At 59.1% G+C, this 115,343-nt stretch carries 98 protein-coding genes and 8 pseudogenes (2 of these 106 running past the window's edge); 51 read left to right on the plus strand and 55 right to left on the minus strand.

What is annotated here, in order from left to right:
* The 4 genes and pseudogenes from dctM to M2397_RS07160 all read right to left on the minus strand — a co-directional run.
* A protein-coding gene (gene dctM, locus M2397_RS07145; RefSeq protein WP_145338181.1) for a C4-dicarboxylate TRAP transporter large permease protein DctM crosses the window boundary here: on the minus strand, positions 1–332 show its beginning. 952 nt of this gene lie to the left of the window's left edge; the window shows 332 of its 1,284 coding nt (coding positions 1–332); the start codon lies at positions 330–332; the stop codon falls past the left edge of the window.
* Positions 329–961 carry a TRAP transporter small permease gene (locus tag M2397_RS07150; RefSeq protein WP_145338180.1) on the minus strand — a complete coding sequence of 211 codons (633 nt, stop codon included), beginning with the start codon at positions 959–961 and terminating at the stop codon, positions 329–331. Before M2397_RS07150 ends, dctM begins: the two co-directional genes overlap by 4 nt.
* Positions 962–1,028: 67 nt before the next feature.
* Positions 1,029–2,024 (minus strand): TRAP transporter substrate-binding protein, encoded by a 996-nt coding sequence (locus tag M2397_RS07155; protein WP_131696397.1) that lies wholly within the window; start codon positions 2,022–2,024, stop codon positions 1,029–1,031.
* A 434-nt stretch (positions 2,025–2,458) separates the two neighbouring features.
* Positions 2,459–3,318, minus strand: a pseudogene (locus M2397_RS07160) (universal stress protein).
* Between the two features lie 250 nt (positions 3,319–3,568).
* Here M2397_RS07160 and M2397_RS07165 point away from each other — a divergent pair.
* Positions 3,569–4,543, plus strand: a complete 975-nt coding sequence (locus tag M2397_RS07165; protein WP_131696396.1) for a TerC family protein — start codon at positions 3,569–3,571, stop codon at positions 4,541–4,543.
* A gap of 9 nt (positions 4,544–4,552) precedes the next feature.
* Here M2397_RS07165 and M2397_RS07170 read toward each other — a convergent pair.
* From M2397_RS07170 to M2397_RS07180, 3 genes and pseudogenes are all read right to left on the minus strand, one after another.
* Positions 4,553–5,118 (minus strand): annotated as a pseudogene (locus M2397_RS07170) (transposase); the annotation flags it as partial.
* A gap of 88 nt (positions 5,119–5,206) precedes the next feature.
* Positions 5,207–8,446, minus strand: coding sequence for an AAA domain-containing protein (locus M2397_RS07175; protein WP_259242528.1), 3,240 nt, complete (start codon positions 8,444–8,446; stop codon positions 5,207–5,209).
* 113 nt (positions 8,447–8,559) lie between these two features.
* A complete protein-coding gene (locus M2397_RS07180) occupies positions 8,560–8,712 on the minus strand; it encodes a hypothetical protein (protein ID WP_178116792.1) in 153 nt (50 codons plus the stop codon).
* 382 nt (positions 8,713–9,094) lie between these two features.
* Between M2397_RS07180 and M2397_RS07185 the strand changes: the two genes are divergently transcribed.
* Positions 9,095–10,090, plus strand: coding sequence for an NAD-dependent epimerase/dehydratase family protein (locus tag M2397_RS07185; RefSeq protein ID WP_145338178.1), 996 nt, complete (start codon positions 9,095–9,097; stop codon positions 10,088–10,090).
* Here the strand turns inward: M2397_RS07185 and M2397_RS07190 are convergent.
* The 5 genes and pseudogenes from M2397_RS07190 to M2397_RS07210 all read right to left on the minus strand — a co-directional run bounded on the left by M2397_RS07190 (position 10,014) and on the right by M2397_RS07210 (position 15,009).
* The gene (locus M2397_RS07190; protein ID WP_145338177.1) at positions 10,014–10,460 is read right to left on the minus strand and encodes a MerR family transcriptional regulator; all 447 of its coding nucleotides are present in this window, start codon (positions 10,458–10,460) and stop codon (positions 10,014–10,016) included. The genes M2397_RS07185 and M2397_RS07190 overlap by 77 nt on opposite strands.
* A gap of 100 nt (positions 10,461–10,560) precedes the next feature.
* Positions 10,561–11,237: pseudogene (locus tag M2397_RS07195) on the minus strand (aldehyde dehydrogenase family protein); the annotation flags it as partial.
* 685 nt (positions 11,238–11,922) lie between these two features.
* The gene (locus M2397_RS07200) at positions 11,923–12,576 is read right to left on the minus strand and encodes a hypothetical protein (protein WP_145338176.1); all 654 of its coding nucleotides are present in this window, start codon (positions 12,574–12,576) and stop codon (positions 11,923–11,925) included.
* 134 nt (positions 12,577–12,710) lie between these two features.
* Positions 12,711–13,058, minus strand: a complete 348-nt coding sequence (locus M2397_RS07205; protein WP_145338175.1) for a chorismate mutase — start codon at positions 13,056–13,058, stop codon at positions 12,711–12,713.
* Between the two features lie 88 nt (positions 13,059–13,146).
* Complete coding sequence (locus tag M2397_RS07210; RefSeq protein WP_259242529.1) at positions 13,147–15,009, minus strand: NAD(P)-binding domain-containing protein; 1,863 nt, start codon at positions 15,007–15,009, stop codon at positions 13,147–13,149.
* A 117-nt stretch (positions 15,010–15,126) separates the two neighbouring features.
* On the opposite strand from M2397_RS07210, the gene M2397_RS07215 reads away from it, so the two are divergent.
* Complete coding sequence (locus tag M2397_RS07215; RefSeq protein WP_184742147.1) at positions 15,127–15,987, plus strand: LysR family transcriptional regulator; 861 nt, start codon at positions 15,127–15,129, stop codon at positions 15,985–15,987.
* Position 15,988: 1 nt separating this feature from the next.
* Here the strand turns inward: M2397_RS07215 and M2397_RS07220 are convergent, their stop codons facing one another.
* A complete protein-coding gene (locus tag M2397_RS07220; protein ID WP_256663582.1) occupies positions 15,989–17,500 on the minus strand; it encodes an MFS transporter in 1,512 nt (503 codons plus the stop codon).
* Between the two features lie 69 nt (positions 17,501–17,569).
* On the opposite strand from M2397_RS07220, the gene M2397_RS07225 reads away from it, so the two are divergent.
* Both M2397_RS07225 and M2397_RS07230 read left to right on the plus strand, forming a co-directional pair.
* Positions 17,570–18,427, plus strand: a complete 858-nt coding sequence (locus M2397_RS07225; RefSeq protein WP_237683084.1) for an SDR family oxidoreductase — start codon at positions 17,570–17,572, stop codon at positions 18,425–18,427.
* A 78-nt stretch (positions 18,428–18,505) separates the two neighbouring features.
* Positions 18,506–19,012, plus strand: coding sequence for a nuclear transport factor 2 family protein (locus M2397_RS07230; RefSeq protein WP_145338173.1), 507 nt, complete (start codon positions 18,506–18,508; stop codon positions 19,010–19,012).
* Between the two features lie 59 nt (positions 19,013–19,071).
* On the opposite strand, the gene M2397_RS07235 is transcribed toward M2397_RS07230, so the two are convergent.
* Positions 19,072–20,466, minus strand: a complete 1,395-nt coding sequence (locus M2397_RS07235; RefSeq protein ID WP_145338172.1) for a heavy metal sensor histidine kinase — start codon at positions 20,464–20,466, stop codon at positions 19,072–19,074.
* Positions 20,439–21,134 carry a heavy metal response regulator transcription factor gene (locus M2397_RS07240; RefSeq protein WP_092398187.1) on the minus strand — a complete coding sequence of 232 codons (696 nt, stop codon included), beginning with the start codon at positions 21,132–21,134 and terminating at the stop codon, positions 20,439–20,441. Before M2397_RS07240 ends, M2397_RS07235 begins: the two co-directional genes overlap by 28 nt.
* A gap of 216 nt (positions 21,135–21,350) precedes the next feature.
* Between M2397_RS07240 and M2397_RS07245 the strand changes: the two genes are divergently transcribed.
* The 4 genes from M2397_RS07245 to M2397_RS07260 all read left to right on the plus strand — a co-directional run bounded on the left by M2397_RS07245 (position 21,351) and on the right by M2397_RS07260 (position 24,763).
* Positions 21,351–21,962, plus strand: coding sequence for a hypothetical protein (locus M2397_RS07245; RefSeq protein WP_184742150.1), 612 nt, complete (start codon positions 21,351–21,353; stop codon positions 21,960–21,962).
* A 71-nt stretch (positions 21,963–22,033) separates the two neighbouring features.
* Positions 22,034–22,657, plus strand: a complete 624-nt coding sequence (locus M2397_RS07250) for a cytochrome b/b6 domain-containing protein (protein WP_259242530.1) — start codon at positions 22,034–22,036, stop codon at positions 22,655–22,657.
* Positions 22,650–23,417 carry a molybdopterin-dependent oxidoreductase gene (locus tag M2397_RS07255; RefSeq protein ID WP_145338169.1) on the plus strand — a complete coding sequence of 256 codons (768 nt, stop codon included), beginning with the start codon at positions 22,650–22,652 and terminating at the stop codon, positions 23,415–23,417. The genes M2397_RS07250 and M2397_RS07255 overlap by 8 nt, the downstream gene beginning before the upstream one ends.
* Positions 23,418–24,370: 953 nt before the next feature.
* Positions 24,371–24,763, plus strand: a complete 393-nt coding sequence (locus M2397_RS07260) for a RidA family protein (protein ID WP_145338168.1) — start codon at positions 24,371–24,373, stop codon at positions 24,761–24,763.
* 154 nt (positions 24,764–24,917) lie between these two features.
* Here the strand turns inward: M2397_RS07260 and M2397_RS07265 are convergent.
* From M2397_RS07265 to M2397_RS07280, 4 genes and pseudogenes are all read right to left on the minus strand, one after another.
* Positions 24,918–25,861: pseudogene (locus M2397_RS07265) on the minus strand (AraC family transcriptional regulator N-terminal domain-containing protein).
* Between the two features lie 26 nt (positions 25,862–25,887).
* The gene (locus M2397_RS07270; protein WP_145338166.1) at positions 25,888–26,721 is read right to left on the minus strand and encodes an oxidoreductase; all 834 of its coding nucleotides are present in this window, start codon (positions 26,719–26,721) and stop codon (positions 25,888–25,890) included.
* Positions 26,722–27,674: 953 nt separating this feature from the next.
* Positions 27,675–28,775 carry an endonuclease gene (locus M2397_RS07275; RefSeq protein ID WP_259242531.1) on the minus strand — a complete coding sequence of 367 codons (1,101 nt, stop codon included), beginning with the start codon at positions 28,773–28,775 and terminating at the stop codon, positions 27,675–27,677.
* A 3-nt stretch (positions 28,776–28,778) separates the two neighbouring features.
* On the minus strand, positions 28,779–31,127 hold the full coding sequence (locus M2397_RS07280) for an AAA family ATPase (RefSeq protein WP_259242532.1): 2,349 nt from the start codon (positions 31,125–31,127) through the stop codon (positions 28,779–28,781).
* Positions 31,128–31,369: 242 nt separating this feature from the next.
* Here M2397_RS07280 and M2397_RS07285 point away from each other — a divergent pair, with 242 nt between their 5' ends.
* From M2397_RS07285 to M2397_RS07300, 4 genes are read left to right on the plus strand one after another with little or no spacing between them, the layout of a single operon-like run.
* Positions 31,370–32,470, plus strand: a complete 1,101-nt coding sequence (locus M2397_RS07285) for a hypothetical protein (protein ID WP_259242533.1) — start codon at positions 31,370–31,372, stop codon at positions 32,468–32,470.
* A complete protein-coding gene (locus M2397_RS07290) occupies positions 32,467–33,006 on the plus strand; it encodes a hypothetical protein (RefSeq protein ID WP_208666478.1) in 540 nt (179 codons plus the stop codon). The genes M2397_RS07285 and M2397_RS07290 overlap by 4 nt, the downstream gene beginning before the upstream one ends.
* A 9-nt stretch (positions 33,007–33,015) precedes the next feature.
* Positions 33,016–33,456 carry a hypothetical protein gene (locus M2397_RS07295; RefSeq protein ID WP_029612456.1) on the plus strand — a complete coding sequence of 147 codons (441 nt, stop codon included), beginning with the start codon at positions 33,016–33,018 and terminating at the stop codon, positions 33,454–33,456.
* A 12-nt stretch (positions 33,457–33,468) separates the two neighbouring features.
* Positions 33,469–36,900 carry an AAA domain-containing protein gene (locus M2397_RS07300; RefSeq protein ID WP_259242534.1) on the plus strand — a complete coding sequence of 1,144 codons (3,432 nt, stop codon included), beginning with the start codon at positions 33,469–33,471 and terminating at the stop codon, positions 36,898–36,900.
* Here M2397_RS07300 and M2397_RS30415 read toward each other — a convergent pair.
* Positions 36,897–37,058 carry a LysR family transcriptional regulator gene (locus M2397_RS30415; protein WP_371919204.1) on the minus strand — a complete coding sequence of 54 codons (162 nt, stop codon included), beginning with the start codon at positions 37,056–37,058 and terminating at the stop codon, positions 36,897–36,899. The genes M2397_RS07300 and M2397_RS30415 overlap by 4 nt on opposite strands.
* Before the next feature lie 198 nt (positions 37,059–37,256).
* Between M2397_RS30415 and M2397_RS07310 the strand changes: the two are divergent.
* Positions 37,257–37,346: pseudogene (locus M2397_RS07310) on the plus strand (hypothetical protein); the annotation flags it as partial.
* A 41-nt stretch (positions 37,347–37,387) separates the two neighbouring features.
* Here M2397_RS07310 and M2397_RS07315 read toward each other — a convergent pair.
* The 7 genes from M2397_RS07315 to M2397_RS07345 form a co-directional block, all read right to left on the minus strand.
* Positions 37,388–38,065, minus strand: coding sequence for a DUF5710 domain-containing protein (locus tag M2397_RS07315; RefSeq protein WP_259242535.1), 678 nt, complete (start codon positions 38,063–38,065; stop codon positions 37,388–37,390).
* Positions 38,066–38,346: 281 nt separating this feature from the next.
* Positions 38,347–38,760, minus strand: coding sequence for a hypothetical protein (locus M2397_RS07320; protein WP_259242536.1), 414 nt, complete (start codon positions 38,758–38,760; stop codon positions 38,347–38,349).
* A gap of 50 nt (positions 38,761–38,810) precedes the next feature.
* Entirely contained in the window at positions 38,811–39,419 is a 609-nt protein-coding gene (gene hxsA / locus M2397_RS07325) for a His-Xaa-Ser repeat protein HxsA (protein WP_259242537.1), read from the minus strand.
* A complete protein-coding gene (hxsC, locus tag M2397_RS07330) occupies positions 39,416–40,645 on the minus strand; it encodes a His-Xaa-Ser system radical SAM maturase HxsC (protein WP_259242538.1) in 1,230 nt (409 codons plus the stop codon). The genes hxsA and hxsC overlap by 4 nt, the downstream gene beginning before the upstream one ends.
* Positions 40,646–40,649: 4 nt before the next feature.
* On the minus strand, positions 40,650–42,137 hold the full coding sequence (hxsB, locus tag M2397_RS07335) for a His-Xaa-Ser system radical SAM maturase HxsB (protein ID WP_259242539.1): 1,488 nt from the start codon (positions 42,135–42,137) through the stop codon (positions 40,650–40,652).
* Entirely contained in the window at positions 42,134–42,433 is a 300-nt protein-coding gene (hxsD, locus tag M2397_RS07340) for a His-Xaa-Ser system protein HxsD (protein ID WP_259242540.1), read from the minus strand. The genes hxsB and hxsD overlap by 4 nt, the downstream gene beginning before the upstream one ends.
* 356 nt (positions 42,434–42,789) lie before the next feature.
* Entirely contained in the window at positions 42,790–43,704 is a 915-nt protein-coding gene (locus M2397_RS07345; RefSeq protein ID WP_120448544.1) for a LysR substrate-binding domain-containing protein, read from the minus strand.
* 268 nt (positions 43,705–43,972) lie between these two features.
* Between M2397_RS07345 and M2397_RS07350 the strand changes: the two genes are divergently transcribed.
* The 4 genes from M2397_RS07350 to pgm all read left to right on the plus strand — a co-directional run bounded on the left by M2397_RS07350 (position 43,973) and on the right by pgm (position 50,244).
* A complete protein-coding gene (locus M2397_RS07350; protein WP_131696393.1) occupies positions 43,973–44,995 on the plus strand; it encodes a zinc-dependent alcohol dehydrogenase family protein in 1,023 nt (340 codons plus the stop codon).
* 705 nt (positions 44,996–45,700) lie between these two features.
* The gene (locus tag M2397_RS07355; RefSeq protein ID WP_259242541.1) at positions 45,701–47,101 is read left to right on the plus strand and encodes a hypothetical protein; all 1,401 of its coding nucleotides are present in this window, start codon (positions 45,701–45,703) and stop codon (positions 47,099–47,101) included.
* On the plus strand, positions 47,098–48,504 hold the full coding sequence (locus tag M2397_RS07360; protein WP_259242542.1) for a PLP-dependent aminotransferase family protein: 1,407 nt from the start codon (positions 47,098–47,100) through the stop codon (positions 48,502–48,504). The genes M2397_RS07355 and M2397_RS07360 overlap by 4 nt, the downstream gene beginning before the upstream one ends.
* A 96-nt stretch (positions 48,505–48,600) precedes the next feature.
* Positions 48,601–50,244 carry a phosphoglucomutase (alpha-D-glucose-1,6-bisphosphate-dependent) gene (gene pgm / locus M2397_RS07365; RefSeq protein WP_145338131.1) on the plus strand — a complete coding sequence of 548 codons (1,644 nt, stop codon included), beginning with the start codon at positions 48,601–48,603 and terminating at the stop codon, positions 50,242–50,244.
* Between the two features lie 64 nt (positions 50,245–50,308).
* On the opposite strand, the gene M2397_RS07370 is transcribed toward pgm, so the two are convergent.
* Entirely contained in the window at positions 50,309–51,004 is a 696-nt protein-coding gene (locus M2397_RS07370; protein WP_259242543.1) for a pirin family protein, read from the minus strand.
* A 218-nt stretch (positions 51,005–51,222) separates the two neighbouring features.
* On the opposite strand from M2397_RS07370, the gene M2397_RS07375 reads away from it, so the two are divergent.
* Positions 51,223–53,670: a UvrD-helicase domain-containing protein gene (locus tag M2397_RS07375; RefSeq protein ID WP_259242544.1), complete on the plus strand. Its 2,448-nt coding sequence runs from the start codon at positions 51,223–51,225 to the stop codon at positions 53,668–53,670.
* Positions 53,671–53,814: 144 nt separating this feature from the next.
* Here M2397_RS07375 and M2397_RS07380 read toward each other — a convergent pair whose 3' ends face one another.
* The gene (locus tag M2397_RS07380; RefSeq protein ID WP_027605770.1) at positions 53,815–54,087 is read right to left on the minus strand and encodes a DUF1652 domain-containing protein; all 273 of its coding nucleotides are present in this window, start codon (positions 54,085–54,087) and stop codon (positions 53,815–53,817) included.
* A 257-nt stretch (positions 54,088–54,344) separates the two neighbouring features.
* Between M2397_RS07380 and M2397_RS07385 the strand changes: the two genes are divergently transcribed.
* From M2397_RS07385 to M2397_RS07400, 4 genes are read left to right on the plus strand one after another with little or no spacing between them, the layout of a single operon-like run.
* Entirely contained in the window at positions 54,345–55,154 is an 810-nt protein-coding gene (locus M2397_RS07385) for an AraC family transcriptional regulator (protein WP_131696387.1), read from the plus strand.
* Positions 55,155–55,203: 49 nt separating this feature from the next.
* Positions 55,204–56,610 carry an FAD-binding oxidoreductase gene (locus tag M2397_RS07390; RefSeq protein WP_145338128.1) on the plus strand — a complete coding sequence of 469 codons (1,407 nt, stop codon included), beginning with the start codon at positions 55,204–55,206 and terminating at the stop codon, positions 56,608–56,610.
* 27 nt (positions 56,611–56,637) lie between these two features.
* Positions 56,638–56,979, plus strand: a complete 342-nt coding sequence (locus tag M2397_RS07395; RefSeq protein ID WP_259242545.1) for a cupin domain-containing protein — start codon at positions 56,638–56,640, stop codon at positions 56,977–56,979.
* A gap of 60 nt (positions 56,980–57,039) precedes the next feature.
* Complete coding sequence (locus tag M2397_RS07400; protein ID WP_259242546.1) at positions 57,040–58,119, plus strand: polyamine ABC transporter substrate-binding protein; 1,080 nt, start codon at positions 57,040–57,042, stop codon at positions 58,117–58,119.
* Between the two features lie 347 nt (positions 58,120–58,466).
* Here the strand turns inward: M2397_RS07400 and M2397_RS07405 are convergent, their stop codons facing one another.
* The gene (locus M2397_RS07405; RefSeq protein WP_184742185.1) at positions 58,467–59,252 is read right to left on the minus strand and encodes a LuxR C-terminal-related transcriptional regulator; all 786 of its coding nucleotides are present in this window, start codon (positions 59,250–59,252) and stop codon (positions 58,467–58,469) included.
* A 200-nt stretch (positions 59,253–59,452) separates the two neighbouring features.
* Between M2397_RS07405 and M2397_RS07410 the strand changes: the two genes are divergently transcribed.
* From M2397_RS07410 to M2397_RS07445, 8 genes are all read left to right on the plus strand, one after another.
* Entirely contained in the window at positions 59,453–60,817 is a 1,365-nt protein-coding gene (locus M2397_RS07410) for an APC family permease (protein ID WP_259242547.1), read from the plus strand.
* 9 nt (positions 60,818–60,826) lie between these two features.
* Entirely contained in the window at positions 60,827–61,930 is a 1,104-nt protein-coding gene (locus M2397_RS07415) for a P1 family peptidase (RefSeq protein WP_259242548.1), read from the plus strand.
* Between the two features lie 366 nt (positions 61,931–62,296).
* A complete protein-coding gene (locus M2397_RS07420; RefSeq protein WP_167655343.1) occupies positions 62,297–63,730 on the plus strand; it encodes a serralysin family metalloprotease in 1,434 nt (477 codons plus the stop codon).
* 49 nt (positions 63,731–63,779) lie between these two features.
* On the plus strand, positions 63,780–64,148 hold the full coding sequence (locus tag M2397_RS07425) for an AprI/Inh family metalloprotease inhibitor (protein ID WP_145338122.1): 369 nt from the start codon (positions 63,780–63,782) through the stop codon (positions 64,146–64,148).
* A 102-nt stretch (positions 64,149–64,250) separates the two neighbouring features.
* On the plus strand, positions 64,251–66,002 hold the full coding sequence (locus M2397_RS07430) for a type I secretion system permease/ATPase (RefSeq protein WP_259242549.1): 1,752 nt from the start codon (positions 64,251–64,253) through the stop codon (positions 66,000–66,002).
* Positions 65,999–67,312 carry an HlyD family type I secretion periplasmic adaptor subunit gene (locus M2397_RS07435; RefSeq protein WP_131696377.1) on the plus strand — a complete coding sequence of 438 codons (1,314 nt, stop codon included), beginning with the start codon at positions 65,999–66,001 and terminating at the stop codon, positions 67,310–67,312. Before M2397_RS07430 ends, M2397_RS07435 begins: the two co-directional genes overlap by 4 nt.
* A 2-nt stretch (positions 67,313–67,314) precedes the next feature.
* Entirely contained in the window at positions 67,315–68,652 is a 1,338-nt protein-coding gene (locus tag M2397_RS07440) for a TolC family outer membrane protein (protein WP_259242550.1), read from the plus strand.
* A gap of 40 nt (positions 68,653–68,692) precedes the next feature.
* Complete coding sequence (locus tag M2397_RS07445; RefSeq protein WP_259242551.1) at positions 68,693–70,117, plus strand: lipase; 1,425 nt, start codon at positions 68,693–68,695, stop codon at positions 70,115–70,117.
* Between the two features lie 113 nt (positions 70,118–70,230).
* Here M2397_RS07445 and M2397_RS07450 read toward each other — a convergent pair whose 3' ends face one another.
* Entirely contained in the window at positions 70,231–70,455 is a 225-nt protein-coding gene (locus tag M2397_RS07450) for a YgdI/YgdR family lipoprotein (protein WP_131696374.1), read from the minus strand.
* Between the two features lie 184 nt (positions 70,456–70,639).
* On the opposite strand from M2397_RS07450, the gene M2397_RS07455 reads away from it, so the two are divergent.
* Positions 70,640–72,289, plus strand: coding sequence for a VRR-NUC domain-containing protein (locus M2397_RS07455; protein WP_259242552.1), 1,650 nt, complete (start codon positions 70,640–70,642; stop codon positions 72,287–72,289).
* Positions 72,286–74,547 carry an ATP-dependent DNA helicase gene (locus M2397_RS07460; protein ID WP_131696372.1) on the plus strand — a complete coding sequence of 754 codons (2,262 nt, stop codon included), beginning with the start codon at positions 72,286–72,288 and terminating at the stop codon, positions 74,545–74,547. The genes M2397_RS07455 and M2397_RS07460 overlap by 4 nt, the downstream gene beginning before the upstream one ends.
* Positions 74,548–74,678: 131 nt before the next feature.
* Here the strand turns inward: M2397_RS07460 and M2397_RS07465 are convergent, their stop codons facing one another.
* Complete coding sequence (locus M2397_RS07465) at positions 74,679–75,629, minus strand: alpha-E domain-containing protein (RefSeq protein ID WP_131696371.1); 951 nt, start codon at positions 75,627–75,629, stop codon at positions 74,679–74,681.
* A gap of 2 nt (positions 75,630–75,631) precedes the next feature.
* On the minus strand, positions 75,632–77,041 hold the full coding sequence (locus tag M2397_RS07470; RefSeq protein WP_131696370.1) for a circularly permuted type 2 ATP-grasp protein: 1,410 nt from the start codon (positions 77,039–77,041) through the stop codon (positions 75,632–75,634).
* A 452-nt stretch (positions 77,042–77,493) separates the two neighbouring features.
* Here M2397_RS07470 and M2397_RS07475 point away from each other — a divergent pair, with 452 nt between their 5' ends.
* The 3 genes from M2397_RS07475 (at position 77,494) to M2397_RS07485 (ending at position 78,470) form a co-directional block, all read left to right on the plus strand.
* On the plus strand, positions 77,494–78,039 hold the full coding sequence (locus tag M2397_RS07475; protein ID WP_145338119.1) for a hypothetical protein: 546 nt from the start codon (positions 77,494–77,496) through the stop codon (positions 78,037–78,039).
* Positions 78,040–78,111: 72 nt separating this feature from the next.
* Positions 78,112–78,324 (plus strand): hypothetical protein, encoded by a 213-nt coding sequence (locus M2397_RS07480; RefSeq protein WP_092358066.1) that lies wholly within the window; start codon positions 78,112–78,114, stop codon positions 78,322–78,324.
* Between the two features lie 11 nt (positions 78,325–78,335).
* On the plus strand, positions 78,336–78,470 hold the full coding sequence (locus tag M2397_RS07485) for a hypothetical protein (protein ID WP_256221203.1): 135 nt from the start codon (positions 78,336–78,338) through the stop codon (positions 78,468–78,470).
* A gap of 71 nt (positions 78,471–78,541) precedes the next feature.
* On the opposite strand, the gene M2397_RS07490 is transcribed toward M2397_RS07485, so the two are convergent.
* The 6 genes from M2397_RS07490 to M2397_RS07515 all read right to left on the minus strand — a co-directional run bounded on the left by M2397_RS07490 (position 78,542) and on the right by M2397_RS07515 (position 84,681).
* Positions 78,542–79,894 (minus strand): sodium:proton antiporter, encoded by a 1,353-nt coding sequence (locus M2397_RS07490; RefSeq protein ID WP_145338118.1) that lies wholly within the window; start codon positions 79,892–79,894, stop codon positions 78,542–78,544.
* Positions 79,895–79,987: 93 nt separating this feature from the next.
* Entirely contained in the window at positions 79,988–81,241 is a 1,254-nt protein-coding gene (locus M2397_RS07495) for an EAL domain-containing response regulator (protein ID WP_167655353.1), read from the minus strand.
* A 9-nt stretch (positions 81,242–81,250) separates the two neighbouring features.
* Positions 81,251–81,637, minus strand: a complete 387-nt coding sequence (locus M2397_RS07500; RefSeq protein WP_131696366.1) for a response regulator — start codon at positions 81,635–81,637, stop codon at positions 81,251–81,253.
* Complete coding sequence (locus M2397_RS07505) at positions 81,622–82,971, minus strand: HAMP domain-containing sensor histidine kinase (RefSeq protein WP_259242553.1); 1,350 nt, start codon at positions 82,969–82,971, stop codon at positions 81,622–81,624. Before M2397_RS07505 ends, M2397_RS07500 begins: the two co-directional genes overlap by 16 nt.
* A 204-nt stretch (positions 82,972–83,175) precedes the next feature.
* Complete coding sequence (locus M2397_RS07510; RefSeq protein ID WP_145338116.1) at positions 83,176–83,739, minus strand: GNAT family N-acetyltransferase; 564 nt, start codon at positions 83,737–83,739, stop codon at positions 83,176–83,178.
* An 18-nt stretch (positions 83,740–83,757) separates the two neighbouring features.
* Complete coding sequence (locus M2397_RS07515; RefSeq protein WP_131696363.1) at positions 83,758–84,681, minus strand: universal stress protein; 924 nt, start codon at positions 84,679–84,681, stop codon at positions 83,758–83,760.
* Between the two features lie 233 nt (positions 84,682–84,914).
* Here M2397_RS07515 and M2397_RS07520 point away from each other — a divergent pair, with 233 nt between their 5' ends.
* On the plus strand, positions 84,915–85,988 hold the full coding sequence (locus M2397_RS07520; RefSeq protein WP_145338115.1) for an NAD(P)-dependent alcohol dehydrogenase: 1,074 nt from the start codon (positions 84,915–84,917) through the stop codon (positions 85,986–85,988).
* Positions 85,989–86,025: 37 nt separating this feature from the next.
* Positions 86,026–87,258: a DUF4010 domain-containing protein gene (locus M2397_RS07525; RefSeq protein ID WP_131696361.1), complete on the plus strand. Its 1,233-nt coding sequence runs from the start codon at positions 86,026–86,028 to the stop codon at positions 87,256–87,258.
* Between the two features lie 16 nt (positions 87,259–87,274).
* On the opposite strand, the gene M2397_RS07530 is transcribed toward M2397_RS07525, so the two are convergent.
* The 7 genes from M2397_RS07530 to M2397_RS07560 are packed head-to-tail and all read right to left on the minus strand — an operon-like array spanning position 87,275 to position 93,578.
* Entirely contained in the window at positions 87,275–88,639 is a 1,365-nt protein-coding gene (locus tag M2397_RS07530; RefSeq protein ID WP_259242554.1) for an ATP-binding protein, read from the minus strand.
* Positions 88,636–89,298 (minus strand): response regulator, encoded by a 663-nt coding sequence (locus tag M2397_RS07535; RefSeq protein WP_131696359.1) that lies wholly within the window; start codon positions 89,296–89,298, stop codon positions 88,636–88,638. Before M2397_RS07535 ends, M2397_RS07530 begins: the two co-directional genes overlap by 4 nt.
* Before the next feature lie 26 nt (positions 89,299–89,324).
* Positions 89,325–89,969 carry a tetratricopeptide repeat protein gene (locus tag M2397_RS07540; RefSeq protein ID WP_131696358.1) on the minus strand — a complete coding sequence of 215 codons (645 nt, stop codon included), beginning with the start codon at positions 89,967–89,969 and terminating at the stop codon, positions 89,325–89,327.
* Positions 89,966–90,775 carry an SDR family oxidoreductase gene (locus M2397_RS07545; RefSeq protein ID WP_259242555.1) on the minus strand — a complete coding sequence of 270 codons (810 nt, stop codon included), beginning with the start codon at positions 90,773–90,775 and terminating at the stop codon, positions 89,966–89,968. The genes M2397_RS07540 and M2397_RS07545 overlap by 4 nt, the downstream gene beginning before the upstream one ends.
* A complete protein-coding gene (locus tag M2397_RS07550) occupies positions 90,762–91,436 on the minus strand; it encodes a TenA family transcriptional regulator (protein ID WP_259242556.1) in 675 nt (224 codons plus the stop codon). Before M2397_RS07550 ends, M2397_RS07545 begins: the two co-directional genes overlap by 14 nt.
* Complete coding sequence (locus tag M2397_RS07555; RefSeq protein WP_259242557.1) at positions 91,433–92,911, minus strand: AMP-binding protein; 1,479 nt, start codon at positions 92,909–92,911, stop codon at positions 91,433–91,435. The genes M2397_RS07550 and M2397_RS07555 overlap by 4 nt, the downstream gene beginning before the upstream one ends.
* Positions 92,901–93,578 carry a thermostable hemolysin gene (locus tag M2397_RS07560; RefSeq protein ID WP_259242558.1) on the minus strand — a complete coding sequence of 226 codons (678 nt, stop codon included), beginning with the start codon at positions 93,576–93,578 and terminating at the stop codon, positions 92,901–92,903. Before M2397_RS07560 ends, M2397_RS07555 begins: the two co-directional genes overlap by 11 nt.
* Positions 93,579–93,754: 176 nt before the next feature.
* Between M2397_RS07560 and M2397_RS07565 the strand changes: the two genes are divergently transcribed.
* From M2397_RS07565 to xylB, 6 genes are all read left to right on the plus strand, one after another.
* The gene (locus M2397_RS07565) at positions 93,755–94,297 is read left to right on the plus strand and encodes a cytochrome b (RefSeq protein WP_131696353.1); all 543 of its coding nucleotides are present in this window, start codon (positions 93,755–93,757) and stop codon (positions 94,295–94,297) included.
* Positions 94,298–94,461: 164 nt separating this feature from the next.
* Positions 94,462–95,994, plus strand: a complete 1,533-nt coding sequence (locus M2397_RS07570; protein ID WP_259242559.1) for a sugar ABC transporter ATP-binding protein — start codon at positions 94,462–94,464, stop codon at positions 95,992–95,994.
* Positions 95,987–96,964, plus strand: a complete 978-nt coding sequence (locus M2397_RS07575; protein ID WP_027605811.1) for an ABC transporter permease subunit — start codon at positions 95,987–95,989, stop codon at positions 96,962–96,964. Before M2397_RS07570 ends, M2397_RS07575 begins: the two co-directional genes overlap by 8 nt.
* Before the next feature lie 34 nt (positions 96,965–96,998).
* The gene (locus M2397_RS07580; RefSeq protein ID WP_131696351.1) at positions 96,999–97,931 is read left to right on the plus strand and encodes an ABC transporter substrate-binding protein; all 933 of its coding nucleotides are present in this window, start codon (positions 96,999–97,001) and stop codon (positions 97,929–97,931) included.
* Between the two features lie 21 nt (positions 97,932–97,952).
* The gene (locus M2397_RS07585) at positions 97,953–98,945 is read left to right on the plus strand and encodes a LacI family DNA-binding transcriptional regulator (RefSeq protein WP_259242560.1); all 993 of its coding nucleotides are present in this window, start codon (positions 97,953–97,955) and stop codon (positions 98,943–98,945) included.
* Positions 98,946–98,961: 16 nt separating this feature from the next.
* The gene (gene xylB, locus M2397_RS07590; protein WP_259242562.1) at positions 98,962–100,422 is read left to right on the plus strand and encodes a xylulokinase; all 1,461 of its coding nucleotides are present in this window, start codon (positions 98,962–98,964) and stop codon (positions 100,420–100,422) included.
* 104 nt (positions 100,423–100,526) lie between these two features.
* Here the strand turns inward: xylB and M2397_RS07595 are convergent, their stop codons facing one another.
* Together M2397_RS07595 and M2397_RS07600 are read right to left on the minus strand one after the other, a co-directional pair.
* Positions 100,527–100,985, minus strand: a complete 459-nt coding sequence (locus tag M2397_RS07595; RefSeq protein ID WP_259242563.1) for an REP-associated tyrosine transposase — start codon at positions 100,983–100,985, stop codon at positions 100,527–100,529.
* Positions 100,986–101,269: 284 nt separating this feature from the next.
* Positions 101,270–101,713: an Lrp/AsnC family transcriptional regulator gene (locus M2397_RS07600; protein WP_053130035.1), complete on the minus strand. Its 444-nt coding sequence runs from the start codon at positions 101,711–101,713 to the stop codon at positions 101,270–101,272.
* 109 nt (positions 101,714–101,822) lie between these two features.
* Between M2397_RS07600 and M2397_RS07605 the strand changes: the two genes are divergently transcribed.
* The gene (locus M2397_RS07605; protein WP_145338105.1) at positions 101,823–102,725 is read left to right on the plus strand and encodes a DMT family transporter; all 903 of its coding nucleotides are present in this window, start codon (positions 101,823–101,825) and stop codon (positions 102,723–102,725) included.
* On the opposite strand, the gene M2397_RS07610 is transcribed toward M2397_RS07605, so the two are convergent.
* Both M2397_RS07610 and M2397_RS07615 read right to left on the minus strand, forming a co-directional pair.
* A complete protein-coding gene (locus tag M2397_RS07610; RefSeq protein WP_145338104.1) occupies positions 102,703–104,682 on the minus strand; it encodes a U32 family peptidase in 1,980 nt (659 codons plus the stop codon). The two genes, M2397_RS07605 and M2397_RS07610, sit on opposite strands and share 23 nt — an antisense overlap.
* A 70-nt stretch (positions 104,683–104,752) precedes the next feature.
* The gene (locus M2397_RS07615; protein WP_131696346.1) at positions 104,753–105,133 is read right to left on the minus strand and encodes a RidA family protein; all 381 of its coding nucleotides are present in this window, start codon (positions 105,131–105,133) and stop codon (positions 104,753–104,755) included.
* Positions 105,134–105,347: 214 nt separating this feature from the next.
* Here M2397_RS07615 and M2397_RS30420 point away from each other — a divergent pair.
* Together M2397_RS30420 and M2397_RS30425 are read left to right on the plus strand one after the other, a co-directional pair.
* A pseudogene (locus M2397_RS30420) lies at positions 105,348–106,115 on the plus strand (PAS domain-containing protein); the annotation flags it as partial.
* Between the two features lie 111 nt (positions 106,116–106,226).
* Positions 106,227–106,703, plus strand: a pseudogene (locus tag M2397_RS30425) (methyl-accepting chemotaxis protein); the annotation flags it as partial.
* A 49-nt stretch (positions 106,704–106,752) separates the two neighbouring features.
* Here M2397_RS30425 and M2397_RS30430 read toward each other — a convergent pair.
* Positions 106,753–106,941 carry a hypothetical protein gene (locus tag M2397_RS30430; protein WP_405046409.1) on the minus strand — a complete coding sequence of 63 codons (189 nt, stop codon included), beginning with the start codon at positions 106,939–106,941 and terminating at the stop codon, positions 106,753–106,755.
* Positions 106,942–107,342: 401 nt separating this feature from the next.
* Positions 107,343–108,212, minus strand: coding sequence for an oxaloacetate decarboxylase (locus tag M2397_RS07635; RefSeq protein ID WP_131696344.1), 870 nt, complete (start codon positions 108,210–108,212; stop codon positions 107,343–107,345).
* A 234-nt stretch (positions 108,213–108,446) separates the two neighbouring features.
* Here M2397_RS07635 and M2397_RS07640 point away from each other — a divergent pair, with 234 nt between their 5' ends.
* From M2397_RS07640 to M2397_RS07650, 3 genes are all read left to right on the plus strand, one after another.
* A complete protein-coding gene (locus tag M2397_RS07640) occupies positions 108,447–109,361 on the plus strand; it encodes a universal stress protein (RefSeq protein ID WP_259242564.1) in 915 nt (304 codons plus the stop codon).
* A 200-nt stretch (positions 109,362–109,561) separates the two neighbouring features.
* Positions 109,562–109,861 carry a BON domain-containing protein gene (locus M2397_RS07645; RefSeq protein ID WP_259242565.1) on the plus strand — a complete coding sequence of 100 codons (300 nt, stop codon included), beginning with the start codon at positions 109,562–109,564 and terminating at the stop codon, positions 109,859–109,861.
* A 79-nt stretch (positions 109,862–109,940) separates the two neighbouring features.
* Positions 109,941–110,618, plus strand: a complete 678-nt coding sequence (locus M2397_RS07650) for a dTMP kinase (protein WP_256663580.1) — start codon at positions 109,941–109,943, stop codon at positions 110,616–110,618.
* Here M2397_RS07650 and M2397_RS07655 read toward each other — a convergent pair.
* Positions 110,571–112,352, minus strand: a complete 1,782-nt coding sequence (locus M2397_RS07655; protein WP_259242567.1) for a GGDEF and EAL domain-containing protein — start codon at positions 112,350–112,352, stop codon at positions 110,571–110,573. The two genes, M2397_RS07650 and M2397_RS07655, sit on opposite strands and share 48 nt — an antisense overlap.
* A 434-nt stretch (positions 112,353–112,786) precedes the next feature.
* Here M2397_RS07655 and solA point away from each other — a divergent pair, with 434 nt between their 5' ends.
* A complete protein-coding gene (gene solA / locus M2397_RS07660) occupies positions 112,787–113,971 on the plus strand; it encodes an N-methyl-L-tryptophan oxidase (RefSeq protein ID WP_259242568.1) in 1,185 nt (394 codons plus the stop codon).
* Positions 113,972–114,300: 329 nt separating this feature from the next.
* Here the strand turns inward: solA and M2397_RS30435 are convergent.
* Both M2397_RS30435 and M2397_RS07665 read right to left on the minus strand, forming a co-directional pair.
* A pseudogene (locus tag M2397_RS30435) lies at positions 114,301–114,414 on the minus strand (HAMP domain-containing protein); the annotation flags it as partial.
* Positions 114,415–114,560: 146 nt separating this feature from the next.
* Positions 114,561–115,343, minus strand: partial view of a TolC family outer membrane protein gene (locus tag M2397_RS07665; protein WP_259242569.1) — the 3' portion only. Its footprint extends 561 nt past the window's final position; the window shows 783 of its 1,344 coding nt (coding positions 562–1,344); its start codon lies beyond the right edge, outside the window; the stop codon is at positions 114,561–114,563.

The following is a 115,343-nucleotide window of genomic DNA, read 5'->3' on the forward strand; positions in this document are numbered from 1 at the left end:
CTCGATCCGGAAAGGGCAGCGAACAACATGCACGCCAATACGGCAGCGATAGCCAGACCTCCACGTATATGGCCGACACAGGCATTGGCAAAGTCAATCAGCCGCCGAGCGACGCCACCGGTGGTCATGAAGGCACCCGCGAGCAGAAAGAACGGGATGGCCAGCAGCGTGTAGTGCTCCGACGTCTCGAACAGTTTAATCGCCAGAGAGCGCACAGAGTCGGGACTGAAGAAAACGATGGTCAACGAGCCCGCCAACCCCAGGGATATGGCAATGGGAACGCCGATGAACATCAGCACGAACAGCATCACAAACAGGAAGGCAATGGTCATGACTTGTCATCCTCGTGTTCGGTCAGTTTCAACGCGTCTGCGGTTTCATCCGCCAGGCCCAGGCCGGTCTGCCTGTTTTGCAGGATACGCACGAGAATTTCAGCGAATCGGATGAAGACCAAGGCAAAACCTACGGGGACGATCAAGCCGATGTGCCATTGCATGATCCCGTACTGGCCCAAGTCTTCGGCACCTATCTGGGCAATCATCAGGGTCTGGATCCAGCCGAAACTGGCGATGCTGAGCAGTCCGGCATACGTCAGGCAGCAAAGACAGGCAATGATGCCAATGACCCGTTGCACCGGTTTGCTCGCCAGCTTGACCAGAGCGTCAACGCCGATATGACCAGCGGTTCGGACGCCGTACGACAACCCGAAAAAAATCAGCCAGCCAAACAAAGCCTTGGTCAGTGAGGTGCTCCAGGTCATGGCTTGTGCCATACCCATGACGCCGTCGCCGATGGCGAACAGCGATTCCCTGGCGCTTTCCCAGCTCTCGGCGAGGCGGTAGAACAGGGTGTAGAGGTTGTTGAGGACAACGTAGACGAATGTGACCAACGTCATTGCGGCCAAAAGGAAGACGATGAAACCTTCCTCGAAGTGTTCCCAGATGCGCCGAAGGGCATTCATGGATGGCATCTCCTGTAGCGAATGACAGGCAGGTGCTGCCAGGAGGGCAACACCTGTCGTCCACCGATCATTGGGCCTGGTTGGCAGCTTCAGCGGCAGTGATCAGCTCGGCGCCGATATCGCCTTCGAACTTCTTCCACACCGGTTTCATCGCTACACGCCATTGGTCGCGCTGCTCAGGCGTCAGGATAATGATCTCGGTGGTTTTGGCCGCGATGATGCTCTGCTTGGCGTTCTGATTCAGTTGCTCGGCCTCTTTGTTCACATGCGCGGTGACTTCGACGAGGATCTTGTCCAGTTCGCCACGAAGCTCCGGCGATAAACCGCTCCAGAATTTGGTGTTGGTGATCAGCATGTAGTCCAGTACACCGTGGTTGGATTCGGTGATGTACTTCTGTACTTCATGCATTTTCTGGCTGTAGATGTTCGAGTAAGGATTCTCCGCGCCGTTGACGACACCGGTCTGCAAGCCCTGATAAACCTCGGCGAAGCTCATCTTGCGCGGATTGGCGCGTATGACCTTGAACTGCTCCTCGAGCACGGCAGAGGCCTGCACCCGGAACTTCTGGCCACGGGCATCACCCGGCACTCGTAGCGCTTTGTTCGCGGACAGTTGTTTCATCCCGTTGTGCCAATAGGCCAGTCCTGTGATGTTTTTGTCTTCCATGGACTTGAGCAGTGCCTGGCCCTGCGGGCTCAGTTGGAAGCGGTCAACAGCGGTGATGTCATCAAACAGGAAAGGCAGGTCGAACAGTTGAACGGTCTTGGTGTAGTGCTCGAACTTGGCCAGCGACGGTGCAATCATCTGTACGTCCCCGAGCAGTAAGGCCTCCATCTCTTTGCCATCGCCAAACAATGAAGAGTTGGGATAGACCTCGACCTTGACCTTGCCGGGCAAGCGTTCTTCCACCAGTTTCTTGAACATCAGGGCGCCCTGACCTTTGGGAGTCTGCTCTGCAACGACGTGGGAGAATTTTATAATCACCGGATCTGCAGCCATGGCCATGCTCATGGTGCCAAGTGCAAGGGTGCATGCGACTGCTTTCCACATAGGTTTGAACATTGGGGGTTTCCTCTTGTTTTAGTTTTCCGTGCAATTCCATGCTCTGGAAAGCATGTGCACAGCGGACAAGAGCAAGTCTAGGCAGAAAACTGCCGTTTGGAGGGTGATGACCGAATGTAGTTTAAAATCTTGTATGTAATGGGTGAGCTTCTGCGGAAACACACTCTTACAATTTAATGCTTGGGACGATTGCGCCAAGGATTAACGGAGAGTGACTTAAGAGTTATCGACATATTTTTCCCTGGTGAACCAGAGTTGCCGGTGCTGATGCCGTTTTGATTCAGCCTACCGGAAGCAGTTGACCTACCTGAATACCTGGTAATCGATGGTCTTATGCGTGTCCTACAGACCGCCCAAGTTCATCTGAAGTCAGCAGCCTGGGTAAAAATGACATCAGCCCCGCAGCCGGTTGGAATAATGGTGTTTTTTTCCGCTCATTGATCCACTTCTCCCTTGATGGCCAAAACGCTGCAGGGCACCTTATACAAAACATGCTCCGTGGTACTGCCGATCAGCTTGTCTACCCCTTTATGATGAGTGTTTCCCATTACGAAGACATCCGCTCGAGTGTGAGTGGCAAACTCGGCCATCGCTTTGGTTGGCGGCCCTGCTATGAAGTGTTGCCGCTCAGGTGGCACGCCGTGGCGTCCAGCCAAGGCAATGAAGCACTTTTCAAGTGACCGGCGCACGTCGTTGCTGAAGCCTGGCATCGTCACGGCACCAGCACCTGCATCAGAGAAATGTGTGTGTCAGTTCATAGGCATACAGCATGTGCAATTCAGCATCACATTGCGTCGCCAATTCGTTCGCCGCCTGAATGACGCTGTCGTTGATTCCGCTGATCTGACCCTCTGGATGCGATGGGTCAACCGCTGCCACAATCACCGCGAGGAAGCGGACACCTGACTTCGCTGACCAGATGTACGGGGGGCGGACATTCGCGCAACAACTGCCAATCCAAAGGCGTGACGAATACGCGTTTGAGCGCTGATTCATGATGTACGTCCTTGATAATCAGGTCTGGCTGCATTTCAGCCACACGCCCAAGGATCTCTTGCAGCGGGTCACGGGTCAATGCAACTTCGGTGGTCACATTGATGCCCTTCCTGCGCATGAGTTCGGCCTCATCCTTCAACCACTGGAGGTTCTCCTGCCGGCAACTCTCACGAAGCTGTTCACTGTTGCTCATTAACCGCATAAGGTCGAAGTCTTCGATGAACACCGCGATATGCAGCGCTGCGCCTGTAGCGTCGGCCAGTGCGATTGCCCGCTCCATCGCCGGCGAGTGACGCATGGTTGGGCCTGCGACCAGAAAGAGTCGTTGATAGGTTTGGCAGTTGGCAAGCGTTCGAATGGTCTGCAGATCTTTTCATCTCGATCGAGCATTAAACGAGGCTGCTGGAGCCGTGCGCATCGCCTCTTGCGTTGTCTTCGTTACTTCGTAAAAAACGAACTATTCGCATCGAATAAACGATTTTTATTGATGTGATCGACTCATTAGCATGAGTCCTCAAGTCTATTGCTGCATCACGAGGAGACCTTAGATGACCGCAATCAGCGTTGGCGAACCCTGGATGTGGGCCGCCTTCATCGTGTTCGTCCTTGCCATGCTGGCGCTCGATCTGTTCGTCTTCGGCGGGCGCAAGGCGCATCGTGTTTCGGCGCGCGAAGCGCTGGCCTGGGTCACCGCCTGGATGAGTTTGGCGCTGGTCTTCGCCCTCCTGCTGTGGTGGTATTTGCGCAGCACGTTCGGCGCCGAAGTGGCCCAGCGCACCACGCTCGAATTCCTGACGGGCTACCTGATCGAGCAGTCGCTGTCGATCGACAACATGTTCGTTTTCGTGATGATCTTCGGCTACTTCGCCGTGCCGCCAGAGTTGCAGCGCCGCGTCCTGCTTTACGGCGTGCTCGGTGCGATCATCATGCGCGCCGGTATGATTTTCGCCGGTGTCTGGCTGGTGCAGGAGTTTGCCTGGCTACTCTATGTCTTTGGTGGTTTCCTCGTAATCACCGGCATCAAGATGCTGATTTTCGCCAACCAGCAGCCAGACCTCGAAAAGAACCCTTTGCTGCGCTGGCTGCGCAGGCATCTTCGCATCACCGACGGCTTTCACGGCGAGCGTTTCTTTGTGCGCCAGAACGGCCTGCGCTGGGCGACGCCGATGTTCCTGGTGCTGGTACTGATCGAGGCCAGCGACCTGGTATTCGCTGTTGACAGCATCCCGGCTATCTTCGCCGTTACCACCGACCCCTTCATCGTGTTCACTTCCAACATCTTCGCCATCATGGGCCTGCGGGCACTGTATTTCCTGCTTGCGGACATGGCCGACCGCTTCCACTTGCTCAAGTATGGCCTGGCCATCGTGCTGATGTTCATCGGCGGCAAGATGCTGATCGCGCCGTGGTGGCACGTGCCGATCCAATGGTCGCTGACCACAGTCGGCGGCATCATCTTGATTTCGGTCCTGTTGAGCCTGACTTTGACGAAGAGCAAAACACGGGTTACGGGAGAGCAGTGATGAATCAGAGATGTTCGGGATATCCAACCGTTCGACTGTCGCACGTTTATAGGCATGAGAACCTGGCTGTTTGCTCACGAGGTCAAGCTCACGCATCAAGCTGCGCACTTTGAACCGACCGGTTGCTCACCATCGTCACGCATCAACGAGATAATGCAACGGCTGCCGGCAGCACTGCGACTTTGTGAAAACAACTCGCTCACCCGACTGCACAACCGAAGCCGCTCGACATCAGGCAATCGGCTCATGGACGCTCAGCTGATTGATCAGCGCGTACGCTCGTGATCTTCCGACATCAAGAGCGCGGTAGCCTTTTTTAATATGGATTTCTCTCGCTCAAGGCGAGCGATCCGAGCTTCCAACTCCTGAATTTTTTGCTGTTCCGGGGTTAGCGCTTTGCTTTGCGGGGTGACGCCTTGGCGTTCCTTCTGAACCTGCTCAACCCAGCGGCGTAGCGCTGACTCGCCGACGCCGAGTGAACGACTGGCTTCGATGTAGCTGTAGTTTTGCTTAAGCACGAGGCCGGCAGCTGCGCGTTTGAATTCAGCAGAAAAGGAACGGCGCTGTTTGGTCATCTGACACCTCGATCTGGCGAGCATTCTCGCCTAAATGGGTGTCCGGTTTCATTAGACCACTACAGTCTGACCCACGACAGCCACTTGCTCATGCAGGTCTGTCGGCCGTCATCCGGGGGTGAGCCGGTAGCAACTCCATAACCTCACAGAAAAGCTTGCGTTGCGCCCAGTCATTCCGATCTCCAATCACGTACAAGCGGCGCTTGGCGCGGGTGACAGCGACGTTGAGCAGATTAGGCTTGGAAACGGCCCATTCGCGAGCGCCACCGTTTTCACTGCTTCCGCCCAGGACGAGGATGATCACTGCTGCTTCCTTTCCTTGCATGGTGTGAATCGTGCCGCGTACGATCTTGTCGTGTAATCGATCCTTGAGTTGGTTACGCACGTCCTGAAAGGGTGTGATAACGGCGATGCTATCCAGCGGCACACCGTCGCCATCAAGCATGGCCAACACCCGTTCTAGCACCTTGCCTTCACTGTCGACCCAATTGCCAGAAGAACGGCCACTCGCGTGCACCCAGCCGGTGGGTAGGCGGGCCGGCGTTTCCTTGACGGGCGAAGGCGCGAGGGTGCCATAGACCATGGCTCCGTCGTAGGCGATGCGATTAGCAAGGTCGAACATCGGTTTGTCACAGCGACGGTGCACCACCAATGGCAGGCCGACCCAGCATTTCTTGTCTTTAGGGCCCGCCATACGACCCCAAGGAGTGGCTTGGTCGGCCAAGGTCTGAGCAGACTGGCGATTGGGCAACCAGTGAGCGTCGACTTGATAGCGGTTGCGCATGTGTTCGAGTACGGCATCGGATACGGTAACGATCGGCTCCAATTGTAGCGGATCACCAACCAGCACAGCCCTGCGAGCACGCCACAGGGCACCCACCGCAGCCTGTGGGGTAGCTTGACCGGCTTCATCCACCAACAACCAGCCAATTTCCCCGCAGCCAAGGCTGCCGAAAGAGCGGGCGAACGAGGCGAAGGTACTGCTAAGCACTGGCACTACCATGAACAGTGATGCCCATGCCGAACGCACCACGGCTGGGGACACTCCGCGGTATCGACTGCCGGTGAGCGTACTAGTGATGAAGTCCAGGTTTGCGCGCAAGCGCGAGGCTTCGATCTGGAAGAACACGCGGTGCAACTTGAGTGCCTCGATGAATACCTTTGCCCGGGCCTGGCGCGAGCCTTCGATTATCCAAGGTTCGAGCAGCTCTATATCGCTGCCTCTACCGATCCGGCCTTGTTCGAGCCAGACCTGCAGGTGCATGGCCCCGCCAGCCTGCGCAATGTTGCGAGCCTTTTCGATCTGCAGGGAGGCGTGGAGTACGGCTTCGTTGATCTCCTGTTCATCCTTAGCCAATTGTCGATTGAGTTCAGTGAGCTGGCCGACGAGTCGTTGCACTTGACGTTGAACACTGTCGAAGGCGTCCTTGGCCAAGGCGTGGGCGCTATCGAGCAGGCGTTGCCGGGCTGCCCACGTGCGATGAGCCCCCCAGAGGCTGAATAGGTTGGCGAGAAACCCCGGTTTTTTTGCCAGGTGTGCTTCAAGGACCTGAAGCTCGCGTTGCAGTTGCTCGCGGGCGGACGTGAGCTGCCGTCTTTCCAGCTTGGCTTGTTCGTCATTAAGACTGCTGCGTAGGGTCAGACGGATTTGGCGCTCCTGTTCCTTATGATGTACTCGGGCCTTGGCGCTGATCACTGCCTGAATCCGTTCGAGAATGTCGCTGGCTTGAGCGCGTATCGCTTGTTCGGCGCTCTTGGCGTCCTGGTATTGCTTGACGGCGGCGCGCCAGAGCATGTTTTTATCGGTGGACGAGAGCGACTTCATGTATGCGGCTTGCTCGGCCAGCCATTCGCGCATGCCTTTGGGGGCTGGCTGATCGTCCGTGCTGTTCGCTACGGACGCCTCGGGCGTTGGATCGCCGTCGTACAGATCCTCGCCCAAGTCGCTGTTGTCGAGAGATGTTGGTTGGGAGGGCGCGGATTCGTCTCTAGTCTTCGTCGCGTTGGGCGGACGCTTGCCATAAAAGAAGCGGTCGACGAACTGAGTGCGCTTGGCTTTGCTACCCAGTGCCGAAGAGATCATTGCCCATGCTGGCTTGCCGCTGGTGAGCTCGCCCAGTTCACTGAAGTACTCGGCATCTGGCAGCCAGGACGGATCAACTTTATCCAGTTGGGGCAACTCGAGCGTTACGTTCTCCACGGCGCCATTATTGGAGGAGGCTACCACCATCTCGAAGCCAAACAGGCGTGGATTGAGTTGATAGGCAAAGCGCTCACGTCCGCCATCGTTGGCGGATTCGCGACCGTCCTGGATGAAGGCATCCGAGGCCCTGCCCAGCGAGGCCAATACGTCGGCTCGTTCAGTCACCACCGCCGCAATCAGGTCCCGGAGCAGGGTGGTCTTCCCGGTACCCGGCGGACCGTTGACGCCCATGATGCCGGTGCCGTTGCTGAGGGTCTGGAGCAGGCTGTTGACTGCCAGTTGTTGGGAGTGCACCAACCCCAAATGCCGTTCGGCAGGCCAGCAGCCTGCTGCATAACGTGAGGGCGCAAGGCGGTCGATCAGCGCCAGATCTGCTTCGGGTTTGTCGAGATGCAGGCGCTGGGTTGAGTCGTGGTGGCTCAGGTAACGGGCTAAAGGCTCGCTTGTTTCGCCACGTGCCAGGGCATCGGCCATGTCGGCCAGATCGCTCAGTAGGAAGCTGTTGAGCGGGTCGTCTTCCTGTTCGGGCTTGTTGGGGTTAATCGGTGCTGAACGGAAACGGTTTACGCGCGACTCGTCTGCGAAAAAATCATCGAGCCCCAGGGCCTGACGAATATAGTTTGTCAGGCGCGAAAGGTCGGTCGCCAAGACTACGCCACCGAGTAGACTTTTAGTCTGTTCGCGAAGAAAGTCCTGGGTCTCCTCGAAGCCGCGTGTCCAATCTTTCTGGTTGATGGCGCAGCCGACGAACCATGCCTCGCTGGATAACACCAGGCTGTCGACCAGCATCATTCCCTGATCGTTGAACTTGAGCGCGTACAAGGCGGAGAGCCTATGCTGTGGCTCCTTGTAGCCTTTGTCGGCTCCGTAAAGCGCTTCCAACTGGCGAGAAACGTCTACGTTGCTGTAGAGGTGCGCGTAGAGCGTGTGGCTCCATACGCGCTTGTTGGGCAGGCGCTGCCGGCTCAGTAGGTTGGCTGGCATCCAAGGCAGAATTTGGGCCGAGGTGGGGATGTCTTGGAAAAACGGCTGGTAGTCGCTGTCGCGCTTTTTCAGCTTTGGGACTGCCTGAGGTTGCAGCAGCTCGACGGAGTGCCAGTAGCGAACGATATTTTGCGAATTCATTTACTACGTCCTTGAAAGCGCTGGGGCTTGGATTCCTGACAGGGAAGGATATCAGGCATGCCGCATCGTTTCCTGGCGCCGGGGTGCGAAAGCGATGCTGATCGTGTGCCGGGTCACTTACCTGAGGGATACCAGGTGGCGTAGTTGTGGGTGTAATCCTCTTCCAGATCGATGACTTCTTCGCGGATGCCGGATAATACATCCGGTTCTCGGCCCAAAGCTGGGCTCAATTCGCGCTCTGCTAGCTCTTGGACCACGTAGGCCATGCCTTGCCATTTGTGGCGCCAGGCCAGCAGCTGTGGCCGCGTCTAAATGACAGTCGCGAGAAAGCCGTGGGCAGTAATGTCGTACTCTGGCCATGAAGTTCTATTACAAGCTATCCGGGTCCCTGAAGAACATCTGTCCTAAGGGGCAGATGATTAAGATATTGTTTTATATGATGTTTTTTAAACTTGGTACGTTCGTGTCATAACTGCCAAACAATGATATTTTGCTAAGTTCTCATTATAGATGTGTCTAGATGCGTCCGAGGCGCTGAAATCAGAAAACTGAACTAACGTACCAACGATTACTTGACTCTGCCCCATGGGACACCTCGTATGCTTTTTTCAAGCGCACACTCTGGCGCGCTGCCAACAAGGAGTTCCTGTGAAAGGTTTATGTCTGGTGACGGGGGCCAACGGCCATCTGGGCAATACCTTGGTGCGAGCGTTGCTCGGCCAGGGCTATCGGGTTCGAGCCGGCGTTCGTGATATCCATAACCACGCACCCTTTGCCGGGCTGGACTGCGAGTTGGTGTATGCCGAGTTAATGGACAGTGCGGCCTTGGACAAGGCGTTGGAGGGCGTGGAGGTACTGTTTCAAGTGGCCGCCGTGTTCAAGCACTGGGCGCGCAACCCGCAGGCCGAGATTGTCGAGCCGAATATCCAGGGCACACGGCGTGTGCTGCAAGCCGCTTCACGGGCGAGTGTGCAGCGTGTGGTCTACGTCAGTTCGGTGGCCGCCGTCGGTCATGATGGTACGGCGCTGGATGAGGCGCACTGGAATACGGAAAGCGAAAACGCCTACTACAAATCGAAGATTCTCTCCGAGCAGGCAGCCTGGCAGTGCGCTGAGGCGTTGGGGTTGAGCATGGTATCGGTATTGCCTTCGGCCATGGTTGGCCCCAATGCTGGCTACCTCACGGATACCATGGGCTTCCTTCAATCGGTTCGGCGGCGGCAGATGCCCTTTGATCCGGGGTTTCGTTTCAACTTCGTCGATGTTCGTGATGTGGCCGACGGGATGATACTCGCCGCCGAAAAGGGCCGGCCGGGGCAGCGCTATATCCTGGCCAATGAGCGTTCGTCGCCGCTCAGCGATTTGATCGCGGCCGCCAACACCCAGGCGCCTGGGTATCGCCAGCCTGTCTCAGCGCCACGCTGGCTACTGCTGGGCGTGGCCTGGCTGCAGGAACGCTGGGCGCAATTAATGGGCATACCCGCCCAGTTGCTCTTGAGCCAGGTGCGCCTGTTTCACAACGTGGCGCAGGAATACAACATTACCAAGGCGAAAAACGAATTGGGTTTCAACCCACGGCCGCCTGAAGTGGCCTTGAGGCAAGCGTTTGCTTATCTGCACAGACAGGCGCATCAACCTTATTAAGACCCGCCACAGGGCGAGGCGCAAACATTGAGTTCATCTCGCTTTTGAGTTCAATCAAGTGAAGATCAAGCGCCTGCAGTTCGGCGATCCTGTCCTGGACTTGCCGGCGCTTGTCGTCGACGGCCTGGTTGGCCAACGCTAGCGGAAAGGACTTCAACTTGTTTTTTGCGGCAATCAGCGGGTTCATCTCGGCCAGCTTGAACCCGGCCACCTGCGCCTTGCGTATGAGGTGGACGATTTCCAAGTGGTGAGCATTGTAGAGGCGATAGCGCCCCTCACGCTCCGGCTCGTTGATCAGGCCCATTTGCTCGTACAGTCGAATGGCTTTTGGGGTGCAGCCGGTCAGTTCGGCGAGTCGTCCAATGAACATCTGTCAATTCCTTATGTGAGACATCAAATACTCTAGCGTTGTTTGATCGCCAGAGCTGCAAAAGCCGTTACATGAAAATCGAAAAATGTCGAGATTGGGCTCAGTAGCGAATCATCACTGACTTCAGCTCGGCGTAGTCATCAATGAATGCGCTGCCGAACTCCCGGCCTATTCCTATTCCTGAGGATTTGTTGCCGCCAAATGGCACCGCCGAGTCCAGCATCGTGTGCATGTTAACCCACACCGTGCTGGCTTCGATGGCAGGCACCATGCACAGGGCTTTGCTCAAGTCGTTTGTCCAGAGGCTGGCGCTCAAGCCGTAGGGTTCATCAAAGCCAGCAGTTTTTCTTCGCTGTCGGACGGTAAGAGCGTGGCGATGGGCCCGAAGGTTTCCTCGTTGAGCAGGGTGTCGTAGACACTGTTGGCGAGTATGATCGTCGGCTCGACGTTACAGCCTGGGCGGTCGATCAGGTTGCCTCCGTGAATGATGGTGTTGTTTTCGGCGCGGGTCTTGGCGAAAAACTTGCCGAGTTTGAGTTGATGCTGGCGGTAGTTGACCGGGCCAAATTTAGTGCGCTCATCCAGGGGCGAGCCGATATTCAGCGTGCTCAGGCGCTGGGCCAGTTTGTCCATGACCGCTTCGATCTGTGAACGATGCACGAAGAAGCGTTCGGCTGCGGCGCAGATTGGCCCGGAGTGCAAAAAGCCCGCTTCGATGATGCCGTTGACGGCCTTGTCCAGGTCCACATCGCGCATGAACCCGGCCGAGTTTTCCCCAGCCGCTGGTGCTTCACTCGGACAACGGCGCACCAATGAAATCGGTGACGTTACTGACAAAGATGTACGACCTGGGCATCACGCCATCGAGAGGAAGACCTCGGGTAAGCAACGACAATCCCGGAAAACGAGTCTGTACGGAGGTGGTGTTGTTCGCTCGTCGATTCCAGTGTCCACCGTTCCGCTGAAAGCTTCAGGCCGGTCTATCGAATCGCAGAGTGTCCGGTCGGAGCTATCCTCATCAATAGCCCACTTGGCCTTAGGCTGGGGGCATCCTTTTCAGACCATCCAAAGTATGCCCTCAGATATGCCCCCAATGTAGCAATCGTCTGGAAGTGAATGGATCTCCGTGGCCTATGAAAAGCCAGAAATGCTCAGCTAAACAGCCTTCCTGACAACGCCTAAAGACTCTCAGGGTCGCCGAAGAACATTTTGACTGGGCTCTAGGAAGGCGTTTTCCGGTCGATAATGCTGTTATTTTTCCCTACTTTTGCCCCCAATCGCATCGAGTGTGCGAGTGATCTTGAACGGCGACCTACGACTGGCTCCAGTATGGTAGTAGCGGGTATTCGGTGCGCCTTCGCGTTCTTTTGGCAGGCACGCTAAAGCGGTGCTCCCTAGCAACGCAATAAGCGTGAGCGGGAATCTTTTTGATCAGAAGCATCCCGGTATTTATGCTCGCGTCTCAGTCAATCTTGGTTGTTTCGTGAAATATTTCTGCATAAAGCCGAGCCACGGTCGGTGTGAGGTTGTGTACTGAAGGAATCAGAAAACTTGAGTGGGGGGCGAGTCGTTTTGCGTAGATAACTTCGTACACCCTGCGCACGACTCCTGGCTCTGTTTCCTCTTGGTCTAAGCCAGGCATTATTCCTACGGCTTTGTAACCCGCATGCTCCAATGCTTGTTGCATATACGGAGCGCTGGTTGTCGCCATACCATAGATCAAGCCCGCGCCCATGGACCTTCCCATTTTTTCTCCGAGGTCTTGGGCAGCTACGGCCAGTTTGGTTTGTCTATGATGTTTGGCTACCGCGCCCACTCGCCCGAAGATGACATCAGCGTCGTCAATTTTTTCCCACGTTGCTATAGCGACGATTTCATGGTTCTGGCGGACCACGATAGCGAACATTCCCCGCTCCAGATCGTCTTCGAGCACCACGTTGTCTTCATAAAATCGCTGGTTCAGAAAAGGGCTCCCTAACCCCACCCTAATGGAGGGGAACCACGTCTGGAAAAAAATTATCGCTGCATTGATCTCCTCGCGTTTCAGGTAATCCCATGTGTAGCCAGAGGGTAAAACAGTGAAACTGCGAATTTGATCGATCGTTGGCCATCTCATGCGGTTCTGCTCGTCTTGATTGTCTAATTGCCTTGCAGGAATCGGTCGGAGGAAGGGGCTTATTCAGTCGCTCTCTATCGAATTGTTTGCGATCTATCAGCAACTCCCGGGCGTCTATTGGGGGAGGCGGCGGGTTAGCCGGTGGTGTGTTCAGTCCTGAGGACAGCGCCCTTGCAGAATCTTGGGTCATGGCCGGCCGCAAATTGTCTGTGACGGTCGACCACTTCACCGATGACAAACTGCATCAGCTTCTGGACGAAGGCCGTATCGAGGTTGGCCTCCTGGGCGAGGGCTGTCAGACGTTCGTATTGATGCTGCTCTCTCTTCTTGTCCACCGCAGGCAATTGATGTCGGGCTTTGAGCAAGCCGACCTCATCAGTACAGCGGAACCGTTCAGCAAGCATGTGGATGAGTGCGGCGTCGATATTGTCGATGGTTTGTCTGATTGCCGAGAGTTGACGCGTGATGTCGGAATTTTCCATGGATAACCTCGTGGCAGTTGTTCTAAGGGGCTTGTCTGTAACCTTCCTTGGTCCTTTCATGATTGGACGGAGAACCTGAGCAGGCGCTTTACGCGGGATCGGGCATGTTCAACGATTTCTCCAACCACTGCGTGACTACCTTGAAAGCCGAGTCTGAATTGCGTTCATAGATCAATCCGTGGCCATTGCCGTGAATACCCAGTGCCGGTAGATCAAGGTGGTAAATGTTGGCACCGGCATTTCGCAGGAAAGGGACAATGCTGGAGGCGTAAGAAGCAAATGCAGATGTCTCACCTGTCACCAGCGCTACCGGAACGCCCTGCAATCCGGGAATTTTCAGGGTTGAAGGTTCTGCTGTGCGGACTTGCTCCGCCGTTGCGCGAGGCGGATCAAAGGTTAAAGGGGCGGCGGTCAGTCCCCATTCGAGGCTGCCTATACCCGGCGTATGGCCAAACACCGGCCCCATAGGCTCCACTGCCACAATCCCTGCGATCAGGTCGGGTCGACGATCGGCGACCAACCAGCCACTCGGCCCGGAAGCGGAATGCGTAACGATGATGGCCTTACCGATTCTGTCGAGCAGTTCGGCCAGTCGATCCGCGTCTAGGGTCTGCGATGCCGCAAGGTCGGCCGGCATGGGGCCGTAAGCTGCAATGAAGGCGTCAAAAGCCGCTTCATCGTCCAGCTCAAACGGCCACTGTGTTTCTCCTCCTCCTTCTGGAAAGTAGACTTCGCGGGCGCGCTCATAGGAAAACGCGGGTCCCATCGGCCCCATGATGTCGGGATGATAGGGCGATCGTCCGTGACCCGGTCGGTCGACGCGAAAGACTACAAAGCCCGCTTCGAGGAACCGCTGTGCCCATCCCGGACGACCATCGGGGGTATCCAGCCATTCAGTGCCTTGCAGCGTGCCACCGTGCACCAGCACCACGGGATAGGGTTGAGTGATGTGCTCGGGGGATTCCCAGGCTACGTACATCGGACCTTTCTGAAAGTTTTTACCGTTTTGGGTAACGCGGGCTCCCGTCACCCAGAAGTTGCCACGCCGCGTACGTTTTATCGGTGCGCTTCGCCAGGGTTGCTGGGCATGATCGGTTGATTGGGTAACTGTCTGCGTAGCGAAAACCGACCAGTCCTTGTGTCCATCTCCTCGGGCTACTGCGGATGTCATTTTCGATCGCACGGCATCGGCTGCCGGCAGTTCCAGGTCCTTGAGACGGCCCGCATCAATAGCCAGATTTATATCCTTGAGGCCAAGAGACAGTTTGAAACCCGGTTCAAAGCTGCTGTTGACGATGTTCTGCCCATACCGGTGATAACTAGGGCAGGCGAACAGGGTCTGGGTCATGAGGTTGACGAAAATAGAAGGGCTCAGTCCGTGACGTTGAACGAGTCCGGTTGCTTCGCCCAGCGACTGGATGGCTTGGGTGATCATCATGTTGCCTGCGATTTTCGCGATACACGCGTGTTCAGGCTGATCGCCCAGATACCAGGTGTTTTTCCCGAGCAGGTCAAACAGCGGTTGAACCGTCGAGACCGCTTGCTGCGATCCGGCCGCCAGGATATTCAACTCGCCGTTCGCGGCTACGGCGGGCACGCCGAAAACCGGCGCCGCGACCAGTGCCATGCCGATCGCATCATGCATGCCCTGCAACTCGACCATGAGCGAAGGCGACAAAGTCGACATCACGACATGCACGCAGGTCTTATCTGCATTTTCCAGAGCCGCGCTGGACAGCAGCACTTCCCTGACGGCGGCATCATCGGCCAGCAGGCTGATGACGACCTCTTGCTCAAAGGCCGAGGTCGGCGATTCGAGAATACTTACGCCTTCAAGATCCATGATCGCCGCGTGACTACGGTTCCATGCCGAGACGTGATGGCCTGCCCGGACGAGCAGTGTAATGATTGCTCTGCCCATGCTTCCCACACCGATAAAACCTATCTTCATTTGCAGTCCCCGGTTGGTATTCGACGAAGGAGAATGCGGACAAGTATGTCCGGCGTGGGATTGCTACGGCAGTGCCATTGCTGCACTCTCACTGTTCATTTTTGTACGGGGTAGAGCATGGACTGGAGTGATGTGCGGGTCTTTCTCGCGATTGCCCGCAGCGGGTCATTGGGCGCTGCCGCCAAGCTGTTGGGCGTAAGCCATCCGACCGTGGGGCGGCGCTTGCAGGTGCTTGAGCAGTCCAGTGGCCAGCCCATTTTTCTTCGTACCACCCAAGGTCTGGTACTGACCGACAGCGGCGAAAAGCTACTCAGCCTGGCGCAAGAAATGGAGCAAAGTGCATTGGCAATCGAAAGGCGCCTTGCGGGGGACAGCGCACAGCCCGAAGGCGTGTTGCGCATTTCTTGCGCTGACTGGTTCGCCTGTTATGTGCTCGCCCCGGTCCTGAACGAACTGGGACGACGTTATCCGCTGATCGTGCCCGAGGTCATCGCCGGGCATCGATTGTTTGACTTGGCTCGCCGCGACGCCGACATCGCGTTTCGAATCGTTCCTTTCACCGAACCCGATATTGTTCACCGCAAGCTGACTACCCTGAGCTATGGGTTGTATGCCGCCGTCGGATCTGCTGACCCCGAGCCACAGGGCGACGGGCTTGGTTTGATCACCATGAGTGTTGCCCAGTCTCATTATCCCGATGTGCAGTGGCTGCAGCAGCGTTACCCTCTGGCCCGTACCGTGTTCACCAGTAGCAGCCGCACAGTCCAGGCGCAAATGTGCGCGCAAGGGCAGGGCGTCGCCGTATTGCCCCGCGCCCTGGGTGACCAGTTAACGGCGCTGCGGCTGATTGATCCGCATGAACCGCCCCCGGGCCGCGACATATGGATGGGTTACCATCAGGACATGCGCCAGATGGACAGCCTTCGTGCTCTTGCCGACCTTGCTTCCATCATGGTCGGCAATCAGGCAGCCGGTTGACTCACTCTGCTGCGCGCATGGTCGCTGTTTGCAACTCTGCAGCAGGTTGGCGCGCCAGGGTAAGACTTAGTCCCGCGCCTACCGCCAGGCACGCCGCAATGCAGAGTATGGAGACGGTGAAGGCGTGGGTGATGGCAGCCGCGTCCGTATCCGTGCCGAGAAGGGTGTAGAAAATGCCGCCTATTATTGCGACGCTCAGTGATGTGCTGATTTGCAGGGTGGAGCTGGTAATGCCCGCAATCATGCCGGAGTACGCGGGCGCCACACGTCCTGTGATCATGCGCATCAATGTCGGAAGGGCCAATCCTTGTCCGAAACCGATCAGAAAGAGAATGACGGCAAGGGGCAGCGCCGCGGGACTGACGGTCATTGGCGTCTTTGCTACGAGCCTGGCCATTAGCACAAACCCCAGCACTTCCAGCCCCATTCCGAAGGGGTTCACGTAATCCCCGAGAAAACGCCGGAACTGATGGGTGGCGAGCGGTCCCAGCAGAAATCCCGCACCGAAAGGAAGAAAGACCAGACCTGCACTGAGTGGGCTCGTATGCAATGCTCCCTGTAAATAAATGGAAAACAGCAGGAAAAACACGCCGATCGCGTAAAAGGTCAGGGCGACGAGCAACGCCCGGCCCAGCCCAGGCGCGCGCAGTGCGGCAGGATTAAGCAACGGTGCGCCTTGCGCTTGATGCAAACGGGCTTCGTAGTGCCAGAACAGCCAGGCCAGCAGCGGCACCGCCGCCAGCGACAGCCAGGCCCACAAAGGCCAGCCCGCTTCACGCCCCTCGATCAGTGGAACGATCAGAGCCCCAAGCGTCACCATGGACAATAGCGTTCCGCCCAGATCCAGCTTGCTGGTCTGTTTCGCGCGGGTTTCCTTGACCACGGGAATGGCAATCAGAACGACCAGCAACGCAATCGGTAAATTCACCAGAAATATCGCCCGCCACCCTAAGTTCATCAGGTTGAGCGATATCAATATCCCGCCAAGTGCCTGGCCGATGACGGACGCCAGGCCAAAGACCGCGCCATAAAGGCTCAGTGCCAAGGGCTTTTCGGACTCGGGGAATATAGCCTGCACAGAGGCGAGTGCCTGGGGCGCCATGACCGCTGCCGTCACGCCTTGCAGCGAACGTCCGGCAATCAACACCCAGGATGACTCGGAAACACCGCAGATCAGTGAGGCGACGGCAAAGCCAATCAGGCCAACGAAGAACATTCTCATGCGGCCAAAGATGTCTCCAAGCCGTCCACCGGTGATCAGTGTCACGGCATAAAGCGCCGCATATGAAGAGATGATCAGCTGTTCGGCAGAGGAGGCTGTGCCCAGCGAATCCTGAATTGAGGGCAGCGCTACGTTGACGATGAAAAAATCCAGCGGTGGTAAAAACGCACCGACCAACAAGATGGCGAACATCAACCAGCGCCGCGGTTCCGGGGGGGCGATTTTTGTCTGAGGCATAAGATCTCCTTCCTGAAACCCTTCGGTTCCAGAATATTCTCGATTGCGGGTCATGTTCTGAATCAACTGGTTCCAATCTAAGCGATCAGGCCTTCGCTTACGCCTCACATAATTGAACGGCCAATGTTCATTTATGGCAGTGCCGCTCAGCGCCTGACTCCTCTCAAAATGGCCGCATTGTGGTTCCAGTCGATCCACACAACCAAGGCTGAGGAGTCAGATATGTCAGGTAAATTCGCTAATCAGGTTGCAGTCGTCACCGGCGCATCCACCGGGATCGGGTTTGCGATTGCGCAGGGTTTGATTGCCGAGGGAGCCAAGCGTGTTTACATCACTGGGCGTTCTGCAGCCACGCTGGAGGCGGCGGTGGCCAAGCTTGGCGATAGAGCGGTCGCGGTCATTTCCGATGTCGCCCGCCAGGCTGATCTCGATAAGCTCAAGGCAATAATCGAAGCCCGCAACGATCAGTTGAACTCTGTGTTCGCCAATGCGGGTATTTGTGAAAAAAATCCGCTGGGCGAGACCACCGAGGCGGCTTATTTCAACATGTTCGACATCAACGTGAAGGGCGTTTTTTTTACCGTCCAGACGTTGATGCCGTTGTTGAAAAATGGCGCTTCGATCGTGTTGACGGCATCTATTTGCTCCAGCAATGGGATGGAAGGGCTGAGTCTCTACAACGCTTCCAAGGCTGCAGTGCGGTCCTTCGCAAGGACTTGGGCCAACGAACTCAAAGATCGCAAGATTCGAGCGAATGTTCTGAGCCCTGGCTTCACTCGCACCCCTCTGATGGATAACGGCTTGAAGATGAGCGAAAGCGACATTGTCGCGCTGCGCCAACATGTCGAGCAGATCACTCCGCTGGGGTATATGGCCCAGCCTGAAGAAATCGCCTCCTCAGCGCTGTTCCTTGCATCCGCCGATGCGAAATATGTCAACGGTGTGGAGCTGATGGTCGATGGCGGCCTGTCGCAGATCTGAGCACTTGCTCAACCGTAGTGCAGCCCTCGCAGAGGGTTGCTTTGTCGCTTTTGCGAAGCCTCAGCAGGAAACCTCCTCATGAACATTGAAGAATTGACCACCCGACTGGACGCCCTGGAAAGTCGCGCCGCCATCGAGTCGCTGATCAGCGCCTACGCCAATGCCTTCGACCGCATCGACGTGTCGCTCCTGAGCGGTATCTGGCACGAGGAATCGACACTGGATTTACCAGGTTTCGGCAATGCCCAAAGTCGTGATGAAATCCTCGCGATGGCGCAAAACAGCTGGCGCCAGATGCCACATATGCACCACTGGATGGCCAACCCGTTGATCGAAATCAAAGGTGACAGCGCGATGGGTACGGTGGCTGCGGATTGCCTGTTCCATGACATTGAAAAAGGCCCGGTTCAAGTCAGCGGGCTGTACTACGACAGGTTTGAACGTCGGGACGGAAAATGGGCGTTCCTGTCACGTCGTTTTGAACTGCACTTCCTGACACCGTTAAATGATTGGGTACCCATAGCCGGCGAAGAAACGTATGCGCCGATCGAGCATCGGAGCCTGAGCAAGCCCTCAGAAAGTTGACCTGCTCGCATGACTTTCAGTGAGGGCAGCGAACGACAAGTGCTGCCCGTTGATATCGTTCAAGCTCCAGGGAATGACAGCGAAAAACGGATAATCCCAGGCTTTGGCTGTTCGACACGCACGTGACCTCCATGCAGTTGCATGATTGCCACGACGATGGCGAGGCCAAGGCCGTAGGAGTCGGAGTTCTGCTGGCGAGACGCATCGCCGCGGTAAAAACGGTCGAAGAGTTTGCCCAGGGTTTCGTCGCTCAGTACAGGACCTTGGTTCTCCACTTCAATCCGCGCACCGCTGTGGGAGTCCGTCACCCGCATCACAATCTCGGTGCCCTCGTAGGCGTAGCGAATCGCGTTCGCCACCAGGTTGCTCAAGGCTCTGCGCAGCAGCAATGGATCCGCGAGCACGTTGCCATCGCCTGTTATCTGGAAGCTCATTCGCCGCTCTTCAGCCAAGCCTTCAAAATATTCAGCAATGCGCTGAGATTCGTCATGCAACGATAGTTGTTGGCGCTCCACCACCGCTTGCGCTTCATCGGCGCGCGCAAGGAACAGAATGCTTTCGACGATGCGCGAGATCCGTTCGAGCTCTTCAAGGTTTGAAGCGATCAGTGCCTGATAGTCGTCCTCGCTGCGCCGCTGGCGAAGGGCGACCTGACAATGCCCCATAAGCGACCCCACCGGCGTGCGGATTTCATGGGCAAGGTCAGCGGAAAATTGCGTCAATCGCTGATAACCCTGGGCAAGGCGATCAAGCATTGCGTTATAGGCGTCACTCAGCTGTTGCAGTTCAACCGGCGTATCGGCGCTGTCCATGCGGCTGTGGAGACGCTCGGGTGTGATGGCTGCCGCATGGGCGGCCATTTCGCGCAACGGACGCAGCCCTCGGCGCAGTACCAGGTAGCCCAGCAAGGCTGTTGCCAGAAAGGCAAGAGCAACGGCCAGGTAGATGCGTTCGCGATACGCCGCGAGCATAGCCATTTCCTTGCCCATGAGGTGTGCGGCTGTCAGTCGGACTTCACGTCCACCAGACGTCGTGACGACGGTAGCGGCGCGCAGCATTGTTCCCGAGTCGGTCACGCCGCTGCGCAGATCACTGACGCTCAGCTTTGTATTCTGGCCGATCACGGGCAGTTCAGGCAGCGTGACGTTGAGTGGATTTACCTGGATTACCGGTTGCTGCCCGGGTTCTTCAATGATGAAGATGTCGTCTTCGCTGTCGAGCATGTTCTTGAAAATCTGTGGGCTGTCGCGCAGCTTCTCGATGGCGAGCTCGTAGTGCAGCAGCTTGCGAAAGTGCTCCAGACGGCCCATGACCGCATGATCGCTGTACACCAAAACCGAGGCTTTCATCGTCTGATACAGGTAAACGCCCGCACCGGCCACGGCGAGCATCGCTACCATGGAAAACGCCACGGTCGACCGCAGGGTCAGAGAGGGTTGACGTCGGGTCCGCATGGCCTCACCTCGCAGACATAGCCGATACCGCGAATGGTATGGATCAACTTGATCGGGTAGGGCTGGTCGACCTTGTTGCGCAGGCGCTTCACCGCAACGTCCACCACGTTAGTATCGCTGTCGAAATTCATGTCCCAGACTTCCGAAGCGATCTGTGTCCTGGACAGCACATCGCCTGCCCGACGCAGAAACAGATGCAGCAGGGCGAACTCCTTGTTGGTCAACACGATTACCTGCTGTTGGCGTGTAACGCGACGCCGCACCAGATCCAGCTCCAGGTCGGCGAGGTGAAAATGGTCGGCTTCGCGAACTACACCGCGACGCAAAATGGTGCGGATGCGTAACAGCAGTTCGGTAAACGAAAAAGGTTTGACCAGGTAATCATCGGCGCCCAGTTCCAAGCCGCGAATGCGGTCATGCAATTGGTCGCGCGCGGTGAGGAACAGTACGGGAACGTCTTGTCTGGCGCGCAACAGCTCAATGATCTGAAACCCGTCAATCCCAGGCAACATCACATCCAGTACGATCAGGTCGTAGGTTGTATGCAGGGCCATGTGCAGGCCGTCGGCACCGTGCTGGGTCCAGTCGACGTTGTAACCGGACTCGCCGAGCCCCTTTTTGAGGTACTCACCTGTTTTGGTGTCATCTTCAATCAGCAGGATATGCATCGTGAGGTGCGCTCGGGTCTCTTCATGACGGGATTCAGCCCGCGACATCGGTATCTCGGTTGTGCAGTGTAACGGGATGAGCGGGCGCAGTCGGTTACATTTCTGTCATTCATGGGCAGGGGCTGGCGAATGACAAAAATGTCATTCGGCGGTCATCGTGACGTCCCGGTCTGCGGACGAGGATGGCGGCACATCAACCCATGAGGAATTGTCGCCATGCAACTCAAACACGCCCTGTCTACCACGTTCGGTTTGTTGATGCTCAGTGCCGCCGTCATTGCCACCGCGGCTGACATGCCGGTAATCAAACCACTGCGTGGCACGGTGGAAAGTGTCAGCAACAATACGCTGACATTCACTGTCCGCTCCGGCGCTAAGCAGACTATCGGACTGACTGACAAGACCAGTATCAACCGGGTATCGAAGGCCAATATCGACTCGATCAAATCCGACAGCTTCATTGGCTCGGCGGCCATTCCGCAGACCAACGGAACATTGAAGGCGCTGGAGGTCACGGTATTCGACGCCAGCCTCAAGGGCAGTGGCGAAGGTCATTACGGCTGGCAGAACGCGGATGGCAGCACAGGCACCATGACCAACGGTACCGTGGGGAAGCTGTCCAAAGCTGACGGTCGCACATTGACCGTCAACTACAAGGGCGGCGAGAAACAAATCGTCGTACCGGATGATGTGCCAATCGCCTACGTCGAGTCAGGCAAAGCCGATGAACTGGTCAAAGGCGCGAAAATTGTCGTGTTCCCGGCTGCGGATGGAACCACCGCGCGTGGCATTGCGGTTGGCAAGGATGGCTTCCAACCACCGATGTAATCACCTGAAAAGGCAGGGGCGCTGCCGTCTGGCAACGCTCCGCTACATGGATGGTTTGCAAGGGGAACCACGTGAGACAGAAAAAGCTTCATCCCTGGCCGGTTCGCCTCACCCACTGGCTCAACGCCGTTTGCATGGTCTGCATGTTCATGAGCGGTTGGGCCATTTACAACGCCTCGCCACTGTTCAGCTTCAGGTTTCCGGTGGCGGTGACCGTGGGCGGATGGCTGGGCGGGTCGCTGGCCTGGCATTTCGCATTCATGTGGCTGCTGCTGATCAACGGCGCAATCTATGTGCTGTACGGGTTGGTCAGTCGCCATTTCAAACGCGAGCTGCTGCCCGTCGGGCTTGCCGCCTTGAAGCATGATTTTACGGACGCTTTGCGCTTACGGCTGGTGCATGAACAGGGTGTCTACAACACAGTGCAGCGCCTGATGTACTGGATCGTGCTGGCGGCAGGCGCACTCGTCGTCATCTCGGGCGTAGCGATCTGGAAACCCATTCAACTTCAAGAGTTGGTCGCGCTACTGGGCGGCTATGACATTGCACGTTATGTACATTTCGGGGCGATGGCGATGATTGCTGCATTCGTCGTGATTCATCTGATCTTGGTGATTTTGGTACCGAAAACCCTGCTGCCAATGATTACGGGTGGAGTGCGGTCTCTTGATGCCGGGGAAAATGGCCGTGACTGAACTTAGAAAAACTGTTCAGCGCGTCAGGCTTGAACCTGCGCAACAGCTTGAACTGGAAAACATTCAGCGCCGGCATTTTCTTCGGGCCGGCCTGACGGTGGGCGCGATGTCGATGCTGACCGGTTGCAACCTGCAGGACGGCGATCAGGTCGACAAAGTACTTTGGGCCATGTCGCGCTGGAACGACCGGGTCCAGGCGTGGCTGTTCAGCGGACAGAAACTGGCACCGACCTTCACCCGCGCCCAGATCACTACGCCGTTTCCGTTCAACGCATTCTATGGTCAGGACGATATCCCTGAGGTGGACCTCGCCAGTTACTCGCTCGCCGTCTCCGGCCGGGTCAGGGACAAGGCCCCCTGGACACTCGAAAGCTTACGCAAACTGCCGCAACGTAGCGATATCACCCGTTTGATCTGTGTTGAAGGCTGGAGCGCCATCGGGCAATGGGGAGGTGTACCGCTGAAAACCTTCCTGGAACACATCGGCGCCGACACCACAGCGAAATTTGTCGGTTTCAAATGTGCTGATCGTTACTACTCCAGTCTGGACATGCCGACGGCCTTGCACCCACAGACACTGCTGGCGCTGGATTACACCGATGTCGCGTTGCCGCCCGAGTACGGCTATCCGCTGCGGGTTCGAGTACCCACCAAATTGGGATTCAAAAACCCCAAGCATGTTGTCGAGATTTTCGTGAGCAACGACAACCCGGGTGGGTATTGGGAAGACCAGGGATACAACTGGTTCAGCGGGATCTGATGGCGCAAAAACTGAACAGCCACGCCAGGAATGCTGGCGAGACTCATGACACCAGACCTGATATGAGGCGTCCCCATGACCGATATATCTGCGGTACCGCCAGCTTCATCAGTGTTGCCGACTTCGGGAAATAAGAAGTCGGCAACGGCCCATGGAGCAGATTTCCAATCCCAATTGCAGGCCCAGTCCAGATCATCTGTGCAGGAGCCGGCTACAACCCGGGCTCATCTGTTATCGGAATCGACCACAAACCTGTCATGCCGGCCGGAGATACGAGCACTGCTTCAATCGTTGGCACGGCGCGGGAACGCCGACGGTGCTTTCAGCAGACCAGGCCGATCATTGCCATGTACGCGAGCCAGCGGCCTGGATATCGCGGACTTCAACTTCCCTGATCGAAACGTTCTGGAGAGCAGTAAGGTTATTAAACACATCTGCGGAAGTGAGGAGGGTAGACGGCCCTACTCAAAGTCCTTTGATGAGCGAATCGTGTGTACTTTCAATGGCGAGGAAAGCGAATTCTCTTCTGACGTGATCTGCAAAGAGGGATTGAATGCGTTCGCTACCGCAGTGGCTCTTTCCCCAATAACCCTCACCTGGTTACCGATTGAGATTGTTAGAGCACCGCTACGGTCGACTGGCATACGAATTTTCCGCCGTCGCAAGTCCTCTTCAGTCGACAGCCACCTTCTCGACAAGTCAATTTCAGAGTAAAGGCGTTAAACGGGCGGATCTCGATAGCTCTTTCGCCGCGTGGCTAGTATTTCTATGGATACAGCAGCTAAGCCAATGCTCGCCTTTATTTATTAGTGGTCTGTCGTTCGCTTACTGGCCCGGATTGCTAGAGTGGCGAATGCGGTTTTATGAGGCTGGGTTGACCCGTGGCCCGAGTGGGCGCTGTTCTGGCACGTGAGTTAGCTTTCGTATCCGTTTATATTTTGGGCTCCACAACCATGACTGATCGTCAGCTCATTGTTCCAGAAGGCATGAAATTGCTCTGCGAACATGCTGGTTATGCACCAGCTGTAAAGGTAGGAAAGACTCTATACTGCGCTGGCCAGGTAGGCCGGACGCCGGAATTATCAGTTATCGAAGACCCAGAGCAGCAGTTTTTGGCAGCATGGGACAATCTTCGGCTCGTCTTGGAGGCCGGCGGCTGCGAATTTGAAGATGTCGTCGAAATGACAACTTATCACGTCGATATGCACCGCCACATGCCAATTTTTAGACACGTGAAGGATAAAGTCTTTCCTCGGAGTACTTGTGCATGGACATGCATAGGTGTCGGTGAACTGGCTCGCCCCGGCCTTCTCGTGGAGATCAAATGCATCGCCGTAGAGCGATAACTTTTCTGATAGGCACCTGAATATACAAGTCCTGGATGGGTGTTCATCTATGCGGCAGCAGATGTGAAACTTCACTCGCCCGCTGTGTCGGCAGGCACGCCATCCGCACGTTCCCAAGCCTACTGGCGACGGGCAAGGCAGGATTGTTTGAAGCTCAGTGTGATGACACGAAGGGCGAAGGGGTTGTCGGTGCCGGCAACGCATAAGCCTGCTTCATCCACGCCACCTCCGCTATTGGCGCGCGTCCAAAGAGGCGCTTGAAATCGCGGCTAAATTGCGAAGCACTTTCATAACCCACCAGAAATGCCGACTTGGCCGCTGTCAGGTCGTTACGCAGCATCAGTAATCGCGCTTGATGCAACCGCGTCGACTTGAGGTACTGCATAGGCGAGGAATCGGGGTCACCTTGCGAAAATGTAGATGAAAGTTAGGCACGCTCATCTGCGCTTCCTGAGCGAGGATTTCTACATCCAGACGCTCTTGGTAACAGCGGTGGATTTTGTGAATGGCGCGCGTCACCTTGCCGAACTGACCCTGCTGTGCGATAGCCGCGCGTAGGGTGCCGCCTTGTTCGCCAGTGAGGATGCGGTAGTAGAGTTCGCGCAACATCGCTGGTCCGAGGATTTGCGCGTCGGTGCAGTCGCCCATGACTTCCAGAAAACGCAGGGTTGACTGGCGCAGCGGTTCGTCCATGGGCGAGGCGTACATGCCCATAGGCTGAGCCACGCCGATGTTCCATACCTCATCTACCTGCTGAATCAGCTCGGCGGCCAGATTGAAATCCAGACGTATGTACACCGCCAGCATTGGCTCCGCCTCGCTAGCGTCGGTCTCCATTGTAAAAGGCACTGGCACTGACACCACCAGATAATGCTGGGCGTCATAGATGTAAACTTCATCACCCAGATAGCCGCGTTTCTGCCCCTGACAGAGGATGACGATGCCCGGTTCATATAAAACCGGCGTGCGCGTCAGCGGCCGGTTGGAACGCAGAAAACGCACATCATCCAGCGGACTCAGGTTGTAACCCTCCAGCGGTGCAAGCTGGCCCATCAACTGCACCATACGCGCAGTGCTAGGGTTCTTGGGCTTCGGCATCGATTGCACGTTCTCCACTGTTATGCTCAGCCGTCCGTGGAACAACTCAGCGCTTCCCATTGCTCAATACTCTCCGCCGTCCGGTGCAACTTGTCACGCACCAGAGCCAGGGCGTCGCTGCCCAGCAGCAGTTGAGCCGGCGGGTTAGGGCTGGTGATAATAGTCATCATGGCGCGTGCGGCTTTCTGCGGGTCGCCCAGTTGAAGGCCGCTTTTTTCCTCACGGGCTTTTCGCACCGGGTCGAAGGTCGCATCGTAGTCACTGATGCTGCGCGGCGTACGCTGCATCGAACGACCTGCCCAGTCCGTTCGGAAAGACCCCGGCGCCACGGCCGTTACAAAAATATTGAAGGGTGCAAGCTCCTTGTTCAACGTATCAGAGATGCCCTCCAGGGCAAATTTGCTGCCGCAGTAGTAAGCAATACCTGGCATGGTGATATAGCCACCCATGGACGTGATATTGAGGATATGCCCCGCCCGTCGCTGGCGAAAAAAGGGCACAAACGCCTTGGTCATCGCCACCGCGCCGAATACATTGACGTCGAACTGACGGCGCATTTCCTCCAACGACGACTCCTCGAAAACCCCTTCGTGGCCATAACCCGCGTTGTTAACCAGCACGTCCACCGGGCCATACTGATCCTCAACAGCGGCGACGACGGCGTCGATGGCATTAAAGTGGGTAACGTCCAGCACCACGCCATGGGCTCTCTCAGGCAAGAGCGTTTGGAACGTTGCCAGAGAGGATTCGCTGCGAACAGTGCCGATCACTCGATGGCCCTGAGCGAGAGCTTCCTTAGCCAGGGCCTGGCCAAAGCCGCTACTAACGCCCGTGATAAAAATGGTTTTTTCTGCACGCATGGGGCGCACTCCTGAATATATAAGGTCAGGCTATGCTAGGGCGCAGAGTGGTTGGGAACTATGCCTGATTCGATTTTAGTATTGCCTGATTCTATCGGAGGGCTCGGCGAGCAACCTCAAATCTAGTGGAAAAAAACGAGGCCAAAGGAAGAAAAGCGACGGGCTTATTTACCTGCACTAATGTCTGCTTCGTGTCGCAAGTCGTTTTTCGGTAACGTTGATGTGCATGCGGTCTGGCCGAGGGTGTCGCACCTGCGCTCCAAGGTTTTCGCATTGGCAGTAAAGGCTATGCGCGCAGTTAATCGCTGAACGGATCGAACATCAGGTGTCGGAACCATTTATTGACGGGGCTCGGTTGCATTTGCTGGGCCAAAATAAGTTGATGGCGATTTCGGTGAGGCAGCGGGACTGGCGGACTTGGAAATAAAGGATCTCCATGCCCATGAAAAGCCAGAAATGCTCAGCTAAACAGCCTGCCCGACAACGCCTAAAGACTCTCAGGATCGCCAAAAAACATTTTGACTAGGCTCTAGCACGGTAGTTTCAGGTCATAAAAAACTAATGATGCCCCCAGTTTTGCCCCCAGTTACACAGGGTGCGAGAGCGCTCGCGAGCGGCGATTTCTCACGGACTCCAGTATGGCAGTGACTGGCTTTCGGTGTAACTCCTCATTGGATCTGGAGGTAGGTTGCAGGGCTCATCAAGCACACGCTAATCCGCTCTCGCTCGAGAGCAGCAACTCCGATCGGCTGTGTTCGACCCAATATTTGCATCCGCGTAATTGGTTTGCTGGTCTTGGAGGTTTCTACGAAACCAGGGGCGATTCAGAGCCTAGCATGCACCTTTAGTTAGGGTGCTATCAATTTGTTTGATGACAAAGCTGTGTTGCGTTGCCAGCAAGGATCGAACACCTGCGTTGAAAGCGAATGGACGGCCTGCCGGGTAAGCTTTGATCAGACGAGGCGCTTCTCGAAACCAGCCAGATATTCGCGAACCATCGTCGAGTAGGGTGCTTGAGGCTTGGCCATCTCTTTCATATGTCGCACCGTACGGTCTATCAATGCTTCCATTCGTTTTATGATGCGCTTGTTTTCATCCGCGCACGGAGCATTCCTGCACACTTCGAGTTTCAGAATCATCGCGCAAAGATCCTTTACTGACTCCTCCATAAAGGCGAGTTGGTGCAGTACTCGCGTGCGATCCTGGACCAATCCCAAACGGTTCAGCCCGTAGGTATGGATCGATACCGCGCCACGAAGACTGAGCTTGTCTTCAAGCGCCTTATCAATTTCACCTTTGAATTCCGGGAGTAGATCTTGGGTTGGAATGACTTCAGGTAGCCCCGCGCCATCGTGTGGTTTTGGTAACACCAACCCAATGAGCTTTTCGCAGTCGACATGGAAGGCTAAATGCTCTTGTGGATCATCCCGGCAGGGATTGAGTAACAACGCGTATTCCGTTGAACAGTCCCTCGAGTCCTGTGTCGCGCGCGGCCCCAGGATTGGAAAATGATTGCCTTTGCCTGTAGTGGCCCTGCGTTGCTTGCTGAAGCCTGAATGGTCACTGCGCAGTTCAACCAATTGGGTCGAGAGCACCGGTGTGATGTGTTCGTTCAGTCGGTTGCAATGGATACAGCTGGGAAGCAGGTTTTCCCAATCCATCGCCAGCCACCAATATCCCGTATGGTCAGTATCCTTTACGCCCCCCTTCGGCCTGTAATGCTCTACGTCAACCGGGGCCACGGCAGGGTAGAACGTTTCGCAATACGCGCACTTGCCATGAAACAGCGCTAACAACTGGGTTTTGACCGAATTTTTGCGATAGGTCTTGAAAATGGGTTTTTTCAAGGAGTCCACTGCCTTTGCGGCTTCAATCACAACCGGATCATCGGCCGCCAGCGTGGCTCTGGCGCGCGCCAAGGTCTCAAGTGCAGCCGTTTTTTCTTTGAAATAGGCGGTTAAATCAGTGAGTTCCTGATCTGCGGCACTGACTGTGGTCTTTCTCGGCAACATCGCCAGGGGCTTTTTCACGAGGGATCGGTCAACGAAGCGCACGGTTCAAAAGTCCTTGAGGATATTCAGTATTTTGGTCTTGGTTTCCACACGTATCGTTTCCCACTCACTGGAAGGCTCCTTCTTTCGCCGCTGAAGAAATTCGGCGACAGCCTCCTGAACGACACGCTGGGCCTCACTGGTGCCAACGGGAAGCGCGTCGTTGACCTCATCTTCGAAATAGGCCATGACCCGCTGTTCTTGGGCGGTCAACACTTCTCTGTTTTTGCGCTTGCTCAATAGATCGGCCACGCTGGCTAATTGCTTCTCCATTTCCGGCTGGTCAGTTGACATCAAATTGAAAAAATCGGACGTTAGCAACTGCTCGATCGTCAACCGGGAGGAGTCCGGTAGATCACTCAATTGCTCAATGCACGTGGCGTACTGAGTCTTTGCCCCGCCAGCCTTGGACCGACGTTGAACGACCACGACTTCTCCTTTCTGCATGCCGCGCAGACATAGGGGGTCATGGCTGGTGGCGATGAACGTGACCTTGGGCAAGGCCTTGCGCAACACATGCATGATCTGAATTTTCCAGCGCGGGTGCAGGTGCGCTTCGACTTCGTCGATTAACACCACAGCCTGGGCATGCTCAAGTCCTTGAAAACGGGGATGGACGCGACGGTCCATGAGCCGTTGCATGATGTCGCATACCATTGCCAGGATGGTTCTGTAGCCTGAGGACACATCATTGAGCGGTGTCCTGGTCACTACACCGGCGGGGACCGTCACGATCAGGCAGGATTTACCGTCGGGCGCTTTTTCGATGACTTTTATGTCGCCGTCCACAGACATGATGATTTTCAATGCACGGGCTACGTCATTGAAGTCTTCGCCTTCCAGCCCGAGCAGCCAGTGCTCCGGATTGGCCAGTAGGCGATCCGTTTCGAACAGGTTGATGATCGCATGATCGGCTTCATGAGCCGGAGGAGATCTTTTCTGGTATTGGCGAAAGGCGCCATAAGCGAACACTGGCGGTACATCATCCGGTCCATCCGGTCGAAAGACGTTGTCATCAATCCTCAAGACTTTGGCTTGCCCCTCGTCGAAACTCAAACGTACCTGTGCCGGGGTTTTAGAGGCCACGTCATCCGAGCCCAGTTGGGCTGGAGAAAGTACGAAGGAGGCAGGTGTCAGGTTCAAGGTGGCAGGTGTATCTGGATGGCTCAGAGCAAGCGCAATCGCTTCGAGAATCGAACTTTTTCCGGTGGCGTTTTCACCCAGTATCAGCAGTGCTGGCTGTAGAGTTTCATTGCTCAACTGCGATTCGGCGCTGAGTGTGCCGAGATTCAATTCGAGGTGCTCGATCGCCTTGAAATGCTGGAGTTCGATGGAATGCAAGGACGGGTAAACCAGCGGCACAGGTGTCTTCTGCTGGTCTGGCGCAGTGCCCAGAACGCCATAGTCCGTTGGCGGTATGTTCAAGGTTTTACGGCCGAAGTCAGTTTCTTCAATCCACACCTGCAATTGTTCACGCGTCTGCTGATAGTCCCCGACTAAAAGCAGGGCTTTCAGTGTCTTTGCCACCCCGGAGCGGCCGGTAGGCATTGTCAGGCCAACCCTTTGTAACAAGTACAGCGCAATTCGCCGGCATTGCAGGTACCACAGGCCACCGAACTCAAGTTCGGCGAAGTCGAAATAGGTCTGAAAGGTAGCTTGGCGTAATCGCGGCAGGTGTTCACCAGACGCCAATAGTTCTTCACGGTACTGCCGAAGTCTGGCTTCCCGCAGTTCATTCAATTCTGGACGGTCCAGGCGAAAATTGGCGATTGTGATATCGCCCTCTTCAGACAGTGGCAGCAGCTCGCCATTAACGGAGGGGAAAAAGTGCTTTTCAAAACGCTGATCAACGCACGGATCAAGCAAAACGGCTGACTCGCGGTATGTGGAGAAGCGCCATGAACCGAGATTGTCATCGGCATACTGGCGCAATTGCTCAAGGTTCGGAATCGGAGCACGTTTGCCCTTTACCGGAAAGAACGAACGCTGACGCGGAATACACTTCAGACAGATGGGATAGATATTTTCCCAGGCATTGGCGAGCCAGACATAGTAGAGATGCGAGTCAATCCCTCCCATCGTAGAGGTTGCGGACGACGTTGGTCGAAATCGGTAGGGAAGTGGATGATCCTTGCTTTCGCAAAATGCGCATTTCCATCGAAACATTTGTCCCAGCGCATCATAAACAGGGTTGAGCTGGTTCAGATTCAGTTCCAGGTCTTCCATGGGCACACGGGTTTGAGAGCGCTCCTGAGTGTCCAGACTGAAGAAGTCCAGCAGTTGCTCTCTGGACTTCCTGAATTGCTCTTCGCGGAAAATGGAGGGAGGTACTTTGTTGCGTAAAAATCGTTGCATTGCTCATCTTCCCTGACACGGCGAAAAAAACCGCCACAGATCATCGCCAAACACAGGGTGCACGATATAGCATGGGGCCACTATCGAAAAGTCTGTGATGGTCCGCGAAGGCTGTCACGCGTCATTGGGGCATACCTAATGTCCACGGCTTCAGGAATGGCTTGTTTCAAGCAGTAACCTGGCACCCGCCCGTGTCGAGCCCTCGGGCTTTTGGAGAATCTGTACTTCAATGGACTGTGACCTTGATTCAAATCGATAAACCCGTAACCTTTCTGCTGCCATTTGATCGGTACAGCCTGACGCTCTCACACCGGCTGCTGGACAGCATGGGCGGTGTATCGCGTTTTTTGCTCAGAGCCATCGAACAGGAGCTGTCGCTCGCCGCACTGATAGAGGTAACGGCGCTTAGCGAGAGCGTGCTGCTTAATCAGCTGGCATACCTGCAGGCCCACCGGTATGTGCAAATAGAAGAGGGTGAAAATGGCCCGTTGCTGTGGCTGACGGCGCGGGGCACCTCTATCGTGCAAGTGGAGCACTTGCTTGAGGATTTCAGCCTCACGGTCTGGCTGGACGCTTTCACCCTTTCGCGTCACGCGGCGCACTTTGTGATGTTCGACTACGGTACGACACACCCACAGACATTACCTGCGAATGACGCCCCATCGACTGTTGTCACTCATGTGCCTCGTCGGACAGGTCGGGCAGGGCGCTCAAGGCTTTTTGATGATGCCAACCGCCTCAGAGGGCTGTTGGAGCAAGACGGTCTGAAGCAGTTGCTCGAGTATTGCTGGGGAGCCGATTGCGAGTTGATAACGAGCGAGCTTGAACACTGGGCGTTTGAGCTGGGCATGGATGAGGGTGAGCAAGCCGGGCTGCAGGTGCCGATCGAGTACGCGGCCGGGGAACTGCAATTGCGCCTGAAGACGTCCAATCATCATGGCAAGTCGGATGCACTGCCGTCGCTGACCTTGCCCGTGGTCGAAATTGCTCATGTGTTCAAGCCAATAGCGAATTTCCCGTGGACGGTCGAGCTACCGTCCACGCGTGTTCAGCGGCTTGAATTGGTCAGTTCGGGCACCTTGAGCCATTTCACCACGGCTGCCGTTGTGGAGAGCGAGGACGCCAGACATGCCAGGCTGCCCATGTGTCTTGGTGACGGCCTGCCAAGTGAACTTGATTCGTTGACCGTTGCGCCTGGCCTCTGCGTAGAAACCAACGCCAGAATCCTGCAACTTTTGTGCTCAATGGATGAGGTGCAGTTGGCCCGTCATCTACAGCGCACCCCTGACGCGTTCACCCTGTCCCACAACCTCATGACCGAAGAAGCGGCGGAATTAGCGTGATTACTGTCGATGTGTTCGCGACCTTGTTTGACTGGGACGACAAAACCACGGAACGGGTCAAACGTACCAGTGGCGTCAGCCGCACCCTGTATACGATGGCGCGCACGGGTAAAGCCGCCAGTCCGTTGATTTTCGTCGAGGCGGGGCTGGCATTTCTGGATGCTTTGGGGGCTTACGCTGATTATCGTCAAGCCAAAAGCAAAACACAGGCACTGGAGGCCGAAGGTGAAGCTCTTCGCCGTGAGCTCAAGGAACTTGAGAAGCAATTTCGCTTACAGGCCAAGGAGCGTGACCTGAAGTTCAGTGCGCAAATGAGCGCGTTGCGCAACCAGTTGGAGGCTCGTGACGTAACGCTGCACATCGGAGTGACGAACCTGGAGAACCTGGGACGGCATATCAAGCGTCTGGGTGATCACGTGTCTCGGGAGCGTTTGGCGGTGACACCCAATTGCGTGCCATTGTTGAAGCTGGAGCGCACCTATTATCTGTTGGTTGATGCGCAGCTCAGTGCAGCGCTTTCGCTGTTGGACGAGTGAGGACCCATCATGAAAAAGGCAAAACCGCAAAAGACGAACACTGCCGAAAAGGCAGGCGATAGCGAGAAGGTCACAATGAAAAAACTCGACCAAGTGGCCGATATCGCCAAAGCCGCCATTTCTGTGACCGGCAAGCTCGCCGATTGGGGCAAACAGACCTCGGTAACCAAAGCTTCCATTGAAGCTAGCAAGGCGCGCGTCAGCGCTGCCGAAGAGAAGACCAAGCAGGTGGCCTGGAACGCCGTACAAAAGATGTCTGAAACTGACCGCCTGCGGCAGAAAGACGCCAACGAGCACGATCAGGCAATGGCCAGGCTCCAGATGGAGCATGAACAGATGATGACGCTCGACCGTGAACGGGAGCGTGTTCTCGACAAAATTCTTGAAGAGCCAGCCTCCCTGGACCAACTGGCGCACAGCTACCGAGCGCTCATTCCGCTCAAGCCTTGAGATCTACGACCTATGTACCAATTTGTTGCTGCGGGGTTGTTCGTTCTGGGTGCGAGTGCCGTTGCCTGGTTTCTGGATCGTGAAACCGATGAAGAACGTGAGCTCCATGAAGAACTGAAGCAGCGCAATGCCCGGACGCGAAGTGATTTTCAGGCTACCAGCTGGGCAAACGCCATGGAGCAAGCTCGGGCCCACGAAAGTGCTGCGCTGCGGTACAAGGCCGAGAACCAGGATTATTGCAAAAAGTTTCGGGCGCGCCTGCAAGGCACGGCCCAGGAGTTCGACATTCTGGCGCAACGGCTGGCCAACGATCTGTCGGACGTATCAATCAGTCCCTACAGACGCAACGCACTGCGCCTGCTCAATGGGCGCCTGCAAGATACGCAGAACCGCCTGGCAGGTTTTTTCGCATACTGCGAATGGTATCTGCAGACATTAGACAAACTCGCTCAAAAGCAACAGTTCACTGAACTGATGAACATGGCACAGCCACAATCCCGGTTACCTGACGACTGGTTTTACGGCGGCAAGGTCGTTCTGGCATCGGTCTCAGAGATTGATAATGCATTCAACGCCTACGGGCAAAAGCTCGAACTGCGTGCGGAGAAGCAGGCCAACGTTTGGACCGATACGCAACAGCGCGCACTGATGATGCAGTACCCCGATCAGGATGCGGTGCCGGTGCAGATGTCAGGTAACGTCAAGCGGCCGAATTTCTTCAAAGCCTGCGTTTTTCGGGGGGCATTGCACGCGGAACACATACTGGAAAGTGTGCCGTGCACGGCTTTCATTGAAAGAGCGCAGACATCGCCACAATATGGCGACGGCTACCTCGTGCGTTGTTATCCAGGTTTCTGTTCTGTCGACAAGCAGCAGTCCGCAAACGGCGGTGTCGTCGCATTCTTGCCACGCAGCGAGTCGAGCTTCCCCGGAAAGAATTACCCGCGTGGTGATCGTATTGAAGTGTACGTTCATTACTACGACTTACTGCTGAGCAAAGGCCAAGTGACGGTCACTCAGCACCCGGAGTCGCTTCGCTACGGCGAACAGAGTGCAGCACCGGTGTTTATCCACGCGGACCGCGCTGTGTATGATCTTGAGGGGCTGGAACGCGAAAGTGGCAGTGCACAGTGGCAGTTGCGGGGCTCGGTCGAGATTGATGGCGAACTCATCGTCTCCCTGCAACTTGGGGCATGGCTGATCGAGGCCAAAGCCAGCGTCAAGGACTCTCAGTTGCACATTGTGAATGTGACGCGCACCGGTTTCGATAGCGTTGAGCTGGACGCTTTGCCTTGCCCGGTGCGGTTGATTGACGTGAGATTCAAGGACAGCGTCTTCTGCGACGTCCTGCAGTTCGAAGCCTTCGTGACCTTTTGTCGTCAGCAGTCATTTTTCGCCGGCGACAGTCAGGCACGCAAGCAGGCTGGACAGTTCTTCGAGCGTTGGAATGCAGTTACAGATTATCTGTTGGCTGAAACAGGGCATGCTGTATTTAACTTGAGTGATGTCACTGAAGTGGAAGAGCGAACGCTGGAATGTTCCAGCAGTTCGAATCTGGTCGATGGCCTGCAGAAATTGATTGAAAAGGCTCGTAGTACGCCGCGGTTGTTCGTGGAGCAGTTGTGCCTGAGTGCCGATGGTGAAGAGCGCTGGTTGCAGGTCGCCGAGTTGCATGGGGTGCCAGAGGCCCGAGCTGCAAAACGTTACGAAATCTTCCATAAAGGGATGAAGCGCCCAGGCTCCGATAGCGGTTACGTCGATGTGCAGCCGTCGCAACACAGAATACGCTTTCCCAACCGGGGCGAGCTGGCAAATCTGGGTCGGCAGAAGATCGCGCTTCAGGGGTTCCTGGGTGGGCGCCTGATTAATCGAAACCTGCAGCAAATTCTGCTGATGCCTGCCCGCTATGTTCCACAACCCGACCCATTCTGGAATGAACGGGTCAATAGTGGCCTGAACTGGCGGGACCCCAATTGGCAGGGGGCTGACAAAGCGAAGGCCGCAAAAAAGGTGATCGAGGCGGCGCTCGTCGAATCCAATTTGTATCTGATACAAGGGCCTCCGGGTACAGGCAAGACCACCTGCATCGTCGAGTTGTTGCACCAGTTGTTCTGCGCCAGACCAGACTCCAGGATTCTGGTAGTTTCGCAACAGAACACTGCGGTGGATAACGCTCTCGATCGCTTCCTTGAACAGTTCCCGGGTTTCAGCTCCAACGTATTGCGCATTGGCAACGATGTAGAAAAGGTGCAAGTGGAAGTTCGGCCGCGCATGACCGAAAACGTTTTGATGGAGTACCTGCGCGAGCGTCAGCAGGACTACAGTCTGGCGAGCCTCGAGAACCCCGAAAAAGCCGATTGGATCGAAATCTGGATGGACCGTATCTATCATCCTTCAGACCGGGGACGTTCACAGTTCGATGATGAACTGGCTGAGCTCGTTGTCCAGGATCACGGCCTGATCGGTGCTACCTGCGTAGGATTGTCATCGCGACGTTACGGTATGGATCGACTTGCATTCGACATCTGCATCGTCGACGAAGGAGGCAGGGCAACGGTTCCCGAACTCTTGATTCCACTTATGCGCAGCCGTAAAGCAATCATTATCGGGGATCATTTCCAGCTCCCCCCGAGCATCGGCCGCGCCTTGCAAGAGGCCGAGGCAAAGACGGTCTTGCCGTTTCTTGAGGAAACATTTCTCAAGACCAGCTTTTTCGAGCAGCTTTATGAAAACCTGCCAGCGGCCTGTTCCGGCAGACTTGTGGAACAGTTTCGCATGGTCGAACCCATCGGCGATCTGGTAGCGGACCTGTTCTACACCGCCAATGACGTGAGGGGGCTGCACAACGGCAAGGTGCACGAACGTAAGGATTTTCTCGACGCAGAACACTGCATGCGCTGGGTGGACGTCCCTCATGGCAAGGAAGAAAACGAAGGCACCAGCCTGTTCAATGAGGCGGAGTCCAAAGCGATAGTCGATTTCCTGAAAGCGTCGGCGCATAAACTGGCATCGCGCCGAGCGGAAGGCACCCATAGCTTTACGACTAAATCCGTGGCAATCATCACACCCTATGGAGCCCAGAAACGCGTAATCAATAAAGATTTCGCAGCGCTTAGAAAGAGCTTGCCGCTTATCGACGACGTGTTTGAGGTAAAGATCGATACGGTGGACAGTTTCCAGGGAAGCGAAGCGGATATCGTGTTGTATTCAACTGTTCGTACTCAGGGGGGCATCCGCTTCCTGCTCGACCGTCAACGTTTGAATGTGGCGTGCTCACGAGCGCGGGAAAACCTCACATTCTTTGGCCACGCCCAGTTTCTGCTCAAGCAGGAGCGCGGCAAGAATGCACTGTTTAGCCTGATCATCAAACGCAGCGCTCGAGCCACGGCTTCGAATCCTTTTCAGGCGAATACTCACAAGAGCAAGGTGCCATTGAGTAGTTAGTGTTTCCTGATGCAGTAGCTGGACTGGACGGACCTGCTTTCGGATTGCTCCGGTCGCTTGGCAAAAGCGGCCCCTGCGTCGGTCGGCGACACCGTCCTGTTTGTCCGACTCAACAGCCGAACCCTGAGCCGACTTTCCAGATTGCGGACGGCATGAATAGCGGCGCCTAGAGACTATCCGGGCCCCCAAAAAACATTTTGACTGGGCTCTAGCACTGTGTTTTCAGGCAGATGAGTTTCAGATATGCCCCCAGGTTGCCCCTAGGTGTATCAGGTTCTTGGTGGAGATTTCCGACAGAAACCAGATGGATTCAGATGGCCTTCAGTAGTTCATAGGTTGAGGGTAAGCGACACGTTCCCCCTGGAAACGGTGAAGTCATCGAAACGAAAGGTGGCAATCACTCCGGCCTGAAGGCTTGGAAAGCTCGGTACGGTCCGCTGTCGTGAAAAGCTGAGGTCCCCGAGCAGTACGGTATTGGATAGGGTAATTAGGGTTGCTCGCGAACCTGCATCAATTCGAAAAAATCTTCGGATGCAAAGCCGACGCTGCAGTTCGCGTCGAACCGCTCGTTGATTCTGATTAGAGTCATCCGCTGAGCTTCTTGTGGTGAGGTTGGGAAGAAAGCTCCACCAGGTTCGCTGTGCATGAAAAAATCGCCGAGCTTGGCTCCGCAGTTTTCGCAGTGATTCATCAGGTAACGGCTGCCTACCGTTTTGCTGTAGGCCTGCTTGAACTTGTTAGTGAAGTGATGGATCTGCTTCGTGACCCCGGGAGAGAGGCTGGCGATATTGGAGACCGTTCCGCGATACCCATGGCACTTCCATTCGCCGAGGTTGCTTGTGAGCGCGAAATCTTCGTCCTCATCCTCGTAGTAATCGAACTCTTCGTGTTGCTCGGGCAGCTTGAACGAAAACACGCGAGTCAAATTAGAACAGCCCCAGCAGTCGGACACTGACTCTATGATGTAGTAATACGGTGCTCTGACACTAAATTCAGGTCCGTGCTCGAGGTCTGCGTGCTCTGTTACGGGTAGCCATTGAGCCAAGGGGCCGATGTCGACACCCTCGGGGATGTACCAAGTCTTCAGGCCCGGGTCCCACTTGGCACCGAGTGATTTCACTTCATCTTTTTCTGAGAAGGGGACTTTCAGATCAATCCTTGCCATTTCTGTATCCGTACGTATTGCTCATCAGTAAGCGTCAGATCCCATGCTAGAGCCTTCTAGCCTTGTTGGGGACCTTCGAGTTCTAAAAAAAGAGCGACAAAGCAGGCTGATGGCGGGATGTGCTGCAATAGCCCGCTGGTCTGTCTTGGTCAGAGGTTAATTCATAACTGCGCTCAATGGTTGGGTCTTCAATCAGTCTGTATATATTGCCTGCTAACCGACTATGGCTGTTATCTGAGGTCGACCAAGTTTAGGCCTTAAAAGGAGGCCTATAACTCGGCTCAGGGCAGCAGCCAAGTGCTGTTTGGGGTGGTGGACCGGATGCCGACTGCCTGGCAATGCTCCAGAATCGGGAGAATGTAGGTGATGTTGGTACGGCCCGGCTTGCCTTCCGCTCTGTAACGAGCCGCCTGGCAAAGTGGGCCGGCTTTTTCGTAAGTATGGTTGGAGCTGATTTCCACAGCGTGTGCTTGGCCAAAATGATTGTTTCCGGCGAGGTAGTCCAACGTTTGCTGGAAAGCTGCTCGAGTCAGCGCCAATTGCGAGTCTTCCGATCCGGTCTCAATCACAACGCGATTTGCATCAACGGTCGTGATTCGGAAACGGGCACTACGCGACGGTGTTTGCAGTTCCTTGCCTTGCAGGCGGCTGATCAATGCCCAGAGAGTGTTGTCGACTTTAATGATGTGCAGCATGGGATAATTCCTTCGTTGCTGAATGGACTCTAGCTTTAACCTGAAGCGACTTATGGAATCTTGATACCCAACGCATTCAGCGATGGTGTATCCATCCGGCCATTCACGGTCAGCCCACTGTCCATCTGAAAGGCCATCAACGCACCACGTGTTGCTTTGCCCATCACCCCATCAATGGTGCCTTGGTAATACTGGCGCACCATCAGCGCGGTCTGCACACGGGTGACCAGGTTGCTTTTCTGCTCATTGGTCGCGCGGCTCTTAGAAGTGCTCGAACTTGTCCCGCTGCTAGTGCCAGACGACTGATAAAGGCTGTTGCTGCTTGGAGTACTGCTCGAAGTACTCGGCGCGCTGTAGCCTCGGGTACTAGTAGCGGGTGGGCTGTAGTAGCGAGGTGCGCTATAGCCACCCGAGCCGCTGTAGTGAGAACTGTGCGAGCTGTGGGACCGGTGAGAACTGTGCGAGCGATGCGCCGCATAGATGTTGACGGTGTTTGGCGCATTGAGCGTATCGGCAAATACCGGGGGCTGTAGCTTGTCGTTGGGTTGCCAGTTCGCATCGGCGAGCGACAGATGGCCCGCGTGTGCCAGGGTGGTACCTGCCATTGGCAGCAAGCTGATCCCACTGATCAGGACTTTCCAGCGGTCGAGCAATTTCACTGTGCGCTCCTTGCATAGGCGCTAAAGGCCTCGGTCGATAGTAGTTGTACGCCGCGGCTCTGCCAGCGGTCGGTGTGGGATTTGAAGAAGCCAGAGCAATGTTTGACGGCAGCGCATTGTTGGCAGGTATCGATGAACAGGTTCTTCCAGTCCGAGATGCTCTGGCGGGCGAAACGCGAGAGGTGGGCCGGGATCAGGCACAGGGGCAAGTTGTAGATCGAAACCGGCACTCCGCGGTTGAACAGGAAATACACGGCCTGGCTCAACGACTCTTGATAGTCCAGCGGGTCAATCCACAGTTCTTCGTAGTTTTTCCTGGCCAGGCCGGTGCTTTCGATACCCATCAGCGCAACATGCCGCACGAAGGGCAGGTTCCTGAACACGTAGTGGGCGAGTTCGGGCAAGCGTGGCGTGGTCAGGCGATTGAGTACCACGCGTATCTCGATGATCTGGTTGGCGCGCGCCAGGTTGTAAAGACCTTGCAGGGTTTCGCTGAACGCGCCTGGAGCCTGCACCACATGGTCATGGTCTTCGGCATTGTCGGCATACAGGGGGATGCCCCAGCTCAACTGAGGGTGGCTGATGGCAGAGAGCGCTGCGATCCAGCTCGGGTCTTGGAACAGTCGCCCGTTGCTGAGTACATGAATGGATTTCTGTGGCAAAACGGCTTTGCACTTGGCCAGCATTTCGAGCAGGCCGTCGCGATAAAGCGTGGGTTCTCCGCCGCTGATTCCCAGATTTTCCTCGCCCGAGTCCATCAGGTCGATCAGCCGTAGGTTCTCCTCGATGTGCCAACGGTCATCGATATCTTTGGGCGGCTGCGAGCACATCAGGCAGAGGCTGTTGCAACGATCGGTCATGAACAGCAGGTTGCTGTCTGAGCCTCGTCGATAGAGCACTCGCACCAACGCGTTGCCTGGTGTGATGGCAATGACATCGCCGGGCTGCACGACATCCGCATCTTTGGGGGAGTGCAGGTATGGCCGCGCGCAGTCGAAGTCGCCGATCAATGGCTCCGGGATCAGGAATCCTCCCACTGGTAATGAGAGCAGATGCGGGTTCCGTAGCCGTCCTTCGTTTGGCAGCCAAAGCAACAGGTCACCGAACTCAGCGCTTCCGGCACATACTGCCAGGCCTTGTTCGATGAACTCATCCAGAGTGATGACCTTGAGCAGTTTCGGCTCATTCAGGTGATGGATTTCGAAGCGGGTATCTTTGCGCAGCATCGCATCAGCCCCTGTAACCCGGAAATCGAACATCGTTGTAAGAGCGCCTGCTCAACCAAGACAGCAGCACTCTCTGCACGTTGTCGTCGCCATCGCAAAGCAGGCCGAAGAGATGCTTCAGCAACCCCATATTTTTCCTGCAGAAGCTGCTGAACACTCGGTGTCCGATCGGGTCAGCTTGGCGGGCATAGTGTTCGATGGGGTCAGCACCACAGTACGGGACAAGTGCGCAGTCGGAGCAGCCCGGCAGCGCCTCTGCTACACCACTGGCGAGCAACGCATCCATAACGGGCGATGTGAGTAATTCAGACAAGGGTTGCTGTACGGTGCCGAGCCTCAAGCCGTCTTCACCCATCTCCAGCAACATTCGGGCTTCGTCCGAGGGATAGACGTAACCGTCATAGTTGTAGACCAGCGCCGCAGTGCCTGCGCCAGCGGGGGAGCGCAGGTCTACATAGCCGGAGGAGAAGGGTGTCAGGATATTCTTCAGCAACAGGCTCGTATAACTCTCTGAGAGGTATACGCCCTGTTGGTTGATATACAGCAAATAGGTCAGTGCCTTCTTGTAGAAGGCCAGGTATCGCTCAATAGGGTAATCAAGTCGATGGGCAATCTTGGTGGCAAACCCATAAAGGCTCAGAGGCCGAAGCGAGATGCTGGAAAAGCCCTGGCTTACATACTCATCGATGATCGCTTCAGGTTGTTCGAGGCTTCTTGAAGTCAGCGTGGTTAGCGCGGAAACTGCATCATGGCCAAGGCGTTCACGGACCCACTGGATGCCTTTTACAGTGCGTTCGTAGGAGTCTCGTGACGGGGTAGGGCGGTTGGCATTGTGCAAGGGCGCGGGCCCATCGAGCGAGGTCGAAAACTGAATGCGATTTTGTTCTGCGAAGTCGAGTATTTCCTCCGTCAGGTGGTGCAGCGTGGTGGTGATGACGAACTGGATATCCCGTTGTTCGACCACGTTTCGTTCAATGATCCATTCGACAATCTGGCGGACGCGCTCGAAGGCCAGAAGCGGCTCGCCACCCTGAAACTCCACAGTCAGGGCGGGAGCGTTCGATTCGAACAGGCGATCGACCGCCGCCTGTGCATCCGCTTCCGACAGGTCGTGGCCGGATCCTCCCAGAGGGGCACGCGACACCTGGCAGTACTGGCAGGTGTGGTTGCAACGCAATGTCACTACGAACAAGTGCAGTGCAGGGCCCTGGAAGAGGAAGTCCTTGCGACTGCGATACTGCGCGGCCATTTCCGGGAACGGGTCGTGGCGGCCCGGTTCGTAGATGAAGTGGCGAGCCAGCAGGTCCTTGTAAAAAGGTGTACTTGCTTGAACGTCGAAGTAACTGAGGGCTCGTAACTGCGCGTCGTTCACGTACATGTACTCACCGGTATCGGAGGTGAGCAGGATGTCACGGTCACGTCCCGTGTTCATGCGCATGAATCGAAAAGGCAGCAAGTGGTAGTGCTTGGCGTCTGTCGCTATCAGTGTCACTGCGAAACCCCACATCCAGCGAGCGCAGCTCGGGCCAGGATTTCACGTAACCCTGCTGTTTCGCGGTTGATATGGTCGCGTAGGGCGAAGTCGTTCAGATGCTGAAAGATCAGCGAGTGAGCCTGCGTCGGGGAAAGCGTTAGCTTTGCTTCAGCGGGGTGGGCCGTGAGGCTTATCTGATTGGCTTCAATACCGACCTGGATCGTGACAGTGTCGGCCAGGGAATAAGCGGCGCGTTGCACCACGCTGAGCGGGTAGGCAGCGCTGTCGAGCTTCAGCGTGACTGACCATGTCATCGGAACCGCTCCTTCAAATCCGTTGAGAACGTGTGGATATTGCTGGTTTCCGAGGCATTGTGCCATCATAATTTTTTATATTTGCACGCATCTATCCAACTGATGGCGGAGAATCAGTCAAATGTTCATCGGCTGCATGTTCACCGTTCCGCTGCGGTATAGCGACTCGCGGAGAGTCCGGTCGGAGCTACCCTCATCAATAGCTTGCTTGGCCTTAGGCTGGGGGCATCCTTTTCAAACCATCCAAAGCATGCCCTCAGATGTGCCCCCAATGTAGCAATCCACTGGAAGTGAATGGAGCTCCATGGTTTGTGGAAAGGCAGAAATGATCAGATGAACAGCCTGCCCGACGACGCCTAAAGACTCTCAGGGTCGCCAAAAAACATCTGAATCCGCGACCGCAACCACCGCTCTCCCGGATCATTGTCCTGCGACCCTCGCCAAGCCATATGCAGCTCGAACGAGCGCACCGGCAACGGCGGTTCTTCCGCGCGCAAACCACCCGCAGCGGTCAGTGCCTCGGCCGCGTAGTCCGGCACGATGGCGACAATGTCGGTGCCCGAGAGCAGGGTGCCCAGCCCGTTGAACTGTGGTACCGCCAGCACCACATGGCGCTTGCGGTCGAGTTTCTCCAACTCTTCATCAATGAACCCGCTCAAGTCGCCGGCGAACGACACCAGGGCATGGGGACGGGCGCAGAAGTCGTCCAGGCTCAGGGAACCCGGCACGCTGTCGGCGCGCAGCAGTTTCGGCAGGCTGCGGCGCAGTACTTTGCGCTTGGCGTTGGCCGGCAGGTCGGCGGTGTAGCTGACGCCGATGGAGATTTCGCCGGAAGCGAGCAGGCCGGGCATCAGGATGTAATTGACGCGGCGCACCACCAGTACGATGCCGGGCGCTTCGGCGCGCAGACGTTTGAGCAGTTGGGGCAGCAGGGCGAATTCGACGTCGTCGGACAGGCCGATGCGGAACACCGCGGTGCTGGTGGCCGGGTCGAACTCGGCGGCGCGGCTGACGGCGGTGGAAATCGAGTCCAGGGCCGGGGAGAGCAGGGCGAAGATTTCCACGGCGCGGGCCGAGGGCTCCATGCTGCGGCCGGTGCGCACGAACAGCGGGTCATCGAACAGCCCACGCAGGCGCGACAACGCGGCGCTGATGGCTGGCTGGCCAAGGAACAATTTCTCGGCGGCACGGGTCACACTGCGCTCATGCATCAAGGTTTCGAATACGATCAAGAGGTTAAGGTCGACACGACGCAGGTCGTTACGGTTCATCTTGTATCCTGGAAGAGTCAGCTTTACTTGACGAGAACGGTCATACAAGAGCCCTGAGGGTCCATTCAGACGCGTGACCGGTATGAATCTTACGGGGAAAGGCTGGTACTCTGCACCGGCTAATTGAGTTTTCCTACCATACTTGAGGTCTATTCCTCAGATGCGGAATCAATGACAGACATGTCGACTATTAACGGCGACCGGTGGTCTTAGCCGGAAAGCCCAGATAGAGTTCATGGCAATAGAGGTTACTTTGACGAGGTTTGCGATGTCCCGCACGATCCGTTTTCACAAGTTTGGTCCGGCCGAGGTGCTCAAGTGCGAAGAGCATGTAGCCGCGCAGCCCGCACCGGGCGAAGTGCAGGTGCGTGTCGAGGCGATTGGCATCAGCTGGTATGACATTTTGTGGCGCCAGAACCTGGCGTCTTCCCACGCACGCCTTCCATCCGGCCTTGGTCATGAGATGGCCGGGGTGGTCGTAGCCTTGGGTGACGGCGTGGATGACTTGGCAGTGGGCGATAAAGTGGCCAGTTTTCCGGCCGAGAGCCCTAATGATTACCCGGTGTATGGCGAACAGATCGTCCTGCCCCGTTCGGCCCTGACCCGCTATCCGGACGTCTTGAGCCCCATCGAAGCCAGCGTGCACTACACGCCGCTGCTGATTGCCTACTTTGCGTATGTGGACCTGGCACGGGTCAAACCCGGGCAGTTTGCCCTGGTGACCGACGCCAGCCACTGCGCCGGCCCTTCGTTTGTGCAACTGGGCAAGGCCCTGGGCGTGCGGGTGATTGCTGCCACCAAGGACAGCGCAGAGCGCGAGTACCTGCTTTCTCTTGGCGCAGAAAAAGTCATCGTCACCGAGGAACAGGACCTGCTGATGCAAATCAACAAGTTCACCGAGAACCGCGGCGTCGATGTGGTGTTCGATGGCTTGGGTGGCCCGCAGATGTCGTTGCTCGGTGATGTGCTGGCGCCCCGTGGCAGCCTGGTGCTGTATGGCTTGCAGGGCGGTAACCAGACACCGTTCCCGGCGTGCGCGGCGTTCCAGAAGAACATTCAGTTCTTCGTGCACTGTATCGGCAACTTCACCGGCAAACCGGAGCTGGGCATCATCCAGGATCAGGTAGCGTTGCAGCGCGCGTTGCGTGACATCAACCAACTGACCGCCGATCGTGTGCTCGTTCCCCTTAAAACCACGGTGTTTCCGTTCAATCAGTTTGTCGAAGCCCACCGTTATATGGACGAATGCCCGTGCCGCGAGCGGGTTGCTTTGCAGGTTGCGGCTGTTTGAGCTGTAGGAATATTCGTAAATGAGTGCTCCGACGCCTGAGTGAATGGGGCAAATGCGCCATTTGACAGGGCTTAACCCGCCCGCTCCAGAAGCTGCCGACCTGGCGCTTTAGCCCACAAATCCGGCCCTTTCTCCCTGACGCCGCCCTGAATTCCAGCGCGGCGTCGTTGCATGTGCGCCTTTTACGCGACATCGGTTGCTCATCTGAACTGGTTTTCGGCCCGCTTCTGTATCTATTAATCATTATTCCAGCACTGATAATTGCGCCTTCACTTTCATCTCAAGGATTGAGCAATGATTGAATCTGTGACTCGACTGCAGATAGTTATCCGAACTATCGACGCGGCACGCATGTGTGCTCAGCAAGACAGGTACTTTCATAAAGCGTACCGACCATGCAAATGGAAAAGTTGTTTGAGCCTATTGTCGGACACTTCTTTAAAAGGCTGGTTAAAAAAGCGTAGGAGCTTGTCGGAAGCGTCCTAAGGCTAGCTTTTTAAAAGGATTTTTCCATTATTTTCATTGGGTTGTGCGCTTGTGCGGGTGAGAAATGCTCACCGGCAATTCATGTCGTTTTGTTGCGCGGTGCTAGTGTCTGAACATCGACGCACAATACGGGGCGCGATTTTCCTACACGCAAAATAGGCCAAGCAAACACTGTCAGCAGTTGCTTGAAACTGATATTTCAACTCAGGTAGTAGAACTATGAGCACTATTCACGAACAGGCTATGAATCATGTTTACCAGCAAGTTCTGCAACGTCTGATCGGGCACTTCACTCGCGCGGGACGAACCGCTCTCCAGTTACTGGTCCAGCGAATCATTGTCGCTGCAGGCGGGATGGAGCAGGTAGGGGATTTCAAGGTACTGGTGGCTCACGGTGGCGGTGAAGTCAGCAGCTATACCCTGGCGCTGCTCCGAGCTGCCCAACTGACCATTGCCGGTCGCGCGCCACGCACCTTTCAACTGAGGGTCGCGACGTTACGGCACGCGGGCATGACTGAGGGGCAGCTCGATACCCTGAATCGCGGCTACGGCCGGCTGTTTCTCCACGATGATCCGCGCGTCGAGTTGTTGATGGTGGAAAATCAGGAAGTACAACCCTTCAATCACCAGCGCCCGGCCTCAGCGATCGGGCGACAGATCAGCCAGCGCAATATGTTGATGGTGGGCCATGTGAGCGCCGGAGACTGCCGCGCCACACTGTGCAACGACACTTACCTGGCCGTCGGCGATTTTTACCAGCGTGTCACCACGTGCAATGGCGGCGTCCACGCGCTGGTCAGTGGTGACTCGCCGCGTAAGCAAAGTCAGTTTCTTGCCTGGCTCAAGAAAACCGCCCAGGGCGCAGGCATCCGCGTTCCCAAGGGCCATCCACTATCGCTCAACGCGTTGTTCGCGCGCATGGACGAGTGGAGCACTGGTTATTACCGTGATGTGTTCGGTGAGCATTACACGGCCAGTGATAATCCCAGTACGGTGGGGCATCGTCACTTGGCTTACATCGGCATCGCCGACCTGCTGGACGATGTCGACATCGCGTCAACCACTCTGCTGACCGAGTTCATGGCTTACGTTCCCGATCCACTGGGCTTTCACTTCAGCCATCCGACCTATTCCAATCCGTTGCTGATGGCTCATCTGCGTGGGTTGCAGGCCGAATGCCTGCGTGCGCTGGATTATGAAGAAGGTGTCGAAGGTTTTGTTCAGCAGGCCGCCGCGTACATGCGCCGTCTGCGCATGCCCGACGATTTGCTCATTCAGGCCGGGACCCGCGAAGGGCGCATGTTATGGAGTACCTACGCCCAGGAGTTCTTCGGTTTGGATGAGACCCAACTGACCTGCCTGCTGTTTTCACCGTTTCTTCATCACGGAGAGCGATTGGAAGGTTATTTGCGCCAATGTCATCCGGGCATGCTGGTGGCGTTGCCTGAGTTGCACAAAGTCCTCCAAGGCAACGGTTCCGCCGAAATGCTGCAGCAGTGGGTAACGGACACCAGCGGTTTACCGATGCCCTTGTTGCAGCACCTGTACCGCAAACGGCCGCTGGCCAGTGAGAACGGCATGCGTCGCGCCGCGCAGGCCGTGCCATTGTTCGGGCAATGACGCTGCGCGACGAGCGTCAGGCGGATTTCGCGTATCAGGCGGTCTATCGCTACATGATCAGTCTGATCAACGAGGTCAGTACTGACACTCGGGTAAAACTGCCGTCGTTACGGCAGTTGGCCGGGCGCCTGAACGTGTCGATTTCGACGATCCAGTACGCCTATGCGCTGCTGGAGAAGGAGGGCAGAGTCTACTCGGTGGCCAAATCCGGCTATTACGCCTGGCCGATGTCGGCAAACCCGCTGGCGTGGGCCGGCGGGGATCTGCTTGACCGCCTCTACGCAGCGGCACGGCGCCCCGGCATGGTGGTACTCAGTGGCGACGATCCGGCATTGCTGGGCGCCCTGGATGAAACACTGCTGCGGCTGGAGCGGGAACTGGTGCGCCAGTACCCGTCGCATTTGCAACCCTGGTCCCAGCCTTGTGGTGTGTGGGAGTTACGCGCGGCGCTGGCCGCGCGCTATACCTCGTCGCCCACACGCTGCTGGCATGCCGACGATGTGTATATCGGTGCCGACCTGCGCGGCGTGCTGGATATCCTGATCGAAGTACTGGGCCTGCGGGGTACCACCGTGATTGTCGAATCGCCCTGCGACTGGCTGATCCTGCGCCTGTTGCAGGACGCCGGGGTGCGCATCATCGAGTTGCCCTGGACGCCGGAGGGCCGCCTGGATAGAACCGCGCTGGGGACGCTGTTGCGCGATGAGCCGGTGCATCTGGTGTTGCTCTCGTCTTCCGTCAGCCTGCCCAGCGGGGTGGCCATGTCGATCGACGAGCGTCTCGACGTGGCACACCTGCTGGGTCAGTCCGGTTGCTGGTTGCTAGAAAACGACACCTTTGGTGAGCTGGGTTTCGAAGCCCCCCACACGGCATTGCGCGAACTGGTGAACCCTGAGCGGCTGATCGTGTTTTCTTCGTTCGAGAAAGTGCTCGGCTCGGAAGCTCCCTACGGCTACGTACTGTGCCGACGCATGAGCAATGAGTTGCAGCGCCAGTTCCTGCTGCGCTCATTCCGTTTATCGTCGATCCGTCAGCGCGCGATTGCCCGTTTGTACCAAAGCAGGCGGATTGACCAGCACCTGCGCACACTGCGCCAACGCTTGGGCGAGCAGGCGGGGCACATGAGCCAGCGCCTGGAGCAGTATTTGGGCGACCAGGTGACTTATCGGATGCCGGCCGCCGGTGCCGCGTTCTGGCTGGCCTCCACCCGTGCGGTGGACATGCGCCAGGCATTTCAGCGCCTGCTGGCACGGCAGGTGGTGATCGCCCCCGGTGAACTGTTCAGTGTTAGTGGGTTGCATCAACAGAACCTGCGCGTGAGTCACACCTTTCACGGGCAACCCAATCTGGATATTGCCCTGGAAGCATTGAGCGACGCATTGCGCCAGGCACAGACTGGTTGAAGTTTCTCTTAACGATGTAGGATCGATACCGTCGCGCAGTAGTCCAACTCTCAGTAAACTGCCATTTTTCCGAATCCTTCTATCCGAGGTTTATGCATGACAATCAGTCCTTTTGCGGGCAAACCGGCGCCGGCCCAGTTGCTGGTGGATATCCCGCGACTGGTCACGGCCTATTACACCGGCCAGCCTGATGCAGCGATCTCCACCCAGCGCGTAGCCTTTGGTACCTCCGGGCACCGTGGCAGTTCGTTCGAACTGAGCTTCAACGAATGGCATGTGCTTGCCATCAGCCAGGCCATCTGCCTGTATCGCGAAGCCCAAGGCATCAATGGCCCGCTGTTCGTTGGCCTGGATACCCATGCGCTGTCGACCCCGGCCGGTGCCAGCGCTCTGGAAGTGCTGGCCGCTAATGGTGTGCATGTGATGCTGGCCGAAGGCGATGAATACACACCAACCCCGGCAATTTCCCACGCCATCATCTGCTACAACCGTGGCCGTACCAGCGGCCTGGCCGACGGCATCGTTATCACGCCATCCCACAACCCGCCGCAAAGTGGTGGCTACAAGTACAACCCGCCCAACGGTGGCCCGGCCGATACCCACGTCACCAAGTGGATCGAAGCCAAGGCCAACGAGTTGCTGGCCAATAAACTGGCCGGGGTCAAGCGCATCACCCATGCACAGGCGCTCAAGGCCGACACCACCCATCGCCATGACTACCTCAACAGCTACGTGGCCGACCTGATCAACGTGATCGACATGGACGCCATCCGCAGCGCCGACCTGCGCCTGGGCGTGGACCCGCTGGGCGGAGCAGGGGTGCGCTACTGGTCGGCGATTGCCGAACACTACCGCCTGAACCTGGAGGTGGTGAACACCGAAGTCGATGCCACGTTCCGCTTCATGAGCGTCGACTGGGACGGCCAGATCCGCATGGACCCGTCCTCCAGCTACGCCATGCAGGGCCTGATCGGTCTCAAGGAGCGCTTCGACGTAGCGTTCGCCTGCGACCCGGATCACGACCGTCATGGCATCGTCACTCCGTCCGGCGGCCTGCTCGCGCCGAATAACTACTTGGCGGTGTCCATCGACTATCTGTTTCAGAACCGTCCTGACTGGCGCGCCGATGCGGCCGTGGGCAAGACCGTGGTCAGCAGCGGCCTGATCGATCGCGTGGCCGCACGGATTGGCCGTCGCCTGTACGAGGTGCCGGTGGGGTTCAAGTGGTTCGCCGATGGCCTGTTCGACGGCTCATTGGGCTTTGGCGGGGAAGAAAGCGCGGGTGCCTCGTTCCTGCGTAAGGACGGCACGGTGTGGAGCACCGACAAGGACGGCCTGATCCCGGCATTGCTGGCGGCGGAAATGACCTCGCGCAAAGGCCAGGACCCGAGCCAGATCTACCGTGGCCTCACCGATGCCTTGGGCGAGCCGTTCGCCATTCGTGTCGACGCCAAGGCTACCCCGGCGCAGAAAGCGCTGTTGGGCAAGCTGTCGCCAGAGCAGGTGACCTCCACGCAACTGGCCGGCGAAAGCATCCAGCAGATCCTCAGCCATGCGCCGGGTAATAACCAGGCGATCGGCGGGTTGAAAGTGATGACCGAAAACGGCTGGTTCGCCGCGCGGCCGTCGGGCACCGAGGACATCTACAAGATCTACGCCGAGAGCTTCATTGGCGAGGACCACCTCAAGCAGCTGGTGGAAGAGGCGCAGGTGCTGGTAGACGGCGCTATCTCCCAGTAACACCGCAACCTCAATGTGGGAGGGGGCTTGCCCCCTCCCACATTTTATTGGGCCAAAGGCTGGATCAGGCGAGGTCGACCAACACGATCTCGCTGTCTTCAACCGCCGTCACCCGCAACACCTGCTCATCCTCAATCGCCACCCCGTCTCGAGCTTGCGCACGCACGCCATTGACTTCAATCACCCCCGTCGCCGGCACCAGGTAAGCCCGACGCCCGCTGTCCAAGCGGTATTCCGCGCTTTCCCCGGCTTTCAGGTTCGCCGCTACCAGGCGGGCATCCGCGCGGATGCGCAGGCTCTCGCTGTCACCGGCCTTGCCACTGGCCAGGGTCACAAACCCCTCGCGATCACCTTTCGGAAACGGCTTGGCGCCCCAGGAGGGTGGCAGGCCGGCCTCGTTCGGGATGATCCAGATCTGGAAGATCTTGGTCGGCGTGGCTTCCAGGTTGTACTCGCTGTGAGCGATCCCCGTGCCTGCGCTCATCACCTGCACATCACCGGCCTCGGTGCGGCCCTTGTTGCCCAGGTTGTCGGCGTGGCTGATGGCGCCTTCACGCACGTAGGTAATGATCTCCATGTCGCGATGGGCGTGCTGCGGGAAGCCGGTGCCGGGGGCAATGATGTCGTCGTTCCAGACCCGCAGGTTGCCCCAATGCATGCGCATGGGGTCGTGGTATTCAGCAAATGAAAAGTGGTGATGGGCGTCAAGCCAGCCGTGGTGGGCGCCGCCCAGGGCGTTGAAAGGTCGAAGTTCAAGCATGATCGTCTCCTGTTGATGGCGCTATGATCCGTGAGCTCATCATCGATAAAAAGCGTAAAAAATGCCTGATTCCTATCGGTGGATTAGATTGATTGCTGGCGCTTTGACTTTCACTTCATCGCCTAACTGCATGACCGTAAAGCAATTGGCTGGAACTGAGCGCCGATTCCGGCGACCATGGCGCACTTGTCAAACCCCAGCTCATCGCAGGAGTCCGCGTGCCGCAACACAAGCCTGATCTGCCCCCCGAACTGCGCCCATTGGCGGAAATGCCGCTGCTCAAACGCCTTGCCGCACGCCTGTTTGGCCATGGCCTGACGCGTTTGCGCGCACAGCATCGGTTTTCCTGGTTGCACGGGCAGGCCGATGGTTTTCGCAGTGGTCACGAGGCCGGCGTGGAGTATGGCTATCGCGAGGGCAAGGCCGATGGCATCGAGGAAGGTCGACAAGTCCTGTTGATCCGCGACTTCCGTCCCGATGAGCACCGCGCGCCCGGCGTCGATGACAGCCTGTTCGACGATTGGCGGCTGCCCTTGACCGCCGACGTGAAGAAACGCATCAAGGCTGATGTGGCTCGGTTGTTACCGGCCCATGCCCAGCCGAGCGCGGCGCAATGGAAGATGATCTTCAGCGACACGCCGTCAACCTCGGTGATCGCCGGTGCCGGCGCGGGTAAATCCACCTCGCTGGTGCTGCGTATTTTGCTGCTCACCCATTACCTGGGCTTCGAATTGAGCTCGATGACCGTAGTGACCTTCACCCGCGAGTCGCGCAAAGACTTCATCAACAAGCTCATGGAAATTCTCAGCCTGTGGGGCCAACCCCTTGGCATGAAAGAAGCCCAGGCGGTGGTGCGCACCTTTCATTCGCGCATCCTGCCGATGGTCCGCAGCCTGCCGGGTTTTGAACGCCTGCAGGCTTTCGAAAACCTCAGCGCCGGTTTCGAAGACGCTGACAGCAACCCGTTCGACCTGCGCATCAGCGACGCCCAGCGCCAGCAGATGAATGCCTGTTATCACCGATTGCATAGCCAGAACCCGCGCTTTCGTGAACTGATTGCACCGTTGGCACGCCACGGCCTGCAGCTGCGCGAACTGGAGCGTGATCATCCGGATGTACAGAAGCGCGTAGCGGTGACCGAGCTGGCCGCCAAGCGCGACGAAGAACTCTGCGATGTGATCGAAGACCTGTGGTTTCGTGCCGGCGCCTGGCCAATCAAGGGGATTGAGCCCAGTCGCCAGCGCTTCGAAATCAATGGCGCGCAGTTTCACTGCCACGGCTATATCCCGGAGCTGGATGCGTGGGTAGTGCTGGGCTTTGACGCCAGGGAAAACCCCCGGATCAGCCGGCCGAATTCGAAGCTGTCAGTACGTGCAGAGTGGGCGGTAAAGCGCACCTTATTTCAAGCTTTCTGTCGTAAGTCTTTGATATGGCTGGATAGCTATGATTCGTCAAGGCGGCTTTTAAGCAGCCTCGCAGGGGATGCCAGCGCAGGTCCCGGCTTTGATTACAAGGTCAAGGGCGAGCTGGCTTCGGCGCCGCTGTTGGACAGTTTCGTGATGGCAGCCGGCTTTATCGAGAACCTCGGCCTGGACGTGCCGACCGCTGTCGGCCAGATGAGCTTCGCCAAGGACGACCCGGACCGGTTCTTCTTTGAAGCCCTGAGCATTTTCTGGAAGGCCCTGGAAGACCACCTGCTCGACCAATCGCCGCCGATCATGACCTATAACCGCATGTTTTCGCTGTTCGGCGAAAACACCCCGGAAAACCTCAAGCTCCTCAGCGATCAGCTGCTGCGGCCGATGTCGCACTTAATGATCGACGAATTCCAGGACGTATCGCCCCAGATCGTCTCGTGGATACGCGCCAGCCTGCGGGAAATCCGCAGCCGTGGCCCGGCGATGCATGTGGGCCGTGGTGCGCAACGTTCGTCCTTGCTGTGCGTGGGCGATGACTGGCAGTCGATCTACGGCTGGCGCGGCAGTTCGCCCAAGTACTTCATGGAATTCAACCAGGAATTCCCATCGCCGAGCACTACCCGCGTCATGCTCAGCGAGAACTACCGCAGCCATCAGCACATCATCGACGCTGCGGAACATATCGTGCGCGCCGCACCGGCCATCCCGGGTAAAAAGGCCAAGGCCAGTGGCACGCCAAAAGCGTTGGTACCGGTCACCGTACTGGAGCGGGACGATGCGGCATTGGGGCGGCAACTGCTGGAACACTATCAAAAGGGCGATTCGGTATTAATGCTGTATCGAAAAAGTAGCGATAAGCTACTGATTCAAGAGCATATTCAGTCAATTGTTAATGTTGATTCTAGCTTGCCGGCAGCCGCGCGCAGGTTGAAGCAGCTGACGTACCACAGCGCCAAGGGCCTGCAGGCGGATGCGGTGTTCCTGCTCGGTGATTGCCAGCATGTGACCAGTTCGCCCTACAAGAACCAGGTCTATCGCATGGCGGGCCTGGGCAAGGACGGGGACAGCGAACCTTATGACACTGCGCAAAAGGACGAAGTGCTGCGCCTGGCCTACGTCGGGATTACCCGGGCCGTGAGCCATTGCTACTGGTATGTGGAAAAACCCGAAGGCCAGGCGGTGAATGTGCCCAAGGCCTCGGAGCGGGTTGACGGCAAGAAAGCGTTTTTCGACGATCAGCGCCATTAGTAGGGGACAAATGCGATCCCAATGTGGGAGGGGGCTTGCTCCCGATAGCAGGGAGTCAGTCACCACCTACAGTGACTGAACCAGCGCTATCGGGAGCAAGCCCCCTCCCACAGTTGACCTTCTTTCCTGTTGGCGGGGCCGGAGTCAGGCCCTCAGCGACAACGGCGGCACAAACGACTCCAACTCATCTTCCACCGCCTCGATAATTCGCTCCACATCGGCAGCATTCATCACGGTGGCGCAGGGGATGCCGGCGATGGCAATCAGCGTCTCGCCGCTGGCCCGGTCGAACAGGCGGGCGACCATACTGCCGGGCGCATCCATGCTGCCCTCGAAGCCCATCGGATGAAAATGCCAGCGCATCAGCTGGCAGGCGTTCGGGAACGTCACTTTATTCATGTTGCCCACCTTGTTCATTGAGCGCTTCCTTTAGCTCGCGGCAGGGGGCCAGGACCGTCACTGGTCGTGGCGTCGGAGGAGTTAAAAATAGCATTCGTTCGCAAGTACAAGGTGACTTTTTCTGCCCCGTTCGGCGGTTGTCAGCCATTCACTTGACGTGGGTCAGCTCCTGCTTAGGGACGGGCAAAACGCCACTAGTAAGAAGTTCCAATTGGCCATTGTCGGCGCGGGCAAAATTCGGCAATCTCCGAGGTTTACCCGTCTCAGAGCCTTCCATGCCCGACATCGCGCCAGACGATGATTGCCATTACACCCACGCCACGCGTGATCTGGTGCTGCGCCACCACCTGTGCTGGCGTCATCGCGACCTTGAGGGCGTGATGTCCTACTACCACCCGGACATCCAGTACCACGACTTTTTCCAGAACCGTGTGATCGGTTACGCCGAACTGCGCAAGTACCTGCAAGCCAGCATGCCCCGCGAAGCCGACGAGGCCATTGAACATACCGACCGCATCCGCGCCGATGGTGACACTGCGTTCATCCAGTACCGCATCACCTTGCGCGGCGGTCAGGGGCTGGTGTCATTCCGTACCAGCGAAGCCATCACCGTCCGCGATGGGTTGATCTGGCGCGTCAATGAGTACGCGTCATTGGTGCATGAACAGCCCTCCCAGACCCCGCGTCCCAGCGTCAGCCGCCTGGGCCTGTCGCCTCAGCAATTGGGGCATATGGCCAATGACTTGCAGCAGTACTTCGAGCGCAGGCAGCCTTATCTGGATCCCGAGCTGGACCTGCAGCGCGTCGCCAAGGAGTGTGGCTACAGCCGCAATCAGATTTCCTACCTGCTCAACCAGGTCTTGGGGCAAAGTTTCTACCGCTACGTAAACCAGGCGCGGCTCCAGCATCTGCTGGCCGCACTGGATAAAGCGCAACTACCGATCAAGGTCGACGACCTGGCCTTCGCCGCCGGTTTCAATTCGTTGTCGGCGTTCTACAGCGCCTTTCGCCAGCACACCGGCCAGTCACCCAAGGCCTACGTCAAACACATTTCCCTGCGTGCACGCGCGCAAGACAGCGAATAACCCCGGGCTCTAGGATCAACCCTATCGAAATGTGGTAGGGGAGCTTGGCATGCCGGCATGGCGCAACATCAGTTTATGGATGGACCAGTTGGACGACCCGCTGATGGCGCGGCCGTCCCTCGAACATGATCTGGACGTCGACGTGGCCATTATCGGTGCCGGCTACACCGGACTGTGGACCGCCTACTACCTGAAACGCCAGGCGCCTGAGCTGAAGATTGCGATTATCGAGGCGCAAACCGCTGGCTTCGGTGCATCGGGCCGCAACGGCGGCTGGTTGATGGGCAATCTGCTGGGCGAAGACCGCTTGTTGGCCGGCCTTGCGCTTGAACAGCGCCGCGCCTCCTTCGACCTGCTGCATGGCATTCCCGACGAAGTGGCCCAGGTTCTGGCCCGTGAAGGCATCGACTGCGACTACCGCAAGGGCGGCGCGCTGTACTGCGCCGCGCGCTACCCCGAGCAGGAAGGCAGCCTGCGCGCTTACCTGGACACGCTCTACGCCCAAGGCCTGACCGAAGCCGATTACCGCTGGCTGAGCCCGCAACAGTTGGCTGGACAGATCCGCATCGCCAAGCCCTATGGCGGTATCCATGCCCCCCATGTCGCCACAATCAACCCGGCCAAGCTGGTGCGCGGCCTTGCGCGGGTGGTGGAGAACATGGACGTGACCATTTATGAAAGCAGTCCGGTCACTCATTGGCAGTCCGGCACTGTACGCACCGCCAAAGCCAGTGTGCGCGCTGCCTGGGTGGTGCCGGCTGTCGAGGGTTACGCGAATACCTTGCCGCCCTTGGGCCGATACCAGTTGCCGGTGCAAAGCCTGATCGTTGCCACTGAACCACTGCCCGCCAGTACCTGGGATGAAATCGGCCTGAGCCACGGCCAGGCCTTTGGCGAAAGCAGCCGCCAGGTCACCTATGGCCAACGCTCGGCGGATAACCGCCTGGTGTTCGGCGCCCGAGGCGGTTACCAGTTCGCCGGTAAATTGCGCCACAACTTCGATTTGACTGACAGCGAAGTGGCACTACGTCGCTACCTGTTCGGCGAACTCTTCCCACAGCTGAAAAAGGTGCGGATTACCCATTCCTGGGGCGGCAACCTCGGTATGTCGCGCCGTTTCCGGCCGCACATGCTCTGCGATCACAGGACCGGCATCGCCCTGGCCGGTGGCTACGGCGGGGAGGGCGTCGGCGCCACTAACCTGGGCGGCCGCACCTTGGCCGACCTGATCCTCGGTCGCGACACGCCGCTTATCCACCAACCCTGGGTGCTCCGCGAGCGCGGATTGGACGCGCTCAAGGCCTGGGAGCCGGAGCCGTGCCGCTGGCTTGGCTACAACGCGATCATTCGCAGTTTCGTCCATGAAGACCAGGTGCTCGCCAACCCCAACACCGCCCCTTGGCGCCGCAAGCTCGCGATCGGCATAGCCGGGTTCATGGAAGGTTTCATGCACTAAGTCGTTTCACTTACACGGGAAAACCCCATGAGCATCACTCAATTCAAAGAAACGCTGAACGTCCACCTGCCGGACTCATCACCGGTGGCCGTGCCCTTGGGCGAGCCGGTCGCCGTGGCCTCGACCCTGAGCGTTGAACGCAGCGACGGCGTCGAGACCGGCATCTGGGAATGCACCCCGGGCCGCTGGCGTCGGCAGATCACCTCCCAGGAGTTTTGCCACTTTATCCAGGGGCGCTGCACCTTCACCCCTGACAACGGTGAAGTCGTTCACATACAAGCCGGCGACGCACTGATGTTGCCGGCCAACAGCACCGGTATCTGGGATATCCAGGAAACCGTACGCAAGACCTACGTATTGATTTTGTAACGCTTTGATCCTTGATCGCCTGCCATAAAAACAGCCCTAAAACCGCCAGGAAATCGAACCATGAAAGCCATTGCCCTGTTGCCCTTGATAGTGGTCGCGTCCATCAGCCACGCCGCCGAAACGGTGAAGATCTACAACTGGTCCAGCTACATTGCGCCGGACACCACGAAGAATTTCCAGAAACAAACCGGCATCGGTTTCAGCTACGACGTGTATGACAGCAACGAAACCCTCGACGGCAAGCTGATGACGGGTAACTCCGGCTACGACGTGGTGTTTCCGTCCAACCACTTCATGGCGCGGCAGATCCAGGGCGGCGCCTTGAAGAAGCTCGACAAGCGCCAGTTGCCCAACTGGAAAAACCTCAACCCCGTGCTGCTCAAGGCCCTGGAAAACAACGACCCGGGTAATGCCCATGGTTTCCCGTACCTGTGGGGCAGTACCGGCATCGGCTACAACATCGACAAGGTCAAGGCGGTACTGGGTGATAACGCACCGGTGGATTCCTGGGACCTGATCTTCAAGCCCGAGTACATGGAAAAGCTCAGTAAGTGCGGGGTGGCGATCCTCGACAACGGCCCGGAATTGCTGCCTATCGCCCTTAACTACCTGGGGCTGCCACCCCACAGTAAAAAACCCGAGGACTACAAAAAAGCCGAGGCACTGCTGATGAAAGTGCGGCCGTATGTAGCGTACTTCCACTCCTCGAAATACACCGGCGACCTGGCCAATGGCGACATCTGTGTGGCGGTCGGCTTCTCCGGCGACGTACTGCAAGCCGAAAGCCGCGCCAAGGAAGCCAAGAATGGCGTGAAGATCGGCTATCAGATTCCCAAGGAAGGCGCCGCAATCTGGTTCGACATGGTGGCCATGCCCGCCGATGCCCCCGATGAAAAGGCCGGCTACGCGTTCATGAACTACCTGCTGGAGCCGCAGGTGATGGCGGACATCACCAACTCGGTGCACTACGCCAATGGCAACAGTGCAGCGGATAGCCTGGTAGACCCTGAGATCAAGGCCGACACCAAGATCTACCCCAGCGACGAAATGATGGGCAAGTTATTCGCGCTGGAGGCGATGCCGCTGAACATCGACCGGATTCGCACGCGGGTGTGGAACACCATTCGTATGGGCCGTTGAAGAAGTCTGATGTGGGGGGGATGGCAAGCCCCCCATTTTTTAAAATTAAAATAACTTACTGATTTTAAAGGGTTAAAGTTTCACTCTGAAATCTGAGTCTTGCATAAACAATTTCAGGCGTCCGTATTCTTGTGGTGAGCGGGCTTGTCCCGCGTCGGGCTGCGCAGCGGCCCCAAAACCAGACGCAAAGGAGTGCCTGATACACCGCATTCGTCTTCATCAGGGGCGCTTCGCACCCCAACGCGGGACAAGCCCGCTCGCCACAGAGGTCCCAATTTGCTGCGCGACAGCGCTACGTCGAAGAGGTTGTGGGACCTCCCACATTTGGTTTGAGTACAACCTTGGTTTCACGGGTTTTCCAGGTCATGCCCCAACGACTGGATAAACAACGAAAACAGTTCCGGCTGTGACGAGATGTCCAGCTTCGCGTACAGATGCCGGCGGTGCACCTTCACCGTGTCCGGCGAGATATGCAGGCGTTCGGCCATGGCCTTGGAGGAGAACCCGCGCAGCACCAGGCGGGCGATTTCCAGTTCGCGGTCCGAAAGCACACCGCAGCCGAATTGGCTCAGCGCATCCCTGATCTGGCTGTCCATGGCTGGCGCGCGCCGAGTGCTTTGTTGCCAGTGCTGCTGCATCAAGGGCAGCACCCAGGCCGACAGGGTGGTCATCAGCCCGGTTTCCTCAACGCTGAATCGCCGCTGCATGCCCAGTGACAGCGACAGCGTCCCCGCGCCCGGCAATTGCAGGATCAACTGCACCTCGTCTTCCAGCACATTGTCGTGAAAGTAACTGAGGAAATATTCGCTCTGGCGAAAATGGTCCGGCGCCACTTCCTCAAGGCGATACACACCGCTGGCATAACCCTCGCGACAGGCCTGGAAGAACGGATCGAGCAAATACAGGCCATTGAGGTACACCAGCATCGACGCCGGCTTGCTGCTCGGCTGGGCGTCGTATTCTTCCAGGGCCTGGGGCGGGCCTTCCACGGGGTAGAAGATCGCCAGCGCGTTATCGAAGGGCAAGCATTGGCGCAACAACAGCACCAGCTGTTTCCAGAAACGCTCGGTGCCGATGTGCGCAACGGTGCGGCCCAGGCCAGCGTGCATGCCGACTTCACGAAACAGGCTCATGTAGCAGGCTCCCGCCAACAAAAGATCACCCCAAGGGTTCGGCTTTTGCCGGGTGCCGTCAAGGGGAGTACGCCAATAGGGGAATAGGCTGGCACTAGCCCAACCGTTATCGTCGGCAGCATCCAGCGGGAAACATATCCCGCCACTTTCAGACCTTTCGTTTCTGCCTCACACCAAGAACAACGACAGAGGACAACGATATGAGCACTTCCGCCGCGCCCGATGGCGTGTTGAAACCCACCCTGAGCGTCTTCGATGTGGTGGCCATTACCGTTTCAGCAGTGACCCCCGCCAGTTCCGTCTTCGTGATCGCGCCTTTTGCCATCCAGCAGGCTGGCAGCGGCGTGTTCCTGGCGTTCGTGATGGCAGGGCTGCTGGCGCTGATGTTCGCGTTTTGCTACGCCGAACTGGGCCGCGCCCATAACAGCGCCGGTGGCGAGTATGTGTATGCCAAGCGCGTGTTCGGTGGCATGGCCGGCTACGCGACGTTCCTGACCGTGCTGGTGATGCTGTTGTTTATTCCTCCGGTATTGGCCACTGGTGCCGCAACCTATCTCAACAATGCTCTGGGTACCACATTCGACGCGCAAACCGTGGCCCTGTTGATCGTGGTGTGCAGCTACGCCCTGGGCATCCTCAATATCAAGCTCAACGCGTGGATCACCGGGACCTGCCTGCTGCTGGAAGTCGCGGCGTTGCTGGTGATCGTGTGCATCGGCTTCGGTAACCCGGTGCAGCCCGCCAGCGTGCTGTTTCAACCCCAGATCGTCGAAAACGGTGTATTGCATCTGGCGCCTTGGGCCCTGGTGATTGGCGCGGTGGGCATTGGCCTGTTTTCCTACAACGGTTACGGCCCCGCTGTGTTGCTGGCCGAAGACATGAAATGCGGGGGCAAGGGCGTGCACAAGGCGGTGCTGTGGTCCCTGGGACTGGTGGTGGTGATCGAGCTGGTGCCGATCACGGCGCTGTTGATCGGCGCGCCCTCGCTGAGTGCGATGATCAGCAGCCCGGACCCCATCGGCTACCTGCTCACCAGTCATGGCAATGAAACCCTGTCGCGCCTGGTCAGTGCGGGCATCTTCCTGTCGGTGTTCAATGCCATCGTCGCCATCGTTATCCAGATCGGCCGCGTGGTGTTCAGCAGCGGGCGCGATGCATTGTGGACGCCTACCATCAACAAGCTGTTCACCCGCATTCATCCGCGCTGGGATTCGCCCTGGCTGGCCACGCTGTTCCTGGCGATCCCGTCGGCGTTGCTGAGCTTCAGCTCCAACCTGGCTGACCTCACTTCGTTCAGCGTATTGCTGATCATATTGGTTTACCTGGTGGTGGCGTTGAGCGCGTTGATGAGCCGCGTGCTGCTGCGCGACCGCGAGCATCCCTATCGCATGCCGCTGTGGCCGTTGCCGGCGTTGCTGGCTGCACTGGGCGCGGGTTACTTGCTGGTGACCTTGATCTACGCGGCGTCAGTACGCGACATCATGATCATCATCGGCTTGCTGGCCCTGTCGGTGATTCTGTATTGCATCAGCGGCCGGTCGAGTCCGGCCTTTCAGAAATTGTAAGGAGTGGTTATGCGTGCACGTCAATTGGGCATCACGTTGGGGCTGGGCACACCCGGTGAGTTGAATGCCATCACCGACGTTACCGGGGTTCGGGTCGGTCACAGTACGCTCAAGACCCGTGTCGACGGCAAACAGGTGCGTACCGGTGTCAGCGTGGTCCAGCCCCGCGCCGGGGAAGCGCGGTTGCAGCCGTGCTTTGCCGGGTATCACGTGCTTAATGGCAATGGTGACGCCACCGGCCTGGAATGGATCAGCGAGGCGGGCCTGTTGACCACGCCGCTGGCCATCACCAACACCCACAGCATTGGCATCGTGCGCGACACCTTGATTGCCCTGGAGCGCGAGCGCCTGCCGGACCCGGCGGTGTACTGGTGCATGCCGGTGGTGATGGAAACCTACGACGGTCTGCTCAACGATATCTGGGGACAGCACGTCAAGCCCGAGCATGTGCGCCAAGCGCTGGACAGCGCCGAACGCGGCCCCGTGCAAGAAGGCGCCGTGGGCGGTGGGACGGGGATGATCTGCCATGAATTCAAGGGCGGTATCGGCAGCGCTTCGCGGCGCTTGCCGGCAGAGCAGGGCGGCTGGACCGTCGGCGTGCTGGTGCAGGCCAACCATGGCAAGCGCCAGGAACTGCGGGTCGACGGTTATCCGGTAGGCCGCCGCTTGATGGACATCCCGTCACCCTTCGCCGAACGAGGCACGCCGGGCATGGGCTCGATCGTGGTGATCATCGCCACGGATGCGCCCCTGCTGCCGCACCAATGCCAGCGCCTGGCACAGCGCGCGTCTATTGGCATCGCGCGCACCGGGGGTGGCACCGAGGACTCCAGCGGCGACCTGTTCCTGGCCTTCGCCACCGGTAACCAGGATCTGCCGCCAGCAGACTACGCGCGCAGGGGCCTGCCGTTGAGCAGTACCTTACAGATGGTGAATAACGATCATATTTCCCCGCTGTTCAGCGCTGCGGCGGAAGCGGTAGAAGAAGCGATCATCAACGCGATCCTGGCGGGCGAAGACATGGTGACCGACGACGACGTACAGGTGCCGGGCTTGAAAGGCGAAACCTTGTTACAGGCATTGCACGACACGGGTTGGCGCGTGTCCCGGTAATAGGGGACAGCGCCGATATATAAATATAAATAGTGGCTGTTTAATGTTGCCAATGACACCGTGACAATATCGTGGATCCAATTATCAAGTGTGCCGCTCAACTTGAGCGGCTTTAGCGCTATTTAATATTTAAATAAGTGCCTGATGTCTTTTGTCGGACAAAAGCAACGCTACCCAATAGATACGGAGCTGAACTTGTTGGCGCTGTTTATAGGCCAGCTTTCATGCAGGAAAAGATGTAGACGAAAGATTTCAAGTTGTGTCAGTTTCGTGACGCCTTCAAAAGAGGCGAGTGATAGGACGATCTCGCCCGCGGGATTCCTATCGACCCAAGACTGATGCATGTGCAAACAAGGAAGTACGTTTATGTCAAAAGCAAAAGACAAGGCTATCGTGTCGGCGGCGCAAGCCAGCACCGCTTACTCGCAGATCGATAGCTTCAGCCATCTGTATGACCGTGGCGGCAATCTCACGATCAATGGCAAACCCTCCTACACCGTTGACCAGGCGGCCACCCAGCTGCTGCGCGACGGCGCCGCGTACCGGGACTTTGACGGCAACGGCAAGATCGACCTGACCTACACCTTCCTGACCTCGGCGTCCTCGAGCACCATGAACAAACATGGCATCTCGGGCTTCAGCCAGTTCAACGCCCAGCAGAAAGCACAGGCCGCGCTGGCCATGCAATCCTGGTCGGACGTGGCCAACGTCACCTTCACCGAGAAAGCCACCGGCGGTGACGGCCACATGACATTCGGCAACTACAGCAGCGGCCAGGACGGCGCAGCAGCCTTCGCCTACCTGCCCGGCACCGGTGCAGGCTACGATGGCACCTCGTGGTACCTGACCAACAACAGCTACACGCCGAACAAGACCCCGGACCTGAACAACTACGGCCGGCAGACCCTGACCCACGAAATCGGCCACACCCTTGGCCTGGCTCACCCTGGCGACTACAACGCCGGCGAAGGCGCCCCAACCTACAACGACGCGACCTATGGACAGGACACGCGCGGCTACAGCCTCATGAGTTACTGGAGCGAGAGCAACACCCACCAGAACTTCAGTAAAGGCGGGGTCGAAGCCTACGCCTCCGGCCCGCTGATCGACGACATCGCCGCGATCCAGAAGCTCTACGGTGCCAACTACAACACCCGTGCCGGCGATACCACCTACGGGTTCAACTCCAACACCGGGCGCGATTTCCTCAGCGCCACGTCCAACGCCGACAAGCTGGTGTTCTCGGTCTGGGACGGTGGCGGCAATGACACCCTGGACTTCTCCGGCTTCACCCAGAACCAGAAGATCAACCTCAATGAGGCCTCGTTTTCCGACGTTGGCGGCCTGGTGGGCAACGTCTCCATCGCCAAAGGCGTGACCGTCGAGAACGCCTTCGGCGGTGCGGGCAACGACCTGATCATCGGCAACAACGCGGCCAACGTAATCAAGGGCGGGGCCGGCAATGACCTCATCTACGGTGGCGGCGGTGCGGACCAATTGTGGGGCGGCGCGGGCAACGACACATTTGTGTTCGGTGCCAGTTCCGACTCCAAGCCAGGGGCGGCGGACAAGATCTTTGACTTCACCTCGGGCTCCGACAAGATCGACCTCAGCGGCATCACCAAAGGGGCCGGCCTGACCTTCGTCAATGCCTTCACCGGGCATGCCGGCGATGCGGTGTTGAGCTACGCCGCAGGCACCAACCTGGGCACCCTGGCCGTCGACTTCTCCGGGCACGGCGTGGCGGATTTCCTCGTCACCACCGTAGGCCAGGCGGCGGCCAGCGACATCGTGGCATGATGCACCGGCGCGGCGCTCAAGCGCCGCGCCTCCAGGATGGAGCGTACAGATGCAGCGTTTTTACAATGTGATCGCCTGCGTGTTGCAGGTGATGTTCGTGTCGGCAGGAGCCCACGCAATGGCGAGCAGTCTTGTTTTACCCTCCAGCGCCCAACTGGCCGGGCATTGGCAGTTGCACCAGCAGGACCAGGTGTGTGCACTGGACCTGCTCGAGCAGGCCAATGCCCTGAGCGGCGATGTGGCCTGTGTGGCGCAATGGCTGGGGGACAAGCCCCTGACGTGGTCGCCGACCCCGGACGGTATCTGGCTATTCAATGCCGAAGGCAGCGGGATCACCCATTTGAATCGTCAGAAAGAAGGTGAGTACCAGGCATGGACAAAGTCCGGCACCTTGGTGGAGTTAAAACGAGTGCCTTAGTTATTGTTATAAGTCTATAACTCGATTTTATTAGTTGACGGCCTCTATAAGAGAGGGTGGGCAACTTATGCGCGTAATTTGGTTCAAGGAAGATCAGAACATATGGCCAAGCCCCATGCGATTGCGCCCTTATTCAAGGCGCTGGGTGAATACAAGAGCATCTTGATCAGCATTGGCTGTTTCACGGCATTGATTAACCTGTTGATGCTGGTGCCGTCGATTTACATGCTGCAAGTGTACGACCGTGTGCTGTCCTCCCAGAATGAAACCACCCTGGTGATGTTGACACTGATGGTCGTCGGCTTCTTTGCCTTTATTGGCCTGCTCGAGGTCATCCGCAGTTTTATCGTAATCCGCATCGGCAGCCAGTTGGAGCGGCGTTTCAACTTGCGCGTGTACAAGGCCGCTTTCGAACGCAACCTGCAACGCGGCCAGGGGCATGCCGGGCAATCCCTGGGGGACTTGACCCATATCCGCCAATTCATCACCGGGCCGGCGCTGTTCGCCTTCTTCGATGCACCGTGGTTTCCGATCTATCTTTTTGTGATTTTCCTCTTCAACGTCTGGCTCGGGGTGTTGGCCACCGCCGGCGCGCTGCTGTTGATCGGCCTTGCGTGCCTCAACGAATACCTGACGAAGCAGCCATTGGGCGATGCCAGTGGTTTCTCCCAACAGTCGACGCAACTGGCCACCAGCCATTTGCACAACGCCGAAACCATTCAAGCCATGGGCATGCTTGGCGCGTTGCGCAAACGCTGGTTCGCCGTGCATTTGCAGTTCCTGGGTTTGCAGAACAAAGCCAGTGATACCGGCTCGGTGATCACCTCTCTGAGCAAGTCCTTGCGGCTGTGCCTGCAATCCCTGGTGCTGGGCCTGGGCGCACTGCTGGTGATCAAGGGCGATATGACGGCGGGGATGATGATCGCCGGCTCGATCCTTATGGGCCGCGTACTCAGCCCCATCGACCAGTTGATTGCGGTCTGGAAGCAATGGAGTTCGGCCAAGCTGGCCTATCAGCGGCTGGACGAATTGCTGCGTGAGTTCCCGCCGGAAGTGGAGCAGATGAAATTGCCCGCACCCAAGGGCCAGGTCAGCTTCGAACAGGTCAGCGCTGGCCCGCCCGGACGGCGCATGCCCACCCTGCATCAGGTCAGCTTCAACCTCGGCGCCGGCGAAGTGCTGGGCGTGCTCGGCGCCTCGGGCTCCGGCAAATCCACCCTGGCCCGCGTACTGGTGGGCGTGTGGCCGACCTTGGCCGGCACCGTGCGCCTGGACGGTGCGGACATTCACCGCTGGGATCGCGACGACCTCGGCCCGCACATCGGCTATCTGCCCCAGGACATCGAACTGTTCAGCGGCAGCATCGCCGATAACATCGCGCGCTTTCGCGAGGCCGACCCCGAGCGGGTGGTGCAGGCGGCACAACAAGCCGGCGTGCATGAATTGATCCTGCGTCTGCCCCACGGTTATGACACGGTCCTGGGCGATAACGGTGGTGGCCTGTCCGGCGGCCAGAAACAACGAGTGGCCCTGGCGCGTGCGTTGTACGGCGGGCCGCGGTTGATCGTACTGGACGAGCCCAACTCCAACCTCGACACCGTCGGCGAGGCCGCGCTGGCCAGCGCCATTGTGCAGATGAAGGCCCAGGGCAGCAGTGTGGTGCTGGTGACCCATCGCTCTTCGGCCTTGGCCCAGGCCGACAAATTGCTGGTGCTCAACGAAGGGCGTTTGCAGGCATTCGGGCCGAGCCAGGACGTGCTGCGAGCGTTATCGGGCCAGCAGGAAGCACCGAAGGAAAAACCCGGTGTGAGTTTCAGCCGTCAGTATCAAGCCGGAAGGAATCCAGGCGCATGAGCAGTATCACTGTTGAACCACGTTTCAAAGAGCGCGACGCCCGGTTCTTTGCGCGCCTGGGCTGGCTGCTGACCGTGGTCGGTGCCGGTGGCTTTTTCCTCTGGGCCAGCCTGGCGCCCCTGGACCAGGGCATCCCGGTGCAGGGCACGGTGGTGGTGTCGGGCAAACGCAAGGCGGTGCAAACCTTCAGCCCCGGCGTGGTCAGTCGGATTCTGGTGAAGGAGGGGCAGTTGGTGAAGCAAGGCCAGCCGCTGTTCCGTCTCGACCAGACCCAGAATCAGGCCGACGTGCAGTCCCTGCAAGCCCAGTACCGCATGGCCTGGGCCAGCGTCGCGCGGTGGCAGAGTGAGCGCGACAACCAATCCGCTATCACCTTTCCCGCCGAGCTGAGCAGCAACCCCGATCCGGCATTGGCGTTGGTGCTCGAAGGCCAGCGCCAATTGTTCAGCAGCCGTCGCGAAGCGTTTGCCCGTGAACAGGCAGGCATCCGCGCGAATATCGAGGGCGCGACGGCGCAGCTCAACGGCATGCGCCGCGCCCGCAGCGACCTGACCGCCCAGGCCCAGTCCCTGCGTGACCAACTGAGCAACCTGCAACCCCTGGCCGACAACGGCTATATCCCGCGCAACCGGCTGATGGAGTACCAACGCCAGCTGTCCCAGGTGCAACAGGACCTGGCGCAGAACACCGGTGAGAGCGGTCGGGTGGAGCAGGGCATCCTTGAATCGCGCCTGAAACTGCAGCAGCACAGCGAGGAATATCAGAAGGACGTGCGCAGTCAGTTGGCCGACGCGCAATTGCGCAGCCTGACCCTGGAGCAGCAACTCACCTCGGCCGGCTTCGACTTGCAACACAGCGAGATCAACGCACCGGCCGACGGTATTGCGGTCAATCTCAGCGTGCACACCGAGGGCGCCGTGGTGCGTACCGGTGAAACCCTGCTGGAAATCGTGCCCCAGGGCACGCGCCTGGAAGTCGAAGGGCACTTGCCGGTGCACTTGGTGGACAAGGTCGGCACGCACCTGCCGGTCGATATTCTGTTCACCGCCTTCAACCAGAGCCGCACCCCGCGCGTGCCGGGGGAGGTCAGTCTGATTTCCGCCGACCAGATGCTCGATGAAAAGACCGGCGCGCCGTATTACGTGCTGCGCACCACCGTCAGCGAGGCGGCGCTGGAGAAACTCCACGGCCTGGTGATCAAGCCGGGCATGCCCGCCGAGATGTTCGTGCGCACCGGCGAGCGTTCGTTGCTCAATTACCTGTTCAAGCCGCTGCTCGACCGCGCCGGCTCCGCGTTGACCGAGGAATGAGCATGAAAGCTGTGTTCATCGCCTTGCTGTTCACCTGCGTCAACGCCCAGGCCGCCATGGGCCCGTTCGATGTGTACGAGCAGGCCCTGCGCAACGATCCGGTGTTTCTCGGTGCGATCAAGGAGCGCGACGCCGGCCTGGAAAACCGCACCATCGGCCGCGCGGGCCTGCTGCCCAAGCTGTCGTACAACTACAACAAGGGCCGCAACAACTCCCAGGCCACCTTACCCGACGGGCGCGGCGGCAATTATCACGACGACCGCAACTACAACAGCTACGGCTCGACCTTCAGCCTGCAACAGCCGCTGTTCGACTATGAGGCGTACGCCAACTACCGCAAAGGCGTGGCCCAGGCGCTGTTTGCCGATGAAAGCTTTCGCGACAAGAGCCAGGCCCTGCTGGTGCGGGTGCTGAGCTACTACACCCAGGCGCTGTTTGCCCAGGACCAGATCGACATCGCCCGCGCCAAGAAGAAGGCCTTCGAGCAGCAATTCCAGCAAAACCGGCACTTGTTCCAGCAAGGCGAGGGCACCCGTACCGATATTCTCGAAGCCGAGTCGCGCTATGAGCTGGCCACCGCCGAAGAAATCGAGGCGCAGGACGAACAGGACGCCTCGTTAAGAGAACTGGGCGCGTTGATCGGTGTACAGAGCGTCAACATCCACGACCTGGCGCCGCTCAACCAGGATTTTGCCGCGTTCACCTTGACCCCGGCCAACTACGACACCTGGCATGAACTGGCGATCAGCAACAACCCCACGCTGGCGTCCCAGCGCCAGGCCCTGGAAGTGGCGCGTTATGAAGTGGAGCGTAACCGCGCCGGGCATCTGCCCAAGGTCACCGCGTACGCCAGCTCGCGCCAGCAGGAGTCCGACAGCGGCAATACCTACAACCAACGCTACGACACCAACACCATCGGCGTGGAAGTGAGCGTACCGCTGTATGCCGGTGGCGGTGTCTCCGCGTCCACCCGCCAGGCCAGCCGTGCCATGGAGCAGGCCGAGTACGAACTGGAAGGCAAGACTCGCGAGACCCTGATCGAACTGCGTCGGCAGTTCAGTGCCTGCCTGTCCGGCGTGAGCAAACTGCGCGCGTATCAAAAGGCCCTGAGCTCGGCAGAAGCGCTGGTGGTGTCGACCCAGCAAAGCATCCTCGGTGGCGAGCGGGTCAACCTCGATGCGTTGAACGCCGAGCAACAGCTCTACAGCACGCGGCGCGACCTGGCCCAGGCGCGTTACGACTACCTGATGGCCTGGACCAAATTGCATTACTACGCCGGCAACCTGCGCGACACCGACCTGGCCAAGGTGGATGAGGCGTTCGGGCCAGCACCGCATTAATTGGCTTTCTCGACAACTCCAACAACAGAGAGGCAAGACCATGGGTGTGTTTGACTATAAAAACCTCGGGGCCGAGGGCTCCAAAGCGTTGTTCGCCGATGCCATGGCGATCACGCTGTACTCCTATCACAACCTGGATAACGGCTTTGCCGTGGGCTACCAGCACAACGGCCTGGGGCTCGGGTTACCGGCCACGCTAGTCGGTGCACTGCTGGGCAGCACGGATTCCCAGGGGGTGATTCCCGGCATTCCCTGGAACCCGGATTCGGAAAAAGCCGCCCTGGAAGCGGTGCAACAAGCGGGTTGGACACCCATCAGCGCAAGCGCCTTGGGCTATACCGGCAAGGTCGACGCCCGTGGCACGTTCTTCGGCGAAAAGGCCGGCTACACCACGGCCCAGGTCGAGGTACTGGGCAAGTACGATGACGCCGGCAAGTTGCTGGAAATCGGTATCGGTTTTCGCGGTACGTCGGGTCCTCGGGAAACGCTGATCAGCGACTCCATTGGCGACCTGGTCAGCGATCTGCTCGCGGCCTTGGGGCCCAAGGATTACGCCAAGAACTACGCCGGCGAAGCCTTTGGCGGCCTGCTCAAGAACGTCGCCGAGTACGCCAGTGCCCACGGCCTCAGCGGCCACGACGTAGTCGTCAGCGGCCACAGCCTGGGGGGCCTGGCTGTCAACAGCATGGCCGATTTGAGCAGCGGCAAATGGGCGGGGTTCTACAAGGATGCCAACTACGTGGCCTACGCCTCGCCGACCCAGAGCGCCGGCGACAAGGTGCTTAATATCGGCTATGAAAACGACCCGGTATTCCGTGCGCTGGACGGCTCATCCTTCAATTGGTCGTCATTGGGCGTGCATGACACACCCCATGAATCGACCACCGACAATATCGTCAGCTTCAACGACCACTACGCCTCGACGCTGTGGAATGTGCTGCCGTTCTCCATCACCAACCTGCCGACCTGGATCTCGCATTTGCCTACGGGTTATGGCGATGGAATGACGCGCATCCTCGAGTCCGGGTTCTATGAGCAGATGAGCCGCGACTCGACGATTATCGTCGCCAACCTGTCCGACCCGGCACGCGCCACCACTTGGGTGCAGGACCTCAACCGCAATGCCGAACCGCACAAGGGCGATACCTACATCATTGGCAGCGACGGCAATGACCTGATCCAGGGCGGCAAGGGCGCGGACTTTATCGAGGGCGGCAAGGGCAATGACACGATCCGCGACAGCAGCGGGCATAACACCTTTTTGTTCAGCGGGCAGTTTGGCCAGGACCGGATTATCGGTTATCAAGCGACGGACAAGCTGGTGTTCACGGATGTGCAGGGCAGTACGGATTATCGCGATCACGCCAAAGTGGTAGGCGCGGATACGGTGATCAGTTTTGGCGGCGATTCGGTGACGTTGGTGGGGGTGGCTGGCTTGTCGGGGGAGGGGATTGTTATCGGTTAAAACGGTGGGAGGGGGCTTGCCCCCGATAGCGGTGGCTCAGTCAATAGATATGTCGACTGGAATACAGCCATCGGGGGCAACCTCCACATTTGATCAGTGTTGGCCGCTGGAAATCAGTTTTCCTTGCGCACCGTCGCCACGTCGTCGGCTTTGACACGGATACGCTTGCCGGCGATATCGGTGAACTCATAGAACCCGTCGGCAGTCTTGGTTTTTGGAGAGTCCTTGGTCAAATACTGCGTGCCATTTTGCAGCGTCACTACGGTTTGCGTCGCGCAACCGGCCAATACCAGAAAAGTGAGTGCAACCAGTGGCAGCCCCAAATTCTTCATGTTCATAACCCTTACCGTTAACCCTGAAAGTCCCGCGCCAAGGCTGCGGGCCATAAATTTTACGCCATTGACTCCCCATCTGATCACTTTTATACAAAAAGTTGCGTGCGCCATTTATCTATTACCGATTGCAACACCGTATGGGTAACGGCACTCTGTATGCATAACCAGTATTTGACCCGCGCGTGCCATGCCCAATCCTCTCGACGATCCGCTCTATTACCTGCATAACTTCCGCCAGGTCCTGCATTGGCTGGGGCAACGCTATGCCGATCTGCTCGACCCAGACGAACATCATTTCATTCAGCAATTCGACAGGTTGCCGCAAGCATCCCAGGCGCTGTTGGTGCGCATGGTGATGCGCAAGGGCGTGCATTTTCGTGCGGGCAAGCTGCAATACGTGGAAATCGGTTGCCCCCATGCCGCTGTCGCGCCCCTGCGGGAATTGGGTTGGGTGGACGACAACCACCTGCTGGCATTTGAAGCATTATTCGCCTTGTTGCAAAAAGGCGAGATCCTCAGCAACTTCACACCCTGGATCGACCAGCCTAAGGGCAAGAAGGCCGATTGGCTGGAAGGGTTGGTTGCGCAGTTCACCGACGCGCGCAGTTTCGCCGACTGGTGCCCGGACCTCGCCGACACGCTGTACAGCCTCACCGTGATGGAGTTGTGTGATCGCCTGCGCCTGATGTTCTTCGGCAACCTGCACCAGGACTGGTCCGAGTTCGTGCTCGCCGACCTGGGCATCTACACCTATGAAAAAGTCGAGTTCTGCGCCGAATCACGGGGGTTGCGCAGCCGCGCCGACGTGCACGGTTTTCTGTTCCTGCACCAATGCCAGCAGGCTTTTGAACGCGGTGAGGCGCTGGCGCAGGTGCTGGCTGAGGTCGCCACGCTGAACACCGATAACCCCTGGTTGGAAAAGCGCCGGGCCAAGCTGTTGTTCCAGCTCGGCCAATATTGCGAGCGCCGTGCCGAGTTGGACCTGGCGCAGCAGATCTACCGCACTTGCGCTTACCCTGGCGCCCGCGCGCGGCTGATTCGCGTGCTGGAGCGCCAGGAGGATTACGTCCAGGCGATGGCCCTGGCGAACGCCGCACGACAGGCACCGGAAAGCGCCGCCGAATGGCAGCATATAGGCCGGGTGTTGCCGCGCCTGCGCCGCAAACTGGGGGAGCCGGCGCTGCCCAAGGCCAAGCCCCGCGAGGTCATGCGCCTGGACTTGGCCCTTGCGTTGCCGGAGCCGTTAGTCTCGGTGGAGTACTGCGTGCAGGCCCACCTGAGCGAGCCCGATGCACCGGTGCACTACGTGGAAAACGGCCTGATCAATTCGTTGTTCGGGCTATTGTGCTGGGAGGCGATCTTCGCACCGCTGCCCGGCTCGTTCTTCCACCCGTTCCAGCGCGGGCCGGCAGACCTGCACAGCGAAGACTTCCACGCGCGCCGTGCCCCCCTGTTTGACGCGTGTTTCGCGCAACTGCAGGACGAGCGCTACAAGACCACCATTCGTCAACGCTACCTCGATAAGTGGGGGATCCAGTCGCCCTTTGTGTTCTGGAACCTGCTCAATGAAGACCTGCTGGAACAAGCCCTGGCCTGCCTGCCGGCCGAACACCTGCGCTACTGGTTCGAACGGCTGCTGCTGGATATCCGCGCCAACCGCGCCGGCATGCCGGACCTGATCCAGTTCTGGCCGGCGCAAAAAACCTACCGCATGATCGAGGTCAAGGGCCCTGGCGACCGCCTGCAAGACAACCAGCTGCGTTGGCTGGAGTTCTGCGGCGAATACCAGATGCCCGTCACCGTCTGCTACGTACGCTGGGCGGAGCAACCGGCTTGAGCTACAGCGTGGCGGTGCGGGCGCTGTGTGAGTTCACCGCCAAGGTGGGCGACCTGGACCTGCGCTTTACCCCGTCGCCCAGCGCCCAGGAAGGCATTGCCGGCCATCGCACCGTGGCCTCGCGACGCAGCGCGCACTACCAGAACGAAGTGGCTCTCGAAGGCGACTACCAGCAGCTCAAGGTGCGGGGCAGGGCAGACGGCTATGACCCGGACACCAACCGCCTGGAAGAGGTGAAGACCTATCGCGGCGACCTTGGTGCCCAGCCCGCCAACCACCGGCAACTGCATTGGGCGCAGGCCAAGGTGTACGGCTGGTTGATGTGCCAGAAGCTTGGCCTCACGGATATTGACGTGGCGCTGGTGTATTTCGATATCGTCGGCGAAGGCGAGACCCTGCTCAATCAACGTTTCCAGGCGGCCGAGTTGCAAGCGTTCTTTAACCAGCAATGTGCACTGTTTCTCGGCTGGGCCCGCCAGGAAATGCAGCACCGCGAAGCGCGCAACGCTGCGGCGCAGACCTTGAGTTTCCCCCATGCCGACTTTCGTCGCGGCCAACGCACTTTGGCCGAGTCGGTGTACAAGGCCGTCAGCACCGGGCGTTGCCTGATGGCGCAGGCCCCCACGGGGATCGGCAAGACCATCGGCACGATTTTCCCGCTGCTCAAGGCCTTGGCGCCCCAGCAACTGGATAAGGTGCTGTTCCTGACCGCAAAGACCCCAGGCCGCAAATTGGCGCTCGATGCCGCGCATGTGCTGCAGATGCAGACCAGCAGCCCCGACCTGCCGTTGCGCGTGCTCGAGCTGGTCGCGCGGGACAAGGCCTGCGAACACCTGGACAAAGCCTGCCACGGTGATTCCTGCCCCTTGGCCAAGGGCTTCTACGACCGCTTGCCCGCCGCGCGCATGGCTGCCTCCCAGGTGCGCCTGCTCAACCAGCGCAACCTGCGCGACGTGGCCCTGGCCCATGATGTGTGTCCCTATTACCTGAGCCAGGAGATGGCACGCTGGGCCGACCTGGTGGTCGCCGACTACAACTATTATTTCGACTTCGGCGCCATGTTGTTCGGCCTGGCCCAACTCAACCAGTGGCGCGCGGCGGTGCTGGTGGATGAGGCCCACAACCTGGTGGAACGTGCCCGTTCGATGTACAGCGCCAGCCTCGACCAGTACGGCCTCAAGACCCTGCGCGACAGCGCTCCCGACGTCTTGAAGAAACCTTTGCAGCGCCTGAACCGTGAATGGAACGCCCTGCACAAGGACCAGCTCGCGCCCTACCAGGCCTATGCCGACCGTCCGGAAAAACTCTTGCAGGCCCTGAGCCTGTGTATCCGCGCCATGGGCGACTACTTCAACGATCATCCCGAGTCATTGACGGGCGACCTGCAAGCCTTCTACTTCGAGGCATTGCACTTCGCCAAGGTCGCCGAGCTGTTCAACGAACACTTCATCTTCGATATCAGCAAGCGCCAGTTCAGTGGCAAGCGCAGCAGTTCGACCCTGTGCCTGCGCAATGTGGTGCCCGCCGAATTCATTCGCCCGCGTTTGACCGCGGCACGCAGCAGCGTGCTGTTTTCCGCGACACTGAGCCCACGCCATTACTACGCCGACCTGCTGGGCCTGCCGGCGAACACGGCATGGATCGATGTGGAGTCGCCGTTCAAGGCTGAGCAATTGCGGGTGCGCATCGTCGACGAAATCTCCACCCGGTTTGTGCATCGGGATACCTCGCTGGCCCCCATCGTCGACCTGATCGCCCATCAGTTTGCGCAACAACCGGGCAACTACCTGGCGTTTTTTTCCAGTTTTGATTACCTGCAACAAGTGGCGCAACGGTTGGCTGAGCGCCATCCGCAGATTGCGCTGTGGCAACAGTCGCGAGGCATGGCCGAGGCCGAACGCCAGGCGTTTCTCGAACAGTTCACCGAACATAGCCAGGGCATCGGCTTTGCCGTGCTCGGCGGTGCGTTCGGCGAAGGCATCGACTTGCCCGGCGCACGCCTGATCGGCGCGTTTATCGCCACCCTGGGCTTACCGCAATTGAACCCGGTCAACGAGCAGATGAAGGCGCGCATGGGCGCACTCTTCGGCGCCGGCTACGACTACACCTACCTGTATCCCGGCATCCAGAAAGTGGTGCAGGCTGCAGGCCGGGTGATCCGCAGCCAGCAGGACAGGGGCGTGGTGATGTTGATCGACGACCGTTTCGGCGAATCGCGGGTGCGCCCGTTGTTGCCGCGCTGGTGGGCAGTTGATTGAGTTACCCCCATCGATCTCGCAGGCCAGGCAAACCCTTCAGAAAGGCCAAGTCAATGAGCCCGCTGATCCCGCAAAAGATCCTTGTAAAGGAAGGGTATTGAGCTGTGCGTGCGCTGCCCGGCACTGAACGGTCAGACCACTTCCAGGTAAGAACTGTGGATCGCACGCGCCAACTCGCGCACGGTGTCGATGAACTCCGTGAGACGGCTATGCAGGCCATCTTCGAGAATCTCATCAATCCCGGTGTACCTCAGCCGCGCTTCGAATTCCGCCGCCAAGCGCTGTGCCGTGCGCCCATAACTGCCAGGCAGGTCGGCGAGGATATGGCTCAACTCTTCGATACAGGCATGCAACGAACGCGGCACATCGCTGCGTAGCAACAGCAGTTCGGACACCGATCGCGCGTTCAGCGCATTCGGGTACAACTCGGTATACGCCTCGAACGACGACAACGCACGGAGCAGGGCGCTCCACTGGTAATACCCGCGTGCCGACAGGTCGCTGACTTCCTCCGACTCTTCGCCGAACATCTCGTAGCGAGCGTCCAGCAGGCGCAAGGTGTTGTCCGCGCGCTCGACAAAGGTACCCAGGCGAATGAACCGATAGGCGTCATTGCGCATGATGGTGCCCGAGGTCGCGCCGCGGAACAGGTGTGAACGCTGCTTGACCCAGTCACAGAAGTGGCTGATGCCATGCCGCCCCAGGCCACCGGCGGCGATGCTGCGCATTTCCAGCCAGGTGGCGTTAAGGTTTTCCCACATGTCGGCAGTGATGCGTCCGCGTACCGCATGGGCATTGCCCCGCGCGGCGCGCAGGCAGTTGTAGATGCTGGCGGGGTTTTCTTCGTCGAGGGCGAAGAAGTGCAGCATGCGCTCGGCATCCAGGGTTTGGTGGCGTTCCAGGTAACTGTCCAGGGTGCCGCTGCTGAGCAACGACATGGCCAATTCATCCAGGCCATCGCTACGCCCGGCCTGGGGCATCAGCGACAGCGAATAACTGACTTCGAGCATGCGCGCCAGGTTCTCGGCGCGTTCCAGGTAACGGGACATCCAATACAGATCTGCGGCGGTTCTACTCAACATACTCAGCCCTCCACCACCCAGGTGTCCTTGGTTCCGCCGCCTTGCGACGAGTTGACGATCAACGAGCCTTCACGCAATGCCACCCGCGTCAGGCCACCGGGCACCAGGCGGGTTTCCTTGCCCGAGAGCACAAAGGGCCGCAGGTCGATATGCCGAGGGGCGATGCCGTTTTCGACAAAGGTGGGGCAGGTGGACAGGCTCAGGGTCGGTTGGGCGATATACGCATGGGGGCGCGCCTTGATGCGTTGGCGGAAGTCTTCGATCTCGGCAGCCGTGGCCGCCGGGCCGACCAGCATGCCGTAGCCGCCGGAGCCCTGGGTTTCCTTGACCACCAGCTCGGCCAGGTTGGCCAGCACGTGGGACAGCTCATCCGGTTTGCGGCACTGGAAGGTCGGCACGTTTTGCAGGATCGGCTCTTCATCCAGGTAAAACTTGATCATCGCTGGCACATAGGGGTAGATCGATTTGTCGTCCGCGACACCGGTGCCGATGGCGTTGGCCAGTACCACATTGCCGGCGCAGTAGGCGGCGACCAGCCCCGGCACGCCGAGCATCGATTCAGGGTTGAATGCCTGCGGGTCGAGGAAGGCGTCGTCGATACGCCGGTAGATCACGTCCACGGCCTTGGGCCCGTCGGTGGTGCGCATGAACACCTTGAGGTCGTGCACGAACAGGTCGGCGCCTTCTACCAGCTCCACGCCCATTTCCCGCGCCAGGAACGCATGTTCGAAGAACGCGCTGTTGAAGCGTCCAGGTGTCAGCACCACCACATTCGGGTTGTCCAGGCGGCTGGCGCTTTTCAGGGTCTTGAGCAGCAGGTTGGGGTAGTGGTCCACCGGCGCGATGCGCTGCTTGGCGAACACTTCGGGGAACAGGCGCATCATCATCTTGCGGTCTTCGAGCATGTAGCTCACGCCGCTGGGGGTGCGCAGGTTGTCTTCGAGCACGTAGTAGGTGCCGTCGCCGTCGCGTACCAGGTCCACACCGGAGATATGCGAATAAATGTCGCGGTGCAGGTCCAGGCCGACCATCGCCTTTTGATAACCCTCGTTGCCCAGCACTTGGTCCGCCGGAATGATCCCGGCCTTGATGATGCGCTGGTCGTGGTAGATATCGGCGAGGAACATGTTCAGCGCATTGACCCGCTGGATACAGCCGCGTTCGATCACGCTCCATTCAACGGCGGGGATGCTGCGGGGGATGATGTCGAAGGGGATCAGGCGCTCGGTGTCCTGCTCGTCGCCATAGAGGGTGAAGGTGATCCCGGCGCGGTGGAAGAGCAAATCGGCTTCGCGACGACGCTGGGCCAGCAGTTCCGGCGGCGTGTTGGCCAGCCAGCGGGAGAAATCCTGATAGTGCGCACGGCACACGCCGTTTGCATCATTCATTTCATCAAAGAAAGATCGAGCCATTCCAGTACCTTGTCAGTGCCGAGGGTTGCCTTGGGTGGCACTGCCGCTTTAAAAAACGCATTTTTTTATGAGCCCGTGGCTGATGGTGCCATCGGGCCTGGTCCTTACTTTCTTATGGGGTCGGCTCTGGGTCGGGGGGTAACGAATGTTCCTGTATTCGGGCAGATGAATGGATAAAGCAATGCGTGTGCCGGAATGGGCATACAGCACTGGATTTCCCCTGGCGGAGACCGGGCCTGTTGCGGTGAGCGGGCTTGCCCCGCGTTGGAGTGCGAAGCGCTCCCAGGATTTTTGCGGCCGCTGCGCAGCCCAACGCGGAGCAAGCCCGCTCGCCACGGCAAGCCCCTCACCATAAAGGCGCGGTTTGCGCACCATAGTGGTGCATCAACAAACTTGAACTTCGCCCCAGCCCGAATCTTCTAACAGGTCTCAGTCCAGCACGGAGCACGGATGTGCCCAGAATCATTTCACCCGACACCCCGCAAGCGAACCTGACCGATCACAGCGAACACAACGCCAAGATCTTCGGCTCGCCCAAGGACCGTCTGGACTTCTACCGTCGCGAAATCCAGTACGAAACCTCGATCCTCGCCAACCGCACCGATGCCTACCTCACGGCGCAGTCGTTCCTGGTGATTGCCTTTGTGTCCGGCATGGGCAACCTCAACCCGGAGTGGGGGAAGCTGTTCACCCTGGTGGTGCCGGCGTTCCTGGCGTTGCTCGGTATCCTCAGTTCCCTGAATGCCTGGCCAGGTATTCGGGCCGCCTACGAAATCATCGATCACTGGCATTACAAGCAGAGCGAACTGCTGCGCAGCGAACCGCTGATGGGCATGGCCTACGATGAGTCGCCGCTGTTTTCCGAAATGGAGTCGTCCCATAAGGGCTATCGCAAGTCGCTGCTGTTCTCCATGCGCGTGCCGTGGTTGTTCATGGTGTTCTGGGTGATGCTGGGCGCCTATGCGTTTTATATCCAGGTGGATAACCCGGGCTCTTAAGCAATTGGAACTTCAGCGACCGGCGCGGGACCTTACCTTTACGCAGTCCGCGTTTTTCAAGCGAGGTGACCCATGAGCACAGACAAAGACCCCCAGACCAGCAACCGTAACGACCCGGCGATCGACGGCGGCGAACCGGCCCCAGGCACGGCGGCCGATGCACCGAAAGACCCGAAACCCGCCGCCGACCCCAAAGCCAAGGAAAACGACTACAGTCCAGACTTCAAGCCTGAGCGCGAGCCCAAGCCTGAAACCGATGCCGATATCGACACCCAAGGTGGTTAGAGGAGACGGTCATGTCCAAAGAACTGGAAGAAGAACTCAACGATCCGGGCAATGAAGACCCGGGTTCACTGATGGATGATGCGGAAGTGCCGCTCAACGATCTGGACGACGCAGCGGATGTGGGCAATACAGAAAAGCCCGATTAATCCCAACCATCCGTAGATACCGTCTTATCCAAGAGGTATCTACGGCGATTGATACCCGCGCCTACAAAACGTCAGGACTGATCTCTCGCCTGAGCACGTCGTTCATACCACGCCAGCATCGGCTGGGTACTCAGGCCATGAACGACGATGCTCAAGGCGATCACCGACAGGGTCAGGTTCACCGCCACCGCGCTGCTGGTGCCGATAAGGCCATGGTTGAGCGCGTAGAACAGATAGTAGATGCTGCCGATCCCGCGAATCCCGAACCAGCCCATCAACCCGCGCTGCCGGCGATTGATCAGGCCGCCCCAGGGCATCGCGAAGACACTGATTGGTCGGATCACGCAGAACAGCAATGCCGCCAGCGGCAACGCCCGCCAATCCCAATGGCTGACGAGCACGATCCCCAGCAACGTCACCAGGAACACTTCCATCGAGCGCTCCACCAGGCTGCCGAACGAGAGCATGTCGCCCATCATCACCCCTGCGGCGATCTGGGTGTCCGCCAGCTCGCTCACATCCCCCTGCAGCGCGCGCTCCGGCTCCACTTCCAGATGGCCCACCACCGGCAGCGCCAAATGCTCTGACGGAGTGCGCGAGTTGCCGGTTGACCTGAACTCTGCCTGACGCAAGCCGAGCCCGGCGGCGAACACCGACAGAAAGCCGTAGCCACCCAGCGCTTCGGCAACCACGTAGGCCAGGGCGATCAGGGCCAGGGTCAGGTAGTCATTGGGGGAGAGCGTGCTGTCACTGTTGGTGATACGCAGCCACAGCGTCGCGCGGCCAATGCCCCGGCCCATCCAGTACCCGATCAACAGCCCGGCCGGCACTGCCCACAGCAGGTTCTTCAACGCCCAGCCGCCCAGCCAGTCACCGTCAAAGCCGCCGTGCTGCATGAAGACCAGGGCAAAAATCACGAAGGGAAAGGCCGTGCCATCGTTTAACCCGGCTTCCCCGGACAGACCGAAGCGCAGCGCATCGTAGTCCTGTGCATTGTTGACCTGGACCAGGCCCGCCAGCACCGGATCGGTCGGCGCCAGAATGGCACCCACCAGCAGCGACACCCCCCACGACAGTTCAAACACGTAATGCAACGCCAGGCAGCTGCCGAGGATGGTCAACAGCATGACCGGGCCGGCCATACCGAACGCGATGCGCCAGGTGCGATGGCCCAGGGGCAGGCGCAATTTGAGCCCGCTGACGAACAATGAAAACAGCACCGCAACTTCCGTGAGGTGCTCCATCCAGCGGGCAGACTGCTTGATGTCCAGGTGCAGCAGGTCCACCCCGAGGGGGCCAATGCCCACGCCCAGCAACAGGCACACCGCTGAGGTGGTCACCGGCATCCAGCGCAGGTAAGAAGAGGTGAGGGCAAGGGTCAGCAGCACGGCGCCGAGAACGGCCATCCATAGAATAAAAGTCATCGAGCAGTATCCAGGGCCGTGGTCTATTCACGTTCGAGGATCCTGGCCGGCTGCTGGTTCAATGTGATTCCATCGGTTTGAGCGGGCCCAGTTCTACAGCGAAGATGCGCGCTCCAGCAGCAGCCGTTCCAGGGTGGCGGCGGGCAACGGTCGGCTGAACAGGTAGCCCTGGATCTGATCGCAGCCGGCTTCCTTGAGGAACGCCAATTGCGCCTGGGTTTCCACGCCTTCGGCCACCACCCGCAGGCTCAGGCTGTGGGCAAGTTCGATGATGGTGCGGGTGATCGCGGCGTCCTGGGGGTTGCTGGTGACCTCACGGATAAACGCAATGTCGATCTTCAGCGTGTCGATGGGGAAGCGTCGCAGGTAGGCCAGGCTCGAGTAGCCGGTGCCGAAGTCATCAATGGAGATCTTCACGCCCATGGCACGCAGGCGTTGCAGGCTGGCGATGGTGTGTTGGGTATTCTCCATCAGCGAGCCTTCGGTCAGTTCTACTTCCAGCCAATGGGGTTCGACGCCGGTCTCATTGAGGATGCGCGCAATATCGGCAATCAGGTCGCCCTCGATGAGTTGATGGCCGGAGACGTTCACCGACACCTCAACGGCGCCGATCGCGCTGCGCTGCCATGTCGCAATCTGCTGGCACACGCTGCGGATCACCCAACGTCCCACCTCGACGATCAAGCCCAGGCTTTCCAGGACGGGGACGAACACCGCTGGCGACACCGCGCCGTATCCCGGGCGTTCCCAGCGCAGCAAGGCTTCCAGGGCGCATATCCGCCCGTCGGCCAAAGCGACCTTTGGCTGGTAATGCAGGGTGAACGCCTCGTGCTCCACCGCCTGGCGCAGGGCGTTTTCCAGGTCCTGGCGCGCGAGGTCGTGCACGTTCATGCGCGTGCTGTCGCCAGCATGTTGGCGTAGCTGCTGCTCAAGCAACTGGCTATGGCGCTTGAGTTGATCACCGTGGCTCTTGAGCCGCAGCAGGTTGCGCACGCGCAGCCACAGCTCGACCCGTTCCACCGGCTTGCTGATGAATTCCTCTGCGCCGGTTTCCAGGCCACTGACCCGTGCACTCGACTCGCTGAGTGCCGACAGCATGATGATCGGAATGCTCGCCGTGGCTGCGTCGCCCTTGAGCTGGCTGGCGACTTCGTAGCCGTCCATGCCCGGCATCATGATGTCCAGCAGGATCAGGTCAGGCGGCTGTTTGGCCACCAGTTGCAAGGCTTCTTCGCCGCTGCTGGCACTCAGGGTCTGGTAGCCCTCGTGTTGCAACAGGGTTTCCAGCAGCTTGCGAACCTGGGGTTCGTCATCAACGATCAACAGTGTTGCGGGTTGGCTGGCCATGGAGAGGACTCATCTGAGGGGCGAGGTGGTAGTGGGTTGCAACAACGTGTCGATCACCTGGTACAGCTCTTTGTAGCGCAACGGCTTGCTGATGTAGGCATCGCAACCGGCCAACCGGGTCTTTTCACGGTCTTCCTTCATGGCCATCGCGGTCAGCGCGATCACCGGGATATGGGCGGTGTGCGGGTCCTGCTTGAGCAGCGCGGTAGCGGCCAGGCCGTCCATGCCCGGCAGTTGGATGTCCATCAGGATCAACGCCGGTTGGGCTTCGCGGGCCAGGGTCAGGCCACTCTCGGCGTCGGCGGCCCACACCACCGTGTGGCCGGCGTTGACCAGCAGCAGTCGGGCCAGGCGCATATTGGCCTCGTTGTCTTCGACGATCAGGATATGGGCCATTCAGCCTCCGTGCCTCGGTGGAGTGGCAGCCACACCACAAACCGAGCGCCCTGGCCTTCACGGCTGGCCACCGCAACACTGCCGCCATGCAGGTCGGTGAGTTGCTTGACCATCGCCAAGCCCAGGCCAGTGCCTTCGAATTTGCGCGCCAGGCTGCTGTCGATCTGGCTGAAGGCCCTGAACAGCTTGCCCATGTCGTCCTCGGCGATACCGATGCCGGTGTCGCTGACGCTCAATTCGAGGAACTGCTGGTGGGCGCTGGGTTGCAGGGCAAACCCGTGCATCGGCCAATCGCCGGGCACCTGCCCGACCTGTTCGCGGGCCACCTGGCGCACCGCCAGGGTCACGGAACTGCCGTGCTCGCTGAATTTCACCGCATTGGCCAGCAGGTTGTAGATGATCTGCTTGGTCTTGCGCAGGTCCAACGCCAACGTGCCGAAGTCGTCCTGGCTTTCAAGCTTCAACTGAATGCGTTGCAGGGCGGCTTTTTCGCGCACGATCAACAGGCTGTTGGCGAGCAACCCCGCCAGTTCCACGGACTCCAGCTCCAGGTCCATCATCCCGGCCTCGACCTTGGACAGGTCGAGAATGTCGTTGATCAGTGACAGCAGGTGCTGGCCGCTGGTGAAGATATCGCCGATGTACTCCCGTTGGATCTCGCTCATGTCGCCCACCAGCCCGTCCTTCAACGCCTCGGAAAAACCGATCACCGCATTCAGCGGCGTGCGCAATTCGTGGGACATGGTGGCGAGGAATTCGGACTTCATATGGCTGGCATGTTCCAGCTCCAGGTTCTTTTCCTCCAGCGCGCGCTCAAAGCCTTTGCGTTCGGCTTCTTCCTGCTTGCGTGCGGTGTTGTCGGTGCCGATCAACAGGTAGCCGATGATGGTGTCATGACGATTGCGCAGCGCCGTCACCGACACCATGGCCGACAGGCGGCTGCCGTCCTTGCGGATATAGGTCAGCTCGTAAATATCCTCAATGCCACGGGAGGCCTTGAACACCAGCGCTTCGAAGCCCGGCGTGATCGGCGTGTCCAACTCCAGGCTGAGGGCGGCGGCGCGGGTGATCAGTTCGGCGGGGTCGGAGATGTCGGCGGGGGTGATGCGGTTGAGTACATCGTCGGCGGCATACCCGAGCATGCGTTCTGCGCCGACATTGAAGATCTGGATCACGCCTTTTTCATCGGTGGCGATGCTGGAGAAGTAGGCGCTGTTGAAGATTGCGTCTTGCAGGGCACCGGTTTTCAGCAGGGTCTTCTGGCGTTTGAATTCGACGATTTTTTCGGCCCGCGATTGGGCTTCGGGCGGGGATACAGTAGCGGGTTTGTCCATGGCGGTGTTTTCCAGGCGGATCAAGCCCGGCCGTGTCGACGACAGGGCCGCAGAGCATGCTCACAGAAAATCGCGTGGACGCGATGAGGAGGAGATGAGGTCCCCGGACAATAGCAGATACCGCCCGTCGCGCGGTATGAATACACTCAAACGAACGTACGCCGGCACAGGGCGGCGGGCCGCCCTGTTAGCGTGCGGCGCGACTTAGAGCGTCACGCTGCTGATGACCTGGGTGCTGTCATCCGGGTCGATGACGCTGTGGAATCCCAAGGCATGGTTCAACTCGCGCAACGGCGCATTGGTTGCCGCGTCGACCGTGTACATGCGTTTGAAGCCATTGGCGCGCGCCGCCGTCATCAGGTGTTGCATCAAAATGCGCCCCAGGCCCAGGTGTTGCCACGCATCGGCTACGGTGACCGCGCATTCGCATGCATCCACCGTGGCCGCGGCATAGCGGGCCACGCCGATCTCGATGAGTTGGCCGTTGTCGTGCACCAGGGCGATAAAGGCCATGCGGTGCTGGTTATCTACATCCATCAATTGATCCATCAGCGTCTTGCCAGGCTCGTTGATTTCGCCCAGGAAGCGCGCGTGCCGCGATTCACGGGACAGGCCCTTGATGAAATTGTATTCCCGTTCACGGTCGTCGGCGCCGAGGGGGCGCACCAGTACATGGCGGCCATTGTCGAGTTGATCGAGCCAGTGCGGTTTCGGCAGTGCTGCGTAGGCGAGGGCGGCCTGCTGGTTACGTGCTTCGAGGGTAGGCATGGTGTGGGCTCCTGGCGGTCAGTCGAAGCGTTCGGGCGAGACCACCCAAACGCTGCATGGCATCTTGTACAGCAGCGATTCGGTGGTACTGCCCAGCAGTCGCGACAAGCCGCGATGACCGACGCGGCCCATGACGATCACATCAATGTTGTAGGCATCGGCGTAGCTGGCCAGGACCTTGGCCGGGCTGCCCAGGATCATATGGCGTTGCTCCGGCGGGATGCCGTTGCGCGCGGCCAGGTCATTGAACGCCTGGCCCTGCTCGGCGAACAGCAGTTTGGCCGCCTCTGAAGAGAAGAAGCCGGCGCCACTGCCAAATCCATACTCCTGGGTACTGAGGTCAGACAGATCGTGTGCGTAGACCACTTCCACCTCAGCATCACACGCGGTGGCGAGTTTGGTCGCTTCGTGCAGGATGCGGTCGTTGAGGCCTTCATAGCGGCCATCGCGATGAAACGGGTCGACCGCGGCCACGATCCTGCGCGGTAACCCATGCTGTACCCGGCTGACAAAGTGCAGCGGTACCGGGCATTCGCGCAGCAGGTGCACATCCAGCGAGGTGAACATCAGGCGCGACAGCAGCGATTCATGTTCGAGCGCCTTGATCACCAAGGCCATCGGCTCTTCCTTGAGCCGAATCAGCAGTTCCTTGAGCGGGTTTTCAACCCAGGCGACTTCGGTGGTGACCGTCAGCCCGAGGTGACGCAACGGCCTGGCCTGGTCTTCCAGCCACTGGTGGTGGCGCTCCACATACCCCAGGCGCATTTGCTCCAGGGCCTGCTCGTTGACCAAACCGGCAGTGGCCAGGCCTTCCAGGTAGTCGAAGGCGAGGATATGCAGCGCGGCGCCTTCGGCCTTGGCCAGGGCGGCGGCGCGTTCGAGTGCCGGACTGTGCTCCATCAGTGGCGAAACCAACAACAGGTAACGTGCTTGAGCAGACATGGTGATCTCCCTTGTGAACCCGTGGCGGTGAAGGGCATCGGGCAGCGGTGCCTTGGTCGATCATGCCCCTGGGGGCAGGGGCGCCATTGATCTGCATCAAGACGCCTGGCCGCCGGACAGGGCAGGCGACGTTCGGTCATGTGCATCGGCAAAGGGTTGACCATGATCAACGTTCAGCGCGCCGTCGCGGCGCAGTCTGGTCCCACCCCACACGCCCAGCAGGAGGTCACACCATGGCAACCATGAGAGCCGCTGTCTTCGTTGAAAAAAACCGCATCGTCCTCGAGGACAAACCGATCCCCGAGGTCGGCCCGCTGGACGCCCTGGTGCGGATCACCACCACGACTATCTGCGGCACCGACGTGCATATCCTGCGCGGTGAGTACCCGGTGGCCAAAGGGCTGACGGTGGGCCATGAGCCGGTGGGCGTCATCGAGCGGCTGGGCTCCCAGGTGCGCGGCTTCGTCGAAGGGCAACGGGTGATCGCCGGCGCAATCACGCCCAGCGGGCAGAGCTATGCATGCCTGTGCGGCTGCGGCGCCCAGGACGGTCCCGACACCCGCCACGGTTTCCGTGCCGCCGGCGGCTGGAAATTCGGCAACACCCTCGACGGCTGCCAGGCCGAATACGTCCTGGTGCCCGATGCGCTGGCCAACCTGTGCCCGATCCCCGATGGCCTGAGTGATGAACAGGTGCTGATGTGCCCGGACATCATGTCCACCGGCTTTTCCGGCGCCGAGCGCGGTGAGGTCAACATTGGCGACACGGTGGCGGTGTTTGCCCTCGGGCCGATCGGCTTGTGCGCGGTAGCTGGGGCACGGCTAAAAGGTGCGTCGATGATCATTGGCGTCGACGGCGTCAGCGAACGCATGGGCGTCGCCCGCGGCCTGGGCGCGACCCATATCGTCGACTTCAAGCAAGGCAACGTGGTCGAGCAGATCATGGCCCTGACCGACGGCCGCGGGGTGGATGTGGCGATCGAGGCGTTGGGCACCCAAGGCACGTTCGAGTCGGCCTTGCGCGTGCTGCGTCCCGGTGGCCGCTTGTCCAGCCTCGGGGTGTACTCCAGCGACCTGCGCATCCCCTATGACGCGTTTGGCGCAGGCCTGGGCGATTACAGCATCGTCTCGACCCTGTGCCCCGGCGGCAAGGAACGCATGCGTCGCTTGATGGCGGTGGTCGCCAGCGGCGGGGTGGACCTGTCGCCGCTGGTGACCCACCGCTTCAAGCTCGACGACATCGAGGCGGCCTATGAACTGTTTGCCCATCAGCGCGACGGCGTCATGAAAGTCGCGATTACCCCGTGAAGGCAGCGCCGGCATTGGGCCGGGCCGGCAGGTACGGATGACCGTTTCCCTCGAAATCGCCGGAGCCGCCGCCGCGCTGGGGATCGGCATGCTGGTGGGGCTTGAGCGCGAGCGCAGCAAGGGGCAGGGTGAACGTCGTGCCTTTGCCGGTCTGCGCACCTATTCAATCACCGCGTTACTGGGCTATGTCTCGCAGCAAGTCGGCGGCGCGCTGCTGCTCGGGTTGGTCGCGGTTTGCCTGGCGGTGATCGCCAGTACCGCGTATTGGAAGAGCCAGGACGAAGACCCGGGAATCACCAGCGAAGTTGCGTTGCTCACGGTGCTGGTGCTGGGCGCCCTGTGCGGAGCCAGTCCCGAGCTGGCCACGGCAATCGGCGTGGTCATGGTTGGTCTGTTGGCCTATCGCGACAAGCTGCACAACTTTGCCCGCAGCCAATTGACCGAAGCAGAAATGCGCGACGGCGTGCTGCTGCTGATTGTGGCGCTGGTGGTCTTGCCGCTGGCGCCGGATCGCTTCATCGGCCCCTATGGCGGGGTGAACCTGCGCACCATCTGCACCTTGACCGTGCTGTTGATGGCGGTAGGGGCGGTGGGGCATGTGGCGGTACGTATGCTGGGGCCTCGCTATGGTTACGCCATCGGCGCCGTGGCCTCGGGGTTCGCCTCCAGTACGGTGACCATTGCCGTCATGGGCCATCTTGTCGCCAAGGAACCGAAGCATCTGCGCACGCTCGCAGCGGCGGCGATTTTCTCGAATATCGCCACGGTGGCCCAGGCCGCACTGATCCTCGGTACCGTGGAGCCGGCGCTGCTGTCGCAGATGATGTGGCCATTGCTCGCCGGGTTTGCCACCACTGCGATGTATGGTGGATGCCTCATGCTCCGCGTGGCGCCGGCCGGCCAGGCCATCCGGGTGGGAGGCGCGTTCGACCTCAAGCTGGCGCTGATCATGGCGCTGACCCTGACCGGCATCACGTTCCTATCGTCCGTGATGCTTTATCACTTTGGCCAGGTGGGGGTGATGGTGACCGCCACCCTGAGCGGTTTCGCCGACGCTCACGCCACCACCGCATCGATTGCTGCCTTGGTCACGAGCGGCCAGCTCGCGCTCCACGCCGCACCGATCCCGGTGTTGCTGGCGATCAGTTGCAACTCGCTGAGCAAGTGCGTGGTGGCCTGGGTCAGCGGTGGCCGTCGATTTGCGGCCTATGTGATCGCCGGGCAGGTGTTGCTGACCGCCGCGATGTGGTTGGGCGCACTGGTCAGTTGATCGCCACCCAGGCGGGTCATCCAGGGATTTCCAAGGTCGCCCTCAAGCCGCCGGCCGCCAGGTTTTCCAGGCGCACCTGGCCGCCCAGGCGTTGGGCGATGGTTTGTACGATGGTCAGGCCCAGGCCGGCGCCCTGGGCATTGCCACGGCTGTAGAAACGCTCGAACAGGCGCTCACGCTGGCTCTCGTCGATGCCGGGACCCTGATCGTCGACGCTCAGGACCAATCCCTTGGCTGTTTTGCACAACCCCACGGTAATCACCCCATGCTCCGGGGAGACGTTCGCCGCGTTGGTCACCAGGTTGGTCAGGGCGATATTGATTGCACCGGCATCGGTCGTTACGGGGTACTGGGCATCGTCGACATCGAACACCAGTTCGAGACCTTTGCTCAGCAGCCAGGGTGTCAGCTGAATCAGCGTTTCACGCACCGTTGTCGCCAGGTCGATGGCCTGTACGGGGGGCAGCCCGGCGCTGGGTTCCAGGCGTGCCATGGTCAGCAATTGGTTGACCAGGCGGCTGGTGCGGTCGACACCGGTGATCAGGAAGGCCAGGGACTCGCGCCGTTCGGTTTCAGTGCCGGCTTCCAGCAGGTTTTGCGCGTGCACCCGCAATACCGCCAGGGGCGTGCGCATTTCGTGGGCGGCGTCGGCGATAAAACGCCGCTCGCGGCCGAGCATGTCCTGGATCTGCGCGAGCATGCGGTTCAACGCCGCCTGCATCGGCTCCAACTCCATGGGCAAGGGCGTCAGTTGCATCGGCTCCAGTGAGCCGGAATGCCGCGCGCGCAAGGTGGCGGCCATATCGGCCAGCGGCTTGAGCCCCCAACCGATGGCCAGCCAGACCATGGCCGCGAGGATCAGGCTGCCCAACACGTTCGGCCATAACGTATGCCGCACGATGCGCTGGACCAGGTCGGAGCGCACGTCATCCCGCTCGCCGACCCAGATACGCAGGCCGTTGTCCTTGTCCTTGAGCACGAAACCGCGCCATTGGCGGCCATTAAGGTCCTCGATATTGCTGTACCCCGGCTGTGCGGGGGGCGTGGCGAATGAAGGGGCGCTGGCGGTAAACACCAGCAGATCGCCCTGTGGGTTCCACACCTGGAAGGCGATTTTGCTTTCATAGGGGTGCCCGTCCACCTTGGGCATGGCGTTGCCCAAGGCTTTGTTGAAGGCGCGATACAGGTCGGCCTGGTCCTGGCTGGCCAGCGGCATGCTCATGACGCCCTGCAGCAGGCGGGCGTTCTGCGCCAACTGCGCGTCGTAGACTTCGGCGATTTCGTGATTGCTGTCATGCAGGTTGAGCACGCTGATCACCAGCAGCCCGGTGAGCAGCAGGCCGATAATCAGGCTCAGGGTTCGCCGCCGAATCGAGGTCATTGGCGCTCCTCCACCAGGTAGCCCACGCCGCGCACGGTGCGGATCAGTTCACTGGAGAACTTCTTGCGCAGGTGATGGATATGCACCTCCAGGGTGTTGCTTTCGGCTTCTTCGTTCCAGCCGTAGAGCAACTGCATCAGTTGGTCGCGGGTCATCACGCGGCCCGGCGGCGATAGCAGTTCGTGCAGCAGCTGATATTCCTTGGGGGTGAGCAGTACCGGCGCGCCGTGGTAACTGACCTGCTGCGTGCTCGGGTCCAGGCAGATGCCTGCGTGTTCGATCAATACCCGTGCCCGGCCGGCGCTGCGGCGCAGCAGTGCACGCAGGCGTGCCTTGAGTTCGGCCAGGTCGAAGGGCTTGATCAGGTAATCGTCGGCGCCGGCGTCCAGCCCGGCGATGCGGTCTTCGGTGGCATCCCGTGCGGTGAGGATCAGCACCGGCAGGTTGGAGCTGCTGTCACGCAGGCGCCGCAGCACCTCCAAACCGTCCATGCGTGGCAGGCCGAGGTCGAGCACCGCCACGTCAAAGGTTTCGCTCAGCAGCGCATGCAAGGCACTGCTGCCATCCTGCAGCCAGTCGACGGTGTAGCCCTCACGCACCAGCGCCTGGTGAATGCCTTCGCCCAATGCCACGTCATCCTCGATCAGTAAAAGGCGCACGCAGACTCCTTGTCAGTAGAGTGTTGTCAGTTGAGTTTTTTGTTGATGTCGGCCAGCACGCTTTCGATCTCTTTGCGCCGCCCGGTATCGGCGGTTTCCCGGCCCGGACGAGGTGCGGCCAGCAGGGCTTTTTGCAAGGCATCACGGGCTTCGCCATAGCGTTTTTGCCGGTACAGGTGGTCGCCCCAGAAGTACAGACTATCAATGCCCGTCGGGTTCAGTTGCAAGGCCTGTTTGAGTAACAGTTCAGCCTTATCGGCATCGCCAAAGCCGATTGGCCAGCCGGGCACCCGGTCGTACAGGGCGGCCAGGCTGGTATAGGCCGAGCCTTGCAGGGCCTTGGGGTCGAGGTCGAGGGCTTTTTCCAGGTCGACCTTGGCCGCCTTGACCTTGCTTAACGCGCCGAGCCCGCCCTGGGCGCCGGCCCAACTGCTGGTGACGATGCCTGACCAGATCCACGCCTCGGCGGCTTGGGGGCGGTCGTGGGTGAAGGCCGTGGCCTGGGTGGCGAGTCGTTCAAAGGCCTGGGGCCGCTGTTCCTCGGGCAGGTTGTATTGGATGTGCGCCCAGCGCGTCTGGATGGCGTTCAGGCGTTGTTGGTCGACGGCGTCCATCGCCCAGGTGAAGGGGCTCAGGGCGGTGAGCAGCAGCGCGGTAAAGAGTTTTTTCATGGCTTGGGGTCCTTATTCTCAAGTGTGTCGCTCAGGCGGCGTACCAGCGGCAGCTGTTTACGCAAACCCCGGTCGACCAGGTTAGGCAGCAGGCTGTTGAGGCGCACAAAGAAACGCTCCGGCCAGCCCAGGTACAGATCGCGACGCTGGTTGGCAATGGCTTGGATCACGGCCGATGCCACGGTATGCGGGTCATCGACGTTGGATTTGAGTGCATCGTTCAAGGCCTGCGCCGCCGGGCTGTTCATCGAGGTACGGGTCGCGCGCGGTGCCACGTACAGCACGCCGACGCGGGTGTCGGCCAGTTCCCGGCGCAGCGCTTCGGAAAAGCCGCGCAAGGCAAACTTGCTGGCGCAGTAGGTGGCGTAGCCGGGATAGCCGATGGAGCCATAGGTGGAACCGACATTCACCACCATGGCGCTCGGTGCCTGCTTGAGCAGCGGCAGCAGCAGCTTGGTCAGGCAGATCGGCGCGGTGATGTTCAGCGCCAGCATGCCGTTGATGTCGCTGTCTTCGAGTTGCTCAAGCATGGCGAAGTGATTGATGCCGGCGGCGTTGATCAGCAGGTTGATGCCGCCGATGGCTTCGGCGGCGGCCAGCACCTTACGGCGGTCGGCGAGGAAGGTCAGGTCGGCACCGACCCAGCAGAGTTGCTCCGGGTAGCGCTCAAGCAACCCCTCCAGCGGTGCACGGTGGCGGGCCACGGCCAGCACCTGCGCACCACTGACGCACAGGGCGGTGGCAATCGCCAGGCCGATGCCGCCGCTGGCGCCGGTCAGCACCACGCGCGTTTCAGACAGGCGCATGGGGCGCCTCCCCGAGACGCGGCAGGCTGCGGAACATATCGGTATAGAGCGCGTACACCACCTTGGAGGCGCGAATCACGGCGGCCTGGTCGTCGGGGTCGTCCAGGCTGTTCATCAAGCGGCGGTAGGTTTCCATGTGGCCGATGTCCAGCGACCCGTGGGAACTCAGGTAGCTGAACGCCGTTGCCGGCAGTTGCAAGCGTTCACGAATGCTGACGGCCGCGTGGGTGGCCAGGGCGATGCTGGTGCCTTCCAGCACATTGACCATGCCGAACAGGCCGACCGGGTTGTCACGGGCGATCAGGTCGTAGAGGTAACTGACCATCAGCTCGATGGGCAAACCGGGGCGCCCGTCACGTACCGCATCGTCATCACCGCCACAGGCGGCAATGTCATTGAGCACCCACTGCTCGTGGCCGTATTCATCCTCGATGTACTCGCAGACGGCCTTGCGCAGCCATTCCAGGCGCGAAGGCAGGCGCGCACCGCAGGCCATCATCAACGGCACCGTATGCCGCACGTGGTAGTAGGCCTGGGCCAGGAATGCGCGATAGCTGTCCAGGCTGACCTGGCCCTCCAGGGCGTCGCGGATGATCGGCAGGCTGAACAGCGCCTGGCGTTCATGTTGAGTGGCTTCTTGCAGCGTGTCGAAAAAATTCACGATGAGGTTTCCTCGTTGAATGCTGGGGCAAATTGGGTTTGATAACGGGCGACGATGGCGTCGCGCCGTGGCCGGCCATTGGCGGTGAGCAAGCCATTGGCGGCGGTGAAGGGTTGCGTCAGGCGCGTCCAGCGATGCACCTGGGCGTAGTCGGGCAGGCCGCTGTTGGCCTCGGCCACGGCGCGGGCCAGCTGCGCGTCGCTGCAGTCGGTGCGATGGGGCCAGAGCAGGGCGTGGTTCTGCGGCAGGGCTTCGCCATACACGAACGCCTGGGCGATGACACCGCCCTGGGTCAGCTCGGCCTCGACCCAATCCGGGTTGACGTTGCGCCCGTAACTGGTGACGAACTGATGTTTTTTGCGGCCCTTGAGGTAGAGAAAACCGTCCTCGTCAAAGGCGCCGAGATCGCCGCTGGGCCACCATTGCTCGGGCTGGTCTGTCTGGCCCAGGTAGCCGAGCAACGTCGAGCCCTTGACCAGCACTTCATCGTCTTCGGCCAGGCGGATTTCCACGTGGGGCAGAGGCCGACCGACACTGCCAGGACGGTGTGCCCCGGGACGATTGAGGCATACCACCGAGGCGCATTCCGACAGCCCGTAACCTTCATACACCGGTACGCCCAGTTGCTGCGCACGTTGCAGCAAGGCCTTGGAGACGCGCGCTCCGCCGACGGCGGCAAAGCGCAGGCCCTGGGGGCTGAAGGCCTTTTGCTCGGCAGCAATCACCAGCATCAACAGCAATTGCGGCACCAGGATCAGACTGTGGGGCTGACGGGTTGCCAGGCAGCCGAGCAATTGTGCGGCGTCTACCGCGCTGGCGCCCTGGATGCCCAGGCTCTTCTGGCTGGGCAAGCTGAGGGTGGCGCCGGCGTAGAGCGCGGCGTAGCAACCGAGGTTTTCCAGCAAAATCGCGATGGGCAACAGCGCCAGGTGATGGCGTGGGTCACTGCTGTGGCTGGCCTGGTACAGCTCGCGGGCCACCCGCAGCAGGCTGTCGGCGCTCAGGCACACGCCCTTGGGCGCGCCGGTGGTGCCGGAGGTGAACGTCACCTTGGCCGTGCCGGCGGGTATCGAGGGGCGGCCCTCAAAGGTGCGGCACCAGAATTCGCCGCACGGTTGATAGCCGTTGGCGAGCAATTCAGCCTCCAGATGCGGCTCGGCGATCACCCGTTCGGCATGGCTTTGTTCCAGGCAATGGGCGCGCTGGGCCGGGCTGAAGAACGGCGGCAAGGTCAGGCAGGTCAAGCCTTCGAACAGCACTGCCAGGTCCCACAGCATGGCCTCGACGCCATTGTCCAGGGCCAGGGCGACCACCTTGACGCCTTCTTCGCGCAGGCGCTCCTGTCGATACGCCACTTCGGCGAACATCTGGGTGTAATCCATTTTCAAGCTGTCGCCCCACAGGGCGATGGCGCCATCGTTGCGTTCGGCATGGCCGCGCAGTACGGCGTGGAAGCGGCGGGTTTCAGGCGACATGGCTGGCGTCCTCGAGGGCGGTTGGCAACCCCAGGCGTGAGAACAGGCCCATGTTGCGCAAATGGATGAACCCGGCGCGGATATTGCCGACATGCACCCACGGTTGGCTTTCGTAGTAACTGCCCCAGTGATGACGCTCATCGCCCAGGCGCTGCGGGTCGGCCGCGCACAGGGTCACGGGCTTCAAGCCCAGGCGGTGGAAGCTGTTGACCAGGCCGATATTGCCGGTGAACGCCACCCACTCCAGGCCGCCCATGGCCAGCAGCCAGGTAATCGCGATGATGCTCAGGCGCGCACTGCCGGTGTCGCTGGCCGCGAGGTTGCCGACTTCGGCGATGGCGCCGCGCTCCACGGTCTGTTCGGCAGCGGCACTGATCAGCGGGTCGATCGGATGGTCCAGGTAACGCTCCAGGAACAACGGCTCGGCGCTTGCCAGGCGCACCCCGGCAACGGCACACAGGTCGCCACTGGCCTGGCTGACGCCAAACAACTGCGGCATGAAGTGCCGAATATCGGCGCCGTGGGCAAGGCGAAAACGTTGTTGGATAAACGCCTCGAAGGCAGGCCGCTGCGGGTCTTGGGGCAGGGCGCGGGACAGGCGCATCGGTGCACTGTCGGCCTGGCCGAACAGCAGCGGCAAGGAAATGTTCCAATCGATATCGGGCATTGGCATTACGCCTCCCCAGTGAAGTTGGGAGGAGTATCGGAGGCATTTCTTAACGAAGTCTGAAGGTGGCAAAAGGATATTTTTCGCCATCTTCAGACTGCCTTAAGGCTTCGCGGGCAGGGTCGCGCGGTCTTTCCACGGCTGCTTGCGGCCACCACCTGCACAAGGCTCTTCCCATGACTGAACATCTGGTGATACAGCGCTACACGAAGCTGTCGATGACCCTGCACTGGCTGATGCTGGCGCTGTTTGTCGGCGTGTACGCCTGCATTGAAATCAAAGGCCTGCTGCCTCGCGGCCATGCACTGAAGGGCGTGTTACTCGGCGGTCACGCGCTGTTCGGTATCGGGATTTTCCTGCTGGTCTGGCTGCGCCTGCTGGGACGCCTGGCGCCGCGCCCGGCGATCCTGCCGCGTCCACCGGCCTGGCAGACTGCCGTGGCGCACCTGATGCACCTGGCACTATATGGCTTGATGATCGTGACGCCGCTGCTGGCCTGGCTGATGCTCAACGCCGCAGGCAAGCCCGTGCCGTATTTCGAGTTTGCCTTGCCATCGCTGGTGGCGGTGGACCCCGACCAGGCCAAGCAATTCAAGCACTGGCATGAGTGGCTGGGCAGCGCTGGTTATTGGTTGATCGGCCTGCACGCTTTCGCCGGGCTGTTCCACCATTACTGGGTGCGCGACAACACCCTGGTGCGCATGCTGCCAAAACGTTAGAAATGCCAAAATCACACTTTATGCGTCTGATGAAACGTTTCTTCTAGCGACAAACGGCTTACGCAAGCGCTTGCGTAAGTAAATGTATCTGATTAGAGTCGGTGGCAATCGGCTCTGATCAAAGGGGGCCGAACGACAAAAATAATAAAACCAGGAGCTCATTGATGAGCCTTGAACCCTTGCTTGAGATGCAGGGCATCAGCAAAACCTTCAACGGTTTGCGCGTGCTCAAGAATGTCGGCCTGAAGGTCTACCCCGGCGAAATCCACGCCTTGATGGGGGAGAACGGCGCCGGCAAATCGACCCTGATGAAAATCCTCTCCGGCGCTTACCAGGCCGATCCCGGCGGTGAAATCCGCATCGACGGTCAAGCCGTCCCCACGTTCAACCCCGCCACCGCCAAAGCCCTCGGCATCGCCGTGATCTACCAGGAACTGAGCCTGTGCCCGAACCTGAGTGTGGCCGAGAACATCTACCTGGGCCGTGAGTTGCGCCGTGGCTGGACCATCGACCGTAAGGGCATGCAGGACGGTTGCGTGGAAGTGCTGCAGCGCCTGGGCGCCGAATTCACCCCGGCAACCAAGGTCAGCAGCCTGTCGATTGCCGAGCGCCAACTGGTGGAAATTGCCCGTGCCTTGCACGCCCACGCCAGGATCCTGGTGATGGACGAACCGACCACGCCGTTATCGTCCCGCGAGACCGACCGCCTGTTTGCGCTGATCAAGCAGCTGCGCAGCCAGGGCCTGGCGATCATCTACATCAGTCATCGCATGGCCGAGATCTATGAACTGTCGGACCGTGTCTCGGTGCTGCGCGACGGCCAATACATCGGCGAACTGACCCGCGACGCGCTGTCGGCCGAAGTCCTCGTTAAGATGATGGTCGGCCGCGACCTGTCCGGTTTCTACAAGAAGGAACATGCCGCCTACGACCCCGGTGCGGTGGTGATGCGCGTGCGTGACATGGCCGATGGCAAGCGCGTGCGTAACTGCAGTTTCGACCTGCATGCCGGTGAAGTGCTGGGTATCGCCGGGCTGGTGGGGGCAGGGCGCACCGAGTTGGCGCGGCTGATCTTCGCCGCCGACCCGCGCACCAGCGGCACCCTGGAAGTGGTGGGCAAGACCGTGACGCAACTGCGCAACCCGGCGGATGCGATTCGTGCCGGCGTGGTGTACCTCACCGAAGACCGCAAGGCCCAGGGCCTGTTCCTGGACATGAGCGTGGCCGACAACATCAATGTCTGCGCCTGTGTGCCGGATGCCCGCGCCGGTGGTGTACTCGACCGTGGCCTTGGCTTGAAACGTGCCAATGAAGCCATCAAGTCACTGTCGATTCGCGTGGTGTCGGGCAAGGTCAATGTCGGCGCGTTGTCCGGCGGCAACCAGCAGAAGGTCCTGCTGGCGCGGCTGCTGGAGGTCAAGCCGCACGTGCTGATCCTCGACGAACCCACACGCGGCGTGGACATCGGGTCCAAGTCCGAGATCTACCGCATCATCAATCAACTGGCGCAGGCCGGCGTGGGCATCGTGGTGATCTCCAGCGAGCTGCCGGAAATCATCGGCACCTGCGACCGGGTGTTGATCATGCGCGAAGGCCAGTTGGTGGCCGAAGTCGGCGGGGCCTCGGGTCACGTCATCTCCCAGGAACGTATTATTGACCTCGCCACCGGTGGCGATCAGGTGGTTGCCCATGGCTGATTCAATGATTGCTACAACAGGCAAGGCAGAACGTGCCCGCGAACTAATGCGCACGGTCGGTATGTTGCCGGTCCTGATTTTGCTGCTGGTGGGCTTCGCCCTGGCCAGCGAGAACTTCCTGACGATGCAGAACCTGTCGATCATCACCCAACAGGCCTCGGTCAATGTGGTGCTGGCGGCGGGCATGACCTTTGTGATCCTCACGGCGGGTATCGACCTGTCGGTGGGAGCGATCCTGGCGGCGTCGGCCGTGGTGGCGTTGCAGGCGTCAATGTCGCCGCAGTTCGGCATGTTCGGGATTGCGGCCGGTATCGGCTTCGGGCTGCTGCTGGGCCTGGTCAACGGTGGGTTGATTGCGTTCATGCGCCTGCCGCCGTTTATCGTCACCCTTGGCGCACTCACCGCCATGCGTGGCCTGGCGCGCTTGCTGGCCGATGACAAGACCGTGTTCAACCCCGACCTGCCGTTTGCCTTTATCGGCAACGACTCGATCCTCGGCGTGCCGTGGCTGGTGGTGATCGCCGTGGCGGTGGTGGCACTGTCGTGGTTCATCCTGCGCCGCACGGTAATGGGCGTGCAGATCTATTCGGTGGGCGGCAACCCCGAAGCGGCGCGACTCTCCGGGATCAAGGTGTGGAAGGTGCTGCTGTTCGTCTACGCCATGTCGGGCGCCTTGGCCGGGCTGGGTGCGGTGATGAGTGCCTCGCGCCTGTTCGCCGCCAACGGCCTGCAACTGGGGCAATCCTACGAGCTGGATGCGATTGCCGCCGTGATCCTCGGCGGTACCAGTTTTACCGGTGGCGTCGGCACCATCGGCGGCACGCTGATCGGCGCGCTGATCATCGCGGTGCTCACCAACGGCCTGGTGCTGCTGGGGGTGTCGGACATCTGGCAATACATCATCAAGGGCATTGTGATCATCGGCGCGGTCGCGCTGGATCGCTATCGCCAGTCCGGTGCGCGGACCTGATTTCACTCCCATAACAATCACAAGAGAGACCCGCATGAACCTTAAACGCATCTTTCCCGTCGTCGCCTTGGCTGCCCTGATGTCCCAAGCTGTAGAGGCCCGCGAACTCAAGGCCCTGGGTATCAGCATGGGCTCGCTCGGCAACCCGTATTTCGTGACCCTGGCCGATGGCGCCACGGCCCGGGCCAAGGAGCTGAACCCCAACGTCAAGGTCACCTCGGTGTCGGCCGACTACGACTTGAGCAAGCAGTTCTCGCAGATCGACAACTTTATCTCGTCCAAGGTCGACCTGATCCTGATCAACGCCGTCGACCCTTCGGCCATGGCCTCGGCGATCAAGAAAGCCCGCGATGCCGGCATCGTCGTGGTGGCGGTGGATGTGGACGCCAAGGGCGTGAATGCCACCGTGCAGACCGATAACGTTGAAGCCGGCAAGCTGGCCTGCCAATACCTGGTGGACAAGCTTTCCGGCAAGGGCAACGTGATTATCCAGAACGGCCCGCAAGTCACCGCCGTGACCGACCGCGTCAAAGGCTGTAAAGCCGCATTGGCCGGCGCGCCGGACATCAAGGTGCTGTCCGACGACCAGGACGGCAAAGGCTCCCGCGAAGGCGGCCTGAACGTGATGCAGGGCTACCTCACGCGCTTCCCGAAAATCGACGGCCTGTTTGCGATCAACGACCCGCAAGCCATCGGCAGCGACCTGGCGGCCAAGCAGCTCAAGCGCAGCGGGATCATCATCACCTCGGTGGACGGCGCGCCGGATATCGAGAACGCGCTGAAGACCGACACCCAGATCCAGGCGTCTGCCAGCCAGGACCCGTGGGCCATGGCGCAGACGGCGGTGAATGTCGGCAATGACCTGCTCAACGACAAGGCCCCGGCCGAAGCGGTGACCCTGCTCACGCCAAAACTGATCACCCGCGACAACGTGGGTACGTACAGCGGCTGGTCGAGCAAACATTGATAGCGTGAGAGGAACAGCGTCGTGGTGACCATGGATGACGTGGCAAGCAGGGCGGGGGTGTCGACGTCGACCGTGTCACACGTGTTGAACGGCACCCGCAAAGTCAGCCCGGCCACGGTGCTGGCGGTGCGGCGGGCGATCCAGGAACTGGGGTATATCCCCAACACCCTGGCGCGCTCGCTGGCGCGGTCGAGTACCAACACGATAGGCGTGGCGATCTCGGCGCTGTCCAACCATTACTTCAGCGAGACGGTGCACGCGATTGAAACCGAGTGCGCCAAGCACGGCTACATGATGCTGTTTGTCGACACCCACGACGACCCGGAGCAGGAGCTGCGGGTGGTCACGGCGCTGCATCATCGGCGGGTCGACGGTATTGTGCTGGCGCCGTCGAACGGTTCGATGGCCCTGGAATACCTGCGCGCCAACGAGATTCCGGCGGTGCTGGTGGACCGGATGATGAGCGAGCAGTTTGATCAGGTCGGGGTGGAGAATGCCCAGGCCACCCAGGGTCTGATTGAACACCTGATCGGGCACGGGCACCGTCGCATCGGTTTTATCGCCGGGCGCACGGGGTTCAGTACCACGGATGAGCGGGTAGCGGGTTACCGCGCGGCGTTGCACGCGGCGGGGCTGGCCTTCGATCCGCAGTTGCTGGTTAACGGCGGCTCCAACACCGAGCCTGCGCGCCAGGCCACGGTGCAGTTGCTGGGCCTGGCTTCGCCGCCCACGGCGATCATGGCCGGCAATAACCTGATGACCCTCGGCGCGATGCACGCCTTGCGTGACGCGCAGCTCGACGTGCCGAGACAAATGGCCCTGGTGGGCTTTGATGACTTTGACTGGGCGGATTTTTTCGTGCCGCGCCTGAGCCTGATCGCACAGCCGGTCAAGGCCCTTGGCGCCCGCGCGGTCGACCTGTTGCTGCAACGCATGGCGTCGCCTGAGGCAGCGCCCCAGAGCGTGCGCCTCGCGCCGACCCTGCAGTTACGTAACTCCTGTGGCTGTCATTGATTGGAATAACACACGCATGAACAGTCCTGTTTCCCTGGGCATTGACCTGGGCACGTCGGAACTCAAAGCCATCCTGATGGACGCCACGGGCGTGGTGCTGGCCCATGCCGGCGTGCGCTTGAGCGTGTCGCGCCGGCACAGCGGCTGGTCTGAACAGGCACCGGAAGACTGGTGGCAAGCCTGTTTGCAGGCGTTGGCGCAACTGCGCAGACACGAGGCGTTTACGCACGTGGCCTGTATCGGCCTGTCGGGGCAGATGCACGGCGCGGTGTTGCTGGGCGCGGACAACCGCGTGTTGTACCCGGCGATCCTCTGGGACGACTCCCGTGCGGTGGCCGAGGCCGAACAGCTGGGTCCCGGCTTCGCCGACGTCACCGGCAGCCTGCCCATGGCCGGGCTGACCGCGCCGAAACTGCTGTGGTTGCAACAGCATGAACCCGAGGTGTTCCAAGCGATTGATTGCGTGCTGTCGCCCAAGGATTACCTGCGCTTGCGTTTGAGTGGCGAGCGCATCAGCGAAATGTCCGACGCGGCGGGTACGTTGTGGCTGGATGTGGCGCGGCGGGAATGGTTTACCCCGATGGTTCGCGCTACCGGCCTTACGCCTGAGCAATTGCCCAGGCTGGTGGAAGGTGGTGCGGCGAGCGCTTTGTTGACGGCCACGGGACTGGGTTTATCAGCTGACGTGGTGATTGCCGGCGGTGGCGGGGACAACCCTGTGGCAGCGGTCGGCATCGGCGCGGTCAACGCCGGTGATGGGTTCATCACCCTGGGGACCAGCGCTGCCATCGTCGCCATCACCGACCATGCGGCGGGTAACCCGGCCAGTGCGGTACACAGCTTCTGCCATGCACTGCCCAACCGCTGGTACACCATGGGCGCCATGCTCGCCGGCGCCAGTTGTTTGCGCTGGGTCACACGGCTGACGGGCATGGCGGATGAACAAACGCTGCTGGAGCAGGTGCAGGCGCAGTTGCCGATTGAGCAGCACGTGCCTTTGGGAACGCCGTTGTTCCTGCCGTACCTGGCCGGCGAACGCACACCCCACAATGATCCGTTGCTGCGCGGCGGCTTCATGAACCTGGGCCACGATTGCACGCCGGCGATGCTCGGTTACGCGGTGATGGAAGGGGTGGGTTTCGGTTTGCTCGATGCGTTGCGCGCGGTGCAATCGACCGGCGTCGACGTGGGAGCCTGTGCCCTGGTGGGCGGCGGTGCGCGCAGTGAGTATTGGGCGCAATTGCTGGCGAATATCCTGCAGCGGGAAATTTTCACCTTGCACGGTAGTGAACTGAGCGCATGTATTGGCGCGGCGAAGTTGGGGTTTGTGGCGCTGGGGCAGGGTGCGGAGTTGCTGGCGGCTGGGATGCCGGTCAAGGCGCGGTACAAGCCTGATCTGACGCAGCAGCCAGTGTTGGAGGCGCGTTATCGCAAGTTTCAGGGTTTACTGAGCGCCGCAAAGGTCCTTCACGACTAGGCATCTGTGGCAAGCGGGCCTGTTCTGCTGGGCAGGCTCGTTGTGGCGAACGGGCTTGCCACAGGAAGCCCACTTGCCAGAAAAGGCCCGCTCGCCCCAATGGGTCATAACCAGACAGCATCCCACTGTGGGTAATCGCCAATTCGTTCCACCAACCCTGCTCGCAGGGGGTTGGCGACGATATAGCGCGCCATTTTCCGAATATCGTCTTCAGCCCGCACCGCCCGGTCGTGGTAGCCACGCTGCCAGAATTTCTCCCGACTACCACGGGCGTTGTTGATGCTCAAGGTGCTGCGCGACTTGGTCTGGCGCATCACATCAGGCAGCGTCGTGCCATTGAGGTCGAGCAACCAATGAAAGTGGTCCGGCATGATCACCCACGCCAGCGAATTGACCTGCCCTGAGTCATGAACCCTCTTGAATTCCGCGACTAATAACCGGCCCAGGCGAAAGTCGCGAAACAATGGATGGCGTTGATGCACGACAGCGGTGACCAGGTAGGCTCGACCAGTTTCTGAATAGCGACCACGACGTAACAGGTGAGAGTTTGGCTGGCGAGGCAATTCGTTGCTCCTTCCCATGGATAAGAAGCTTTGACGCTAGCAGCGGAGGCGGAATAGCCGCGTTGAGTTGCGTATCCTTCTGTTGCACGGCTTCCTGTGGCGAATGGGGTTACTGTGGCGAGCGGGCTTGCCCCGCGTTGGGCTGCGAAGCAGCCCCAATAAAGGCACCGCGTTTATCCAGGCACAATGAGTGGTCAGGTTTTGGGGCCGCTTCGCAGCCCAACGCGGGGCAAGCCCGCTCGCCACAACAAGCGCGCTCGTCCGAGGAATCGGGTTGTTACGGTTCAGTCGTTGGTCAGCGGGGGCAAACGTCGCTTTACCGGGGTTTTCTTGACGATGGCGGTGTTGGTTTCGGCATAGGCGTTGATCCGATCCAGCAGGCTGTCGAGATGGTCCATGGTGCGCACGTGCAGGCGCGCGATGAAGCAGTCCTCGCCGGTGACCTTGTCGCATTCGGTGAATTCGGGGATCGCCTGGATCTGGCGCTCCACCTCCTGCAATTTGCCGGGCAGGGGGCGGATGCGCACGATGGCTTGCAGCAGGTAGCCGAAATGCTTGGGGTCGATGTCGACGGTGTAGTGAGTCAGCACGCCGCGTTCTTCCAGGCGGCGCAGGCGTTCACCCACACTGGGCGAGGACAACCCGGTGATGCCCGCCAGGGCCTTGAGGGATAACCGCGAGTCATCCATCAAAGCGGCGATGAGTTGCTGGTCGATGGTGTCGATCATGGTGTTCGCCTAATAAGAAAAGGTGTTTGCGGGGTTTTGCCTTTTTTAGTCGCTGGAGCCGCTCACAAGCAGATTGTCATAATTGAGCCTCACTTGAGGAGCATCAATCATGGATTCATCCATCCGTCGCGGTTCGTGGGAAATGATCGCCGCCATGCTGATCTCGGGCACCATCGGCTGGTTTGTGCTGGTGTCTGGCGTGTCGGTGATCGAAGTGGTGTTCTGGCGCTGCGTAATCGGTGGGCTGACCTTATTGCTGGTGTGCGCGCTGCTGGGTTACCTGCGGCTGGACCTGCTCAATTGGACCAGGCTCGGCCTGGCGATGCTCAGTGGCGTGGCGATTGTCGGCAATTGGTTGCTGCTGTTCGAATCCTACTCACGTGCATCTATCGCCATCAGCACCGCGGTGTACAACGTGCAGCCGTTCATGTTGGTGATGCTGGCGGCGCTGTTCCTCGGCGAAAAGATCACCGTGCAGAAACTGGCGTGGTTGAGCGTGGCGTTCCTGGGAATGCTGGCGATTGTCACCGCCCATGGTAATCAGCCAACCGGCGACGATTACCTGGCGGGCATCGCCTTGGCCCTGGGCGCGGCATTGCTGTACGCGATTGCCGCACTGATCATCAAGCGTTTGAAGGACGTACCGCCGCATTTGATGGCGTTGATCCAGGTCACGACGGGCGCACTACTACTGGCGCCGCTGGTGCCTTGGCATAGCTTGCCGGTCACCACCAACGCCTGGGCGGCACTGGCGACGCTCGGCGTGGTACACACCGGTTTGATGTATGTGTTGCTGTATGGCGCGATCCAGAAACTGCCCACCGCCATCACCGGCGCACTGTCGTTTATCTACCCGATTGCGGCGATCTTCGTCGATTGGATTGCCTTCGGGCATCGCCTGGGCTGGCTGCAATGGCTGGGGGTGGCGGCAATTCTGCTGGCAGCGGCGGGGTTACAGCGGGGCTGGTGGTGGCCCCGCTCACACAGGGTCAGTGCGTGCCCTGATAGATGAGATTTTCCGGGTTGAAATGCTCCACGACACTGCCCGGTTGCGGCAGCCCAAGGATATGCCCCTTGATTTTGCCCACCACATGCATCTCGCAGGGTTTGCAGTCGAACTTCAGGGTCAGCACTTCGTCGCCATGAATCAACTGCATCGGCGCAACCTTGGTTTTCACGCCCGTGACACCTTTGGCCTGTTTAGGGCACAGGTTGAACGAGAAGCGCAGGCAGTGCTTGGTGATCATCACCGGCACTTCGCCGGTTTCTTCATGGGCTTCAAAGGCCGCGTCGATCAGCTTCACGCCGTGACGGTGATAGAAGTCGCGGGCTTTCTGGTTGTAGACGTTGGCCAGGAACGACAGGTGCGCTTCCGGGTACACCGGCGGCGGCGTGGCCTCGGCCTTGCGCCCGCCACGTGGGTGTGCGGCAACACGGGCGGCGGTCAACGCTTCGATCACTTCGCGGCGCAAGGCCTTGAGCTGTGAGTTGGGAATGAAGAACGCCTGCGGTGCATCCAGTTCGATACGGGTAGCGTGATACTCGGTGGTACCGAGCTGGCCAAGCAGGTCGCGCAGGGTGTCCAGCGCCTGTTCCGGCTTGTTGGCCACGCCAAACGGGCCGGGCAGGGTAACGCTGGCGTGGATGCCTTCTTCGCTGGTGGCGGTGACTTCCAGCTGCTCTTCACGCAAACGTGCGACCCATGACAGGCCGATACGGCGTTCGGCCGAAGTCTTGAGCAACGCCTGCTGCCAGTTGTGGTCGAGGTTGCGGTTCAGCGGGTGGTTGGGGCGCAATTGATGCAGGCCGGCCGGCATTTCATTCGGCTCGACGCGGTAGCGGTAGCGCTTCTCGCCGTCTTCCTCGAACTCGCCCTTGGGCTCGGCGATGTTGGCGCGGAAACCCACCACTTCGCGCTTGACCAGCACATTGAGGCCGTCGCCGTTGGACAGCGGCTCATGGGTGATCACTTGCAGGTCACGCTTGCCGGCTTTTTCCACCACACCCACCGGCAGGCCGGTGAAGGTCGGGGTATCGAAGGCGCCGATGTCGATCTTGCGGTCGCTGACAAAGTAGTCGGTGCTGCCACGGTGGAAGGTTTTTTCCGGGTCGGGCAGGAAGAAATGCGCGGTACGGCCGCTGGACGCGCGGGCCAGGTCCGGACGGTCTTCGAGGATCTCGTCAAGACGCTGGCGATAATAGGCCGTGATGTTTTTCACATAGCCCATGTCCTTGTAGCGACCCTCGATCTTGAACGAACGCACGCCGGCTTCGACCAAGGCGCGCAGGTTGGCGCTCTGGTTGTTGTCTTTCATCGACAGCAGGTGCTTTTCAAAGGCCACGACGCGACCCTGGTCATCTTTCAAGGTGTAGGGCAGGCGGCAGGCCTGGGAGCAGTCGCCACGGTTGGCGCTGCGGCCATTTTGCGCGTGGGAGATGTTGCACTGCCCGGAGAACGCCACGCACAGGGCGCCGTGGATAAAGAACTCGATGGCGGCATCGGTTTCGCCGGCGATGGCGCTGATTTCCTGCAGGTTCAGCTCACGGGCCAGGACCAACTGCGAGAAACCGGCCTGGTCGAGGAACTTGGCGCGGCCCAGGGTACGAATATCGGTCTGGGTACTGGCGTGCAGCTCGATGGGCGGAATATCCAGCTCCATCACGCCCAGGTCCTGCACGATCAGCGCGTCGACACCGGCGTCGTAGAGCTGATGGATCAGCTTGCGCGCGGGTTCCAGTTCGTTGTCATGCAGGATGGTGTTGAGGGTCGTGAACACGCGGGCGTGGTAACGGCGGGCGAATTCCACCAGTTGAGCGATATCGCTCACCTCGTTGCACGCGTTATGGCGCGCGCCGAAGCTCGGGCCGCCAATGTAGATGGCGTCGGCGCCATGCAGGATGGCCTCGCGCGCGATGGCGACATCGCGGGCAGGGCTGAGCAATTCCAGGTGATGCTTGGGCAAGGACATAGTTTTTTTAGTCAGGCTTGTCACGGTTGAGGCGCGCATTGTAGCCGTGAATTGCCTGACCGGCATCAACTCAGGCCTTGGCGGCCATCGCGGTGACTTCCACGCGCATGCCGTCTACCGCCAGTGCCGCCACGCCAACCGCCGCGCGCACGGGCCAGGGCTTGGCGAAGAAGCGTTTGTAGACCTCATTGAAGGCGGCTCGGTCGGCCATATCGGTCAGATAAATGGTCAGGTGCATGACCCGGTCCATGGAGCTGCCGGCTTTTTCCAACGCCACTTTCAGCGCTTGCAGCGTGCATTCGCTTTGCAGGGTGATATCGCCCAGTTCCAGGCTGCCGTCGGCGCGGGTCGGGATCTGGGTGGAGACCAGGATGCCGTTGAAACCGACGACATCGGAGGAAATCGAGTCTTCATCCGGGTCGGGGGTGTAGGACAGGTCGTGGTTGGTCATCGGTGCGCCTCTTGTCGGCTGGAACAGGAAGGCGCCATGGTCCTTGAAAATAGCAACAGGGGCAAATAAGGCCCCCCCCCGAAACACCGGGAATCCCCATGTTTCGCACAACATCTTGACGTCAAAAAATAAACAACTAATCCACGTAAAGTCCCGTATTCCGCGGCCGATAGCGAGGTTAGAGATAGATTTTCTGCACGGCTGAGGGCGCGTCATGTTCAATACAACACTCAAAACCGAACTGGCGGCCAGGACGGCCGAAGTCACCGAGTACAAAGGACTGATCAGCGCCCTGGAACGGTCCATGGCAGTGGTCGAATTCGACCTCAACGGCAACGTACTGCGTGCCAACGACAACTTCCTGAAGACACTGGGTTATACCCGCGACCAATTGGCGAGCAAATCCCACCGGGACTTTTGCTTGCCGGCGCTGACCAACAGCCCGGCCTACAGCCAGTTCTGGGGTGAGCTTAAGGCCGGTAAGTTTGTGTCGGGCACTTTTAAGCGGGTGGATGCTCACGGCAAGACCATCTGGCTGGAGGCCAGCTACAACCCGGTGCTGGATGAACGTGGCCAAGTGCTGAAAGTGGTCAAGTACGCCCTGGATGTCACGAGCAAAGTCGAACAAGAAGCGGCGACCCGCAGCAAACTGGCCGCAGTGGACCGGGCGATGGCAGTGATCGAGTTCGACTTGAACGGTCAGGTCCTGGACGCCAACGAGAACTTTCTGCACGTCATGGGCTATACGCTGGCCGAAATCAAAGGCAAACACCACCGCGTGTTTTGCGAACCCAGCCTGATCAACAGCAACGAGTACACGGACTTCTGGAGACGCTTGAACAACGGTGAGTTTTTCACCGGGCAATTCAAGCGTCTCGGCAAGCATGGCCGTGTCGCGTGGCTGGAGGCCAGTTACAACCCGGTCTATGACGGCGACGGCACGCTGATCAAGATCGTCAAGTTTGCCAGTGACATCACTGAGCGCGTGGAGAAGTTCGAGGAAGACTCACGCGGTGCCTCCCGGGCCTACCATATTTCCTCCGAGACCGAGCGGTTTGCCGAACATGGCACCCAGGTGATTCATGAAACTGCCGCCGAAATGCGCCGGATCGCCGAGAACATCGGTGCATCGGCGCGTCTAGTCGGGCAATTGGGTGAGCGCTCCGAGCAAATTACCGCGATCGTCAATACCATTCGAGGCATCGCCGACCAGACCAACCTGTTGGCCCTCAACGCGGCCATCGAGGCTGCCCGTGCGGGCGACCAAGGGCGTGGTTTTGCCGTGGTGGCCGATGAGGTCAGGCAGTTGGCGGGGCGTACCAGCCGCTCTACCGCAGAAATCGCCGAAATGATCGGCATGATCCTGTCGGAAACTCGCGACGCGGTGGCCAGCATGAGCTCCACCCAGGAGGGCGCGCAACGCGGCGTGAACCTGGCCGACCAGGCGGGTTCGGTGATCCTGCAGATTCGCACCAGCACCAGTGACGCAGTGCAGGCCGTGAGTATGTTTGCGTCGAAACTCGATGAGTCGGAAGTCATTCCCAAGACGGCCGTCGGCTGGGTGGGCTGATCGCGTTTTAGGCGTGGAGAGGGAGCAACTCCCTCTCCACACGGCCTCCTTACAGCAAGGTGAGCGGGTAGTCGACGATGACCCGCAGCTCATTCAAGTCGCCATCGCGCTGGTCGGCGTTGGACGACACGATGGCGTCACGCACGCGCAACGACAGGTCCGTGACGGAGTCGGCAAACGCCACGGGGCTGATACTGGCGCACACCGCCAACGCCAACAGGCTCCACTGTTTAATCATGTTATTAACGTCCCCGTAATAATGAATGCGCACAGAAACGCCGCACTGTTTGGCAGGCGTGCACGCTTGTATGGGCAGAGTTATAAAGTGAGGCGTTACGGTTTCTTATTGTCTTCGGCGGGTTTGTCGAAGCTGACTCCAGGCAGAGTTTGCGCGGCCTGTAGCCCTGCTGGGGATGAAACTCGATTAATAAAGCTTCACGGTTTTTAATCGGGCAGGGGAGTAGCGTGGGGCCTGTCTTAGCCGCTCTGCTTCGACAAAATCCTTTGGTTGCCGCCGCAGATAGTGCGGCGGATTTTTTTTCGTGGGCGGTGTTTCAGTCAGCGGCGTAGTTGAACGCTTACAAGGGCGGAGCGAGCGGTGAATCCAGGGGCGGGAGGAGGGATTCACCGCTGATGACGCTACTCTTTTACATCCATGAACTCTTCAGCCCAAGCCACGTAGCTCTCTGGCAGCGTGTAGGTATGGGTCAGTTCGGTAGCGCTGAGGTTCGATGTGCTGTGGGTCAACTGGCGCTGGGCACGCAGGCTGTCGTAGGTGGCCTTGATCGCCGCAAAATATGCGCCATGGCCGGCAACTACCACGCGCACGCCGAGGCTGGCCAGGCGTTGGGCGTCATGGAGCTTGGGGTTGCCGTAGGTCACCAGCATCAGCGGTACCGTGAGGTTTTCGGCGATCTGTTCCAGATGCTCGAAGTCGCTGACGCCGACCATGCAAATCCCATCGGCACCGGCCTGCTGATAGGCCAGGGTGCGCTCGATAACCGCTTCGGTCGGCAGCACACCGGCGTTGGTGCGGGCGATGATCGCCAGTTCAGGATCTACACGGGCCTCCAGGGCGGCGCGGACCTTGCCGATGCCTTCCTCGATGGAGATCAGGTCGGTGGATTTACGCCCGAATTGCGCGGGCAGCAGCGTGTCTTCGATGGTGAGCGCGGCGACGCCGGCACGTTCAAGTTCTTCGACGGTACGCATCACGTTAAGGGCGTTGCCGTAGCCGTGGTCGGCGTCTGCGATGAAAGGCAACTGGGCGACGCGGCCAATCCTTGTTGCCTGTTCGACGAACTCACTCAGCGTGATCAACGCAAAATCGGGCGCAGCCAGAACCTGCAGCGAGGCGACGGAGCCGCCCAGGATGCCCACCTCGAAACCCAGGTCAGCAGCGATACGTGCAGACATCGGGTCGAATACGGAGGCGGTCTCAACGCACACAGGCGTTGCAAGCAGTTCACGGAAGTTGCGGCGCAGGGCTGAGTGGGACTTTTTTGGCATGATCTTTCCTGGTTGGGCCATTGTCGACTGACGATCAATGCCTATTCATAGTCGCAGCAGATTAACACGCCGCAAAAAAGAGGATTATGACGTTTGAGCATGGGGTATGCGTGTAACACATACCCAGGCCATTTTTGCTGGCTAAAGCTGATAAAGATCAACTAGCCGCCGCTGTGCACGGCTCAATCTGGAGGCCCATTCACGGATTGAGATGGCCACGTGCCGAGGTGCCCCATGTTGCAGACTCCGCGTTTACTGTTGATTGCCCCTTCCACCATGACCCGCACGCCGGCGTTCGAGCGTGCCGCTGCGTTGGCACACGCGATGCAACTGCCGCTGCACATCGTCGCGTTTAATTATTTACAGGCCCTGGCCATCGCCGGCCTGTTCGCGCCAGACCAGATCGATCGCGCGCGGGAAGGGTACCTGGACACCCATCGGCACTGGCTCACCGCACAGGCAGACTCGATGAGCAAGCACGGGCTGGCGGTCACCAGCGAGGTAGTGTGGGTACATCACCCCTTTGAGGAAATCCTGCATTTCGTCAACGAGATGTCGCTGGCTCTGATTATCAAGGATGCCGAGGACGTACCGACGTTGAAACGGGTGTTCTTCACACCCCTGGACTGGCAGTTGCTGCGCGATTGCCCTGTGCCGGTGCACCTGGTCACCGAGGCACGGCATCCGCTGCCGCGCAAGGTGTTGGCGATCGTCGATGTGTTGCGCAGCGAGGAGCAGGACCTGGTGTTCAATGACCAGATTGTCGAGGCCGCAGCCAAGCTGGCCTCCCAGTGCAATGCACAACTGGAACTACTGCATGTGTACGACTGGGCGGCGGTGTATGCCAAAGACATGGGTTACGGCGCTGTACCCCTGGTTTCCGGGCTCTACGAGGCGCTGAACGAAGCGCAGCATGAGGCATTCGCCGGTTTGGCGGAGCGCCAGGGGATTGCCGTCGAACAACGGCATTTTATCGAAGGGGTGCCGCTGTGGAATATCTGCAACTTTGCGCATGACCACCAGATCGACGTCATCGTCATGGGCACCGTGCGGCACGCCGGGTTGAACAAGCTGCTGGGCACCACCGCCGAAAGCCTCTTGCACAATGCGCCCTGCAGTATGTGGGCAATCAAACCCCCGCGTGGTTGAAGCCGGCCGGTAGCCTTGAGAGGACCTTGGGCTGCGGGTGGCAGCAACACCGAACGCGCCCTGTATTCGGTTCCTGGCAGCATTTTGGCGATCCGGCAGGCCATTGACCTCGGGATAAGTATTTTCCGACCTGCTGGAGCGTGTCACAACCAGATACGCTTTGGCTGATCGAGATGTTTGGAATACAGGTGGAGCATTTTATGAATAACGATGAAACGCTTAGACAACGGGTGATGGAAGACCTGAATTGGGACCTGGCATTGAAAGCCGACCAGATTCTGGTTCAAGTGTCCGACCGCATCGTGACGCTCTCCGGTAACGTCGCCAGCCATGCCGAGCGTTGGCACGCCGAGCAGGCGGTGGCCCATGTCGTCGGCGTGGTGGAGCATCGCTTTTGCCAGCGGCGGAAAACGCGTAAATCTTGCGCATCAGACTCAGGTAGCACTTTGGGACCCGTGAGCCAAAACAAGGGTAGAGTGTTCATCACTTTCTGTTCATAGGGCCTTCGCGTAGTCGCACTGAGCGGTTCCAGCGTCCGGACAGGGCAAAAAAAACGGTATATCAATTGTTAAGTGAAGAATGAATCGTCCGCTGTTTGTTTCTCTGGATGGGCCCAAGGGAACCGGCAAAACCACGCTGTTGGAGGCCGTTACGAAAGCACTGAGGGCAGATAACAAAAAGGTGATCCGGCTTTGCGAGAGAAAAAGCGATCCCTACCGGGAGGGAACAATGGCGCTTGTTAACCAGCTCGTCAGAAGTCCCTCTCGGGAGTTGGAGCTGCGGGTGTGTGAACGCTTTGCTGACAGCCGTGCCTGGATTTCCCAGCAGGTGCTGGCTAAACAGCCACCAGGCAGCATCATCCTGATCGATCGCTGGTACCCGTCGGATGCTGCGTTTCGCCGGATAATTCCGTTTGCAGAGATCCTGCAGTTGAACATTGATCGAAACGTGCGAGTGCCAGACCTGCATGTCGGGATTGTCACTGCCCCTGAGATTTCATGGGCGAGGGCAGCAACACGACGGCGTGGGCTGAGCAGCACGGTGATCCATAAGCTGGAAGAACATAGCGCGTGTACCCAGGCATTCGAGCGAGCGAGTGCAGATCACGGTTGGGTTGTATGTCGTAATGAAGGAACGATCGAAGACGCAACGATGCAGGTGATGTCCGCGATCTACAGAGTCCTTGCTTGCGCGTCCCCGGCAGTCATTCTACCGGCCCCGACCTCCATCGATTCCTTGTGCTATCCAGGCTTCTAATGCATCGGCGCTCATAGGCTTGGCTATCAAATAACCCTGTGCTTCGGAACATCCCCACTGTATTAACAGGTCCAGGATTTCTTGATTTTCTACGCCTTCTGCAACCACCTGGTAGCCGAGCCCCTTAGCCAGTCCGATCAGGGTTTTAACCAGTTGCTTGTCATTTTGATTGCTGCCCAGCCCGCTGATCAGAGATTGGTCAAGCTTGACAGTATTGGCCGGGAGCTCCTTCAAATAAGCCCAGTTGCTGTAGCCGGTGCCAAAGTCATCAACAGCAACCTCTACGCCAAACTTACGGACACGCTCCAGTTGCCGGATGACTTCTTCGGGGTTGGTCATGAGCATGCTTTCGGTAAACTCAAGTTCAAAGCCAGCGGGGTCCAGGCCGTGCTGTTGAATCTCATGGATCATCGCGTCGACGAATTCGGCGCTTTCAAGATCGCTGACGGTAATGTTCATCGCTATCCGCAGGCGCACACCTTGCGCTTTCCAAATAACCGCTTGCTGGATGATTGCGTTGAGCACCCACAATCCAACAGAGGGTATGAGTGCGGTTTTTTCAGCCAAGGGTATGAATTCAGCAGGGCTGATGGGCCCCAGTAAAGGATGTGTCCAACGTAATAGTGCTTCTACTGAATGACACCGTCCTGAGGGCAGTTTGATTTTTGGCTGGTACACCAGGCTGAACTGTTTGTCGGCGCTGACCGCCTCCGGCAACGAACTCAACAACATGAACGCGCGTTGTTGAGCCGCATCAAAATGGGGTTCATAGCGCGACCATCCCAGCCTGCGGTCACGCGCCTCATCCGCAGCGCTGACCACCAGGCGAAGCCAGTCTTGCTGGAGCCCTGAGCTATGAATAGGCAGGACGCCAATCCCAACTTGCATGAGTATGGGGATGGCGTGGCATTCGACAGGCTTTTTGAAGTCCTTGAGGATGTTTTCACAAATGTGCTCGGCCGTTTGATCCTCCTCAAGGAGGAAACCAAACCGCGTCGGGCTAATTTTATAAAGTAGACACTGTGGCGGTAACAGTTTTTGTAGGCGCGCTTTGATTGCCAGGACCAAATCTGTGGCAAAACTGTAACCCAGCGCCTTCACAATATCGTTGAGGAACTTTGGCGAGATGATGTCAACCGCATACGCTTGGCACGCGCTGTGGGTCTTGAGCGCTTGGCGTATATCCTCCTCAAACCGGAGTCGATTAAATAACCCTGTGGGTTGGTCGACGAAGTTTCGAGAGCGCATGCTGTGGATGCGCATCATCACCAGTTCAGCAAAACCGCTGAGCATCGCGCTATCACGCTCACTCATGGCTGCGCGTGAGACTGTATCAATGATGCACAGGCTTCCCAGCGTAAAACCCTCTTCGGTAATCAGTGGGGTCCCCGTGTAATAACGAATATACGGAGGCCCCGTTACCAGGGAATTGTCTTTAAAACGGGGATCAAGCGTCGCGTCCAATACCTCCAGCGCGGCGTTATCCAGCGTCGAGTAAGCGCAGAAGGACACTTCTCGTGGTGTCTGCGTCTCTTTAAGCCCTACGCGCGCCTTGAACCATTGCTGATGCTCATCGACGATCGAAATCAGCGCTATGGGTGCGTTGAAGTAAGCAGAAGTCATCTCGACGATTTTATCGAAGACAGTATCGTACTCGCTGTCAGCTGGACAAAATTTCGCGACCTCTTTAAGCCGTTCAATTTCATTCGGCGGAATAGGAGCGCCTGCGCCCATGACAATCCTCGGAGTGGCTGTGTTTATGTGCACGGTATCAGACAGTGCCATCATTATGATGTTGTTTTTTCTATTCCTCTGATAGCTCAACGGTATGCAGGCAGGAGGCCTCTCCTGTGTTGCCGGGAGAGGCGCGTGTTTGGCCTCAGCACTGCGTAGACCACATGGATCACACGTTGATTTGCTGTTCAGGGCCGGAAGGGTTGGCTCCGTCTGTGCGGTGCGCCGCGAAAATATTACTTATGACAGTTTTAAATCGACCCAACGTAATTGCAGTTGACGATGACCAGAAGCGAAGGATCGAAGCCTTACCGATGTATTGCAGCGGCAGAGCGGCCGGTGATGCTCGGTTGATAATATGCATATGCTCTTTTAGTCGTTGATTCTTAATCGGTTTCACTTTCAACTGGCTTCTTTTTGACAGGTGAGAGTTGATGTCCGAGCGGTGTGATGTAGTGGTATTGGGGTTGGGGGCCATGGGGGCCGCTACGGTGTATCAGTTGGCGAAGGAGGGTGCGAATGTTGTTGGTATCGACCGCCATCACCCACCTCACAACCTGGGCTCCAGCCATGGCGATACGCGTATTACCCGGCTTTCGGTGGGTGAGGGCGCGCAGTACGTTCCCATTGTGCGCAATTCCCACCGCATCTGGCGCGAGCTTGAGCAATTGTCAGGGGAGTCGCTGTTCGAACAGTCGGGTCTATTGGTTCTGACTTCGAGTCCCGAGTTTGACCCCAACGATAAAACCGACTTCACATTGCGCACCATCGGCCTAGCACAGGCCTATGGCATCGAGCACGACGTTTTATCCGCCGACCAGATTCGCCAGCGCTTTCCACAATTTGCCAACGTACACGACACTGCCATCGGCTATTTCGAGCCAGGTGGAGGTTTTGTACGTCCTGAACGTTGCATTGATGTGCAGCTCAAGTTGGCCGAGCAACACGGAGCAATCCTCTACAAAGGCGAAACCGTCACTGGGATTAGCTCGAATGAGCAGGGAGTCCATGTCACTACGAATCTGCGCACGCTCTTTGCAAACAAGCTTGTGATTAGCGCCGGCAACTGGAGCGGCGGTTTGCTGGGCGAGCCGTTTGACAGCCTGCTCAGCGTCTACCGGCAGAAGCTGTTCTGGTTCGGGCTGGAGGAGGGCGCCGAGTTGGTGGATCACTCACCGACGTTTATCCTCACTCACGGCCGTGGCGACGACAAAATCAACTACGGCTTTCCCGCATTACACGGCGAGGGCAGCCTGAAAATCGCCACCGCGCAATACCACACTACTTCGTTGCCGCAAACAATGGATCGTACGGTCTCGTCGGCGGAAGAGCGGGACATGTATGAGCACCAGGTGCGCGGCCGCATCGTCGGTGTTACCTCGAACGTGGTCAAGTCTGCTGTCTGCGCCTACACCGTGACGCCGGATCGCCATTTCATTATCGATGAGCACCCGTCGTGGCAGCACACCTTGGTGGTGTCCGCCTGTTCCGGTCACGGCTTCAAACATTCCGCCGCGTTGGGCGAGGCGTTTGCACAGTGGTGCATACGCGGTTCGACCGACTTGGATCTCTCGTCTTTCTCCCTTAAACGCTTCGAGCGCTATCAATCATATTGTTAAGTTCAATATCTGCTGACGAAAGGCTTGGAAGCAGAGAGAGGAAAAGAACTAAAGCTAAACGCATACATTCCCTTATTCACATAACGTTTGGTAAAGGGGCGGCGGAACGTCGTCCCCGCGAGCGACTTAAACCATGTGTTAGACGCGAGGTAAGTCAAGCATTGAATGTGCAGGCGACGCCAAATGTACCTCAAGCCGAACCGAAAAGGTGGGCAACGAACGTGCGGGCGTTGGCAGATAAAGAAAGGCGAGGCGATCAATAGCGTTGCACTTCCTAATTGGCCTCAGTTCAAGGCAAAGAGGCATCTACGAAATCCGGGGCGATTCAGACTGGCCTGCATGCGTTGCAGTTCAAGGAACAACTCGCCAATTTCGTTGCGGCCAGGCGAGACGACTTCGCGGGTCAGATCGCCCCCGGCAATGCGCTTGAAGTGCTCGCCGGCCGCCTCCGCAGACCACTTAAGTAATAGTGATCGTGCTATCCGCATTCACGCAGTGAACTTGAACGGCAGAAGTGGGAACCCGTTCGATTATCGAACCCTGAATTCAATGGCTCAGGTACATGGGCTGAATGGGGCGCGCACCGGGTTCAATCGAGCAGGCGACTGACCTCACGCAGACGCACGTCGTTCAGGTTCCCCGTCGACGCCAGCAGATTGAGCTGCGCGAGCAGAATCGCGTAGCGTTGCTGGGCCAAACGTTGCTGGGTGTCCGTGACTTTCTGCTGTGCGTCCAGCACCTCCGTGTTGATGCGCGCACCGGCCTCGAAGCCGTGGGTCACCGACGTGAGGTTGACCTGGCTGGATTTCAGCGCCTGCTTGAGCGCCTGGTATTGGCTCATGCCGCTGGTCACTTGCAGGTAGGCCTGGCGGGCCATCAGCCCGGCGCTGCGGCGCGCATCCTCGAGTTCATCCAGGGCTTTGCTCTGCAACGCATGGGCTTCGCGCACGCGGCTGCTGGTACGGCCGCCGCCATACAGTGGCACGCTCAGTTTGACCCCGACCACCGTCTGGATATAACGATTCTCCGGCAGGGTGATGTCGTACACATCGCCGCCGACCGAGGCAAAACGGCCATGGGCGGCGATCAGGTCAAGGGTCGGCAAGTGGCCGGCTTGTTCCTTGTCGATGTCCATTTCGGCCAGGCGCTGGGCAATCTGCGCCCGCTGCACGGCGAGGTTGCCTTGTTGTGCGGTGGTGGCCCAGGCGCCGATCGCGGCGGGCACCGGAGCGCTGAATTGTGGCTCCTTGCCCGACCATGGGCGCGCCTGGGCGGCGGTCAATTGGGTGAGGGCTTCGGTGGCGATATCCAGCGCGCCGCGTGCGGCGATTTGCTCGGCGAAGGCCTGGTCGTATTTGGCCTGAACCTGTTC

This window comes from Pseudomonas sp. BIGb0381, from assembly GCF_024809815.1.
In the GTDB taxonomy this organism is placed as follows: Bacteria; Pseudomonadota; Gammaproteobacteria; order Pseudomonadales; family Pseudomonadaceae; genus Aquipseudomonas.

What these genes read in the sequence shown, in the direction of transcription:
- M2397_RS07215 (WP_184742147.1), top strand. Translation starts at nt 15,127, where the DNA reads ATGGACTGGAGTGATGTGCGGGTCTTTCTCGCGATTGCCCGCAGCGGG.
- M2397_RS07530 (WP_259242554.1), bottom strand. Translation starts at nt 88,639, where the DNA reads ATGACCTCGATTCGGCGGCGAACCCTGAGCCTGATTATCGGCCTGCTG.
- M2397_RS07545 (WP_259242555.1), bottom strand. Translation starts at nt 90,775, where the DNA reads ATGCGCCTGTCTGAAACGCGCGTGGTGCTGACCGGCGCCAGCGGCGGC.
- M2397_RS07580 (WP_131696351.1), top strand. Translation starts at nt 96,999, where the DNA reads ATGAACCTTAAACGCATCTTTCCCGTCGTCGCCTTGGCTGCCCTGATG.
- M2397_RS07230 (WP_145338173.1), top strand. Translation starts at nt 18,506, where the DNA reads ATGAACATTGAAGAATTGACCACCCGACTGGACGCCCTGGAAAGTCGC.
- M2397_RS07385 (WP_131696387.1), top strand. Translation starts at nt 54,345, where the DNA reads ATGCCCGACATCGCGCCAGACGATGATTGCCATTACACCCACGCCACG.
- M2397_RS07480 (WP_092358066.1), top strand. Translation starts at nt 78,112, where the DNA reads ATGAGCACAGACAAAGACCCCCAGACCAGCAACCGTAACGACCCGGCG.
- M2397_RS07515 (WP_131696363.1), bottom strand. Translation starts at nt 84,681, where the DNA reads ATGTCTGCTCAAGCACGTTACCTGTTGTTGGTTTCGCCACTGATGGAG.
- M2397_RS07560 (WP_259242558.1), bottom strand. Translation starts at nt 93,578, where the DNA reads ATGCCCGATATCGATTGGAACATTTCCTTGCCGCTGCTGTTCGGCCAG.
- M2397_RS07525 (WP_131696361.1), top strand. Translation starts at nt 86,026, where the DNA reads ATGACCGTTTCCCTCGAAATCGCCGGAGCCGCCGCCGCGCTGGGGATC.
- xylB (WP_259242562.1), top strand. Translation starts at nt 98,962, where the DNA reads ATGAACAGTCCTGTTTCCCTGGGCATTGACCTGGGCACGTCGGAACTC.
- M2397_RS07605 (WP_145338105.1), top strand. Translation starts at nt 101,823, where the DNA reads ATGGATTCATCCATCCGTCGCGGTTCGTGGGAAATGATCGCCGCCATG.
- M2397_RS07380 (WP_027605770.1), bottom strand. Translation starts at nt 54,087, where the DNA reads ATGAACAAGGTGGGCAACATGAATAAAGTGACGTTCCCGAACGCCTGC.
- M2397_RS07150 (WP_145338180.1), bottom strand. Translation starts at nt 961, where the DNA reads ATGAATGCCCTTCGGCGCATCTGGGAACACTTCGAGGAAGGTTTCATC.
- pgm (WP_145338131.1), top strand. Translation starts at nt 48,601, where the DNA reads ATGACAATCAGTCCTTTTGCGGGCAAACCGGCGCCGGCCCAGTTGCTG.
- M2397_RS07600 (WP_053130035.1), bottom strand. Translation starts at nt 101,713, where the DNA reads ATGATCGACACCATCGACCAGCAACTCATCGCCGCTTTGATGGATGAC.
- M2397_RS07635 (WP_131696344.1), bottom strand. Translation starts at nt 108,212, where the DNA reads ATGCCAAAAAAGTCCCACTCAGCCCTGCGCCGCAACTTCCGTGAACTG.
- M2397_RS07555 (WP_259242557.1), bottom strand. Translation starts at nt 92,911, where the DNA reads ATGTCGCCTGAAACCCGCCGCTTCCACGCCGTACTGCGCGGCCATGCC.
- M2397_RS07220 (WP_256663582.1), bottom strand. Translation starts at nt 17,500, where the DNA reads ATGACCCGCAATCGAGAATATTCTGGAACCGAAGGGTTTCAGGAAGGA.
- M2397_RS07225 (WP_237683084.1), top strand. Translation starts at nt 17,570, where the DNA reads ATGTTCATTTATGGCAGTGCCGCTCAGCGCCTGACTCCTCTCAAAATG.
- M2397_RS07350 (WP_131696393.1), top strand. Translation starts at nt 43,973, where the DNA reads ATGTCCCGCACGATCCGTTTTCACAAGTTTGGTCCGGCCGAGGTGCTC.
- M2397_RS30430 (WP_405046409.1), bottom strand. Translation starts at nt 106,941, where the DNA reads ATGATTAAACAGTGGAGCCTGTTGGCGTTGGCGGTGTGCGCCAGTATC.
- M2397_RS07650 (WP_256663580.1), top strand. Translation starts at nt 109,941, where the DNA reads ATGAATCGTCCGCTGTTTGTTTCTCTGGATGGGCCCAAGGGAACCGGC.
- M2397_RS07360 (WP_259242542.1), top strand. Translation starts at nt 47,098, where the DNA reads ATGACGCTGCGCGACGAGCGTCAGGCGGATTTCGCGTATCAGGCGGTC.
- M2397_RS07615 (WP_131696346.1), bottom strand. Translation starts at nt 105,133, where the DNA reads ATGACCAACCACGACCTGTCCTACACCCCCGACCCGGATGAAGACTCG.
- M2397_RS07455 (WP_259242552.1), top strand. Translation starts at nt 70,640, where the DNA reads ATGCCCAATCCTCTCGACGATCCGCTCTATTACCTGCATAACTTCCGC.
- M2397_RS07200 (WP_145338176.1), bottom strand. Translation starts at nt 12,576, where the DNA reads ATGAGATGGCCAACGATCGATCAAATTCGCAGTTTCACTGTTTTACCC.
- M2397_RS07395 (WP_259242545.1), top strand. Translation starts at nt 56,638, where the DNA reads ATGAGCATCACTCAATTCAAAGAAACGCTGAACGTCCACCTGCCGGAC.
- M2397_RS07260 (WP_145338168.1), top strand. Translation starts at nt 24,371, where the DNA reads ATGACTGATCGTCAGCTCATTGTTCCAGAAGGCATGAAATTGCTCTGC.
- M2397_RS07520 (WP_145338115.1), top strand. Translation starts at nt 84,915, where the DNA reads ATGGCAACCATGAGAGCCGCTGTCTTCGTTGAAAAAAACCGCATCGTC.
- M2397_RS07510 (WP_145338116.1), bottom strand. Translation starts at nt 83,739, where the DNA reads ATGCCTACCCTCGAAGCACGTAACCAGCAGGCCGCCCTCGCCTACGCA.
- M2397_RS07490 (WP_145338118.1), bottom strand. Translation starts at nt 79,894, where the DNA reads ATGACTTTTATTCTATGGATGGCCGTTCTCGGCGCCGTGCTGCTGACC.
- M2397_RS07645 (WP_259242565.1), top strand. Translation starts at nt 109,562, where the DNA reads ATGAATAACGATGAAACGCTTAGACAACGGGTGATGGAAGACCTGAAT.
- M2397_RS07570 (WP_259242559.1), top strand. Translation starts at nt 94,462, where the DNA reads ATGAGCCTTGAACCCTTGCTTGAGATGCAGGGCATCAGCAAAACCTTC.
- M2397_RS07155 (WP_131696397.1), bottom strand. Translation starts at nt 2,024, where the DNA reads ATGTTCAAACCTATGTGGAAAGCAGTCGCATGCACCCTTGCACTTGGC.
- M2397_RS07655 (WP_259242567.1), bottom strand. Translation starts at nt 112,352, where the DNA reads ATGGGCGCAGGCGCTCCTATTCCGCCGAATGAAATTGAACGGCTTAAA.
- M2397_RS07320 (WP_259242536.1), bottom strand. Translation starts at nt 38,760, where the DNA reads ATGCTGCACATCATTAAAGTCGACAACACTCTCTGGGCATTGATCAGC.
- M2397_RS07295 (WP_029612456.1), top strand. Translation starts at nt 33,016, where the DNA reads ATGAAAAAGGCAAAACCGCAAAAGACGAACACTGCCGAAAAGGCAGGC.
- M2397_RS07450 (WP_131696374.1), bottom strand. Translation starts at nt 70,455, where the DNA reads ATGAACATGAAGAATTTGGGGCTGCCACTGGTTGCACTCACTTTTCTG.
- M2397_RS07500 (WP_131696366.1), bottom strand. Translation starts at nt 81,637, where the DNA reads ATGGCCCATATCCTGATCGTCGAAGACAACGAGGCCAATATGCGCCTG.
- M2397_RS07575 (WP_027605811.1), top strand. Translation starts at nt 95,987, where the DNA reads ATGGCTGATTCAATGATTGCTACAACAGGCAAGGCAGAACGTGCCCGC.
- M2397_RS07445 (WP_259242551.1), top strand. Translation starts at nt 68,693, where the DNA reads ATGGGTGTGTTTGACTATAAAAACCTCGGGGCCGAGGGCTCCAAAGCG.
- M2397_RS07485 (WP_256221203.1), top strand. Translation starts at nt 78,336, where the DNA reads ATGTCCAAAGAACTGGAAGAAGAACTCAACGATCCGGGCAATGAAGAC.
- hxsD (WP_259242540.1), bottom strand. Translation starts at nt 42,433, where the DNA reads ATGACATGGTCAGTCACGCTGAAGCTCGACAGCGCTGCCTACCCGCTC.
- M2397_RS07345 (WP_120448544.1), bottom strand. Translation starts at nt 43,704, where the DNA reads ATGAACCGTAACGACCTGCGTCGTGTCGACCTTAACCTCTTGATCGTA.
- M2397_RS07425 (WP_145338122.1), top strand. Translation starts at nt 63,780, where the DNA reads ATGCAGCGTTTTTACAATGTGATCGCCTGCGTGTTGCAGGTGATGTTC.
- M2397_RS07180 (WP_178116792.1), bottom strand. Translation starts at nt 8,712, where the DNA reads ATGGCCTACGTGGTCCAAGAGCTAGCAGAGCGCGAATTGAGCCCAGCT.
- M2397_RS07420 (WP_167655343.1), top strand. Translation starts at nt 62,297, where the DNA reads ATGTCAAAAGCAAAAGACAAGGCTATCGTGTCGGCGGCGCAAGCCAGC.
- M2397_RS07640 (WP_259242564.1), top strand. Translation starts at nt 108,447, where the DNA reads ATGTTGCAGACTCCGCGTTTACTGTTGATTGCCCCTTCCACCATGACC.
- M2397_RS07245 (WP_184742150.1), top strand. Translation starts at nt 21,351, where the DNA reads ATGCAACTCAAACACGCCCTGTCTACCACGTTCGGTTTGTTGATGCTC.
- M2397_RS07390 (WP_145338128.1), top strand. Translation starts at nt 55,204, where the DNA reads ATGCCGGCATGGCGCAACATCAGTTTATGGATGGACCAGTTGGACGAC.
- M2397_RS07240 (WP_092398187.1), bottom strand. Translation starts at nt 21,134, where the DNA reads ATGCATATCCTGCTGATTGAAGATGACACCAAAACAGGTGAGTACCTC.
- M2397_RS07465 (WP_131696371.1), bottom strand. Translation starts at nt 75,629, where the DNA reads ATGTTGAGTAGAACCGCCGCAGATCTGTATTGGATGTCCCGTTACCTG.
- M2397_RS07165 (WP_131696396.1), top strand. Translation starts at nt 3,569, where the DNA reads ATGACCGCAATCAGCGTTGGCGAACCCTGGATGTGGGCCGCCTTCATC.
- M2397_RS07430 (WP_259242549.1), top strand. Translation starts at nt 64,251, where the DNA reads ATGGCCAAGCCCCATGCGATTGCGCCCTTATTCAAGGCGCTGGGTGAA.
- solA (WP_259242568.1), top strand. Translation starts at nt 112,787, where the DNA reads ATGTCCGAGCGGTGTGATGTAGTGGTATTGGGGTTGGGGGCCATGGGG.
- M2397_RS07280 (WP_259242532.1), bottom strand. Translation starts at nt 31,127, where the DNA reads ATGCAACGATTTTTACGCAACAAAGTACCTCCCTCCATTTTCCGCGAA.
- M2397_RS07470 (WP_131696370.1), bottom strand. Translation starts at nt 77,041, where the DNA reads ATGGCTCGATCTTTCTTTGATGAAATGAATGATGCAAACGGCGTGTGC.
- M2397_RS07415 (WP_259242548.1), top strand. Translation starts at nt 60,827, where the DNA reads ATGCGTGCACGTCAATTGGGCATCACGTTGGGGCTGGGCACACCCGGT.
- M2397_RS07610 (WP_145338104.1), bottom strand. Translation starts at nt 104,682, where the DNA reads ATGTCCTTGCCCAAGCATCACCTGGAATTGCTCAGCCCTGCCCGCGAT.
- M2397_RS07300 (WP_259242534.1), top strand. Translation starts at nt 33,469, where the DNA reads ATGTACCAATTTGTTGCTGCGGGGTTGTTCGTTCTGGGTGCGAGTGCC.
- M2397_RS07540 (WP_131696358.1), bottom strand. Translation starts at nt 89,969, where the DNA reads ATGAAAAAACTCTTTACCGCGCTGCTGCTCACCGCCCTGAGCCCCTTC.
- M2397_RS07205 (WP_145338175.1), bottom strand. Translation starts at nt 13,058, where the DNA reads ATGGAAAATTCCGACATCACGCGTCAACTCTCGGCAATCAGACAAACC.
- hxsC (WP_259242538.1), bottom strand. Translation starts at nt 40,645, where the DNA reads ATGCTGCGCAAAGATACCCGCTTCGAAATCCATCACCTGAATGAGCCG.
- M2397_RS07440 (WP_259242550.1), top strand. Translation starts at nt 67,315, where the DNA reads ATGAAAGCTGTGTTCATCGCCTTGCTGTTCACCTGCGTCAACGCCCAG.
- M2397_RS07410 (WP_259242547.1), top strand. Translation starts at nt 59,453, where the DNA reads ATGAGCACTTCCGCCGCGCCCGATGGCGTGTTGAAACCCACCCTGAGC.
- M2397_RS07190 (WP_145338177.1), bottom strand. Translation starts at nt 10,460, where the DNA reads ATGTTCATTGGACGACTCGCCGAACTGACCGGCTGCACCCCAAAAGCC.
- M2397_RS07400 (WP_259242546.1), top strand. Translation starts at nt 57,040, where the DNA reads ATGAAAGCCATTGCCCTGTTGCCCTTGATAGTGGTCGCGTCCATCAGC.
- M2397_RS07235 (WP_145338172.1), bottom strand. Translation starts at nt 20,466, where the DNA reads ATGCGGACCCGACGTCAACCCTCTCTGACCCTGCGGTCGACCGTGGCG.
- M2397_RS07270 (WP_145338166.1), bottom strand. Translation starts at nt 26,721, where the DNA reads ATGCGTGCAGAAAAAACCATTTTTATCACGGGCGTTAGTAGCGGCTTT.
- M2397_RS07495 (WP_167655353.1), bottom strand. Translation starts at nt 81,241, where the DNA reads ATGGCCAGCCAACCCGCAACACTGTTGATCGTTGATGACGAACCCCAG.
- M2397_RS07505 (WP_259242553.1), bottom strand. Translation starts at nt 82,971, where the DNA reads ATGGACAAACCCGCTACTGTATCCCCGCCCGAAGCCCAATCGCGGGCC.
- M2397_RS07565 (WP_131696353.1), top strand. Translation starts at nt 93,755, where the DNA reads ATGACTGAACATCTGGTGATACAGCGCTACACGAAGCTGTCGATGACC.
- M2397_RS07370 (WP_259242543.1), bottom strand. Translation starts at nt 51,004, where the DNA reads ATGCTTGAACTTCGACCTTTCAACGCCCTGGGCGGCGCCCACCACGGC.
- M2397_RS07405 (WP_184742185.1), bottom strand. Translation starts at nt 59,252, where the DNA reads ATGAGCCTGTTTCGTGAAGTCGGCATGCACGCTGGCCTGGGCCGCACC.
- M2397_RS07315 (WP_259242535.1), bottom strand. Translation starts at nt 38,065, where the DNA reads ATGGCAAGGATTGATCTGAAAGTCCCCTTCTCAGAAAAAGATGAAGTG.
- M2397_RS07355 (WP_259242541.1), top strand. Translation starts at nt 45,701, where the DNA reads ATGAGCACTATTCACGAACAGGCTATGAATCATGTTTACCAGCAAGTT.
- M2397_RS07175 (WP_259242528.1), bottom strand. Translation starts at nt 8,446, where the DNA reads ATGAATTCGCAAAATATCGTTCGCTACTGGCACTCCGTCGAGCTGCTG.
- M2397_RS07210 (WP_259242529.1), bottom strand. Translation starts at nt 15,009, where the DNA reads ATGAAGATAGGTTTTATCGGTGTGGGAAGCATGGGCAGAGCAATCATT.
- M2397_RS07435 (WP_131696377.1), top strand. Translation starts at nt 65,999, where the DNA reads ATGAGCAGTATCACTGTTGAACCACGTTTCAAAGAGCGCGACGCCCGG.